General features: G+C 42.1%; 83 protein-coding genes, 2 tRNA genes, 2 pseudogenes and 1 riboswitch. Of the genes and pseudogenes, 14 read left to right on the top strand and 73 right to left on the bottom strand.

The window, feature by feature from the left end:
- Positions 1-730 (top strand): IS3 family transposase (locus tag CLHUN_RS17110; protein WP_080065854.1); only part of this gene is annotated, 730 nt, incomplete at its 5' end.
- A 149-nt stretch (positions 731-879) separates the two neighbouring features.
- Here CLHUN_RS17110 and CLHUN_RS17115 read toward each other — a convergent pair.
- Both CLHUN_RS17115 and CLHUN_RS17120 read right to left on the bottom strand, forming a co-directional pair.
- Positions 880-1,443 (bottom strand): 6-pyruvoyl trahydropterin synthase family protein, encoded by a 564-nt coding sequence (locus CLHUN_RS17115; protein WP_080065855.1) that lies wholly within the window; start codon positions 1,441-1,443, stop codon positions 880-882.
- Between the two features lie 124 nt (positions 1,444-1,567).
- Positions 1,568-1,948 carry a Fur family transcriptional regulator gene (locus CLHUN_RS17120; protein WP_080065856.1) on the bottom strand — a complete coding sequence of 127 codons (381 nt, stop codon included), beginning with the start codon at positions 1,946-1,948 and terminating at the stop codon, positions 1,568-1,570.
- Positions 1,949-2,420: 472 nt separating this feature from the next.
- Between CLHUN_RS17120 and CLHUN_RS17125 the strand changes: the two are divergent.
- Positions 2,421-3,623 (top strand): annotated as a pseudogene (locus CLHUN_RS17125) (IS256 family transposase).
- Between the two features lie 236 nt (positions 3,624-3,859).
- Here the strand turns inward: CLHUN_RS17125 and CLHUN_RS17130 are convergent.
- From CLHUN_RS17130 to CLHUN_RS17210, 16 genes are all read right to left on the bottom strand, one after another.
- On the bottom strand, positions 3,860-4,411 hold the full coding sequence (locus CLHUN_RS17130) for an SMI1/KNR4 family protein (protein WP_080065857.1): 552 nt from the start codon (positions 4,409-4,411) through the stop codon (positions 3,860-3,862).
- A gap of 43 nt (positions 4,412-4,454) precedes the next feature.
- Positions 4,455-4,772 (bottom strand): hypothetical protein, encoded by a 318-nt coding sequence (locus tag CLHUN_RS17135; protein ID WP_133051119.1) that lies wholly within the window; start codon positions 4,770-4,772, stop codon positions 4,455-4,457.
- A 176-nt stretch (positions 4,773-4,948) separates the two neighbouring features.
- Complete coding sequence (locus CLHUN_RS17140; RefSeq protein ID WP_080065859.1) at positions 4,949-5,503, bottom strand: hypothetical protein; 555 nt, start codon at positions 5,501-5,503, stop codon at positions 4,949-4,951.
- Positions 5,493-5,690: a hypothetical protein gene (locus tag CLHUN_RS17145; protein WP_080065860.1), complete on the bottom strand. Its 198-nt coding sequence runs from the start codon at positions 5,688-5,690 to the stop codon at positions 5,493-5,495. Before CLHUN_RS17145 ends, CLHUN_RS17140 begins: the two co-directional genes overlap by 11 nt.
- Before the next feature lie 55 nt (positions 5,691-5,745).
- A complete protein-coding gene (locus CLHUN_RS17150; RefSeq protein WP_080065861.1) occupies positions 5,746-5,967 on the bottom strand; it encodes a hypothetical protein in 222 nt (73 codons plus the stop codon).
- Positions 5,967-6,353, bottom strand: coding sequence for a TNT domain-containing protein (locus CLHUN_RS22940; protein ID WP_117387080.1), 387 nt, complete (start codon positions 6,351-6,353; stop codon positions 5,967-5,969). Before CLHUN_RS22940 ends, CLHUN_RS17150 begins: the two co-directional genes overlap by 1 nt.
- A gap of 160 nt (positions 6,354-6,513) precedes the next feature.
- Positions 6,514-7,323, bottom strand: a complete 810-nt coding sequence (locus CLHUN_RS17160; RefSeq protein ID WP_080065863.1) for a hypothetical protein — start codon at positions 7,321-7,323, stop codon at positions 6,514-6,516.
- A gap of 163 nt (positions 7,324-7,486) precedes the next feature.
- Complete coding sequence (locus CLHUN_RS17165) at positions 7,487-7,987, bottom strand: polymorphic toxin-type HINT domain-containing protein (protein WP_080065864.1); 501 nt, start codon at positions 7,985-7,987, stop codon at positions 7,487-7,489.
- A gap of 80 nt (positions 7,988-8,067) precedes the next feature.
- Positions 8,068-8,682 carry a hypothetical protein gene (locus CLHUN_RS17170; protein WP_080065865.1) on the bottom strand — a complete coding sequence of 205 codons (615 nt, stop codon included), beginning with the start codon at positions 8,680-8,682 and terminating at the stop codon, positions 8,068-8,070.
- 12 nt (positions 8,683-8,694) lie between these two features.
- Positions 8,695-10,344 carry a polymorphic toxin-type HINT domain-containing protein gene (locus CLHUN_RS22385; protein ID WP_207559182.1) on the bottom strand — a complete coding sequence of 550 codons (1,650 nt, stop codon included), beginning with the start codon at positions 10,342-10,344 and terminating at the stop codon, positions 8,695-8,697.
- Positions 10,345-10,965: 621 nt separating this feature from the next.
- A complete protein-coding gene (locus CLHUN_RS22160) occupies positions 10,966-11,139 on the bottom strand; it encodes a hypothetical protein (RefSeq protein WP_165755781.1) in 174 nt (57 codons plus the stop codon).
- Between the two features lie 87 nt (positions 11,140-11,226).
- Complete coding sequence (locus CLHUN_RS17190; protein ID WP_080065866.1) at positions 11,227-12,195, bottom strand: ABC transporter ATP-binding protein; 969 nt, start codon at positions 12,193-12,195, stop codon at positions 11,227-11,229.
- The gene (locus CLHUN_RS17195) at positions 12,188-13,168 is read right to left on the bottom strand and encodes an ABC transporter ATP-binding protein (protein WP_080065867.1); all 981 of its coding nucleotides are present in this window, start codon (positions 13,166-13,168) and stop codon (positions 12,188-12,190) included. The genes CLHUN_RS17190 and CLHUN_RS17195 overlap by 8 nt, the downstream gene beginning before the upstream one ends.
- 13 nt (positions 13,169-13,181) lie before the next feature.
- Positions 13,182-14,594, bottom strand: coding sequence for an oligopeptide ABC transporter permease (opp4C, locus tag CLHUN_RS22805; RefSeq protein ID WP_080065868.1), 1,413 nt, complete (start codon positions 14,592-14,594; stop codon positions 13,182-13,184).
- A gap of 8 nt (positions 14,595-14,602) precedes the next feature.
- Entirely contained in the window at positions 14,603-15,568 is a 966-nt protein-coding gene (locus CLHUN_RS17205) for an ABC transporter permease (RefSeq protein ID WP_080065869.1), read from the bottom strand.
- 34 nt (positions 15,569-15,602) lie between these two features.
- Positions 15,603-17,372 (bottom strand): ABC transporter substrate-binding protein, encoded by a 1,770-nt coding sequence (locus CLHUN_RS17210; protein WP_080065870.1) that lies wholly within the window; start codon positions 17,370-17,372, stop codon positions 15,603-15,605.
- 185 nt (positions 17,373-17,557) lie between these two features.
- Between CLHUN_RS17210 and CLHUN_RS17215 the strand changes: the two genes are divergently transcribed.
- Positions 17,558-17,642: transfer RNA gene (locus CLHUN_RS17215), tRNA-Tyr, on the top strand.
- Between the two features lie 170 nt (positions 17,643-17,812).
- Here the strand turns inward: CLHUN_RS17215 and CLHUN_RS17220 are convergent.
- Positions 17,813-18,640 carry an endonuclease VIII gene (locus tag CLHUN_RS17220; RefSeq protein WP_080065871.1) on the bottom strand — a complete coding sequence of 276 codons (828 nt, stop codon included), beginning with the start codon at positions 18,638-18,640 and terminating at the stop codon, positions 17,813-17,815.
- Between the two features lie 373 nt (positions 18,641-19,013).
- Here CLHUN_RS17220 and CLHUN_RS17225 point away from each other — a divergent pair, with 373 nt between their 5' ends.
- The 3 genes from CLHUN_RS17225 (at position 19,014) to CLHUN_RS17235 (ending at position 24,320) form a co-directional block, all read left to right on the top strand.
- Positions 19,014-20,105 (top strand): hypothetical protein, encoded by a 1,092-nt coding sequence (locus tag CLHUN_RS17225; protein WP_242656548.1) that lies wholly within the window; start codon positions 19,014-19,016, stop codon positions 20,103-20,105.
- Positions 20,106-20,637: 532 nt separating this feature from the next.
- On the top strand, positions 20,638-22,488 hold the full coding sequence (locus CLHUN_RS17230; RefSeq protein WP_080065872.1) for an ABC transporter ATP-binding protein: 1,851 nt from the start codon (positions 20,638-20,640) through the stop codon (positions 22,486-22,488).
- Positions 22,488-24,320, top strand: coding sequence for an ABC transporter ATP-binding protein (locus CLHUN_RS17235; protein ID WP_080065873.1), 1,833 nt, complete (start codon positions 22,488-22,490; stop codon positions 24,318-24,320). Before CLHUN_RS17230 ends, CLHUN_RS17235 begins: the two co-directional genes overlap by 1 nt.
- 117 nt (positions 24,321-24,437) lie before the next feature.
- On the opposite strand, the gene CLHUN_RS17240 is transcribed toward CLHUN_RS17235, so the two are convergent.
- The 5 genes from CLHUN_RS17240 to CLHUN_RS17260 form a co-directional block, all read right to left on the bottom strand.
- Positions 24,438-25,076 carry a YidC/Oxa1 family membrane protein insertase gene (locus CLHUN_RS17240; RefSeq protein ID WP_080065874.1) on the bottom strand — a complete coding sequence of 213 codons (639 nt, stop codon included), beginning with the start codon at positions 25,074-25,076 and terminating at the stop codon, positions 24,438-24,440.
- 82 nt (positions 25,077-25,158) lie between these two features.
- Complete coding sequence (locus CLHUN_RS17245) at positions 25,159-25,389, bottom strand: hypothetical protein (protein ID WP_080065875.1); 231 nt, start codon at positions 25,387-25,389, stop codon at positions 25,159-25,161.
- Between the two features lie 35 nt (positions 25,390-25,424).
- Positions 25,425-26,213, bottom strand: coding sequence for an MBL fold metallo-hydrolase (locus CLHUN_RS17250; RefSeq protein WP_165755782.1), 789 nt, complete (start codon positions 26,211-26,213; stop codon positions 25,425-25,427).
- A gap of 100 nt (positions 26,214-26,313) precedes the next feature.
- Positions 26,314-27,375, bottom strand: a complete 1,062-nt coding sequence (cobT, locus tag CLHUN_RS17255) for a nicotinate-nucleotide--dimethylbenzimidazole phosphoribosyltransferase (RefSeq protein WP_080065928.1) — start codon at positions 27,373-27,375, stop codon at positions 26,314-26,316.
- A gap of 113 nt (positions 27,376-27,488) precedes the next feature.
- Positions 27,489-27,671 (bottom strand): DUF6954 family protein, encoded by a 183-nt coding sequence (locus CLHUN_RS17260; RefSeq protein ID WP_080065877.1) that lies wholly within the window; start codon positions 27,669-27,671, stop codon positions 27,489-27,491.
- A 159-nt stretch (positions 27,672-27,830) separates the two neighbouring features.
- Between CLHUN_RS17260 and CLHUN_RS17265 the strand changes: the two genes are divergently transcribed.
- A complete protein-coding gene (locus tag CLHUN_RS17265; protein WP_479692037.1) occupies positions 27,831-29,090 on the top strand; it encodes a nucleotidyltransferase in 1,260 nt (419 codons plus the stop codon).
- A gap of 40 nt (positions 29,091-29,130) precedes the next feature.
- Here CLHUN_RS17265 and CLHUN_RS17270 read toward each other — a convergent pair whose 3' ends face one another.
- The 7 genes from CLHUN_RS17270 to CLHUN_RS17300 form a co-directional block, all read right to left on the bottom strand.
- Positions 29,131-30,798 (bottom strand): ribonuclease J, encoded by a 1,668-nt coding sequence (locus CLHUN_RS17270; RefSeq protein ID WP_080065879.1) that lies wholly within the window; start codon positions 30,796-30,798, stop codon positions 29,131-29,133.
- A 46-nt stretch (positions 30,799-30,844) separates the two neighbouring features.
- Positions 30,845-32,029, bottom strand: coding sequence for a glycosyltransferase family 4 protein (locus CLHUN_RS17275; protein ID WP_080065880.1), 1,185 nt, complete (start codon positions 32,027-32,029; stop codon positions 30,845-30,847).
- Between the two features lie 404 nt (positions 32,030-32,433).
- Positions 32,434-32,507, bottom strand: a tRNA-Gln gene (locus CLHUN_RS17280).
- Between the two features lie 158 nt (positions 32,508-32,665).
- The gene (addA, locus tag CLHUN_RS17285) at positions 32,666-36,466 is read right to left on the bottom strand and encodes a helicase-exonuclease AddAB subunit AddA (protein ID WP_080065881.1); all 3,801 of its coding nucleotides are present in this window, start codon (positions 36,464-36,466) and stop codon (positions 32,666-32,668) included.
- 43 nt (positions 36,467-36,509) lie between these two features.
- Positions 36,510-39,956, bottom strand: a complete 3,447-nt coding sequence (gene addB / locus CLHUN_RS17290) for a helicase-exonuclease AddAB subunit AddB (protein WP_080065882.1) — start codon at positions 39,954-39,956, stop codon at positions 36,510-36,512.
- Between the two features lie 25 nt (positions 39,957-39,981).
- On the bottom strand, positions 39,982-40,944 hold the full coding sequence (locus CLHUN_RS17295) for a CPBP family intramembrane glutamic endopeptidase (RefSeq protein ID WP_080065883.1): 963 nt from the start codon (positions 40,942-40,944) through the stop codon (positions 39,982-39,984).
- 147 nt (positions 40,945-41,091) lie between these two features.
- Positions 41,092-42,798 (bottom strand): flavin monoamine oxidase family protein, encoded by a 1,707-nt coding sequence (locus tag CLHUN_RS17300; RefSeq protein WP_080065884.1) that lies wholly within the window; start codon positions 42,796-42,798, stop codon positions 41,092-41,094.
- A gap of 201 nt (positions 42,799-42,999) precedes the next feature.
- Between CLHUN_RS17300 and trxB the strand changes: the two genes are divergently transcribed.
- Both trxB and CLHUN_RS17310 read left to right on the top strand, forming a co-directional pair.
- Positions 43,000-43,917 carry a thioredoxin-disulfide reductase gene (trxB, locus tag CLHUN_RS17305; protein WP_080065885.1) on the top strand — a complete coding sequence of 306 codons (918 nt, stop codon included), beginning with the start codon at positions 43,000-43,002 and terminating at the stop codon, positions 43,915-43,917.
- 75 nt (positions 43,918-43,992) lie between these two features.
- The gene (locus CLHUN_RS17310; protein WP_080065886.1) at positions 43,993-44,418 is read left to right on the top strand and encodes a CBS domain-containing protein; all 426 of its coding nucleotides are present in this window, start codon (positions 43,993-43,995) and stop codon (positions 44,416-44,418) included.
- Between the two features lie 123 nt (positions 44,419-44,541).
- On the opposite strand, the gene CLHUN_RS17315 is transcribed toward CLHUN_RS17310, so the two are convergent.
- A complete protein-coding gene (locus tag CLHUN_RS17315; RefSeq protein WP_080065887.1) occupies positions 44,542-46,323 on the bottom strand; it encodes an S-layer homology domain-containing protein in 1,782 nt (593 codons plus the stop codon).
- 391 nt (positions 46,324-46,714) lie between these two features.
- On the opposite strand from CLHUN_RS17315, the gene CLHUN_RS17320 reads away from it, so the two are divergent.
- Together CLHUN_RS17320 and CLHUN_RS17325 are read left to right on the top strand one after the other, a co-directional pair.
- Positions 46,715-47,458: a MerR family transcriptional regulator gene (locus CLHUN_RS17320; protein ID WP_080065888.1), complete on the top strand. Its 744-nt coding sequence runs from the start codon at positions 46,715-46,717 to the stop codon at positions 47,456-47,458.
- A gap of 381 nt (positions 47,459-47,839) precedes the next feature.
- Positions 47,840-48,505 carry a ferritin-like domain-containing protein gene (locus tag CLHUN_RS17325; protein WP_207559183.1) on the top strand — a complete coding sequence of 222 codons (666 nt, stop codon included), beginning with the start codon at positions 47,840-47,842 and terminating at the stop codon, positions 48,503-48,505.
- 210 nt (positions 48,506-48,715) lie between these two features.
- Here the strand turns inward: CLHUN_RS17325 and CLHUN_RS17330 are convergent, their stop codons facing one another.
- From CLHUN_RS17330 to CLHUN_RS17370, 9 genes and pseudogenes are all read right to left on the bottom strand, one after another.
- Positions 48,716-49,420 carry an MBL fold metallo-hydrolase gene (locus CLHUN_RS17330; protein WP_080065889.1) on the bottom strand — a complete coding sequence of 235 codons (705 nt, stop codon included), beginning with the start codon at positions 49,418-49,420 and terminating at the stop codon, positions 48,716-48,718.
- A gap of 103 nt (positions 49,421-49,523) precedes the next feature.
- Positions 49,524-50,828 (bottom strand): serine hydrolase domain-containing protein, encoded by a 1,305-nt coding sequence (locus CLHUN_RS17335; RefSeq protein ID WP_165755783.1) that lies wholly within the window; start codon positions 50,826-50,828, stop codon positions 49,524-49,526.
- Positions 50,829-50,842: 14 nt separating this feature from the next.
- Positions 50,843-51,517 (bottom strand): TetR/AcrR family transcriptional regulator, encoded by a 675-nt coding sequence (locus tag CLHUN_RS17340; protein ID WP_080065891.1) that lies wholly within the window; start codon positions 51,515-51,517, stop codon positions 50,843-50,845.
- A 240-nt stretch (positions 51,518-51,757) separates the two neighbouring features.
- Positions 51,758-51,958 (bottom strand): alpha/beta-type small acid-soluble spore protein, encoded by a 201-nt coding sequence (locus CLHUN_RS17345; protein ID WP_080065892.1) that lies wholly within the window; start codon positions 51,956-51,958, stop codon positions 51,758-51,760.
- Positions 51,959-52,050: 92 nt separating this feature from the next.
- Positions 52,051-52,216 (bottom strand): annotated as a pseudogene (locus CLHUN_RS17350) (ATP-binding cassette domain-containing protein); the annotation flags it as partial.
- Between the two features lie 63 nt (positions 52,217-52,279).
- Positions 52,280-52,885 (bottom strand): FMN-dependent NADH-azoreductase, encoded by a 606-nt coding sequence (locus CLHUN_RS17355; RefSeq protein ID WP_080065893.1) that lies wholly within the window; start codon positions 52,883-52,885, stop codon positions 52,280-52,282.
- Between the two features lie 39 nt (positions 52,886-52,924).
- The gene (locus tag CLHUN_RS17360) at positions 52,925-53,152 is read right to left on the bottom strand and encodes a hypothetical protein (RefSeq protein ID WP_080065894.1); all 228 of its coding nucleotides are present in this window, start codon (positions 53,150-53,152) and stop codon (positions 52,925-52,927) included.
- A complete protein-coding gene (locus CLHUN_RS17365) occupies positions 53,149-54,330 on the bottom strand; it encodes a Ger(x)C family spore germination protein (protein WP_080065895.1) in 1,182 nt (393 codons plus the stop codon). Before CLHUN_RS17365 ends, CLHUN_RS17360 begins: the two co-directional genes overlap by 4 nt.
- A gap of 20 nt (positions 54,331-54,350) precedes the next feature.
- Positions 54,351-55,952: a spore germination protein gene (locus tag CLHUN_RS17370; protein ID WP_080065896.1), complete on the bottom strand. Its 1,602-nt coding sequence runs from the start codon at positions 55,950-55,952 to the stop codon at positions 54,351-54,353.
- A gap of 189 nt (positions 55,953-56,141) precedes the next feature.
- On the opposite strand from CLHUN_RS17370, the gene CLHUN_RS17375 reads away from it, so the two are divergent.
- The gene (locus CLHUN_RS17375) at positions 56,142-57,338 is read left to right on the top strand and encodes a GerAB/ArcD/ProY family transporter (protein ID WP_080065897.1); all 1,197 of its coding nucleotides are present in this window, start codon (positions 56,142-56,144) and stop codon (positions 57,336-57,338) included.
- A gap of 23 nt (positions 57,339-57,361) precedes the next feature.
- Here CLHUN_RS17375 and CLHUN_RS17380 read toward each other — a convergent pair whose 3' ends face one another.
- Positions 57,362-58,867 carry an MDR family MFS transporter gene (locus CLHUN_RS17380; protein WP_080065898.1) on the bottom strand — a complete coding sequence of 502 codons (1,506 nt, stop codon included), beginning with the start codon at positions 58,865-58,867 and terminating at the stop codon, positions 57,362-57,364.
- 136 nt (positions 58,868-59,003) lie between these two features.
- Here CLHUN_RS17380 and CLHUN_RS17385 point away from each other — a divergent pair, with 136 nt between their 5' ends.
- Positions 59,004-59,627 (top strand): PadR family transcriptional regulator, encoded by a 624-nt coding sequence (locus CLHUN_RS17385; protein ID WP_080065899.1) that lies wholly within the window; start codon positions 59,004-59,006, stop codon positions 59,625-59,627.
- A 57-nt stretch (positions 59,628-59,684) separates the two neighbouring features.
- Here CLHUN_RS17385 and sugE read toward each other — a convergent pair whose 3' ends face one another.
- The 23 genes from sugE to CLHUN_RS17500 form a co-directional block, all read right to left on the bottom strand.
- On the bottom strand, positions 59,685-60,005 hold the full coding sequence (gene sugE, locus CLHUN_RS17390) for a quaternary ammonium compound efflux SMR transporter SugE (protein ID WP_080065929.1): 321 nt from the start codon (positions 60,003-60,005) through the stop codon (positions 59,685-59,687).
- Positions 60,006-60,059: 54 nt separating this feature from the next.
- Positions 60,060-60,159, bottom strand: a riboswitch (guanidine-I (ykkC/yxkD leader).
- Between the two features lie 112 nt (positions 60,160-60,271).
- Complete coding sequence (locus CLHUN_RS17395; RefSeq protein WP_080065900.1) at positions 60,272-61,807, bottom strand: HEAT repeat domain-containing protein; 1,536 nt, start codon at positions 61,805-61,807, stop codon at positions 60,272-60,274.
- 350 nt (positions 61,808-62,157) lie between these two features.
- Positions 62,158-63,138: a MerR family transcriptional regulator gene (locus tag CLHUN_RS17400; protein WP_080065901.1), complete on the bottom strand. Its 981-nt coding sequence runs from the start codon at positions 63,136-63,138 to the stop codon at positions 62,158-62,160.
- A gap of 353 nt (positions 63,139-63,491) precedes the next feature.
- Positions 63,492-64,451, bottom strand: a complete 960-nt coding sequence (gene bioB, locus CLHUN_RS17405; RefSeq protein WP_080065902.1) for a biotin synthase BioB — start codon at positions 64,449-64,451, stop codon at positions 63,492-63,494.
- Positions 64,435-64,686 (bottom strand): biotin transporter BioY, encoded by a 252-nt coding sequence (locus CLHUN_RS17410; RefSeq protein ID WP_165755784.1) that lies wholly within the window; start codon positions 64,684-64,686, stop codon positions 64,435-64,437. The genes bioB and CLHUN_RS17410 overlap by 17 nt, the downstream gene beginning before the upstream one ends.
- Positions 64,687-64,898: 212 nt before the next feature.
- Positions 64,899-67,538, bottom strand: coding sequence for a pyruvate, phosphate dikinase (gene ppdK, locus CLHUN_RS17415; RefSeq protein ID WP_080065904.1), 2,640 nt, complete (start codon positions 67,536-67,538; stop codon positions 64,899-64,901).
- Between the two features lie 233 nt (positions 67,539-67,771).
- Complete coding sequence (locus tag CLHUN_RS17420) at positions 67,772-69,160, bottom strand: glycine--tRNA ligase (protein ID WP_080065905.1); 1,389 nt, start codon at positions 69,158-69,160, stop codon at positions 67,772-67,774.
- Between the two features lie 11 nt (positions 69,161-69,171).
- Positions 69,172-69,378, bottom strand: coding sequence for a DNA-directed RNA polymerase subunit omega (gene rpoZ / locus CLHUN_RS17425; protein ID WP_080065906.1), 207 nt, complete (start codon positions 69,376-69,378; stop codon positions 69,172-69,174).
- Between the two features lie 103 nt (positions 69,379-69,481).
- Entirely contained in the window at positions 69,482-70,090 is a 609-nt protein-coding gene (gene gmk / locus CLHUN_RS17430; RefSeq protein WP_080065907.1) for a guanylate kinase, read from the bottom strand.
- A 32-nt stretch (positions 70,091-70,122) separates the two neighbouring features.
- Complete coding sequence (gene remA / locus CLHUN_RS17435; RefSeq protein WP_080065908.1) at positions 70,123-70,401, bottom strand: extracellular matrix/biofilm regulator RemA; 279 nt, start codon at positions 70,399-70,401, stop codon at positions 70,123-70,125.
- Between the two features lie 31 nt (positions 70,402-70,432).
- Positions 70,433-71,314 carry a YicC/YloC family endoribonuclease gene (locus tag CLHUN_RS17440; protein WP_080065909.1) on the bottom strand — a complete coding sequence of 294 codons (882 nt, stop codon included), beginning with the start codon at positions 71,312-71,314 and terminating at the stop codon, positions 70,433-70,435.
- A 300-nt stretch (positions 71,315-71,614) separates the two neighbouring features.
- On the bottom strand, positions 71,615-71,989 hold the full coding sequence (locus CLHUN_RS17445) for a response regulator (RefSeq protein ID WP_080065910.1): 375 nt from the start codon (positions 71,987-71,989) through the stop codon (positions 71,615-71,617).
- Positions 71,976-72,728, bottom strand: coding sequence for a 16S rRNA (uracil(1498)-N(3))-methyltransferase (locus tag CLHUN_RS17450; RefSeq protein WP_080065911.1), 753 nt, complete (start codon positions 72,726-72,728; stop codon positions 71,976-71,978). The genes CLHUN_RS17445 and CLHUN_RS17450 overlap by 14 nt, the downstream gene beginning before the upstream one ends.
- Positions 72,710-73,660, bottom strand: a complete 951-nt coding sequence (gene prmA / locus CLHUN_RS17455) for a 50S ribosomal protein L11 methyltransferase (protein WP_080065912.1) — start codon at positions 73,658-73,660, stop codon at positions 72,710-72,712. The genes CLHUN_RS17450 and prmA overlap by 19 nt, the downstream gene beginning before the upstream one ends.
- Before the next feature lie 37 nt (positions 73,661-73,697).
- The gene (dnaJ, locus tag CLHUN_RS17460; RefSeq protein ID WP_080065930.1) at positions 73,698-74,843 is read right to left on the bottom strand and encodes a molecular chaperone DnaJ; all 1,146 of its coding nucleotides are present in this window, start codon (positions 74,841-74,843) and stop codon (positions 73,698-73,700) included.
- A gap of 278 nt (positions 74,844-75,121) precedes the next feature.
- Positions 75,122-76,975, bottom strand: coding sequence for a molecular chaperone DnaK (gene dnaK, locus CLHUN_RS17465; RefSeq protein WP_080065913.1), 1,854 nt, complete (start codon positions 76,973-76,975; stop codon positions 75,122-75,124).
- A gap of 68 nt (positions 76,976-77,043) precedes the next feature.
- A complete protein-coding gene (grpE, locus tag CLHUN_RS17470; RefSeq protein WP_080065914.1) occupies positions 77,044-77,631 on the bottom strand; it encodes a nucleotide exchange factor GrpE in 588 nt (195 codons plus the stop codon).
- Positions 77,632-77,662: 31 nt separating this feature from the next.
- Positions 77,663-78,703 (bottom strand): heat-inducible transcriptional repressor HrcA, encoded by a 1,041-nt coding sequence (hrcA, locus tag CLHUN_RS17475; RefSeq protein ID WP_080065915.1) that lies wholly within the window; start codon positions 78,701-78,703, stop codon positions 77,663-77,665.
- Positions 78,704-78,999: 296 nt separating this feature from the next.
- Positions 79,000-79,887: a DUF7847 domain-containing protein gene (locus tag CLHUN_RS17480; protein WP_080065916.1), complete on the bottom strand. Its 888-nt coding sequence runs from the start codon at positions 79,885-79,887 to the stop codon at positions 79,000-79,002.
- A gap of 38 nt (positions 79,888-79,925) precedes the next feature.
- Complete coding sequence (locus tag CLHUN_RS17485; RefSeq protein ID WP_080065917.1) at positions 79,926-80,756, bottom strand: aminotransferase class IV; 831 nt, start codon at positions 80,754-80,756, stop codon at positions 79,926-79,928.
- A 134-nt stretch (positions 80,757-80,890) separates the two neighbouring features.
- Positions 80,891-81,481, bottom strand: coding sequence for a 5'-deoxynucleotidase (yfbR, locus tag CLHUN_RS17490; RefSeq protein ID WP_080065931.1), 591 nt, complete (start codon positions 81,479-81,481; stop codon positions 80,891-80,893).
- Positions 81,482-81,642: 161 nt separating this feature from the next.
- The gene (locus CLHUN_RS17495) at positions 81,643-82,788 is read right to left on the bottom strand and encodes an HD domain-containing protein (protein ID WP_080065918.1); all 1,146 of its coding nucleotides are present in this window, start codon (positions 82,786-82,788) and stop codon (positions 81,643-81,645) included.
- Between the two features lie 370 nt (positions 82,789-83,158).
- Positions 83,159-83,674: a hypothetical protein gene (locus CLHUN_RS17500; RefSeq protein ID WP_080065919.1), complete on the bottom strand. Its 516-nt coding sequence runs from the start codon at positions 83,672-83,674 to the stop codon at positions 83,159-83,161.
- Positions 83,675-83,840: 166 nt separating this feature from the next.
- Between CLHUN_RS17500 and CLHUN_RS17505 the strand changes: the two genes are divergently transcribed.
- Positions 83,841-84,680, top strand: a complete 840-nt coding sequence (locus CLHUN_RS17505) for a hypothetical protein (RefSeq protein WP_080065920.1) — start codon at positions 83,841-83,843, stop codon at positions 84,678-84,680.
- 40 nt (positions 84,681-84,720) lie between these two features.
- Here the strand turns inward: CLHUN_RS17505 and CLHUN_RS17510 are convergent, their stop codons facing one another.
- The 8 genes from CLHUN_RS17510 to CLHUN_RS17545 form a co-directional block, all read right to left on the bottom strand.
- Complete coding sequence (locus tag CLHUN_RS17510) at positions 84,721-85,485, bottom strand: energy-coupling factor transporter transmembrane component T family protein (RefSeq protein ID WP_080065921.1); 765 nt, start codon at positions 85,483-85,485, stop codon at positions 84,721-84,723.
- A 44-nt stretch (positions 85,486-85,529) separates the two neighbouring features.
- Entirely contained in the window at positions 85,530-86,345 is an 816-nt protein-coding gene (locus tag CLHUN_RS17515; RefSeq protein WP_080065922.1) for an energy-coupling factor ABC transporter ATP-binding protein, read from the bottom strand.
- A gap of 45 nt (positions 86,346-86,390) precedes the next feature.
- Entirely contained in the window at positions 86,391-87,248 is an 858-nt protein-coding gene (locus CLHUN_RS17520) for an energy-coupling factor ABC transporter ATP-binding protein (protein ID WP_080065923.1), read from the bottom strand.
- Complete coding sequence (locus tag CLHUN_RS17525) at positions 87,241-87,807, bottom strand: tryptophan transporter (protein WP_080065924.1); 567 nt, start codon at positions 87,805-87,807, stop codon at positions 87,241-87,243. The genes CLHUN_RS17520 and CLHUN_RS17525 overlap by 8 nt, the downstream gene beginning before the upstream one ends.
- Positions 87,808-88,079: 272 nt before the next feature.
- Complete coding sequence (locus tag CLHUN_RS17530) at positions 88,080-90,086, bottom strand: LTA synthase family protein (RefSeq protein WP_422785068.1); 2,007 nt, start codon at positions 90,084-90,086, stop codon at positions 88,080-88,082.
- 313 nt (positions 90,087-90,399) lie between these two features.
- Complete coding sequence (locus tag CLHUN_RS17535; protein WP_080065925.1) at positions 90,400-90,987, bottom strand: HD domain-containing protein; 588 nt, start codon at positions 90,985-90,987, stop codon at positions 90,400-90,402.
- Between the two features lie 108 nt (positions 90,988-91,095).
- Positions 91,096-91,335: a hypothetical protein gene (locus CLHUN_RS17540; RefSeq protein ID WP_080065926.1), complete on the bottom strand. Its 240-nt coding sequence runs from the start codon at positions 91,333-91,335 to the stop codon at positions 91,096-91,098.
- A 129-nt stretch (positions 91,336-91,464) separates the two neighbouring features.
- On the bottom strand, positions 91,465-92,877 hold the full coding sequence (locus tag CLHUN_RS17545; protein WP_080065927.1) for a cellulase family glycosylhydrolase: 1,413 nt from the start codon (positions 92,875-92,877) through the stop codon (positions 91,465-91,467).
- Positions 92,878-93,113 lie beyond the last annotated feature (236 nt).

Genomic DNA, 93,113 nt, shown 5'->3' on the forward strand with positions numbered 1-93,113 from the left:
TAAAAAGGTGGAAGAAATCCATATAGAAAGTCCAGACAAGGGATATCGACGTATCAATGATGACCTGCGACACGACCATAACATTCATGTTAATGACAAAAGAATATTACGTATCTGCCGCACAAGAAATATTAAGTCCACAATTAAGTACAACAACCATGGCTGCACGAGGTCGGCAAAGAATCCGCAGTATCTCGCAGAAAATCTGCTTGACCGTGAGTTCCACGCCTCAAAACCAAACGAAAAGTGGCTTACAGACGTTACGGAATTCAAGTGGTACGAAGCGTTTACAGTACACAAGGTCTATCTCAGTGCCATTCTAGACCTTTGCGATAGACGTATTGTATCTTTTATGATCAGTGAGCGTAATGACAACGCACTCGTATTCAAGACAGTTGATAAAGCTATTAGAACAAATCCGAATACACATTCACTGTTTCACAGTGACAGAGGCTTTCAGTATACAAACCGGACATTTCATCATAAACTCGAAAAAGCTGGCATGACGCAAAGCATGTCCCGTGTGGCACATTGCATCGACAACGGCCCCATGGAAGGATTCTGGGGCATACTGAAGCGCGAACGCTATTATGGAAGACGTTTTACATGCAAGAAGGCACTTGCCCGGATGATTGAAGAGTACATCAGCTATTACAATACCATGCGTGTGCAACGCAATTTGGGTGTTCTAACACCGCTAGAGAAATATAATCTTTACCTCGCGGCATAAAAAACGACCAGTGGCTTTGTACACCACTAGTCGGGAATATTTTATATTTTTTACTGTCCTCTTGACGGGATGCAGTTCACAATTTGGCATAGAGTGCCTGATAAGTTTCAGTTCAATTTCATAAAATAGAGCTTAAATATCAAATAAGATTATTTCTTGTATCCGCATTTAGGGCACACACCATTTTCGTTTAATGCAATGCCGCATAACGGGCAACGGTCTATATCCTTTTGTGGCTCATATTCTTCTGTAGCGCCATTTACTCCGCTTGTAAATGTGATTTTAACTATGTTTAGTTTATCTTTTAGTAAATCGTAAACTATTTTAATCATACCTTCAACGGTCATTGTTTCTTTCGTAACAACTAAACGACATTCTGGATACGCTGTTGCAAGTTCCGTCTTGAAAGCTGGACCTTTTTGCTTATTGGTTTGTGCACCATCCTTAATGCCTTGTGCTTCATAAACTCCGAGAATCGCGGGAAGCAATGGATCGTCTTCTCTTAAAACCAGCGCGTGGTCAAAGTTTTGTAATACTTCCCAAGCGGTTTTCTTGATTTCATTACATGGGAATACCATATTTACTCCCGTGTTGACAGTATCTTCAACCTCAAGCGTAAGTATTCCCGTATGCCCATGCAAATACTGTGCTTCACCTTTGAATCCCAAAAATCTGTGTGCATATTGTAAGTCTAAGGTAGTGAAACTTCTCATAATTATTCTCCTATTATTATATATTTACGGGTGTTTTTATGCTCCCGTATGCGCGCGTAGTTGAGTTTACCTGTACTCAGGATATCATGCCACTGAGTCGCGCAGGCAAACGTTCTTAAATTAATCATGTATTACATTCAAGACAGATACCCTTGAAAATCACATCATGTCCGATAAACTCAAACCCGTGAGTATTCTTAATGTTCTTTTCCATGTCCGCGATAAATTCCATTTCCACATCAAAGACTCGGCCACACTTTAAGCATCTTGCGTGATAATGTTCGTGGCATTGATGGTCGAAACGGTCGGCTCCGCTTGGCATTTCAATTTTTCGAATTTCGCCGATATCGGACAGCAGATTCAAATTCCGATATACCGTCCCTCGGCTGACATTGGGGTGTTTCTTCACAATCGTATCGTAGATCTCGTCAGCGGTGGCATGACACTGCAGCTCTTGTACTGTTTCAAGAACTAAAGAACGCTGAATGGTGTTGCGTTTATTCATAATATAATCAATCCTTATTGGTATTGAATTCTTTAGTAGTATTATATCTCAATAAGTATATAATGTCAATAGTAATATGTATTAGACCGTAAAGAGAAAAAATAGAACAAGAGCACATCGGCTAGAATTAAGTTACCACACCCTAATTCGACCGAAAGGAAGTGCCTAATTCTGCTTGAACAGCATAACACAAAACATGAAGTATTTACATTAATGGGGAATGTTATAGTTGATGAGTTTGAGAACAGCTATTTTCTCATGTTTATTATCCTTATCACCCTCTATTCCCTGGTCTCCTTGTCAATTGGAACACATTGTAAAAATTAAATCAGGCAAAAACGAAATAGACATCAGGGTAAGATAAGGTACAATAAATTGCTCAAATTGAATAAAGGGTAAAAAATAGACATGCCCAAAGCCGTTTGGTAAAATTAATTCACCACAAACCAATTGCCAAAGGAGGCTTAGGAACATGTCTGAAAAGATTATACAACTAAACGAAGGAATAATCAAAGACGAATTGAAGGAATCAGTCCGTTCCAGTGTAGAAGAGACCCTAAACGGCCTTTTAGAGAAGGAAGCCGAAGAATTAGTCAATGCCAGTAAATACGAGCGTACTGCAGAACGTGAAGGCTACCGCGCCGGTCATTACTACAGGAGCCTGACAACAACCTCCGGTTAAGTGATTTTGAAGATGCCCAAACTTAAAGGAGTTGCTTTCGAAACAGCTATCATTGAACGCTATCGTCGTAGAGAAAGCTCAGTGGAAGAAGCATTGATTGAAATGTACCTGGCAGGCGTATCTGTTCGCCGCGTTGAAGATATCACCGAAGCACTGTGGGGTACGAAAGTATCTCCTTCTACCATTAGCGAGCTGAATAAGAAAGCATATGTACATATTGAAAATTGGAGAAACCGGCAGCTTACTCATGGCTCCTACGCTTACGTGTATGTAGATGGAGTCTATCTAAAGCGAAACTGGGGTGGCGAATACGAAAATGTAGCTATCCTGATCGCAATTGGCGTCAATGAGGATGGGTATCGGGAAGTCATTGGAGCTATGGAAGGCATGAAAGAGGACAAGGCTAGCTGGACTGAGTTTTTCAAATGTCTGAGGAGCAGAGGCCTTTCAGGAGTTAAGCTGGTAATAGGAGATAAATGCCTTGGAATGCTGGAATCTCTTGGCGAAGTCTATCCGGAATCCAAGTACCAGCGCTGCATTGTTCATTTTTACCGCAACATGTTCTCTGTTGTTCCCCGTTCGAAGATGAAGCAAGTAGCAAAAATGTTGAAAGCGATTCATAGCCAGGAAAGCAAGAAAGCAGCCAGAGAAAAGGCCAAGATGGTAATGGACGAACTTAAGCAAATGAAGCTCAAAGAGGCTGCGGATAAGTTGGAAAAAGGAATTGAAGAAACGCTGACCTACATGGCTTTTCCTTACGAACACTGGTTAAAGATCCGCACCACAAATCTGGTTGAGAGGATCAATCGGGAAATTAAGCGTCGTACCAGAGTGGTCGGAACCTTTCCTGACGGCAATTCTGCCCTAATGCTTGTCTGCGCCCGCTTACGCCATGTTGCCGGAACCCAATGGGGTGTAAAGCGGTATATGAATATGAAACACCTTGAAAACTATAGTACAGAGGAAACAGAGTCTGAAAATCTGGCAGGGTAGCTGCTAGAAACCATGCGGCAAAATCCAATTTGCGCAAAGTACTTGACAGTACCAAAAAATGGTTCTGCTATTAAGTTCCCAAGAACAAAAAGCGCACTTTGTAATTATTGGAAAATAAAGTTTATAGCATTGCCCTTTAGGGGGTAGAAAAACGCCCCCTCTCCAAAGACGCATAAAATAAGGAAAGATGAATAAAACCACCATAAGCAATGTCATTAATTTCCATATTAATAATATTAGCTATCTTTTTTTAAACGATCAATTTCCAAACGATTATAATCAGTCATAGTTAAAAAATATTCTTCAAAGCTGAGATATCTTTCGATTTCTTGCCCGGAAAACCAAATAACAATTCCCGGTTCATTTGACGTCGGACGGGTCATTACATGTAAATCTCTGTCTTCAAATGTAGCGGCAATCGGCAACAATTCCGCTTTTGTAAATCCTGAAGACGCTATTACATTCTCGTCGTCCAAAATGCAGAGCATTTCTAAAGCATAATCCATCAAACTGGAACCCATCAAATCCCCAGTACCAAACAAATTAACAGTTTGGGAGAAGCACTTCCATCCGTTTGCACACATCAAGAAATCTCTGTAACCTTTATCAATACTGTGACCCAACTGTGCCTCAACAACTGTCAATTGTTCTTCAGTTGCAGCCAGCTCCGGATAATAATACTGCCAAAGACCTATTTTATCAAGCCGTTGTATTTCCTCTTGTACTAAAAACATAACAGCTATTTTATCTTTCCAACCTTTTAATCTATCTGATTCTTCGTGTTTCATATTTTCCTCCTTGATTTTATTGTTACGCTACGCTTGGAATGAGCTAATTTCCGAGAAGACCGTCAAGTATCGGTTTTGCCGGAGTACCCCAGATGGATTGGAAAATATTAAATTTAAATGGATTATTATAAACAAATTTAGTTGGTTGGAAACCAGTTGGGTATTTAAGCGTCTGACCACCGAGGCTCATATTAACTGGATTTAAATCCAGCCAACTATGAGGTTGCGCAGTGCCAGTCCATGTTATATCAGGCACATGACCAACATGCCCTTGATATGGATTCCCGGCAGCGGATGCGACATCCCTTTCGGCCTTTGCAGCAGCGCTGGCAGCTTTTGCAAGTTCACCTTTAGTTGACACTCTTCCGGTTGGAGACAATGCCCCGTCTTTTAATGCCTCATTACAGCCCTTAACATATGCTTTGGTTTGCGCAACATTTTCTGAATGTTGTAGCCTTTCCTTGATTACCGAACAGAAACCTTACATGGTTATCGCAATTTCCTTTCTAATTTACCGAGAATTGTAACTGAAACCAATTATTTGGCATATGGAACTACTAAATTGTTTGATTTCTTAATTACCCATCCTAACCCTGACATCTCTTCTATTAGTTGCAATACATTACTTTCATATTTTCTGCTGCATTCAAACCAAAAATCTGCACCTTGGTCTAAACTAGAAAATTGTGCAAATAGCAATCCTGCTTTTATCAACTCAGATGACTTCATTATACTGGAAGTGACCAAGAAATCATCCCAATTGACTCTTTTGTCAAAGTAATATATTTTTGCTTGGCAAGCATTATCAAATGAATTACTTTTTACTCTTGCTTCCTTAAGATGAAAAAAAGTGTTGAATGGATCAAGTAAGATTTCTGCTTTTGAAATTATTGCATTCATATCAATTAACTCGCATACATCTGGTAAGCGATAGGCATGAAAAAATACTTCATGATCTTTGGAGGTATCAAGAAGGAAATTATTGAACAATATAGTGGCATCCTTATTTTCATCAATTCCTGAACTCCAAAAAAAGATTGAGTCACCCTTAATATTGTATTCCAAAATATTTTCCCAAAATTTAATTTTCATTTTTACCTTCCTCCAATCTTTTCTTTATATAGTTTGAGATGTTTATGGCTATTGACGAATCCCATATTGGAGACAAGGGAATATGTGCTTTTGTACCAAAAATAGAAGGCATATGGTAGTGCAAGTATTTTGACACATCAAATTCCATCCTAAAAAATGATTTACCCATCCCATTGGCAAAGTTCAAAGAAACTCCTTCTGGATTAGATGTTGTATAAGAAGTTATCCTACCATAATTTGTATTAGAAATCTACTAATTCTTCAAAGATATACTGGCATGCTTCTTCTTCTGTATTAAAGATTAAATCTGTAGTTTTTATTCCTCTCTCGCGGAAATAAACTTCCCATTTATTATTACATTCTAAGCAAAATCTTTCATCAGTTCTTCCAACGCCATCCAAATTATACAACTCTTTAGGTATTCCCCTATCTTCTAGCACCTTTTTTAGTTCATCTTTTTTCATTACTTTATCTCCTTTATAAATTCGTCTTTAATTAGTTGTTTTATCGATGATGGTAATTCATATTGAATAGCGCCACCTAGTTGTTCAAATGCTTCTGCAATCTCAGACATTGTAACGTTATCAATTGGTTTTATGACTTCGTATTGATGATATGCATTGGGATTTTCAATATAAGGCAATGCTCTTTGTTCGTATGGTACACCTACTGGAGAAGTATATTTTCCATATTGGTTTCCATACCTATCAATAACTGTTCCAACGTCTAATGTCTGTTCTTCTTTGATGATATCTGGAACTCTTCCACCATTAGGAGCATATTTTTCCCAATCAATATCTCCATTAACATCTATGCGAACAGCGTCTGATATGAACTCTTCATTTTTCAGATGTGATTTGCATTAGCTTGTTATTTTGTGTACTATTCATATAGTTACCCTCCGTAATTTTGATTTGTGCCTAATCTGCCTGACTCAGCACATTTCATATTTTACTTGAGGGTAATTTTTTTTCAATGGTCATATTTTTAGCTTACAGGAATGCTTAATGTTACTGTGAAATGGACGCTAGGATATATTTTTCTATTTTGGCTTTAGATGAATCAGAATTACTGCACATTAATAATAACAAATGGTCTGTTTTTTCTATTGTAATAAATTTACCTCTTAAAAATCTAAAATCTTCGGGATTCGGATAAAACATAACTTTTTTACCACCATATAATACCAATACCTCCTCTTCACTTATTTGAACTACGCAATCTGTTGTTACTTCAATGTCATGAAAATTAATAGGTTCTATTTTCAACACAGTTTCGGTGCTGTTTTTGTAATCAATTATCATTAATTTATTATTGGATTCAACAACAGCACTATGTTTATCAGGATATACTTTATGTACTAAGAATTTACCTAATTTGTTCCAATCATCATGTATTGAAAATTGAAGTCTATCTATCGTATCCTTTTGAATTACTTGAACTGTATTGTCTAATAAATTTACATAAGTAAGAACGTTTCCATCATCTGCCAATAACACCAAATCATTATCCACCCATTCATATAATGAAAGAAAATTTATATCTTTCAAACCTTTATCCAAAGAAATAATCTTATAAGCATACGAATCAATATTTATATGGATTAAACATTGATTTTCATAACAATATAATACAATTTCTGTACCTTTTATAAATGATATGTCTATTACCAAATCATCTAACAATTTTATGCTTTTGATGGTGTTTAATCCACTATCTAAAATTAAGATGCCCTCATAATTATCATTAATAACTATTTTATCCGACACTACTTGCATGAAGTATATATCATTGTTGGCAAAGTTCATAGAAAGTCCCATAATTTGCACCCCTTTTTTTTTAATTTATTCTACCGCAAAAAGTAATTTTTGCTCGTTTATATAAAATACTGATGTTAAGCGATTTCATAAAATACTGCTAAATTCCGTTAGCAGACTGATATTTTACAAGTTTGCATATTTAAATTTATATTATATTATTTACTCAAATCTTAATCTTTCTCCCGGCAACAGCAGTTCCCGGCCTTAACTTCCCCGTTAAAGGCTCTGCAGTACCTATGTGTTTTCCTTGACTATCATAAACTTCTAATTCTGCACCTTTTCCTTTATGTAAGGTATCTCTATGGTAGTAATTACCATCCTTTCCTTTGTAGATCGTAGCCCCTTTCTCTCTACTACTGGTTCGCGTAAAGCTTGTTTTGTCCTTTAATACTGTTTCATTGTCTTTTGGTACGCGATTTTCCTTTATGTAGTCTGCATTATGCACTAAAATGCCTGATTTTCCAACATGATATGTATGAAAATCATCGACTTGGAAGTTGTATACCTTGGTTGGTTCATTAGTAATTTCAACTTTTATGTTTTCTACTAATAAGACGTTACCGCTTGAATCAAGCACTTCATTGCCAACTACCAATTCTCCGGCATTAACGAAACCGACATCTTTAACATAAAACGGATGTTCAATAGTAAGTTTATAAAAAATAACCCTGCTAAAAACAGGATTATTTTTATACGCTGTGTTTAATACTCAAAAAGTATATGATAAATATAATCATGTATTTATTAGTCTGTTTCTTTCAATCTTTCTATCAGGTCTCTACCTTCTACACTTTTAGATACTTCTAGCATAAAATCTTCTATAAAATTATTAATTACTTCTTTAAATAGCTCAAATTGCACATAGAATATTCCTTTAGGATTTATAAAGTTTAATTCACTATATAAATCAGAATTATCCCATGCTATTTCTATTGTATTTTTAACTCTTCTAAAAAATACATCTGCTAAAAATGAACCGCCATTATCAGAATACCATGAATGTCTAAAGTACCAATCTTGTCTTTTTTCAAACCATAAATTAAATTCATCATCGTCATCCGAGTCAAAATCTCCACTACTCTTGTAAAACTCTATTGAATTCTTTCCTTCAATAGGTAATGGAAACTGTGTTTCATTAAAAATATTGTTTTTGTTCTTGTATAGCCACTCAACAATATAAATTAAGTCCCATTCATATTCACGTTTTTTATCATTCATTGAAAAAGTACAAACTGATTTGCTGTCAACCCACATCTTAAAAACTCCCCATGTAGGCTCATTTCTTCCGCATTCACTAAATGGGCTTTCTTTCAATTCATATGCAACTGCAAAAACTTCTTTATCACCAAGATATTTCATGTTTAATCACCCTTATTTATTTGTTATAAACTTTTTATATTGTACCTTTGTAATTAATCCATCATCAAGCATCTTCCTTAATACATCTGCTGGAACTTCTTTGGCTGGATTTGTAACTTCATAAGGATGCCAACCATCTCCGTCTGGCTGGAACTTGATAAGTTTATCCTCATAAATATTATATTTCTGTTTATTCTTAGAAGAGGTATATGTATTGTCTAATAACCATTGTCCTGTTTTTTCATCTGGAATTGGATTTGGACTTCCCCATCCTTTCTTAGGATCATGTTTAGGACTTGGTTTGTAAACAGGTTTATTATAGTTTGCATTATGAACCAATACACCATTATCGCCAACATGATATGTATGAAAATCATCGACTTCGAAGTTGTATACCTTGGTAGGTTCATCAGTAATTTCAACTTTACTGTCATCTACTACTAAGACATTACCACTTGAATCAAGCACCTCATTGCCAACTACCAATTCACCTGCTTTGACGAAACCAACATCTTTAACATAAAACGGATGTTCAGAGGTTGTTTTGATTAACTCACCGTTGATTGTCAAATGCACAAGTTCTGTTGTTTCTCGTATGTAGGTTTCAATTACTGTTTTTTCGGCAACTTCAAAAGTATCAATATTTGTCGAAGTAACTCTGTCGCCTGCCTTGATATTCTCAATTGCGACTAAGCCGGCTGCGGTTAAAATCATCGTGCCCGCAACAAAGCACTTCAGTGCAGAAGCTGCTCCGGCGGTGAAAATAGCAATGGCATTAACGGTAATTTGGAATCCATTATAAAGCGCATTGGAATGCAACTGCCTGTTAAATTTAACCAGTGGATTAGACAGATCGAACAAACCTATTCCCATAGACAGTATATCCAAGCCATCCATGCCGAGGGAAATCGCCATTGTCACTTTTGATGTGACCGTTATCGCTTTCCCTAATGTGCTGAGACATTGTATGCTTTTCCCGGCAACAGCACCTAAAGCACCTATCCCCGCAAACGCTGCTCCGGCTATCGCTCCCGTAACTGCTCCGCCTAAAGCACCGTCAGCAAAACCGTCTAAGAACGAACCTCCACTCTTTGCGGAGGTAATCCCGCCCATGACTCCACCAATCAACCCTCCGGCCAAAGCACCCCAGAATGCACCAGCCAGTATAACCCCTAAAATGCCGCCTGTCAACACTGTCGCAATTCCCAACGCTGCGATAATGACAACAGCAATAAGAATTTTACCGATTGCTTTCCAATTATCCTTACACCACTCGCCAACCGATGCACAACCATCGCAAAACTTCTCCCAGCCGCTTTTTTCGCATTCCGGCTTTAAATAATTGTATTTGTCGTAAAAATCATCTTTACGCTTTTTAATAATATCAGCTGCATCGCTATCAATGCGAACAGCGTCTGATATGAACTCTTCGCTGCTATTGTTAAAGGTGTCAAGGGAAGTGATTTTCTGTTCCTGCGTTTGCGAAGACGTTTGTATGGAACTGATTATATCATCCAAATTACATACGCTTTTATTGATTGTTAAGGATTTTGTCTTAAGCGCGGATAATTCAGATTTGTAATCCGTTACAGATTTTTTAACGTCTTTGATTAACCCGGGCATCTGGTTGATTTTATTGGCATATAACGCTATGGTCGCCACACTCTCACCTCGTTCAAAGTCAGCTTAAAAGCAATATTCTTTTTGTGTTGCCGGTTAAAACCAATTCTACTTTATCAAACTTATTTATCAACTTGCAATCCAATTTATCTTTAAAGCTATTATATTGCTAATCAATCCACTTTTTTGTCGGAATTTCTGGTCTTTCTAAATTACTTGACAATTTAGCGGAAGTCTTCCATTCTCCTGGTTCAATTTCTCTTAATGTTGATAATAGTTCCCAGTTATCAACATTGCAGAAAGTATTCTTTTGGCAATGGCACATAACATAAACAAGCTTCACAACAAAATCCAGGCAGATAGAATTAAAACGCACCTATATCCATTAAAAGAAACAGCATAAATCCCAAAATCCAAAAAAGAAAGTGATTAAAAATGCAGTGGTATTAAATGGCTTATTAAAGTGCGCCTTTTTCATAAAATCAATGATTTTACCCACAGAAAAAGCTTTAAATAACCTATTTACCCAGTACAAAAAGGAGCTGGCACAGTTATTTTTCAATAACTATTGTGACAGCTCCTTTTCCATGTTCAGCTCTCCCCCTGCTTACGTGCCAGGAATTTAACCGCAGGCAATATGTGGCTTTCAGGTGTTACAGACCGCTAGTCAACCCAGAACCTCATCAAGAGCCACGCCGCAAGAGAAAATGCAGCAAGGCTGGCAATTATAAACGGCCCCAGCACCTGAACGAAAGCAATCAGCATAGCCGGTACATCTCTGTATGTAAAGGCTCCTTCCCCACATTCCTTTTTACTCTTTTGAACAGATGTTTTCATGCTTCACTCTTTCCCGCCCGCTCCATCTGCGGCAGTCCGGGCTTTAAGGAGCTGGCGGCAGCAGATTCTTTCCGGCGCACTTGTTTTCTACCCGGCAAAATGGCAGGCTACCTGATGGCCGTTTTCCAGCGTTCTCAGACCGGGCACCCTTCTGGAACATATATGGCCGGCATAGGGGCATCTGGTGTGAAAACGGCAGCCTGACGGAGGATTTGCCGGGTTTGGAATATCGCCCTTCAGCACTATCCTCTTCTTCCTGTTTTCCGGGTCAACAAGGGGAACCGCTGAAAGCAGGGCTTGAGTGTAAGGGTGCAGAGGTTTTTCATACAGCTCTCCCTTACGGGCCATCTCCACTATCACTCCCAGATACATTACTGCCACCTTGTGAGAAATGTGGCGGACTACACTCAGGTCATGGGATATGAACAGGTATGAAAAACCGTACTTTTCTTGAAGCTCACATAAAAGGTTTATAATCTGAGCTTGAATTGATACGTCCAGGGCCGAGACAGGCTCGTCGCAGACTATAAATTCAGGATTCAGGGCAAGAGCTCTTGCTATTCCTATTCTCTGCCTCTGTCCTCCCGAAAATTCATGAGGATATCTGTCTGTCAAATTTGCAGTCAAACCGCACTGTTCCATTATTTCAACTACACGTTCCTTCAGCTCTCTTTTTCTACAGAAGCCATGTTCCACCAAAGCTTCGCCGATAAGGCTGCCCACAGTCAGTCTGGGATTCAGGGAATTGTACGGGTCCTGAAAGACCATCTGCATTTTGGGACGCAGACTGCGAAGCTGTCTCCTTTTGAGTTTAAAAATATCCACATTCTTGAAGAACACTTCACCGTCCGTACTTTCATTCAACCTGAGAATAGTTCTGCCTACGGTACTTTTACCGCAGCCCGATTCCCCCACCAGCCCAAGAGTCTCTCCCCTGCTAATGGAAAAGGAGACCTCCTCCACAGCCTTTATATGGCCCCTGGTCCTCTGGAAAATACCATCCTTGATTGGAAAATACTTTTTCAGCTTTTTAACCTCAAGCAACACCTCACTCATTTTTGTGCCTCCCCGCTTTAATGCATGCTGCAAAATGGCTTCCCTCAATCAGGCTTTCTCCCGGAAAGCCTTTTTTGCAATTACTGCTGCGTATCTCGCACCTGTCATAAAAATGGCAGGCATCCGGAAGTTCGATCAGGCCGGGTACCTGCCCCGGAATAGTATATAATCTTTCATTTTCCATATCCAATTGGGGTTTTGATTTCAGCAAGCCACAGGTATAGGGATGTGACGGGTTCATAAAGACATCCTTGACACTTCCTCTTTCAACTACCTTTCCGGCATACATTACAATCACATAATCCGCCATTTCAGCAATAACCCCAAGGTCATGGGTTATTAAGATTATTGACATATGATACTGCTTTTTAATTTCCCCCAGCAGTTCAAGTATCTGTGCCTGAATGGTCACATCCAGTGCGGTGGTAGGCTCGTCTGCAATTAACAACTCAGGTTCGCAGGCCAGTGCCATAGCTATCATGATTCTCTGCCGCATCCCTCCCGACAATTCATGTGGATATGAATCGAATACCCCTTGAGCTCTTGGAATTCCAACGGTTGTAATCAGTTCCACAGTCCTCTCCCTTGCCTGCCTTTTTGACATGTTCCGGTGGAGCAAAAGTACCTCGGCAATCTGATTCCCTACTGTGAACACTGGGTTCAGCGAAGTCATGGGCTCCTGGAAAATCATCGAAATCCTGTCCCCGTTGATTCTCCGAATTTGCTTATCGGTCAGTCCAGCCAAATCCCGGCCCTTGAAAAGCACCTGTCCTGCGGCTATTTTCCCGGGATTCTGTATGAGCCTCATTATGGACATGGCCATAACACTTTTTCCGCAGCCCGATTCCCCCACAATTCCCACGGTCTGTCCCCTTTCAACCATAAAGGACACGTCATTTACCGCCTTAACCACTCCTGTATCCGTATAAAAATATGTACAAAGATTTCTGACCTGTAAAAGCTCTTCCTTCACGCTAGAGCACCTCCTACCTTTTCATTTTAGGGTCGAAGGCGTCTCTCAGTCCGTCACCCACAAAATTCACAGCCAGTACGGTTATAAATATGCTTATCCCAGGCGGAATCCATATCCAGGACCTGAGCATGAAATCATTTGTATCCCTCACCGCCTGAACCATATTTCCCCAGGACGGAAAAGGCATGGCAACCCCCAGCCCAAGGAAGGAAAGCGCCGATTCACTGAGAATGGCATCCCCTACGGCAAGTGTGGCCGCAACAATTATTGTGGGTATAACATTGGGAATAAGGTGTCTCATGATTTTATGCCTATCCTTTATCCCCAGTGCTTCCGCAGCCAGCATATATTCCTGCTCCCGCAGGGATAATATCTGACCTCGCACCAGCCTTGCCATCATGGGCCAGCCAAGTACCCCTATGATAAGCATTACAAAATAAATTCTCCTCTGGGGTGAAACATCAAGATCAGACATGACAGCTCCAAGTATAATCACAACAGGCAGAAAGGGCAGGCTTAAAAAGATGTCCACCACACGCATGAGCATATTGTCCAGCCGTCCTCCGTAATAACCGGCTACACCTCCTATGGCAGCTCCAATGAGTATTTCCAGTACAACCACCACAAACCCCACTGTAAGGGATATCCGTCCCCCGTACATCAGTCTGGTCAGGATATCTCTTCCGCTGCCGTCAGTTCCTAAAAGGTGCTCCATACCCGGACCTTCCTTTGCTGTGAGGATATTTGTCTTAAGCAGCGAATAGTTTGAAAAAACCGGGCCGAAAAAACATAATATAATCAGCAATATTATGATGGCTGCTCCTATGATTGCCAGCCTGTTCCGGACAAACTGCCTCATTGCCATACTCCAGGGAGTCTTTATATTGCTGTCGGAATATTTCTCATAAGCGGCAATTATTCTTGCACCTGCTATCAAGGCCATGGAAAGCAGGCACAGTACTACCAGCAATCTGGCCCCGATTCCCGTAGCTGCAATAATCTCACTTGGTTTGTATGCAATTTCTCCATTACCGGTCTTCGTGGAAAGCAGTATCTTTCCGAAAAAGTCGGCAACAGAAGTCTCGGTGTTTGTTAGTTGAAGTCCATATGACACTAAAGCCGCCGCTATTGTCAGAATAGCCGCATCAAGTGACTTTTTGCAGTCTTTTAACGTACTGCAGATCATCAGGCCCAGAGCTATTAAAAGAAATATCAGTGTCAGCAGCAGATATGTGCTGGTACTGCGGAATACATGTATTTGAGCTGTCCGTGCCAAGTTTTCAAGTTCTATCCTGCGGTTCAGATTTGTAATCAGATCAATTCCCGTCAGGGCCGCATAGTCCTTGAATCTCAGAAACGGCATCGAATAACAGCTAACCGAAAACATCAGCAAAAGCAGCGCAAGTACTTTATAAAACCTGGTCATAGGGCACCTCATTTCAGCTTGACTCTTGGATCTACAATGGCATACAGAATATCAGAAAGCAGGTTTCCGGCCAATGTCAGCACAGCCACAAACATTGAAAAGCCCATGAGCAGCGGATAATCCCGTTTAGAAACCGCATCCAGAGCAATCTTTCCAATTCCCGGAATACCGAATATGCTTTCGGTTATTATTGCCCCTGCAAACAATGCGGGCAGTGACAGGCCTATCAATGTAACTATTGGAATCAGCGCATTACGCAGGGCATGCTTGTATATGACCACTTTTTCACTGAGCCCCTTGGCCCTTGCAGTTCTTATGTAGTCCTGGCGGATGATTTCCAGCACAGCAGTCCTGGTGTACCTCATCATGGACCCTATGCTTATGAATGCCAGCACAAAGGCAGGAAGAATTACATGCTTCAATCTGTCAAATAGAAATTGAAATCCCGTATAATTTGAACCCGGGGTGTCCAAGCCCGCAAGGGGCAGAATTTTTAAATCCACTGCAAAAAACTTTATCAGAATCAGTCCCAAAAAAAATGAAGGCAGTGAGATGCCCACCAGGGCAATAATAGTAAAAAAATAGTCAAGTTTTGAATATTGCCTGGTGGCGCAGATAATCCCGATTGGAATTGCAATCAATAGTTCAAGTAAAAACGCAATTGCTGCAATGGTAAACGAATTCCACACAAAGGTGTCTATGACTTTTGACACAGGAGCCTGGTGGGTGAAAGAATCCCCGAAATCAAATTTTACAGCTCCCTTGATCCACTTAAGGTACTTTATATGTATGGGTTCGTTTACTCCGTACAATTCTTTCAGGTGGTTTACCTGTTCAAATGTCATATGTGAACCCTGGGCCCTTGCATCTATAAAATTTCCGGGTATCAAGGTTATTATGAAAAATATGATGAGGGAAACACCTATAATTATCGGAATCATCTGTAGGATTCTTCTCACAATGTAATTCCACATCTCAGCCTCCATGCAGCTCACTTTCCTGCCTCATTTATTTTGTAATTTCACACTTGTAAATGTTATGGAAGAACTCCTTGAAGGAGGATATCTCATAGCCCCTGACTCTGGCATTTGACACCCACATGTCGCTTCTCTGGTACACATAGAGGATAGGCAGGTCGTTGTTCAATATTTTATAGATTTTTTTGTAAATAGGTTTTCTGCTTTCTATGTCAACCTGTGAGATGCCCTGGTCGTACAGGCTGTCTATTTCGGGATTACTGTAGTTATAATAGTTCTGGGGCCCATTGGTTTTAAATACCGTTGCTTGCGAGGTGTCGGGGTCCGGAGTCAGGCCGGCTGCCATAAAATATGCCTCCAACTGCTTGTTTGTGGCTTTTTCATACAGGGTAGGCCAATCCAGATTTTCTACAGTAACATCAATTCCCAATTTTGAATAGTCATCCTTCATTACAGGTACTAAAATATCGGTAACAGCATGAGGACTCATGCAACTGAACTTAATGGTAAACAACTTGCCGTCCTTTTCCCGCTTTCCGTCGGAGTTGAGCTGCCAGCCCGCTTCATCCAGCAACCGGCCTGCCTTTTCAAGATTGAAATCATATGTATCAACCCCCTGGTCGTCATATGCCCAGGAAACATTTGATTCAGGTATGTTAACCACCCTGGCATATTCACCGTAAACCTTATCCACCACGTCAGTTCTGTTCAGGGCATACATCAGTGCCTGCCGTACCTTGACATCCCGGAATTTCGGGTTGTCATCGTTAAGTCCTACGTAACCATAGCCATTTGTAGGGAATCTGTATATATCGATAAAACCTGCTGTCTGAGCCGCCTTCATATTGTCAGGGGATACATCCGCCATATCTATATCCGTCTCCCCCGCCAGCACCCTTTGCAGTTCCTGACCCTGCGGAGTTACAGAAAAAACAAGATTCTTTATTTTGGGAACACCTTTATAGTAATTTTCATTTGCTGCAAGCTTTAATTCCTGACCCGGCTTATATTCAACAAACTTATACTGACCCGTACCCATGGGAGAGCCATTTTTCTCCTTTACCCTGGCTGTGTCACCCTTTTTGAAATCCGTGCAGTAATAGCTTTCCTCCATAATGGGTATCTGCAAATTATATATAGCTGCACCGCTTTTTTTGTCAGTGGTGATTTCCAGGGTTTTGTCATTTAGCACCTTGATTCCCTCTATACTCTCAGCCGAACCATTTTTATAGGCATCCACCCCTTTTATGAATGCTTTGGATATATCCTGGGGCCCGTCATATTTCGGGTCTGCCAGCAGATAATATGCAAATTCCAGATCCTTTGCAGTCGCCGAATTCCCATCCCAGAATTTTACACCGTCCTTAAGCGTAAAGGTATATACAAGTCCATCTTCCGAAACTTTGTAATCTGTGGCCCCTGCCAATGGTTTTCCGTCATAATCCACATCCACATTAAAATCAAACATTGTATAAAGAGCGTACCAGTCATAGGCATTGTCACCGTACAGGTAGTTAAAAATCCCTGTTGAATCGGAAATCCCCACTACCAGTGAATCCTTTCTGTCCATTGCAATTTTGGGACTTTTTGAAATGTCGGCAGCAGGCACGTAGGAGACTCCGAATTTTTTAAAATCAAAGCTGTTCAGGCTACTGTTCACATCTGCCGTACTGCTTGTACCCGCCGCAGAATCCTTTGTAACATCCTGTGCCTTGCCGTCGTCGGAAGCTTTGCCGCTGCAGGCGGTCAAGGCCATTGCTGCGGTCAGGATAATTGCTGTAAACCACACTCTACTTTTCATTTTTAACCCTCCAGGTAAATAATTAAGCAATAGGTAAATAATTGTTTTTTAAATAAATTATATGCACCAAAAAACAAGTAAATTCTGCAGCTTGTAATTATTTCTAAAAAAATTAATTAAAAAGGTTGACAATTTGTAATTCTTCCTGCATAATCTTATTTGTTGCGAAAAACATATTATATTGCGGAGGGGTTCCCGAGTGGCCAAAGGGGGCAGACTGTAAATCTGTTGTCAGTGACTTCGATGGTTCGAATCCATCTCCCTCCACCACAAAAGCCTTGTACATATGCACTAACGCTGTGTTCAGGGTTTTATCTTTCAAGCAGGTAAAAAAATTCCATTCCCGCAAAGGAATGGAATTTTTTTACTTGCTTATTTTTTATATACTTAGCTTTTACTTTACTGCAGATTTATGACATACATCCGCTTCCGCCGGCTCCTCAATTTTTTTGGCAGCCTGGACAAAAATAGATGCTGCCTCCCATATAGGCTTCCTTTTTCACAAGCTCTCCGCACACGGGGCATGGTTTTCCCGTTGTGTTCTTGCTGAGTATGGTCTTGTAACCCCCATAGCAGCCGAACAAATCCTTCTCAGTGTCTCTTCCCCCCTTGAAAGTCATATCTGCAAGGGTATTTTTCAAGGACTTGTACAACTTTTCCCTGTCTGAATCCCCTAAGCTCTTTACCTTTCTTTTGGGATGAATGGTGCTGTTAAAAAGCACATCCTGCAAGACTCCGTTGCCCAGACCGGGAATCCTTTGCTCCGCCGCCAGGAGAGCCTTCGCACTAAGACCTGCATTTTCAGGTGCTGAGATAATACCGTCAAAATATTCTTCGTTGAACTGTTCCGATAGAGGAGAAGGCTTCTCCCTCGCAATTTTATAGTATTTGTTGTCAAAATCACCTGCCTTGAAGCAGAATAATCCTCCGTACATCTGCACAGAGGCGCTTAAGGCAGAAAAGTCCTCAAACTCAATCATCAACTGGTGTTTTGCAGGACGCTTCTCGCCCTCTCCGTGAAACCTTAAGGAAACGCCTTCACTAAAGAGGATTACCGCATCCCCTGCCGTGATTTCCACCATGCTTCCCACTCCTCTTGCCGTTCCCATCAGCTTTCCGCTGAGCAGGTCATGATACCCTGCCGGCGCCCCATGATACCAGGCGAATTTGTGGGGGCTTTCTGCGGCGGTCACATTAATAATTTCTTTGCCGGTGATATTCTCACAGATTTGCTTTGAAAGTTCTATTGCCTCTGGAATTTCAATCATAGGTTACTCCATTTCCCCTACTTTATTTTTTCCATCTTTTCAATCCCGGGAAAAACCCCAACATATGCGTCTCTCCCTTGCTAATATTTTACTATAAATTTTAGTCTATATAATATGACAACTGTGCGTCATATTATATTACTTTATATAAAAATTCTGATAATATCAATCTGTTACAGACTACCAGTTAAGAATTTGGCAAACAGGCCAGAAAGCTGCTTGGATGCTGTCCTTAAGTGACTTGCAAGGTTCAGCAGCCGAATGCCTTCCTGTATATATTACATATAATATATAATTTGACATTTATTGTTATTTTGTGTATTATTCCAAGTAAAAGCACCAAAATAAAACAGTTTGAACAGGAGACGTGGTTATGAAGAATACAGCCATATATACAAGTGTCCAATTCGTAGGTCATGTACTGAGCACTACTCCGCTGCTCAAGGAATCCGTGGAAGAAATGAGCGACTGGGGTATATATCTGGGCCTGGATAAGGACGGCGACGATATTGCTGCCCGCCTGAAAATAGTGTCCAGCGTATTGTTGCAAGCCGTAAGCAGCAAGGATGTCAGTTCTGACGCCGCCACCCTGAAGGTCTTTACCCTGCCGGAATTCTTCTGGAGAGGAATCAGGGGTGCTTATTTCAATTCCCAGAAAAGTATTGATGAAATGTACGATAAGATCAGTTCCGGACTTACGGGCATTATAAAAAATATAGAAAAGCAGTGTGATCTGAGCAATTGGCTGTTCTTATTCGGCTCCATACTGACAACCTCCGATATAACAGCCTGCATAACCGATATGGATACCACTCTTGCCAGGGTGGGAGACGATTACCTGAGTGTTTACAGCCTGTTAAAAAAGAATGCTCCCATCAACAGCACTTCGGGTGTTTCCAAACTGTTAAAAATCATTGATGAAAAAGCTGCGGCAGACAATAATTATGACAAGGAGCTATCCAATTTGCTGTGCGACATCTTAAACATGAGTGATGATCTGGCCAATAAAAAAGTTTATAACAGATGCTTTGTCTATTACAGGGAAAAGGCAAATTCCATTCAGAAGGAATTCAAGTCCAAAGAAGACTTCATTTTAAACAACCCCTCGGCAGATAAGGGAGTTGTGGAGCACTATCTCCAGACCATGGTTGATTATCCTGACGTAGCTGCCGCCCAAAATCCGGTTCAGACCCTGACCTATTCTACTTTCGACTGCGGAGGCTTGAATATCGGAGTTGAAATATGTCTTGACCACAGCAGGAAGCGACTGCTGGGATATCTTTCAAAGGGCAGGATTAAAGAATTGGACATACAGATAGTCATATCCTGCGGCATGCAGCTAAAGAAGGACTCGGCAGCAACCAGACAGGGAGGGATACTGTTTAATTGTGACGGCGAATATGTAATCAGGAGATGCTCAAAACGGCGACTGCTGCCATTCCCAGCTAAAAACCTACAGCTTTGACCCAAGCTGCGGCCCCCGTCTGTCAAACTACATACCCGCCTTGTCCACGGAAAAAGTAAACAATGCCCTGACCGAGGGACGCAGCCTGTATCCCCACGGTTTAGGTGAAATACATATATACAGGCCATTAAAATTGTAATAGATTATGTAATCCGGTATTGCTTATTTTACAAATTTATTACAACTATTGACAGGACATGCAATGTTATAATAACATAACCTGGTAAGTTTAATTATCAATTCTGGTGAAAGGAGTGTTTATAAAGATGTTATCAATTAAAATCAATGAGGTGCGCTATAAATAATTGAATATCGGATCTATAGCGGGTAAGCCTTATTATTTTGCTTGTATTAGGTCAGACACTTAAGTAACCGTCATTTAAATTTGAAATATCAAAAAATGAATATTTTAAACACGATGCTATGGTATCGTGTTTTTTTGTTCTCTTTTTTATGATCAATTACGGCAGCCAGTATTGGTAAGGCCTATTTTGGCGATTACTTAGGCATTATTTTTTAAGGAGAGTTATGTATGCAGCCTGGAAATAAAGGTAGATTTAAAATGTTGTATTCGTTCATAAAAGGTCTGAGGTGGTTTTATGTGCTGGCTGTGTTTTTTACCATGCTTGCCATAGTCTTCAACTACCTTATGCCCCAAATTATCAGAATTATAGTGGATAATGTAATTGGAGCCAATGAGCTGAAGCTGCCCAAAATTCTTCTGGATTTTGTAAACCAAATTGGGGGAATAGAGTTATTAAGGAGCAGCCTGGTCATATGTGCGTTCCTGGCTCTGCTGCTGGCAGTTCTGTCGGGAGTTTTTACATATTTGTACAGGTATTGTATGGCCAGGGCCTCGGAAGGTACAATCAGAAAAATGCGCAACCGGCTGTACGAGCATATTCAAAAATTTCCCTATAGCTGGCATGTAAAAAACCAGACAGGAGATATAGTTCAGCGCTGTACTTCCGATGTGGAAACAGTGAAAAACTTCTTGTCCATTCAATTTAATGAAATGGTGAGAACTGTATTTCTGGTGGGCTTCTCCCTCACTCTGATGTTCCTGATGAACGTAAAGCTGTCACTTGTAGCGCTTGCTTTCTTACCTGTTGTCATAGCCTATTCCGGAATTTTCTTCAAGAAGATAGCTGACAGGTTCAAATATGCAGACGAAGCCGAAGGTGCCCTTTCGGCCATGGTTCAGGAAAATTTCACAGGAGTGCGGGTAGTGCGGGCTTTTGGCCGCCAGGCTTACGAGATAGACAATTTTGATAATAAGAATGACTATTTTGCCAACTACTGGATAAAGCTTGGCTACCTGCTGAGCAAATACTGGGGAATAGGCGATCTGGTGTCAGGCCTGCAGGTCATGCTTATTATAGTTTTAGGCGCTGTTGAAGCTTCCCACGGCGTTATAACCCTGGGTGAATTTTTGGTATTTGTTTATTACAATTCCATGCTGGTATGGCCTGTAAGGCAATTCGGAAGAATTCTGTCAGAGATGAGCAAGACCAGCGTATCTTTAAACCGTATTAACGAAATCTTGTCTCAAGAGCAGGAAAAGGATTGTCCCGACGCAGTAACACCCCCTATGAACAGGGATATAGAGTTCAAAAATGTCACTTTTGATTATGAAGGACAAAAAACAGTGCTTAAGGATATTTCCTTCAAAATTAAAGCCGGCACCACCTTTGGAATCCTTGGAGGAACCGGTTCGGGCAAATCCACCGTAATGTATCTGCTCGACAGGCTTTTTGAGCTTCCCCGGGGCAATGGTTCTATTGAAATCGGAGGGGTTGACATCAGGAAAATAAGATTGGAGCACTTGAGAAAAAATATAGGTTTTGTGCTTCAGGAACCCTTTCTGTTTTCAAAAACCATACAGCAAAATATCGACGCCTTTGATGGAAGCAGCAGTATTGAGAGTATCCGGCACTTTGCGGAGATAGCTGCTGTGGATGATGCTGTAATGGGCTTTTCAAAAGGATATGAGACCATCGTTGGAGAACGGGGTGTTACTCTTTCCGGTGGACAGAAGCAGAGGGTGGCTATTGCAAGAATGCTGATGCAGAGCTCCCCCATCATGATATTTGATGACTCCCTGTCTGCCGTAGACTCGGAAACAGATTCCAAAATCCGGGGAGCTCTTAAGCAGAATACTTCCGGCAGTACTGTCGTGCTGGTATCCCACCGCATAACCACGTTAATGAATGCCGATGTGATAATGGTGCTGGAGGACGGCCGGATATCCGAAATGGGCACTCACAGCCAGTTGCTGCAAAACGAAAACGGAGTCTATAAGAAAATATACGACATACAGAGCAGTCTGGAGACCGAATTGCAGGGACCGGAGCAGGATGCTCTTACAGGAGGTGATAGGTAATGTCATATTTTGAAGAGGAAGAATATAAAAAGCCTTTTTCCCTTAAGGTATGGGCCAGGATTGTGCCCTTTGTGAAGCTTTACAGGAAAGATTTCATAAGGGCCATGTCCTTCCTGATACTGGTTTCAATAATAGATGTAATATATCCGCTTTTTCAAAGGTATGCAATAAACCACTATATTACAACTGGATCGGCCAGAGGCATAGAAAGCTTTGCAGCCGCTTACGGCCTTATGCTCCTGGCACAAGCCCTGGCAGTAATATTTTTTATAAGGAATGCCATGAGAGTTGAGCTGAACGTGGCAAAAGCCATACGCAGAGCATTGTTTGTACATTTGCAGAAGCTGTCCTTTTCCTATTACAACACCACACCCGTGGGTTACATGATGGCCAGGGTCATGAGCGATACTGGAAGAATCGGTCAGATGGTGTCCTGGGGGCTCATTGATATGCTCTGGGCTGTCATATATGTATTCGGAGTATTTATAGCTATGCTTTTACTCAATGTAAAGCTGGCTCTGCTGGTAATGTCCATAATACCGGTAATAGCACTGGTTACATTGTACTTTCAGAAAAAGATTCTGAACATAAACAGAAAAATAAGAAAGATAAACTCCAGAATGACCGGCGCCTTCAATGAGGGTATAACCGGAGCAAGAACTTCCAAAACTCTGGTCATAGAGGATAAAAACCTTAAGGAATTCTCTGAGATAACCGGCAGGTACTATGATTATACTTTAAAGGCAACCATTCTCAATGCCGTATTCATTCCCATAGTACTGACCTTCAGTACCATGGCGGTGTGCTTTGTACTTGTGAGCGGAGGCAATCTGACAATAAAGGATCCTCTTTTCTTTGGAACCTTTTCTGCCTTTATAACCTATGCAATCGGTATATTTGAGCCTATTCAGCAGATTGCCCGTGTCTTTGCCGATTTTGTATCCACACAGGCAAATATTGAAAGAGTTACAGGGCTTCTGGATACCGAGCCTCAAATTACCGACACTCCGGAGGTTATAGAGAAGTACGGGGACAATTTCAATCCAAAAAGAGAAAACTGGGAGCACTTAATGGGTGATATTGAATTTAAGGAGGTTTCCTTCAAATATCCGGACGGAGATGAGTATATCCTTGAAAACTTCAATCTCAAAATACCCGCCGGAACCACCGTTGCAATAGTAGGAGAAACCGGTGCAGGGAAAAGCACTCTGGTAAATCTCGCCTGCAGGTTTTTTGAACCCACCCAGGGGCAGATACTTATTGACGGCAGGGATTACAGGGAGCGCTCGCAGCTTTGGCTTCACAATAACATAGGCTATGTTTTGCAGAGCCCTCACCTGTTCTCGGGCACCATACGGGAAAACATAAAATATGGAAAGTTCAATGCAACTGACGAAGAAATTGAAGCCGCAATACGAGTGGTGGCTGCCGATGGGATCATAAGCAATATGGAAAACGGCCTTGATACCAATATCGGCGAAGGCGGCGACAGGCTATCCACCGGTGAAAAACAGCTTATATCCTTCGCACGGGCAATAATTGCGAACCCCAGGATATTTGTGCTGGATGAGGCTACCTCCTCCATCGACACCCAGACTGAACAGCTTATACAGGAAGCTATTATGCACATTTTGAAGAACAGGACCTCCTTCCTGATTGCACATAGGTTGTCTACCATAAAGAAGGCGGATCTCATACTGGTGGTAAAAAACGGGAAAATAATTGAAAAAGGAACCCATCAGGAGCTTTTAAGGCAAAAGGGCTACTATCACTCCCTGTATCTAAAGCAGTTTGAAGAGGAAACCGGAGCAGCCGTGCTAAACAAGAACTGAGGAAGGCCTCCAAATAAAAGAGCCTGTTGCAGGTAAAGGAACATATATTCAAGGAGCTTGAATACTTGTGTTCTTAAATATGCAACAGGCTTTTAATGTATGCTACTGTCAATCAGGTCAAGCGGGAAGCCGTTTGAAAAATCTGTTGAACAAAACCACCTCCAGGATACTGAAAAGACCTGAGGTCACCCAGTATATCCCAAGAGTCACAGGTGCTTTTACAAAAAACAGCATGCTCATACCTCCCATCAGCAATAGCTGGGGCCAGCCCATACCGTTTTGCTTTGCGCCTTTCACAGGTGTATAGGCTGCAATGATGCCGGGAAGCATCTGAATCAGAACAGCAATGACCGGAACTATGTGCAAGGCATCGGGCAGCTTAAGATTGCTGATCCAGGGAACCAGCACACTGCCTACCTGTATTGGCATGTCAGAAAACACCCTGTATAAGATGTACATAACAGGCAACTGAATCAAAGTCACAAGGCAGCCTGCCATGCTTTTCATGTTCTCTGCAGAAAGCCTGGCTATTTCCTGCTGCTGTTTTTCCTTGTCCTCGGAATACCTTTGTTTTATTTCCTCAAGCTTTCCTGAAAACACCTGCTGCTCCGAAATACTTCTTTTCTGCCTTAAGGATAGTGGCAGCAGGCAAAGCCTGATGACCAAGGTGGCAAGAACTATGACTATCCCCCAATCACCAATAAGAAAAAACATACGGTTCATGGCAGAATTTAAAAGTTCAAATATGACACTCATTTTATCTCCGTTTCTTGAGCCCAAAAAGGCTTGGGCTTCAAAGTAAAAATTTAACTTTTATATGAGATGACAAGTGGCATATTCAACTGAACCTGTACTTCCTCCAGATTTCAAATTTGTGATAGCAATTATAATCAACCACTGATAGTTCCCGGAAATACAAGACTATAGTGCTTATACGGCATTTTGCATCTGCATGTCCCAGAAAAGAGCTTACCGGTCTGAAGCTGTGAACAAAGCTGATGGTCAGCATAAATACAACAAATAAGAATACAAGCATATGCAGCATCTGTACAAGCTCAACCTGAAGCATTTTGTTCACCTCCCTCAGAAATCAATATATTCTTGTTATGGTTTTTTTATCTTGTCAAGCTGGTACATTATCTCACAGCCGTTTTTAACATAGTGCCAGCCACTTGCATTAGGGTTGTTGTAAGGTTTGCCCTGGGCACCCTCAAACAAATCGTTGATGGTTGCTTTCATATCGTTTATAAAAGCCACGGGCAAAGGCTCATGACTGTGGCCGTTGCATATGAAGTCAAAATCCTCCTCATATGCAGAAAGAGAATTTAAAATCTCGTAGTACTCAGAAAGATAGGAGGATTCCGGCAACTGCATCCAGATATAATTGCACAGGCCGTCACCTGAAAAGAGAATGCGGTGTTTTCTGTCCAGAATTCCTATGCTTCCCGGAGTATGTCCCCTAAGTGACACTATCTCCAAGGTATTTTCACCTATGTCAAGCAGGTCTCCCGGCTCGATGAATTCTATCCTTTTGGGCTTTGCCCTGTACCACTCCTCCAGAGCCTCCCTGGACAATACCTTTACATCGGGCGCATGATTTTCCAGTATATATTTCTTGAACTTGTCATGCTTCCGGTAAATGGGCAGTTCCTTCCTGCTCATATGGATGGCATCAAAATGATGTCCCCCGAAAGCGTGATCGATGTGACCATGTGTGCAAACTGCAATTATCGGCTTCCTGGTTATTTCTTCTATTTGACTTTTCAAATCGAAAAAACCATAGCCTGAATCCACAACCAGAGCGGAGGTCTTGCCTTCCACAACATATATATTTGTATCCCTGTCCCGCAGCAGCGTGACTCCGGGTTTTATTTCAACCACCTTGTAATGCATGCTCAAATCCTCCATTTATGCTTAATTATACCATTGAACAGGCTTTATTCAACCTTTAAATACTAAATTAAAACTTTGAGGCCTTATTTCCGGATACCTCCTATAATTGGGGGATATATTGGGTGATTTCCGCATCTTTAAAGCTTCCCATCTGATTATACGCGGCCAGGGCGGAATCAATAAGCTGGAAGCCCAGGGCAGCTCCAGTCCCCTCTCCCAGCCTCATTTCAAGCTTCAACATGGGCTCCATTTTGAGAGCTTCCATTACCACGTCAAAACCGTGTTCTGCCGAGCCGTGTGAAGGGAGCATGTATTCCCTGGCTTTGGGCTGTATACAGACAGCAACCAGGGCGGCGGCGGCAGAAATAAAGCCGTCTATCACTACTGGAATTCCATGTAACGCCGCACCCAGAAAACAGCCTGCCAAGCCTGCGATATCAAAGCCTCCCACCTTTGCCAGCACGTCTATGGGGTCCTCTCTGTCCGGCCTGTTCAAATCAATCGCTTTTTTTATAACCTGGATTTTATTTATGTACGCCTCTTCCGACAGGCCGGAGCCGTAACCAACAAGTGCCTGGGGCGGAACACCGGTCAAAACCGACGAAACCGCACTGCTGGTGGAAGTATTTCCAATGCCCATCTCTCCGGTGCCCAAAAGATTTACACCCTGCTTTTTCAGCTCTCCAACCAGGTCAATACCTGTCCCGATGCCTTGAATTGCTTCCTCCCTGGTCATAGCCGGGCCCTTTGCCATATTCCAGGTGCCTCTTCTGATTTTCCTGTTTATAATCCGGGAATACGGCAAGTCAGCATCCACTCCAATATCCACTATTTCCAGGCTTGCATTTGCAAGTCTGGAGAACACGTTTATTCCCGTTATTCCACGTGTAAAATTATAGGTTACCGATGCAGTCACACTTTTGGGGCAGGAGCTTACATTTTCCTCAACCACCCCATTGTCGGCACACATGATTACTATTGACTTTTTGTCAGCAGCCGGACTTGCGGTGCCGTTTATTCCGGCAAGTTTCACCACAAGCTCCTCAAGCCTTCCCAGGCTCCCAAGAGGCTTGGTCCTGCTGTCCCATCTCATTTTTGCGGCCTCCATGGCCGAATTATCAAGTGCCGCAATCCGGCTTATTCCGAATATATCTTCCAGCATAAAAACCTCACTTATACGGTAATACCCCTTCATTTAATAAAATTCTCATGATTTATCATAACAAATATTATAACATTATACCATCAAAACAGCCTCCTGCAAAAAACAGAATTTTATTTTTTTCCTCTGATCAGCTTAATAGTACCCCAGCCCAGCAGCAGGTAAATTATAATGACCACCGCCAGGGTCAAAAGCCTTTCTCTTGCCGTACCGTCTGCAAACAATACGGGGCCCAGGCCGAAAAAGGTCACAAGAATGAAGGCTGCCACAATAAAAATGTAAAGTATCGTTTTCATATCCACCTCCCAATAAATTAAAAAATTATAGTTCTGTATTAGTCATGCCGGATATGAATATTTTTATCCTTGCTATCGCCTTTCATTTAAGAATTTTATATGTATAATAAGAATATGGCAGTTCACTATGTATCTGTAATTATATTCAACCCGGAGGTTATGATGAAAGTTCTTGGCATAGTTGTTGAATACAATCCTTTTCATAACGGACATATATATCATATGGAAAAGTCAAGGGAAATAACAGGCTGTGACGCTGTGGTCTGCGTCATGAGCGGCAATTTTATCCAGCGGGGAGAACCTGCGTTTCTGAATAAAACCGCCCGTGCAGAAATCGCCCTGAACTGCGGGGCCGACCTTGTGCTTGAGCTGCCCCACCCCTATGCCATGGCAAGTGCCGAATCCTTTGCCTTTGGGGCTGTAAAGCTGCTTGAAGCCACAGGTATTACCGATAGCCTTTGCTTTGGAAGTGAACACGGGGATATAAGCGCTCTGCAATACATTGCCGGCATTCTGGCAGAAGAGCCCGAAGAATATAAAAAAGAGCTTAAAAAACAGCTAAGCCTTGGCCTTGCCTATCCTGTATGCAGGCAGAAGGCACTGTATAATTTTTTGGAGACTGAAAATAAAAAGGATAATATGTCTGCCCTGTCCCAACTGCTTGAAACCTCAAACAACATATTGGGAATTGAGTACCTTAAGGCTTTGAAAAGACTTGACAGCTCAATCAGGCCTTATACCATAGCAAGAGTGTCCAACAGCTACAATTCTTCTGAACTGACCGGGCCGGTCTCCAGTGCCACAGCCATAAGGAACAGTATACAATCCGGCCTCAGTGAAGAAGCTGCGGTGACTGTCCCGCCATATTCCAGGGCGGTTATTGAGCGTGAATTTGCAGCAGGGAGAGGCCCCAACGGATTAAAGCAGTTTGAAAACATAATTCTTAGCCTGTTAAGATGGATGAAACCGGCACAACTGCGTGAATTGCCCGATGTTTCCGAGGGACTGGAATACAGGCTGAAAAATGCAGGGGAGCTTTCGGGCACAATTGAGGAGCTGATAAAGAACATCTGTACCAGAAGGTATGCCCAAACCCGCATACAGAGAATCCTTTTTTCCATGCTGACAGGCCTTACAAGAAGAGACACCGAGCTTTTTATGGAGTATGGAGGCCCCCAGTATGCCAGAATCCTTGGCTTTAACCACACCGGCCGCACTCTGCTTTCAAAAATGAAGAAAAATTCCTCCCTTCCCATAATCACCAAGACTGCAGATTTCAAGACCTCCTGCAACAGTCTGCTGGTCAGAATGCTGGAACTTGAGGCCCAGGCTACCGACATGTATGTGCTTGGATATAAAAATCCGGCCTTCAGGAAGGCCGGACAGGAGTTCACACAAAATGTGACGGTAATTAAATAAAATAATTTTTAAAAATATTCAGTATTATCTTATCAAGAAATTAAATTTCCATGATTATTGGAAGTATCATCGGCTTGCGCTTTGTCTTTTCATAAATGCAATCCTTCAGGGCTTCACGGATTGCAGTCTTCCTGATGGACCAGTCTCCGTGATTTTTGCCGTCGCACTTGTAGGCGGCTTGCTTGGCTATATCCTTAAGCTGTTCCATAAGATCCTCGGACTCACGGACATAAACAAACCCTCTCGAGATAATGTCCGGGCCTGCCACAACATTTCCGGTATCACCTTCAATAGTTATTACTACGACTATCAAACCGTCCTGCGAAAGATGCTTTCTGTCCCTCAGAACCACATTGCCCACGTCACCTACACCAAGTCCGTCTACAAGTACCTTTCCGGCTGTGACACTTCCGTTTATCTTTGCTGAATCAGCAGTAAGCTCCAGAACTTTTCCTATATCCAGAATAAATATATCTTCCTTGTTCATACCCATTTTAATCGCCAGGTCGGCATGCTGCCTCAAATGCCTGTGTTCACCGTGGACAGGCATAAAGAATTTAGGGGTTACCAGGCAGTGTATAAGCTTTATTTCCTCCTGGCAGGCATGGCCTGAAACGTGGGTATCGGCCAGTGCTTCATATATGACATTTGCTCCCTTTTTAAAGAGCTCGTTTATAACCTTGGATATGAGCTTCTCATTTCCCGGTATTGGTGAAGCTGATATTATTACAGTATCTCCCGGTACAATTTCCACCTTCTTGTGTTCTGAGAAGGTTATCCTTGTCAAGGCCGACATGGGCTCACCCTGACTGCCGGTGGTAATAATGACAAGCTTGTCATGGGGAACCTTATCCATGTTTTCCATGTCCACCAGGACACCCTCGGGAACATTCAGATATCCCAGTTCCATTGCAACATTTACCACGTTAATCATACTTCTGCCGATTACCGTTACTTTTCTTCCAAATTTTACAGCAGCATTGAATATCTGCTGTACACGGTGCACATTTGAAGCAAAGGTCGCCACAAGTATCCTGCTTCTGCAGTTCATGAATATCTCATTGAAGGTATCCCCCACAGTGCGTTCAGACATTGTATAGCCTTCATTTTCAACATTTGTACTGTCACACATAAGCAGCAGGACGCCCTTTTTCCCCAGTTCGGCCAATCTTGCCAGATCCATGGGCGCGCCTTCAATAGGTGTGTAATCGATTTTAAAGTCTCCGGTGTGAATAACAATCCCCACGGGTGTAAACAGTGCCAGGCAAACCGAATCAGCTATGCTGTGGGTTGCCCTGATAAATTCTATTTTAAAAGCTCCCAGTTCTATTGTCTGTCCCGGCTGAACAGTCTGAAGATGCACCTGATCTGCAAGTCCATGCTCCTCAAGCTTGTATTTTACAAGGCCCAGGGTCAGTTTGGTCCCGTAGATAGGCACATTCAGCTCTCTCAGTACATATGGTAAAGCCCCGATGTGGTCTTCATGACCGTGGGTAAGCACAATGGCCTTTACCCTTTCCTTATTTTTAATCAAATAGCTGACATCAGGTATAACCAGGTCAATACCCAGCATTTCATCCTCTGGAAATGAAAGTCCGCAATCTACAACCACGATATCATCACCATATTCAAAAGCGGTAATGTTCTTGCCTATTTCCTGCAAACCACCCAGTGGTATTATCTTTAATTTCTTTTTACTTTTTGACACAATTAATCCTCCAATTTAAGTGTATAAACTAATCTCATAAAGGGATCTACTCCCCCCGGCTCTTATATTGCGATATAACGCGCACGTATTCCTTCAGCATGGCATCAGTAATACTATCCCAATTATAAAGCTCCTGTACTTTTTGAATTGCCTTTGCGCTAATGCTTTCCGATAATACTGTATCCTTCAGCAGCTCTAAAATACTATCAGCCAGCGAGTTGGAATTTTCACTGAAAAATTTCATTCCATCCTCACGGTGATTTACTATTTCACTTAGCCCTCCAACATCAGAAACAACGACAGGAATGCCTGCAACCATCCCTTCCAGTGCAACAATGCCAAAAGGCTCATAGGTGCTGGGAAAAACAGCAATATTGGAACATTTATAGAGTTTTAACAATACCTCCTCACTTACAAAGCCGGTAAAATATACTTTATGAAGGATATCCAGCTCACGGCTAAGCTCTATTAGATTATTTAAACACGGTCCTTTGCCCGCAATTACAAACTTAACATCATTATAGTTGCATAAAATCTTCGGTATGGCATTTAACAAAACATGTACTCCCTTTTCATTCACTAGTCTTCCCACAAAGAATACTATTTTTTCATTACTGGAGGCATAATTTTGTCTGAAAGCAAGGTCTGACGGTATATTGTCAAACTTTTTCAAATTCACTCCGTTTTGGATGATTTTAAGTTTAGCTGCATCAGCATTGTATACGGCTAACAATTCCTTATACATATATTCGCTGTTGACAACCAGACTGTCGGATTCCTTTATCAGCCATCTCTCGATACTATTTATTGTTCTCTGCAAGTCATTATGTATTCCGCAATTTCTTCCATATTCGGTGGCATGTATGGTTGTAATCAGCGGAAGCGAAAAAGTCACCTTTAATACTCTGGAAGCATACGCCACCAGCCAATCATGCCCGTGTATCAAGTCAAAGCCTGTTTTATCCGCAAGCTTCACTGCATATTCCAGCATGGCAAAATTCAACTGCATTACCCATTCTACAAAATTGTTTGAAGCATTATTATATACATGTACCCTATGCACTATTACATATTTATCTTTTTCAAATTCCTCGGTTCCCGGTTCCCAACAGGTAACAACATGAACCTCGTTGCCATATTTAGCCAGATTCTGAGCTAAATCATAAACTACTCGGGAAATACCTCCAATTATTCTTGGCGGGTATTCCCAAGACAGCATTAAAATTTTCATAACACTTCCTCAGTTTTCAGTGAAGAGTAGTTTTAAGAGATTAGGTTTACTGTTATACATAATATTACAATTACATTTTTTATTCTATCATACTGATATGGCTTTTTCAAAAAAACATTTATTACAATTACTATTCCCCATCAATTTTAATTATGTATTGACACATATTACATTTGAATTTATAATGATACTACTATTAAACATGATCTCTTTTGTTTTACCCGGACGTTAAACAAGAAGACGTACAAAAAGCAGAGGTTTCTACTTCTGCTTTTTGTATTTGTGTCATAATCTATAACGTCAGCTATTATATTCCACAAATTCAAAAGCATATTCAAGCAACTTCAAGTCCGCATACAGATTGCATAAAAAAAGTATTTCAATCTTGGGAATTGAAATACTTTTGGCTGCGGGTTAAGGATTTGAACCCTAACAAACTGAGCCAGAGTCAGTCGTGCTACCGTTACACAAACCCGCAACGTCTCTCGGACAAAAAGTATTTTAGCATGCTCAAATACTTATGTCAATACATTTTAGAAATTATATTTTTTATTTTTGCTTTTTGACTGATTTTACTCTCAATACCCTTCAACTATTGTACGGTATACTTCAAGAATACAGCCGTATGAAAGCATATTACAGTCCTGCCAGCTCACCTGTGGCAAAAAGATAGACATAGCGCTCTGAAACCTTCAGGCCTGTGAGTTTCTCCAGCGCCCTGGAGTAATATTCAAGCTGAAGCCGGTACCGGTCCTTAATTCTTTCGGTGCCGCCGGATTCCACATAGTCGGTTTTATAATCCAGAAGGACAAGGTTCCCCTGCTCTTCAAAATAACAATCAATGACACCCTGCAGCAGCACTGTTTCCTCTTGCTCCTCAGGTCTATCCTGGAATGGCAGCTCCTGATGATTTTCGTAAAGCTCCTTGAAGGAGAGCTCCAGATTGAAGGGAATTTCCCTGTACACAGCATCTGCGGCCAGTATCCTCTTGCATATATCCGCGTTTACAAAGGCCATAAGCTTTCTTACATCCACACTTTCGGACTGCTGTTGTGTAATGAGCTCCTTACTGACCAGCATCCTGAGCTGGCTCTCAATATCCCTGCTTGCAAAGTCCAGGTGCTGCATGACAAAATGCAGCACTGTACCCTTCTCCGCAGCAGACAGACCTTTTTTCTCCTGCAGGAAAGAAGGCTTGCGTATTCCTGAGAGCTTGCTGAAATCATAGTCCTGTCCCTCATCATTCAAACTGAAATACCTCTTGAGCTCAGTGACCGACAGCTTTGAAGGTATGCCGGCATATGTGGGAAAGGGGTATTTCCAGGAAAGACGCCGGCTTATCTCAGCACGTGTTTTTTTGTCGGTGTTTTTATCCCGGAGCACATCCATAACATTAAATTCATTTTGTTCAAGGCTTCCAGCCTTTTTGACGGAAATCGAATAATCACTGTTTTTAAGATACACACTCCATTTTGAATCACTTGGTACTTCCGGCGGTTGGGCATCTCTGCCGGTACCCGCTGCAAAACGGAGGTTCAGCGCGTTTTCATGCCTCATGACGGCAGGGCATATCCAGTCCAGGTAGTTCCTGGCCTTGGCCATTTCGTCAGGCGGAAATTTGACACCGGGAAATTCGGCAGCAGACAGCCATTTGGACGCGGCTTTTTCCAGATTGCCCACAGCACCGGTAAGTATGAGTTTTTCCCTTGCCCTGGTCAGCGCAACATAAAGTATGCGCATTTCCTCGGATAAGGTTTCATTCCGGATTTTCTGGGCTATTGCCAGCTTCGGTACCGACGGATATTTTATTCTTCTCCGGTAATCTACAAAGTCCGGGCCGAAACCCAGCTCCTGGTGCAGTAAAATGCTTTTGTACATATCCTGGAAATTGAATTTCTTGCCGCAGCCGCTGACAAATACTACAGGAAACTCAAGGCCTTTGCTTTTGTGTATACTCATAAGCCTGACCACATTGTCGTTTTCACCCAGTATTTTGGCACTTCCCATATCACCCTTGCCGGTTTTCAGCCTGTCTATGAAATTTATAAAATTAAACAAGCCCTTGTAGCTGGTTTTTTCATATTGAAGGGCTCGTTCAAAAAGCACCCTGAGATTTGCCTGCTTTCTCTCTCCGTCCTGCATGGCTCCAACAATGCTGAAATATCCGGTGTCGCCGTATAACTGCCATATAAGCTTATGGGTGGACATGTACATGGACATTGACCTCCACTGCTCCAGCCTTTTCAGGAAGCCCCCGGCTTTCTGGCCTGTTTTGCCGTCAGACTCCGCCAGAAGCTTAAGTGCATCAAACAGAGCCGCCTTCCTGTCTGTCAACCTCAGCTCCGCCAGTTCATCCGTACTGAAATTTGCCACGGGGGATCTGAGCACCGACAGCAGAGGTATGTCCTGGTAAGGATTATCTATTATTTGAAGCAGCGAAAGGAACACCTGTACTTCAGGAGTTTTGAAGAAACCGCTGCCGGTATCGGCAAAAACAGGTATGCCGAAAAGGGAAAGTTCCTCACAAAATACCTCTGTCCAGCTTTTAGTGGTTCTCAGAAGTATAACTATATCTCTGAATTGCAGTTTTCTATATTGATTTTCCTTTTTATCAAAAACACAAAAATACCTGCCTTCACTGTCAGGCTGCATCAGCTCAATTATGCGTCCTGCCACCAGCCTGGCCTCTTTTTGCAGGTTGTCAAGTATCTCCTCTTCTTCCCCCTCCGCCGGTTCCTCCTCAGCTTCTTCCTGTTCCTCTTCAGGGCTGGAAGAAGCTGCCGTTTCCAAGAGATGCAGCTCCACAGTCCCTCCCGTTAAAGCTGCCTCTTCCTCCGGTTCCGGGAAAAATGCCCCGGGGTTCAATCTCTCCTGCTGGTCATACTCCAGTTCTCCCATGCTCTCGGACATTATCTGCTCGAATATGAAGTTTACACCATCTACCACTTCTTTTCTGCTTCTGAAATTCTTAAACAGCAGAAGCTTCCTGTACAAGCCTTCAGCCTCACCGGAGTAGCTGTTGTATTTGCCCATGAACAATTCCGGCTTTGCCTGCCTGAATCTGTAGATACTCTGCTTGACATCCCCGACCATGAAAACATTGGGAGTTCCCCTGTCTTCCCTGGATATCATACCTATGATTATCTCCTGGACAAGATTGCTGTCCTGATATTCATCCACCAGAATTTCATCGAACTTGTCCTTATAAGCCATTGCAACAGCAGAAGGGCGGTTATTTCCGGCTTCGTCCGTTTCGGCCAAAAGCTTCAGGCAGAAATGTTCCAGATCATTAAAATCCACGGCAGCTTTAGAATGCTTCCTGTCAGAGTACTTCCTTGTGAATTCAAGCACAAGGCGGGACAAACATTTAAGCAGCGGATATACCTCCTTAAGGTCTGCGGTAATATCCTCGGATTTCTGAAAAAATACTTCCTCCTTCAGATTCTTTACAAAGGCCTTTGTTTCGTCCCTGGTTTGCCTGACCTGCTCCTGAAGCTGCTTATCCGCATCCTTTCCGGAGCTTGGCAGTCTGATGAATTCAAAATTATTCAGATACAAAAAGATGTCATTCCATTTTGCAGTTGCCTGCACCTTGTTGCCGGTCTCCTCCGACATAGCCGGGTCTGCTCCCTTTACCAGCCTCAGCAGCTCCTTGAGCCTGTCCAGTTCCTCCTGGAAAACCCCAAAATATTTCTCCAGGCCCGAAGCATGCTTTAGTCTTTTACAGGCCCCCGCATATATCTCAATCAGACCTTCCAGGCGCAGGCCGGTTATCTTGAGTACAATTTCCCCCCATGAGGTTTCCGAAAAATCCTTGCCCAGGTCCCCGTTAAAATCCTCCGTCCGGTCCGAAAGCCACTTCTCCGGCCAGGGGTAGCTCTGGACAAAACCATAAATATTAAGCACCATGTCCTGAAGCTTCTGATCGTCACGGTTGGTGCCATAGGCTTCCAGCAGGTCAAAAAAATCAGAGTTGTTGTCCTGGTCCTCATAAACTTCTTCAAATAGCTCATTCAAGGTTTCCAGCCTCATTATGGCGGCTTCTGTCTCATCAAGTATTCTGAAATTCGGGTCCAGCTCCAGGCTTTGAAAATTATTTCTGATCACTTCAAGGCAGAAGGAATGTATGGTAGTAATGGAGGCCTTGTTCAACAATGTCAACTGCCTTTGCAGACTTTTTGAGACACTTTTTTCCTCAATGGCCTTTGAAATGGCGGTGCCTATCCTCTCCCTCATCTCAGTTGCGGCGGCGTTGGTGAAGGTTACAACCAGCAGGGCATCTATATCGACAGGCTTATCTTCATTTATGATTTTCCGGATGATTCTTTCCACCAGGACGGCAGTCTTACCGGCGCCTGCAGCGGCTGCAACCAGCAGATTGCAGTCCTTCTCCATAATGGCAGCCTGCTGTTCCTTTGTCCAAACTGTTTGGGCCATTTGCTCCAACCTCCATGTTCTCTATACATTTGTTCCGTATTTGTCACTGCATTTGTTCCAGCATCTGGTGCATCAGCTTCCAGACCTCCTCCGATTCCCTGTCATGCAGCAATTTGAAACTGTTCTCCTTCTGCGCCGGATCAAACTGGCAAATTGAAGAATAGCTGCAATACTGGCAGGAGGTCACTTTTCTTTTTCTGTAGGGCTTGATTGCCACATCACCCTTCATGATTTCCGAACATAAATCCTTAAGCAGCCTTTTTACATACTCCCTTAAAACGGTAAACTGTTCCAGTGTGGCTACTGAGGATTTGCCGAGAACATCCCCCTTGTTTATCCTTGCAGGGATAATCATTGAACTGCCGTCAATTTCGTTGTCCATGTGCTTTATCAATTGTACGTCCGCCAGCAGCAGCCCTTTCATCTTGAGCTTTTTCATGATGGCAGCCTCGATTTCTTCCGGAGTTGCAGTAACCGAGCCCCTGACCAGAGGGTCATCCACCCGGAAGTATAGCATGCCGCCGGGATAGATGCTGTCCTCCGCTTCCCTGCCGGTATTTTGCCACAGAGCGTCCATATATGTGATTAACTGCATCTGAAGGCCATAATATACGTCACTGAGCCTGAAATCCTTCTGCCCCGACTTGTAGTCCACAATTCGCAGATAAGTTCCCTCCCTGGTCTTCAACGCGTCCACTCTGTCTATTCTGCCTACAAGGGTGATTTTTTCACCCGAGTCCAATTCTACTACTATTGGCGGGAATTTGCCGTTTTCGCTGAAATCAACCTCATAACCAATGGGTTCGAAGCTGCTCCTGCGGATGTGCTCAGCTATAAGCCAGACTGCTCTTGTAACCACTCTTTTAAGCCTCACTGTCAGGGCTCGGAACCTCTTTGAACCGCCCAGGATGGTATTTTTCATTCCTGATAACAGATTGTCAACAATCAGGGCCACCTGCTCAGCACACCATTCTTTCTCCAAGGACCGCCAGGATATTTCCCTTTCTTCCACCACTCGGGAAAATTGCTCGATAACCGTATGCATGAATGTACCCACATCCGGAGGGCTTAGCTGGTATATCCTGCGCTCCTTTGCCCCCAGACCGTACTGTACATAGTAGGCAAAGGGACAGGAGGTGTATTTTTCAATTCTTGACACGCTGGAGTATGCATTTGCTCCGTACAGCTCCCGTATTTTTTCCCTGCTTACCGGCAGTGCTGTATTTCTGTATTTAAAGGCTTCTCCCATAAGCTCGCACCTCTGCTTCCACTCAGGCCGGTCCCGATACCATTCATATACGGCCTGCCACACCGGGCTTATTTCCATGCCGTTGTTTCTGTCTCTCAGGGCCAGGACCAACTGATTGAATACCGGCTGCGGTGAGGAAATAAGCCTGACATACTCTTCAGAACCTGCGGGCTTGGCAACATTGCTCTTACAGGTCACCTGGGGGAAAAGCTTCCTCACCCTGGATATAATTCCTGAAGGCCTCATGGTTTTTCCCTCATGGTCAGCTATGGGCCAGCTTATCCTCAAATAGTTTTTTGGTGTGGTCAATGCCCTGTAAATCAGGTTTTGTTCATCAAACACCTGGGTTTTTGTGTCGCTGGCCAGTTCCACCCCATTGTTGTTGAGCACCAGCCTGTCGGCATCGGACAATATACCTTCACTCATACCCGCAGAAGGGAAAATGCCGTCATTTGTTCCAAGCAGGAACAGAGCCTTGATTTCGTGGCTTTTTGAGTGCTCCACGCTTCCTACCAGCACCTGATCCAGTGCAACCGGTATGGATGAAATCTTATACTCTGCCAGACCAATTTTCAGGATGTTTGTAAACCTTTCAATTCCAAGGGTCTCTTCTCCAAGTACTTCAACAACCTGATCGAACACTTCCATAAGGATGTTCCATACCTGCTCATATTCGGAGGCAAGTCTCAGCTCCCCGTTTTGTTTGAACAATTCAATATAGTTCTCTATTTTATTCTCAATTCCCATTTCAGTGAGGTAGTCGTAAAGGCAGCCGCAAAAATCCGCCGCCCTCTTTCTTCCCCTGGTTTTCTCCCTGAAACGGCTAAGGGGCTGTACAATCAGCCTTCTTGTTTCATTTATTTCCAAAAGCATTTGCTGGGTTTCACTGCTGCGCTTTTCCTCCGGCAGCAGTTCAGGAGTCATGTTCCAGTCTCCGTTGTAAGTCCACTTATTCCCCCTTATGCCACACGCCAGAACATAATTTTCTATTTTATCAATCTGATTTTTATCAAAATCCATAAGGCCTGATTTTAAATATCTGAAAACCGCCTCGTAGGACCAGTTTTCATTAAAAATATCCAGCATGGACAAAACCAGTCTGATTAAAGGGTGATTTGTAATTTCTGACTTTGAGTCTATAAAACATGGAATTCCATACTCCTGAAAAATGACCTCCACCAGTTCCTGATATCCTGCCAGATTTCTGGTGACAACTGCCATATCCCTGTACCTCAGCCCCTTATCACGGCAAAGCCTTATAATGTCACGGGCACACTCTTCAATTTCAGTATATATGTTTACCGCTTCATACAGTTCAATATCCTCCGTGCTCTTTTCATATGCCGCATATGGATATGCAAAATAGTTATTCTCAAGCAGGGCAAGTTCCCTGCTCTCCTTGAACCGCGGGAGTACAGGGCTGTTGCAGCATATGGGCGGCAGAACCTTTACCGAATTATCACCTGCTATGGCCGCAAATCTCCTGTAGGTATTTTTAACCGAGAAAAAAACATCGGAAATATCTGAAGCCTCATCCTCCAGAATATCGGTGCAAATCGTTATGTAAACCGTACGAGCTTTAACCATCAACCTCGAAATGACTAAAAACTCCTGGGGAGTGAAGCCCGAAAAGCCGTCTATCCATATGTCCGCCTGGTCATACATATTTGTAGCGTCCAGCTTTGCCGCCAAAAGGGTGAGCTCATCATCGGAATCCCGGTAGCGAAGAGAAAGCAGTTCTTCAAATTTGGAATAGATGAGACTGATTTCCGATACTTTCTGACGGAGGTAGGAATTTACCTCCAGATTATTTATGATATTCTCCATATCCTCCGGATGGACATTATATCTCTTCAGTTCCGTTATAAGGCCGGATATTGTATTGACAAAGCCCTGGCTTCCGGCAGACTTGTGAAATATGGCAAACTCCTCTTTCATCTTATCCAGTATGATATACAGCAGCATGCACTTGCCTGCCGGATGTATATGGGGATAGGTTATGCCGCCCACCTGGTTCAAAACCCGGTATGCCAGCCTTCGGAAGCTCAATACCTCTGTCTCAAGGATACCGCCCGTTTCCAGAACCTTTATAAGATCATATTCAGCCTGAAAGGTGTATTGTTCCGGTACAAGCAAAACCAGCTTTTGGGACTTGTCTTCCGACAACTTTGATTTTATTTGCCTTAAGCAGTGAAAGGACTTTCCAGAGCCTGCCCGTCCATAAATAAATTGAAGGCTCATAGCTTATGTACTCTCCTTGATTATTTTAGTTCAAAATGTGTCTATTGCCGTCCATTGTCTTATCTGTCTTTTTAATAACGAAAGCAGTTGCTGCATAAAACAGGCCGGCAGTTATTATGACTGATACAAGTCCGGACACCGGGTCAAAGTTGGTAGTATAAAAAACCGTATTTGTAGGGAGTGCCGTATCTGGATAGCTCACAAGAAGAAAACAGAACAGGTTGTTGACTGCATGGGCACCCATTGCCGCTTCCAGTGAATTCGTCCTGATGGTGATCATTGCAAGCACCATGCCCACAACAAAGTAATTGAGAATCATGCATATGGTGCTGAATACCCCCAGCTTGTTGGAGGCATATACCTCAGGATTTGCAAGATGAGGCAGTGTAAACACAACTCCGGATATAACAGAAAGCAGCAGGCCGTTTTTTACTTTAAGGCCGAAGCTCTGTATTATATAGCCTCTGAATACAATCTCCTCGGTGGTTGTCTGAATAGGAGTCATTATCAGTATAAGCGGAAGGGTGTACCAGAATTTCGAGCTGTCAAAGGAAAGCTTATACGTTCCCGGATTAAAAATGTAATCCACTCCCGTGCCTATTGCCAGCAATATCCCAAAAACCGCAAAACCAATCCAGAAGTTTGACCATTTAAGCTTTCCCCGGTTATTGAAAACAGAGCCGAAAGGTCTGTTGTGAATCCATTTGATTGCTATAAAAGCACCTGCCAGCATAAAATAAATTGCAAGGTTTGAAAAAATGTAATTGGCCACAGGGTTTACGTACTTCCCCATAAATTCAATGGCATTTTCCTGAAGCAGCGGATCATATATGGAATACGGATTGCGAACAATTGCATATATCATTGGTACTGAAGCCACTATTCCTCCAAGTATGAAATAGAAGTACAATATAACCGCCGAGGCTGCTACAAACCTTGCGGGCCTGTTATTTCCAATTTGTCCTAAATTCTGATATTTTGATATCAATGTATGTTTCCCCCTGGTTTTGCGATTTTGTACAGCATACAATGGTATATGCCTGATTTATTACTTCGTCTGCAATTTATTATACCACTTAAAGAAGCTGTTTAAAATCCCTATTGACCGATGCCATTCTTTTCTTCCTTATCCAGCTCATTTCTGAGTGTTAACCTGCTTTTGCGCACGGCTTGCATATGCCAAAGCATTTGCCGATTCCATTCCGCTCTGGAGCGCACCCTGCATCCATCTGTGAAGTGCTGATACGTGTTCACCCGCAAAGAAAACCTTTTTGCCATATTCCGGCTGTGTCATAGGCCAGGAAAACAGTTTTTTCTGCTCAGGTGTGAAATAGCAGAAGGCACCTCTGAACAAAGGGTCTGAATTCCAGTTTTGAGTCTTGTAATCTGTTACTATACTATCCAGCGCTCCTGCGGGAAGGCCGTGAACCTCTTCCACATCACGCTTGATTTTTGTTATGCGCTCTTCTTCCGTCATATTTCCAAGTCTTACGGCATCCAGATTTAAATTATATGTGCCAAGTATGACTCCAGGGTCATTTACACTGTTTGCCTTCTGGTAATGTGAGGAATACCATATAGTTGTAACGGGAAGGTCTGTATAGGAGCCCCCGCCTATTATCCCCTGCTCCTCCCAGAACCTGCGGTTGCAATAAATCAAGGTTTTCTGGGCATTGCCGTAGTTTACCTCCTTGATTGCCTGCATTTTTATGCTGCTGAAAATAGGGTTTATATCAAAGGTCCTGAGCACTGAAAACGGTACAGCACATACTATGCTGTCAAAGCTCTCAATTTTCAAGCTCTCCGAATCACTTACAGTATATGCTACCGATACCTTTTCGTCAGCATTGCCATAGATACCTTTGACCGTATAACCCGGCCTGTACGAAACATTTCCCAGCCGGGCTGCCGGTATACCCGGATAATATCTTGAGGTATCCTTGCTGGTAAAGGAATTTATAAAGGCCAGTGGCAGATTTACCATTCCCCCTTTTATCTGATACATATACCAGAAGTTTACAGGGTAGTATTCCTGCACGAAATCCACATAATTATTGTATAAAAACTCCCCTCCTATGGGAAACAGGTTGGACAGCAGGTTTATGGCATCCTGGCTCAGCTTCCTCCACTGAAACATCTGCCTTACATTCAGGCTGTCCCAGAACAGCAGTTGTCTGCTGTACCGCGGCAGCACCCTGATTATCTCGCTCCTTACAGAGGGAGGTGCCTGCAAAACCGGAGCTTCTATCCCATAGTAGCCCAGCTCCTGCCAGGGTGTTTCAGCCTCCCAGCCAGTCAACCTGTAGGTCGGATATATATATTTCATTACATTTTTGCCCTGGGGGTCGTTCCTGACCCGAACCTGGTGCAGATAGATAAAAGCATTTGGATCCGACTGTATCCATGGTATTGTTTCAAGCCCGAAAAGATTTATGTAATGCCACATGGTTTCATGATTTACAGGAATTCTCATTGGGCCAAATTCACCATAATACTGCTTTTCCCGGTCAAAATAAAAGGTATATACCCTGCCTCCCGCTCTTTCCTTATTTGCCTCAAAAATTTCAATATCAAAACCCAGCTTCCGTAATTCAAACGCAGCAGACAGACCTGCCAGTCCGCCTCCGATTATTCCTATCCGCCTGCCTTTGAACTGTCCCGGACCTGCAATATTGGTAATGGGCTCAGGAGGAGACATAGCCTTGTTTATATAGTCGTAATCCTCCGTATGGCAGGCCCTGTACAGGGCATACCAGGACATAATGCTTCTCTCATAGTCCGTTGGATTGGGCGGCTGATTGGGTTTGGGCGCTTTGGGGTTTAACAGGTTATCACAAATCATTTTTTCACCCTGAAGTACTTGTTCCTACTCAAGTATATGAAAAAATTCCTGCATATGTGTTAAATTACCGCTGCAATATGCCAGGTCACGGGCGGATTGTAAAATTTTTTTACTCCAAATAAAGATAAAATAATTTTTTATTCTTAATAAATGGGGTATATTATTTTATATAAAATGAAATTCATAAAAGGGGAAAACTTTATGTATGACGTCATTATAATCGGAGGCGGCCCTGCAGGTTACGCTGCTGCTCTTTACAGTTCAAGGGCAAAGTTTGATACTCTTGTTATTGAGAAAATGTTTACCGGGGGTCAAATGGCCACAACTGATGTTATGGAGAACTATCCCGGATTTGAAGAACCCATTGGCGGTTCCGACCTTGCTCTGAGAATGGAAAAACAGGCCAGAAAATTCGGCACAATGGTGCTCAATGATGAAGTAATAGAACTTGACCTTGATTCAAAAATCAAAGTTGTTAAAACCAGAAAAAACACCTATGAATGCAAGGCTTTGATTTTGTGCATGGGTGCATACCCCAAAATGCTGGGGCTTGCCAAGGAAGAAAAATTCAGAGGAGCGGGAGTCTCGTATTGTGCCGTTTGCGACGGTGCATTTTATAAAAACAAAACCGTCGCCATCGTAGGGGGAGGCGACACCGCCGCAGAGGATGCACTTTACCTGGCAAGATTCTGTCCAAAGATTTATGTGATTCACAGACGGGACAAAATGAAGGCCACAAATATTCTTCAGGATGAATTATGCTGCAATAAAAAAATAGAATTTCTTTGGAACTCCGTTGTAGAGGAGATTGTAGGGGAATTTGGAGTGGAAGGCTTGAAAATTCGCAGCCTGACCACTCAGGAAACCACAGAGCTGGCTGTTGACGGTCTATTTGTGGCGATAGGTCTCAATCCGAATATATCCCTGGTAAATGGAAAAGTTCAGCAAAACAGGGACGGCTACATTATTACGGACGAGAGAATGCAAACGAGCATTCCCGGTGTTTTTGCCGCCGGAGATATACGCCACAAATTCTTGAGGCAGGTTATTACCGCCGCGGCTGACGGTGCCACTGCCTCCTACTCCGCAGAGCTTTATATTACCGAAAACAAATGGTGAAACCTTCCGCGTTTTTTTTGATTTCAGAGGGGCAATATAATCATGAATTCTTAAAAGAAAGGGTGATTATATTATATGAAGGTTAGAGACGTGATGACCAAAGATGTTGCTTATGTCAATCCGGCAGCCAGCATTGTTGAAACAGCAAAGCTGATGCAGCAGCATAACGTAGGCTCGATTCCGGTTTGTGACCAGAGCGGCGTTGTAGGTATTATAACAGATAGAGATATAGTTGTCAGAACTGTTGCAAACGGAAAGAATCCACAGCAGACTCCGGTTACAGAAATAATGACTACAGGCGTGGCAACTGTTTCTCCTGACATGGATATGCACGATGTAGCACAAAAAATGTCTACCAGTCAGATAAGAAGAGTTCCGGTTGTAGAAAACAACAGTCTCGTAGGGATTGTTGCCCTGGGTGACATAGCTGTTGATGCCAAATATTATACCCAGGTTGCAGATACACTTGAAAATATTTCAAATCCTTCAACACCGCAGTAATTGACTTTATGACGGGCCTTCTGCCGGCATGCTTCTTATATGCCTCCGGCAGAAGGCCGATTTTACCAGGTGCCTTCCTTCCATTATTTCAAAGTCTGGATATACCCAATGAAAAAATAAAAGTTACTCCATTGGATTTGCAATATTTATATTCTCACCTGTTTTACTGAATTCGGCTGTAGCAGTGAGAACCAACTCCAGGCCGAATCCATCCTGTTCCATACCTGCGGTCAATTTCACCGTCTGCTTTACCAGGTGGCCCTTGTTATTGACATAGGCTTCTATCTTCATATTGATGCCCTTGTTGTATAATTCCTCCAGAGACAGGCCTCCCAGCAAGTCGGAGGGCACGAGATCATACATGAATTCCTTTCCTGCTTTTATCTGGTATTTTGTAACTTCCTCGCCATTTAAAACAGTTGTCCCGGCAAAAGTAATCTTCATTTTGCCGTATGAATCCAGCAGCTTTTGTGTCTCAGCCTTGTCAGCCTCCTGGTCATAATACATAATACCCTGTTCCAAGGCGTCTTCCACTGTAATCTTACTCCAGACTCCAGTTTCCATGTCTTTTGAATACAATTGCCGGCCGATTTTAACAACCTGGTATTCTTCCTTCTGTTCACCGTATATTGGGTCATATGCCTTCAGCTTTGTCAGGGAAGTGGAATCAGACCCGTTATTTGCACCTTCCATAGTATACTCCAGCCCCATTATTTCTTCCCTGTTAATGGTATCTGTCATAGTCAGACTCATGGTGGTTTTGTATTCACCCTTGAAATCCAGCATGTTTTTCAAAGCATTGTACAAAGCCGGATTAGCGGCTGACAGATTGTCTTTAACGGACAGCAGGTTTGTTTTTGTATTCCGGTCAAGGCTCATTCCCATGGCAGAAACAACCTCCTTGACAGGTAAAAGCACCTCGGCTCCGGAAATTACCGGTGTTACCGCCATGGTTACAGCATTACCGGCAGCTTCCGGATCGGTAAAGGGATTTCCGCCGCCCAGATAATTTACATATGCTGTAGAACTGCCAATGCTAAAGTATATATTCTTGTCTTCCGTAATATTTTTCACTACAACACCAGTTTTTGCCTCATCCACGGTCACAACAGCACCCATTTTAACAAATGCCTGTGCCGGAGCAAGTATTTCACCGTTCTGCACCACTGGATCTTCCGTCAGCTTCAGAATATCCCCGTTGAAAATAATAATCGGTTTTCTTATAAGGCTGGCAGACTGATTGATTTTCTCACTGTTTTTTAAAAAGTTGTATAGTATGACAGCTATCTGTTCCTTGGTAGCCTTCCCTGCGGGTGAAAAGGTATTTGAACCTGTACCGCTCATAATATTATTGGAAATCGCAAACTGGATTGAGGCTTTTGCCCAGTCTGACATGCTTGCTTCATCTGAAAAAACCGATAATCCCTCAATACCCTGCCCTGAAAGCACGGCTTCTCCTGACAGCGAAAGACTGTTCAGCAGCATTACCGTCACCTGTTCCCTGGTGCTCATGCTATTTGCGCCGAACTTGCCGTTTCCTGTGCCGCTTACTATACCTTCCCTGGTTGCAGCCTCAACATATTTATATGCCCAGTGACTGGCGGGCACATCGCTGAAAGTGGGTGTCTTGGGTAAGTTTGACGTGTCCAGGTTCAAGGCCTTTACAATAATCGTAACCAGCTCTGCTCTGCTGATTTTCTTAGCGGGATTAAAATACCCGTATTGGTCACCGCTGATTACACCATTGCCTGCCATCCATTGTACGGCCTCCCTTGCATATGAGGAAGCCTTTGACAAATCCCTGACAGACGCTGCCTGTGCAGGTAAAGCCCCTGCAAATATACCTGCAGAAAGAACAGCTGCGGCAATTGCTTTTGTGAATCTATTCAGATGTTTTTTTTGCATATGTCACCTCAAAAGTTATTTTGTCTAAAGACAAACTCTATATTATCAACTTTATGTTAACTAATCCATCTGTAATAGTTGCCAGAAATGCTAAACCATATGGAAAATAGCACAGGGACAAAAGTATACTATCCTTGACTATTCTCCAAGGCCTGTATCCCTTCATATGCCGGGTCGGTTATATAAGCCGTATATCCTGTAGTCTGGACGAACTTACTTATTTTGACCGGAGTGAGAATCCCAATCTCGTCATAAGATGCTGTCAAGTGGGGACTAGTAAATTTTTATTTTTCTTACAGATGCAAATACTATCAAAAATACTATCACAAAAGTCTTGACTATTACGTTGCGTTATAGTTTACAATGATATTTGCAAGGGAGAGTGTAAGAAATGAATGCAAAGGAAGTAGCAAAAATAACTGGTGTAAGTGTGCGCACACTTCATCATTATGACACAATTTCAATCCTTAGTCCAAGTCGTAATCCGGAAAACGGCTATCGCGAATACTCAGACGATGATATGGACAGGCTTCAACAAATCTTGTTCTTTAAAGAATGCGGCTTCTCTCTTGCACAAATCAAGGGACTTTTAAACAGTCCCGGTTTTGATAGAGAAAAGGCGTTCGATTTACAGAAGAAATTTCTTCTGCATGAAAAAAGACGTATTGAATTGATGCTTGAAACTCTTGAGAAATCAGTACAAAATATGAAAGGAAAGATGACAATGAGTATCAAAGATAAGTTTCATGGGTTTGATTTTACAAGTAATCCATATGAAGACGAAGCGAGGCGTTTATGGGGCGACAAGGCTGTGGATCAAAGCAATGCCCACATAAAGTCACTATCGCAAAATGAACAAGAGGCAATAGCAAAAGGCATGGATGATTTGTTTACAGATCTGGCAAAGATAAGGAATGCGCTACCCGACTCTGCAACAGCACAAGCAGCTATGGATAAAATGTACAACCACTTCAATTCAAACTTTGGTTACAGATATTCTCTGGAGGCTTTTGCCGGGGTTGGCCAAATGTATGTTGCCGACGAAAGATTTACTGTAAATATAGACAAATATGGCGACGGCCTGTCTAAGTTTTTATCCGAAGCTATGAAAATTTATGCCGAGAGCCAGAAATAGAAGGCCATAAACAATAAGCAATATACTGACAAAGTGATATCTCAAATTGTCAGTACATTGCTTTCGATACTGGAAATTTATCTGCACAATCAGGTTGAAATTTATTTTTGGGGATGTTACCATATGCAATCGTTCCGCCAATTTTTCCTGAGAAAACCCCTTTTGCTTGCGCAGATTTTTAAGATTTTCACCAAACATGTTGCCTGCCTCCTTTGCATACCTTTACAATACCTTATAATTATCGTTGCGGCAAGCAACGCAGGATAACAATATCAATAAAAATAGATTTATATTTTATTTTAACAGTATTTCACTTAAACAAACTGCAACACATAGTATATAATAGCAATTTATTGATATTTAATATGAAAAGAGGTTGCTATGAGTTATACAAATCCCCATGGACACCCCCAGGGCTTGCCCGGTAAGGTAACAAACCTTTTAAGGCAGGTGATGATCGCAGAAATTGTTGCTATCAACGGATACCAGAAACATATTCTGAGTTCAAATATAGCTGCTGTGAATGAAGCCTGGTATCATATCATGCTTGAAGAAAAAAGCCATTACATAATCGCACTTGATTTACTTAGAAAATATGACACGGCTGAATACAATTATTTTATGACACCTCACGAAATCAATCCCGGACCGGAGACAGGTCAAAATTCAGTAAATATACAAAAAACTCAGAATATTCAACTTCCTTCAAATACTCCCAACACCTCCAACACTCCAAATCACTATTACAATATACAAAAGCTTCAAAACACCAATCCCAATACCGCCCATAATTCAGGAAAAAAATCCTCCGCCTCCTCGCAGCAAAACCGCATCATCACCTACGATAAGCTGTTAATTTTAAATAATATCAGAGATGATATCAAGGGAGAGCTTGAAGCTGTCATTCTCTATGAAGATGAAATAGCTCATATCCAGCAAAAGGATATCCGGCAGGCGCTGCAAAAGATTATAGACGATGAGAAGGAACATACTGAGCATCTTACACAGGTTTTGTTTGCATTTGATTCCGATCCGTATAAGGCTTGAATTACTATTGCTCCTCCAGGTTATTATAAATATTAGGTAAAGTAGCAAAGTGGGAAAATTAAAATATTTTCCCACTTTCCTCTGTGTGCCACGTGTTGCCCCTGTTCCCTGTAATTCCTGTTTCCCTCGTTTCAATCACCCTGCATTTGTTATAAAGAAACAAAGGGATTACTGCTTGATTTTACTTGCAGAAAGGAGAGGATATTTTCACTAAATGATCCTTACTATATGCTGGGATATTCTTGTATACTTTTCAATAACAGACGAATCATGACTGGGTAAAGGAATAATGCCCTCTTTATGTACCTGCTTGATAAACTCCCAATTCTTCTCTAAGCTATACACATTTCCATTTGGAATCTGCCTTTCAAAGTTATCAAGCAAATATGTCTCATCTCCTGAGATGACAAACTTTTCTTCTCCTTCACGAAAATAAATTACAGAAGATCCTTTCGTATGTCCACCGATTACCTTAAAACAAAATGAACCTTGAACTTCAAATACATCTTCAACAATTTGAATTTTTGATGTCTGCATTAGTTGGCTTGTAACCCTTGGATATGCCTTTTGAATTTCCTTCCACGCATCTTTTGAAACTATTATTTCCGCTCCTTGGTACAATTCCAAATTTTCAACATGATCAAAATGTTCATGCGTTATAAAGATTATATCTGCTCTTCCTCCTGTTAAGGCAAGCACTTCCTCCTCAACATCAAGCAAATGCGTACCAAATCCCTTTGCTGTTTCTTTGCTTCGAAAACCGGTATCAAATAAAACCACCTGCTTTCCTATCTTTGCAACATAGTACAAAAACACAAACCCAGGCACCAACACCGTTCGCTCGTCATTATGATAAATTGTACGATAATCTGCATATTTAAATTCGTTTGCATAGTGCACTGCATAAAGTTCCATCTTTTTTAACTCCGTAAGCTCATTAATATTCTCTATGAACTCCTTAGTCCTTTCGTTTAGATTTTATCTGGCAAAAGTGGGTCACCTCAGTGTGGCCGTCAGTTCACCTCTTAATGTCCCAATTACCATTTATTCCAAGCATGTTCTTAGCAACACTTTTTGATAGTTCAAGCCCATCATCACTATTAGTCAACACAATGATGTATTTATTTTGTTCGGGATATAAGACAATTAAACTTTGAAAACCGGGATTAATTCCAGAGTGCCAATAAGTATTTCTATTCTGGCTTTCCCGTTCAATCGCAATACCTAGGCCCCAACTGTTGGTGCTGTCAATATTAATTGCCGGCTGGAACATACCTTTCATAGTCTCATTACTTCCATTATACCGCTTCATTAACTCGTCACAAAACAAAGCCATATCACTGCTTGTAGATTTTAATGAGTAAGCACAATTAGCTTTTTTTGAAATTATATCATTTGTAACGGGTATTGTTATTGAAACAGCTAAACTTAAAACAATTACAAGCACAGTAAATACAGGTAATATGGAATAAAACATTTTCCTGCTTTTTCGTGTTAAAAATGTCAGCAGACATATTATGATAAAGTAAATCAAAAAGACTACCAAAACCTTTGATATCAAAACAAATAAAAGGAATATGGTATTAATAACGAATGCTGCTAAAACAGCAACAATAAAACTGATTCTTAATGAAAAATACTTGAATTTCGTTACTCTTCCAATGAAAGCTCCTAATAAAAACAGGAGGCAAAATGCCACAATAAAAATAAGTAATGAAAAAAGTATAGCAGATGAAAGCTTCATATAAGGTACTACTGTTTTCGCTTTCTCATATGTACTGTTTTTCATTCCCAATGGGTTAAATACATATTCTTCAGCAGCTTGTTCCATTGATAACCCGCTAACACTCTCAATAACGCTTTGTAAATAAATATAACCAACCCCGGAGTATCTAAACTCAGATCCAGGAGAAGAATACAATTTCTTATCAATTCCAAGTTCGTATGATGGAGAGAACCCGGCTGTGTGGGATAGCAATTGCCTTACCGTTATGTCATTAAGTCTTTCGTCGGCTGTTAATAAGTCAGCAGGCAGATAATTTGCAATTTTGCTATCTAAGCTCAGTTTTCCTTCATCAATCAGTGAGAGAGTTATATACGCAGCAACTAATTTTCCATTTGAAGCCAATTCATAAACTGATGTTTCGGTTATCCCTGTACAAAAATTCTCAAACGTAGTCTTACCGTATTCTGAATAAGCAATAGAACAAGCATTAATTTTACTTTCATTAACAATTGCTTCTACTGATTCAGCCCCAAGAACAGGTAATGTAGTAGAATAAAATACAAGTATACATACTAAGAACACTAGGATTTTTCTCATATGTTGTCTCCTTCTTATGTAGGGCATTGCTTGCCCAATAGTGTAAGTGTACTGATATAAAGGCTTTTTATTAATTGCTTTTCATCAAAGACAATAAGTGGTGGCTTTTCTGTTGCCGGCAGATAGCATTTCGTAAGTGTCACATCTCGTATTATCCCATCAAAAGCCGCAATAATAAATGCAACCACCTCTTTCAAAGGTATAATTGGAGTAAAATATCCCGATTCGGTTTGTTCAAATAACAAGACGTACATTTTTTGTGTTAAATATTCAAATACAGTTATTGACTCAACATTTTTGGTAATTTTATCTCTTCTTTTAGTGTCATGCGCAAAAAATGTTCCCAATTCAAATAGGATTTTATTATAACTAATCAGCATATCAGAAAAATAAAGCTCAGAGAAAGAGAATAGATTAAGTAAAATAGTTTCTGGTGAATCCTTCGACTCCACTAATGCATTGATTTGTTCAATATAGTTTTTTTGTGCATTGGCACGATTAATGAGAGCAGCAAATACTTCATCAATATCAGAAAAGTATTTATATACACCTCCTTGGCTCATTCCTGATTGGGATACAATATCAGACATCTTCACATCATACACAGGTTTATGATTACATATCTGTAAAGCAATATCCAATAGTTTATTTTTCTTTTCTTGATAGTAACCGTATTTGACTTTAGGCATATTTTCTCCCAAATAAACGACAATGTTGTCTTTTTATAAGAATATCATATTATTAACCCTACAATCAATATAAAAACGACAATACTGTCTTTTTTAAATCACTTGGGGTATGTGTGAAATAATCCAGTTTTTCATTGATATCTCTCCCGTCTTGACTTTAACTCATTTTCAACGCCGAAACTATGTTGTTTTTCGCTGGACACGCGCAGCAAAAAAAGGCCCTTTACGGGCCTTTTTGCTTTACTTCATATTCTTTTCCGCATATTCAATCATCTTTTTAACCATGTTGCCTCCGATTTTCCCTGCATCCCTGGCTGTAATATCGCCATTATAGCCCTTCTTCAGTTCAATTCCCTCTTCGGCAGCAATTTCATATTTCAGTTTGTCAAGCTTGTTTGCTGCTTCAGGCACCAGAGTTTTATTGCTGTTGTTTTCTCCCATAAAGCATCGCCCCTTCTGAAATATAAATTATCCTTTACGGACAATAATATTATATGAATTTTTTAAGCAAATAAACTGAAAAAAAATTGAAAAAGCCTGTTAATTTGCTCCATCACCCTTAGCTGATTTCTGAAAAAATCAGTTTGGAGGTGGGCTCGTCCATTATGAGTATTTCCGGCTGCTGTTCAAGCACTCTGGCTATTAAAACCATCTGTCTTTCACTCCGCTGATTTTAGTGTATATACGTTCCTTCAAAAACCTATTCCCAGTGAATTCAGGATTTTTTTTAATTCCAATATCAGTCTGGAAATATTGTAAAGACTAAAATTTTCTTGCCTGCACTTCTGCTTCTTGTACCGCCCTGCTCATTATTCCTTCCACATCCTGCCCCACAATATCCAGGCCCTCGGCGGAAATCGTGGTAAAATCGGTTACGCCAAAAAAGCCGAAAATTGTTCTCAAATACCTGTCTCCCATTTCATAACCTGCCGTGAGCTCCTGGCTGTAATTTCCGCCTCTTGTAACAATGTTTACAGCCTTCTTATTTGCAAGCAGCCCCACAGGTCCGTTTTCGGTGTACTTAAAGGTTATTCCGGTCACGGTGATATAATCAATATAAGCCTTTAAAATTGCAGGTATGCTCAAGTTCCACATGGGCTCGGCAATAATGTACTTATCTGCCCCGGCAAATTCATATGCATATTTCAATACGGGATGCTGCCTGCTTTCCTCTGTCTTTGCCCCAAACACCGTATTTATATCCTCCTGTGTCAAAAACCCGATATTGCTTTTATACAAATCCAATTCACGGATTTCATAGCCGGGATGGGCGGACCTGTACATTTGAACGAACTTATCTGCTATTTCGAAGGTTCTCGAACTGCCTGCAGGTTTTGCATTGGCTTTAATATATAGAATCCTGCTCATTTTTGCCTCTCCTTTGTCATATTTGATTTCTGACTTTTGCTAATCTCCATTTACCGCCTTACCCAAGGGTTCGAACAGTCTGGCTACGGCAGATTGCCCTGTAAGCTGAAAATCTGCCAGGAGCAGCGTACCCACCAATACTGCCAATGCCATGAAAAGCGAATATGCCAGAGCTGCTTTCAAGCCTTCTTTTTTATATATCTGTTTTATTTGAAAAAAGGAAATCAGTGACATAAACAGAATTAATGCAATAATTTTTATTATCATTTCTTTATCTCATCCTTCTTTAAATATAGTGGCGGGCCGGACATACCTGAAGTTTTGATTTTGAAATCTACAGAAATATAGACCTTTAAATACGGGAAAATATCATCCCACTGTTTCTCCAGCTTCTTCCACTCACACGGCTTGAACTGGTGAAAAGCCATGCCGAAGCAGAATACATCCGTTCCAACCTCCTTCTGCACCGATGCAATTGTATTTTCAACCTGTTTTCTTATCCTCTCAATTATTGCTTTTTGAACAATATTTATATTATCAGGTACCGACAAATCGAGTTTTGTACTATTTCCGTATATAGAACCACTTCCTGTTATCTCTACAAGAATATACGGCGTTTTTCCTTTAAATTTTGGAATCACCCTGGCATCCTGACCTTTAATATTGACACGTACCACACCGTCATACCTGGGCACCTCTGTTGCAATAATACCGTTCTTCTGCTTTCCCATTATCCATAGATAGCCCTCAGTTTTTTCGGCATCAAGGTAACCCGCCAGCTTAAGGTCGTTAAACAATGCAAGGCCTGTGGTCTTGAAGCCTTCCTCTCCCTTGGTTTTTTCAATGGCCAGTGCTATGGGCTGCATGCCTTTACTGGAAGCAGCTATCAGCATATCGTGTATGTTAGCATCAATGCCCACTCCCAGAACAGCCATCTCCCGCATTGCCTCCGTGGGTATTCTTTCAATGGGATATTCGGTCTTCAGCAGGTCATAACCCTTTTGCCCCTTTGCCACCACAACATTTGTCCGCAGCCTGTTCTGAGGATCACGTCCTATAGAATCCAGCATTATATCTATTCCCTGCTTTGCCAGCTCCTCTCCCAGTATTATTACTCTTCTGTGGCCCCTGAAAAGCCTTCTCGGAAACTTGTTCTGTACATTCTTCTCAGCATCACCTGGATCGATACCTACAGCGGTTTCCACAATAAAGTTTTTCTTTGGGGCAGCCGCGCCTCCCTGACCGCCTTTACTCCCTCCCGACGGCACAAGAATCTGTACGGAATATTGGAGCTTTCCGCCCGGAGCAGTATCATAGGAACTTGCTGTAATCAGTGCCAGATCATTTATTTCTGTCCTGTCCCAGCAGCCCGACAACAGCAGACACATAACTGTAATAATCTCAATGAGAACTATCCTTAATGACCTTATGCAAATTCCTCTCATAAATTAAGCACCTGCCTCCCTCACTTTTTCTTTCCCTGTTGGGGTGACGGTTTCTGTCCTGTTGGCACCCTCACCTTGTTTTCATCATTTGTCGTAAGATTTGGCCTTAAATTCATGCTCCACATGGGAGCACGCACGAATACATCCTTGAGCCTCCTGATATTGAGGGGAGCAACCGGTGAAAAGTAAGGAATTCCAAAGGAGCGAAGATTTACAAGATGAATAAAAATCCCGATTACTCCCAGCGTTACTCCATATAAACCAAAAGAACCTGCCAGAAATATCAGTGGAAACCGCAAAACTCTCACAGCAAAGGAGAGGTTATAGCGAGGTATGGTAAAGGACGCAATGCCTGTAACTGCGACAACAATTACCATTGGAGCTGAAATAAGCCCTGCTTCCACAGCAGCCTGTCCTATAACCAATGCACCTACTATGCTGACTGCCTGTCCAACAGGCTTAGGAAGTCTGATTCCTGCTTCTCTCAGAGCCTCAAAGGTAATTTCCATTATCAGCGCTTCTATTACTACCGGAAAAGGAGTAGGCTCTCTGTTGTCAATAATGCTCATAAGCAGCTTTGAAGGTATCATCTGCTGGTGAAAAGTAGTGACGGCAACATAAACAGACGGTGCAATCAAGGCCATGAATATGAAAATGAGACGAATTATTCTAAGAAAGGTGCTCATGGTAAAATGCTCATAATAGTCTTCATTGGAATGTATTTCCCCCCAGAAGACCACAGGAACCAGCAGTGTGAAAGGGGTGTTGTCACATAAAATGGCTATTTTGCCCTCCAGCAGGTTGGCAGCGACCACATCCGGCCTTTCGGTGTTCTGTACCTGGGGGAAAATACTAAAGGGAGCATCTTCAATAAATTCCTCAATATAGCTGGATTCCATAACACTGTCTATTTTGATCCGTCCTATTCTTGACCTTACCTCATTTATGACCTGGTCCACAGCAATCCCCTGAACATATGCCATGGTTATCTTTGTCTGCGAAATTTCACCTATCATGAAGGATTCCATTTTAAGCCTGGGAGTCCTGAGACGTCTGCGCAGCAGGCTTATATTGGTATTCAGGTCTTCTGTAAAGCCTTCACGGGGCCCTCTGATGACAACCTCCGTTACGGGTTCGCTGATACTCCGCCGCTCACCGCCGCTGATACCCAAAGACAGGATGGTCACTTCCCCATCCACCAGCAAGACTGTGCTTCCTTCCAATACATTCTTTACTACATCCTTTAAAGAATTAATGGTCTTCAGCTTTCCAACCGATATTATCTGCTGCTGAATGAAATCAACAATATTTTTTTGATGGTTTTCTCCTAAAAACGTTTCCGACAGCATAAGCTGCTTTAAGACCTGTTCATCCAGTAGCTTTGTGTCTGTCAGTCCTTCTACATACACCGCTATGGCTTTTACAGTTTTTAAAACCGTGAACGGCCGTATTACCACATCTGTACAGCCTTTAAAAACACTTCTCAAAAAAGCTTCGTTATCCTCAAGGTTACCTGTAAGCTCATGCTCATCCAGAGCTTGTGAATCCTCTTGAAGAATTTTGTCATAGGTTTTCTGCTTTTTCTTTTTAACTATATCTTCTACCTTTATTGGTTTCTTCATAAGCTCACCCTTTTCTTATCACATTAAGTATTATTTCAACCTTGAACAAACTTATCCAGCTATATATTAACAATCCATAGCAATATAAAATAAAAGCTCTGATAATGTCTTTTAAAAATGTATGGAATATGCCTGTAAAAAGGATAATTTTGAAATTTAAGGATAAACTGAATTTCTAGGAGGAGTTCAATGAAAAACAAACAGAAGCAGCTTGTTTCCAGTACTGAAATATGGGCGGCAATGCTCATTTATATTACTGCCGATGCAATGACAGCCCCTATTGGAGGACAGGCCGGAAATATGTCCTGGTTTTCAATATTGATTGCAATAGTGGTGAGTCTGGGTATAACCTGGGTTTATTCACAACTCGCAGATAAAAACTCCGGGAAATCCATCACCGGTATAGCAGAAGGGTTGATGGGCAAATGGTTTGGAAAGGTTATTGCCTTTGTATATGGCTGGTTCAGCCTTGAGCTCAGCTCATACAACCTGAAAAACAACTGGCAGATGACCTCTATAGTTGCTCTTCCTAATACTCCGATTATAATAATCGCCATATTGGCCATGATTTTAGTCATATGGATAGCATATGGAGGCATTGAGACTATCGGCAGACTGTCTCTCATTTATATACCTGCACTGATAGCTTTTTTGGGGATTGCATTTTTACTGCTGAGCAGAGATTTTAATATTAAGAATTTCCTTCCAATTATTGAAGTTGACTGGCGCAAAATATTTTATGCCTCATTTCAAGTTACTACCTTACCTCTTTTACTCAGCATTGTATTTGTAATGATTTTTCCAAGTATTAATAAAAAGGGCAATGTAAAAAAGCCGGCTTTATATGCCATTTTAACAGGGGGATTTCTTATTTTCCTGGCGGATGTACTGTATGTCCTGGTGCTGGGCCCTCTTGTCCCAAACCTTACCTACCCGGGCTATACCACCTTTTCCTATGTAGAAGCGGCTGATTTTCTTGACCGTGCAGAAATTGTTCTGTACAGCCTGTTTATTTCAATCAGCATCATTGAAATAAGCATTTCACTATATGTGGCCGCCCTTTGCTTTGCGGACCTTTTTGGGCTGAAGAATTACAGGATATTGCTGATACCTCTGGGATTTTTAACCCTGGAGCAATCTTTATTTATTGTTAAAAATCACTCCGACCATATCAGCCTGGCTCAATATGGCTGGCCCTGGTATGCAATAATTTTTCAGTTCCTGATACCGCTTTTCCTGCTGATAGTATCTGCTTTCAAAAAGGGCAAGGAACCCGGAAAGGGAAATTCAAACACAAATGCAAACACAAATGAAAATGAGAATGTAAACACAAATACAAACCCAAATACAATCGGTAATAAAACGGAAACTGAAAGTGGAAACTGAAATAAAAGCCTGAAGTAAGGCCATTACAGACTTTCAGTGTTATCCACCACTACTGCCGGCTTGAAACCGCTATTTGCAGCAATCTGCTTTCCCCCGTCCCCAGCTTCTCTTTTAAACAGAAAACACAAGGGAATTGCAATCAATACGATAATTACCGAAATAAAGTACACATCATTTATACCCATTACAAAGGCCTTGTCATTCAGCAGTACCTTACTCATATGTACCGCTGTGTCTGCCTGGCTCAAATCAACTGCATGCTGCTTTGCTAAAAAGCTCAGAAGGGATGTGAAAATGCCTATTGACAGACAGCCGATACTCTGTGCTACCCAGTTGTTAACTGCCGAACCGTTTCCTGCAAGCTTCCTGTCCAGGGATGACATGCCCAGATTTGTCACCGGAGCCGTAGCGAAAGCTATCCCCACATTCCGCAATGTCATGCACATAATTATATAAATATGGCTGCTCTCCAGTGAGAGCTGTGAAAGTAAATATGAGCCGGCCGCCATGGAAATGATGCCGCCCACCACAAAAATACGCGGGTCCACACGGTTATACAGCCTGCCCACAACCAGCATGCACAATGCCATGGCCAGAGAGGGCGGAAGCAAAACAAGCCCTGCGTCCAAAGCAGAAATATGCTGGGCATTCTGCAGGAATAGGGGTGTAAGCAAAGAGCCGGCATAAAGGCCCATCGTGATGACACTTCTTATAATTACACTGATGGTAAAACCCTTGTACTTAAATATTTCAAAATTTAAAATTGGATTCCTGGCATGTTTTTCTCTGAAAATGAATACTGCCAAAAGTACCAGTCCTGCTGAGAAAAATGAAATTGTCTCCTTTGAAGTCCATCCCCATTGAGCAGCTTCACTGAAAGCAGTCAAAATCAAAACGCTCGCTGTCAGACATGCCGAAAAACCCAGAAGGTCAAACCCGGCAGGAGGGTTCAGCTTATAGTAAGGCACAGCTTTGACAACCAGAATTATGGCCACAATGCCAATGGGAATGTTCATTAAAAATATAGCCTTCCAATTAAAGTTTTGTATTATCCAACCGCTTATGGTGGGCCCGAAGGCGGGAGCCAGCATAGCCGAAAGACTCCACAGGCTTATAGCCATGGCCTGCTTCTTCCGTGGCGCAACCTGGTAAATGATAGACATGGTTGAAGGTACTGCAAATCCGTTAAAAGCTCCCTGCAATATCCGAAAAGCCACCAGGGATTGGATATTCCATGACAGGGCGCACAATAAGGAGCACAGGGTGAATCCTATAATTGAAATTAAATAGGTTGTCTTATAGCTGAATCTTTCTCCAAAATAACAGGTTACAGGTGCAATTATTCCCGTTGACAGCATAAAGCCTGTCATTGCCCACTTCACTGTATCCAGGCCGGTATTGAAATGTTCCATCAAATAAGGTACGGCAATATTTATAGTGCTTGAGGCAAGGGTCATAAGAAAAGCGCCTGTGACTATGGCAACCATCAGCAAGCCATATCCCGGCTCTTTTTGTTCAGTATTTTCCATTAATGCGCTCCAATCATAACTGCATTAGGTAATTTGTCAGTTAATTAATTAATTGATTATATGTCAATAATGACATATAATATAATATGCCTGTTAAATACATATGTCAATGATGACATATGAAAAGGAGAAATATATGAACAAATTATCCTATGGATTACTGAGTTTCCTATCTACCGAACCGCTTACCGGCTATGATCTGATGCTTAAGCTGAACCAAATCTGGAACACCACTCATAGTGCCATCTACCCACTGCTTGCAGAATTGGAAGAAAAAAAATATGTGGCTTACACAATTATCGGTCAGAACAGTAAACCGGATAAAAAGGTCTATGAAATTACCAAGGCGGGCAGAGAGGTGCTGAGGACCTGGATTGCCTCCCCCACGGATGAAGCCGTGCGAAAAGATGAAATGATGCTGAAGATTTATTGCATGCAGGGTCTGGATAAGTTGACAATGGATAATTTACTTGACGAAATGGAAGCCAGATACCGCGCGCAGCTTGAAAAGTATACCCGTTCCCTGGAAAAAATCATTGCTTCAAACAACAACAGATTTGATTCGTATAATTCTTCCAAATTCGGCACCTTTGTAATACTGCAAAAAGTAATCTGCGACATTAAAACGGGTATAAGCTGGTGCAAGTGGCTCCGAAGCTTGTGTAATAAAGCTTCTGCAATTGACTGTTCAAAAGACAGTTTTGAGAGCTTTGAGGAGTTAATGGAAAATTATCAAGTAAGCTCCATAGGCAAATCTTGAGTGTAGACTTTACCAGATTTTATATCAGAAAGACCGGCGTTGATTCCGGCCTTCGCTTTATACATCAGATACGATTTTCAGTCCTATTATGCCTATAACAATAAGTGCCACAAATACTAATCTTATAAGCTCAACGGGCTCCTTGAACAGCATTATTCCCAGAATCACAGTCCCCACCGTACCTATACCTGTCCAGACAGCATATGCCGTCCCCAAAGGAAGGTTTTTCAATGCCAAAGATAAAAAGTAAAAGCTCGCTATCATTCCTATTATAGTCAATATACCATGTACTAATTTCGTAAATCCTTGGGAATACTTCAGCCCAACAGCCCAGCACGTTTCAAGCAGCCCGGCAATAACCAGTAATATCCAATTCATTTTTTCACCTCCTTTCATGCCAAAAAACAAAAAAACCCGGAAGATACTTATAATATCTCCCAGGCTTTTATCCTTCCGTGTACACAGGTACTGTGGTTTTATCTCGGTCCAGACCAGAGCTTTGCAGAACTGCGGAACCCTATAAAACTTTTTTATATGAAATTTTCTTACTTTAATAATAATACCATATGGCTTTGGTATTTTCAATTAATACAAGTCAGTTTTCATTGCTATCATAATAAACCCTTTCAAAGTCCATGGCTTATTTACTTTAAAAGAAACAGCAATTCCCTTATAAGACCGGGTGAAAGCGTTTCCTTTTGTTTCTCTATTAACATTTGAATTTTGTCAATCTGCCGGCCGTTTGCCTGTACAAACGACCTGTTGAAATCAAATATCCAATTTTGGATGGACTGTAAAGCCAGTTTTAAAACGTTATCTTCTTCATAGGATAAGGCTTCCAGCATATAAATCAATCGTCCCCACTTTGAAGCCTTGAAAAGAATAGCCATACATTTAATCTTCGTATACTCGTATGGCGTTTCCTTAAAAATCTCAAAAACCCTGACATAATCCGCAATGTTATATTTAACAATTAGTTTTTGAGCGGTTTTAACAACTCCTAACCTGCTGTCAGTGAGCTTTTCCGTAATAAGAGTTTTGTATTTTTCACTATCCAGCCTCATTAATGAGATTAGCGCTGCCCTAACTACGGTAATTCGACTATCTTTAAGATAACCTTCAAGGATTTCTGTGTCCTCTGCCTGCCCTGTCTCTCCTAATCCTAAAATAGCAGCTGCAGTAAATTGTTCAATGTTTCTTACATACACTGACCGAAAATCAAAATCCAATGAATGTTGTTTGATAATATTCCGAGCCAATGCTCTTACATATGCATCCTTATCAAGAAGCATTTTCATTGAAATGTCATAAATATTCTCATATTGTTTATCTTGAAGATATTGCAAAGCTAAAATACGGTTGCGTGCAAATTTATCCTTCAACATGATATATGAAGCTTCTATCATATCTTGACTGGTTTTACGCAATCTCTCGAATAATATTGTCCGTAAAAAGGGCTCCGGTTCATGTTTTAATTGACTAAGCGCCTGTTCAATGTCTGGTTGAGAAGCTTCAAACAATGCACCTATACAAATTCTGCGGGTTCTAAGATTATCACTTTGCAAGCCTTTGTTTAAATCTTCCTTATGTTCTTGACTAACAAGCTTATCAAAAAACTTTTGGGTATATTCGCCATGGGACCCCCGACTGCTCCACTTCAGTTTTTCAGCAAATGGCAACGCAGCGAGCATCTCGCCTTCAGACAGGTTTTGCAGCCTCTTATCAAAAGCTTTACCGGCAGCTTGACGAACCTGTAAAACCCAATCGTTTTGCCGTAAAATGACATATGGCAATGTGCCGTCATAGTCTCCCAACCTATGGACGGCTTTCTCCCGAATATAGCCATTTGGGTTAAAGGATGCGAATATCAATACTGCTTTTCGCTCCTCTGTATTCATAGATGATGTAATAAAATTATCTACCTTTTGTTCGCGCCAATCTATACTCCACTCCATTGAGGTAGTCTGTCTCATTTGCGTATCAATCCGGATAATATCATCAAACTCAAAACTTTTTAGTACATTGTTCAAGGCTTTGGCAGCCAGAAGTTTAGATTGGGAATCTTCTTCGCTGAAAACGCAGAAAATCAAAGAAAGCCTCCTCCGGTCTCCTTCATTTAAAGCATTTATGTTCCCCTCCAGATGCTTACCAAACCAACCTCGTTTTTTCTTCCAAAACATGATATCACCTCCTCTTTGCCAGGCTGTTAAAACTGATTGGCAAATCAATAATTATCTTCAACAAGTCATAGCCGCCTTTCTTTTGGGTATTATATAACAATTGGTAATGACTGGATAGGACTAAATTTCTTATTAAAAAAACAAGATGCCGGTATGCATAATCCAGCTACCAGCACCTATATCCTCTTCTTGCATAATTACCTCAAACCTTTATGTTACAGGGCTTTCACACCATGTACCTTACTACTGCTGTCCCAGCCCGACTCCTCCTGTTGCTGCCTTGAGCAGCGGCTATCGAAATAGATCAATCTCCACTTTTTCACATTATGGAACGCTTCAAATCATGCCTGTTATTTTTCTTTTATCGGTAGGAGCAAGTCTATTTGAATTGTAACGTTATCAGGGGAAAGCATGAATTTATTCATGTAATTAAGATGCTCTTCCATGCATTCTCTTTCTACTATTTGCTCTTTAAAATTCAATTCATACTTTTCATTATTCTGTGCCCAATTATATAGTTTAAACCATTCCTCGAAAGAACCCATAGGAATCATATACGCACAAAACAATCCGCCTGCAAATTGTTTTTTTGTAAAGGGCGGCTTTACTTCAAACTCGTCTGGAATTGTAACCCATCTTTCATATCCATGGTCACTTCCATCTGGCATATTACCGTTTGGGTTGTTAAATCCATAATGCCTGAAATCGGGCTTCACTTCATACAGCTTTGTTTCTCTGATAAAATTATGCAGCAAATTTCCGCTTTCAAGTTCGGCGGCACCGCCTGTACAATGAATACTTGCTACCTCAGCGGGGGGCAGATAAATGATTCTTACCTCCCTGTCCTGCAATTTGTTCAGGCTGTCATTTGCTTTGTCTAACTCATCCATTGACTTTTCCTCCTTAAAATTAATCTTAGTAAGTAGTAAAGGCTCAACAATTTTTAAGATATCATTGTCATGGAGCAAATCCAATTTGACATTGATTTTTTCACTCTCATTCAAACGTGCAACTAGCGATTGCAAAATGGTTTTAATGGTAGTAAGAGCTGTTATTTCAATATCAAGTTCGGCAATATTTTTTTGAAATACTTCAATAATATGCGACTTTTCGCTATTTTCAAAAATAGATTTTATCTGTTTCAGAGGAATCCGCAGTTTTCGCAGTACAATTATCTGCTGCAGACGCCTTACAGCAGTTTCATCGTATATACGATAAGCATAGTCTTCTTTCTTTTGACTCTGTATAAGCTCTATTTGTTCATAATAACGAAGCGTTCTTGTTGAAATATTTAAGTTTCGTGATACTTCGCTGATTGTTAATAACCCCATGCCTTTACCTCCTTTCCTTATTAAGCATAAAGGACGACACGACGTCAAAGTCAATAGTTTTTTGAATTTACTTTTATACTGTTCTCAAGCCTTTCCTCATGTGAAATTTTACCTGCATCAGGCAAAATCTCGTTGCCCTGTATAAACTTTTGAAATGTGGCTCGTTTATGGTGTATACCTCCACAGCGAGGTTACGGTCAATCCAGAACATCTGTTTTGCATTAAATTGTATGCCATATTCTGTTATGAGTCAAGCTCTTATTAAAAAACAAGGAAAGCCGGCCCAGGAGTCGGATTTGCAGCTTTTTATGAAGCTATGATATGCTTGAAATGGCGGTAACCTTATCCTCCTGCTAATCGGCTTCTATGTAATATTGAAATCCAGCCTCAATAATAATTTTGATCGTATCTTCTATGTCTTGCCCATCAGCGGTCAAATATCCGGAGGCAAAAATGGAATCTACCGCACAAAACATTTCTTTTTCCTTTCCCTTCAAATATACTTCTCTTCCGGCAGCACAGCGTATATCTGATTTCGGAGTTAATAGACGGGCAAGACATAGTACCTTCAGACAATACTCAGCAGACAGAAGCGAAGTATCCGTATTTCCCAAGGCCGTCCCCTTTATTGGTATCAGGAAATTGATTGGCACTGATTGAGGATTAATTTCCCGTATTTCGAAAAGCATATCCACAACGTCTATCTTTTTTTCCCCAAGACCTATAATACCGCCGCAGCAAATTTCAAACCCCATACCTTGCAGCATTTTAATGTTGTCTATTCTCCCTTGATAGGTGTGCGTCGTGCAGATGTTCGGGTAATAATTTCTGCTTGTATTCAGATTATGGTTTATCCTGTTGACTCCTGCTTCTTTCAGCTTTTTAGCTTGTCCCGAAGTTAAGAAACCGATAGAGCAGCAGATTTGAGTATTTGTTCCGTTTTTTAATTCTCTGACACGATTGGCAAACTCGTTTATCTCGGAATCAGTAAAACGTATGCCGCTTAATCCGATACAATGCCTCGAAAGTCTTTTTTCCCGAACAATATAGTTGTCCGCCAGTAGTTTGCCATATGATATCAGCTTGTATTTTTCAATACTTGATTTGGAATTATTAGATTGCGCGCAATAAGCGCAGTTCTGCGAACAATCCCCGCTCCGCGCATTTGTAAGAAGCTGTATACCGACCATATTCCCTTTATGCTTTTTTCTGACAGCGAAAACAATATCCAGCAGCTCGGGCAGGTCAGCGTCAGGCAAATTGAGAATAGACAGGGCTTCTTCTTTGGACAGGTCATTAAAATTGTACAACATTACTGCCCCCCATAAAACCTGAAAACACAGGCAACCCCACAGCTCCCGTGAAAGCAAAAATAATCTGGCTCAACGCGCCAGATTTAGCTCCCAATAATCCCGCGGCGATAAAAGTTGAAATGTGTGCAAGATTTAGGGGAACAGGGCCGATTGGAATAGATATTTGCGGCAATATTGCCGTCATGGCAGCAAACAAAGCGCATAACGCAAGTTCCTTAGTTTTGTTTTTTCTCATAAAACCCTCCGAACTATAAGCTATGTTATTCATTATACACGCAAGAATTTCCTATTGTCAACCTACTCCACGTGTTTGGTTGACAATAGGAAATCTCATGTCATGTTAGGTTTGTTTACAAAAAGGGTATTATCTCTCAAAATTATCAAGAAATAATACCCTTACTTTATTTTATACTTATGCCCTCAAACTCTTGCCACATAAGGACTTCTCTACTTCTGTCCCAGCCCTCCTCCGCCTATTGCCGCCTGGGCCGCCGCAAGTCTCGCTATGGGCACGCGGAAGGGTGAGCAACTGACATAGTTCAGCCCTGCCCTATGACAGAATTCAATAGAGGATGGATCTCCCCCGTGCTCTCCGCATATGCCCAGCTTTATATCAGGCCTGGTCTGCTTTCCAAGCTTCGCAGCCATTTCAACCAGCTTGCCTACCCCTGTCTGGTCAAGCTTTGCAAAGGGGTCGGATTCGTAAATTTTCTTAGCATAGTAGTCCTCCAGGAATTTACCTGCATCGTCACGGCTGAAGCCGAAGGTCATCTGGGTAAGGTCGTTTGTACCAAAGGAGAAGAACTCTGCTTCCTTTGCTATATCATCTGCCGTAAGAGCCGCCCTGGGTATCTCTATCATGGTACCCACCTTGTACTCCAGCTTCACTCCGGCCTTTTCAATAACTTCAGCAGCAGTCCTTACAACAATGTCCTTAACGTATTTCAGTTCTTTTATCTCACCCACCAGCGGAATCATTATTTCAGGAACCACCGACATTCCTTTTGCATTTACATTTATTGCAGCCTCTATAACTGCTCTGGTCTGCATTTCAGCTATTTCAGGATAGGATACCGCCAGACGGCAGCCTCTGTGTCCCATCATGGGATTGAATTCATGCAGGCTGGAAACTATTCCCTTTAAATCCTCAAAACTCATTTCCATTTCCTTTGCGAGAGCCTCAATATCGACCTCAGCCTGGGGCAGGAATTCGTGCAGAGGCGGGTCAAGGAATCTTATGGTTACAGGATAGCCCTGCATTTCCCTGAAAAGGCCCTCAAAATCACTTCTCTGCATGGGAAGCAGCTTATCCAGCGCTTTTCTTCTCTGTTCTTCCGTTCTTGACACAATCATTTCCCGCATTGCAGGAATCCTGTCAGGTTCAAAAAACATATGCTCCGTACGGCAAAGGCCTATACCCTCTGCTCCGAACTTAATGGCCTGAGCAGCATCGGCAGGAGTATCGGCATTTGCCCTGACCTTGAGAGTCCTGACCTCATCCGCCCACTGCATCAGTGTAGAAAAATCCCCTGTCATTTCAGGCTCTATGGCAGGCAGCCTTTCGCCATACACATTGCCCGTGGAGCCGTCCAGAGAAATCCAGTCGCCTTCCATATACTTCCTGCCATCCCTGTCTATAAAATACTTCTCTTCCTCATTTATTCTTATGTCACTGCAGCCTGCCACGCAGCAAGTACCCATGCCGCGTGCCACCACTGCCGCATGGGAAGTCATTCCTCCGCGTCCGGTCAGGATACCCTGGGAAACATGCATGCCCTCAATATCCTCCGGAGAGGTTTCCATTCTGACAAGTATTATTTTCTTTTCGCCGCCCTTTGAAGCTTCAACAGCTTCCTCAGCTTCAAAATATACACGGCCGGTTGCTGCTCCGGGTGACGCAGGAAGTCCTTTGGCAACAGGTTTTGCCGACTTAAGAGCTTTTGGCTCAAAGTTCGGATGCAAAAGGGCATCCAACTGCTTTGGATCAACCTTCATAAGGGCTTCGTTCCTGTCTATCATTCCTTCGTTCACCAGATCAACCGCTATTTTCAAAGCGGCTGCCGCAGTTCTCTTTCCGTTTCTGGTCTGCAGCATGAAAAGCTTGCCCTTTTCTATGGTAAACTCCATATCCTGCATATCTCTATAATGGTTTTCAAGAATATTTGCTGTTTCAACAAACTGATTATAGGCAGCTTCATTAACGGCCCTCATTTGTTCCATGGGCTGCGGCGTTCTTATTCCCGCAACAACATCTTCCCCCTGTGCATTCATGAGGAATTCGCCGTACAGCTTCTTTTCACCGGTGGAAGGATTTCTTGTAAAAGCAACCCCTGTCCCCGAATCATTTCCCATATTGCCGTAAACCATCTCCTGAACATTGACGGCAGTACCCCAATCTCCGGGAATGTCGTTGAGCCTCCTGTAAACAATGGCGCGCGGGTTATCCCAGGAACGGAAAACCGCTTTTACTGCCTCCATAAGCTGTATCTTGGGCTCCTGGGGAAATTCAAAGCCCTTCTCGGCTTTAAAAAGCTCTTTATATCTTTTTACAACTTCCTTAAGGTTATCAGCCGACAAGTCTGTGTCAAATTTTGCTCCGTTTTCTTCTTTAACCGCATCCAGGATTTTTTCGAATCTGGGTTTCTCAACCTCCATAACTACATCTGAAAACATCTGAATAAATCTCCTATAGCTGTCATAGGCAAATCTTTCATTGTTTGTAAGCTTTGCCAGCCCTTCCACCACCTGGTCATTCAAGCCCAGATTCAAGATAGTGTCCATCATGCCAGGCATGGAAGCTCTCGCTCCCGATCTTACCGATACAAGGAAAGGATTTTCAGGATCACCAAAGTTTTTTCCCACAATCTGTTCTGTCCTGGCAAGCATCTGATAGATCTCAGCCTCTATCTCGGCTGCAATTACTTTACCGTCATTGTAATACCTTGTGCATGCTTCAGTAGTTACTGTGAATCCTCTTGGAACCGGAAGCCCCAAACCGGTCATTTCAGCCAGGTTCGCTCCCTTGCCTCCGAGAAGGTTTTTCATGGATGCATTTCCTTCACTAAAAAGATAAACGTACTTTGACATTTAAAACCCTCCTGTACAAACTTATAATTGATGTATTAACAAAATTGCAACGCAATTTATGTCTTCAAATGTGTCTGCTCTGGATAGCCTAAATAGATAGTTCCGGTTATATTGCCAATGGAGTTGTAATGGATGCAGTTTTTGAAATTGTTAAAAACGTAACTTTCCCTATAGGCAATTAATGCAGGCATAATTATTATGCCTGCATTTAGTATTATGCTATGCATAATACGTTAAAATACAAATTTTCCGTCAAAATATGAAATTAAATCATCTATCTTTATCCTGATCTGCTGCATTGTATCTCTGTCTCTTATGGTTACACTTCCGTCTTCAAGTGAATCAAAGTCAAAGGTAATGCAGTAGGGTGTTCCTATTTCATCCTGCCTGCGGTATCTCTTGCCTATGCTGCCGGTTTCATCAAATTCACAGTAATAGTGCTTTGCAAGCATTTGATATACCTTGTCCGCTTCCTCTCCCAGCTTCTTTGATAAGGGCAGCACTGCGATTTTCACCGGAGCAAGGGCAGGGTGGAATCTCAATACTGTTCTCACATCGCCTTCGGCAACCTCTTCCTCATCATAAGCATCGCAAAGGAAGGCCAGAGTTACTCTGTCTGCACCCAATGAAGGCTCAATGCAGTAAGGTACGTATTTCTCGTTTGTAGCAGGATCAAAGTATGACAAGTCATCCTTTGAATGCAGCATATGCTGTTTAAGATCAAAATCGGTTCTGTCGGCAATACCCCACAGTTCTCCCCATCCGAAGGGGAACAGGAACTCAATGTCAGTAGTGGCATTGCTGTAGTGTGAAAGCTCTTTTTTATCGTGGTCACGCAGCTTTAAGGATTCAGGCTTCATATTCAGGTTCAGCAGCCAGTTATAGCAAAAGTCCTTCCAATAGCTGAACCATTCCAGATCCTTGCCGGGTTCGCAGAAAAATTCAAGTTCCATCTGTTCAAATTCACGGGTTCTGAAGGTAAAGTTTCCAGGTGTTATCTCATTTCTGAAGGACTTTCCTATCTGTCCGATTCCAAAAGGAATTTTCTTTCTGGAAGTTCTCTGAACATTCTTAAAATTTACAAATATTCCCTGGGCCGTTTCTGGTCTCAGGAATATCTCAGCCTTTGAGTCCTCGGTAACACCCTGGAAGGTTTTAAACATGAGGTTGAATTTTCTTATATCGGTGAAGTTCGCTGAATCACAGTTAGGACATTTTACTCCCTTGTCCTTTATGTATTCCATCAGCTCTTCATTTTTAAGACCGTCAACTTTGAACTCGATGTTGTTTTCCTTGTTCCAGTCTTCTATCAGCTTGTCAGCCCTGTGACGTGTTTTACAATCCTTGCAGTCTATGAGCGGATCACTGAAACCGCCCACATGTCCTGAAGCCACCCATACCTGGGGATTCATGAGAATTGCACAGTCAACGCCTACATTATATGAGCTTTCCTGTATAAACTTTTTCCACCAGGCTTTTTTTACGTTGTTCTTCAGCTCCACACCCAAAGGACCGTAATCCCATGCATTTGCAAGTCCCCCGTAAATATCCGAACCAGGATAAACAAAACCTCTGTTCTTTGCCAAAGAAACTATTTTTTCCATTGTCTTTTCAAATGACACCTTAATTCCCCCTATTTTATAACATTCTTGGTTCTTACATATGTTATTTTATCCTCTGCTATCTCATGGATAGCAATAGTAACTTCCTTGTCCGAATTTACCTTGGTCAGTTTAGTGGCACCGTCCACAAGCTGTCTCGCCCTCTTCGCCGCCTCAACTACCAAAGTGTATCTGCTGTCAACTTTTTTCATCAATTCATTGATTGAAGGATAAATCATATAATCTCCTCTCTGCGTGCTTTACGCTTGAACTCTGTAATAATAAAATATCAAATATGGATGTAATCACAAATCTCGAGGTTTGGCTGAAACGCCGCCTCTGTTACTGCTTTATCAAGCTGTCTATATACTCCGTATTTCTTGACGGCTTCAGGCGCTCGGCATCCAAAACCTTTTCTATATTCACAACTGCAGCATCAACACTGTCATTTAAAATCAGGTAATCGTACTTGGATACGTATTTCAACTCGTTTGCCGCCTGCTCCAGTCTTTTCTCAATCACATCGCAGCACTCGGTAGCCCTGCTTTCAATTCTTCTTCTCAGTTCTTCCAGTGACGGAGGAACTATAAAAACAAGTACACATTCAGGATATTTTTGTTTTATCTCCAACGCACCTTCTACTGTTATCTCCAATATGACATCAGTGCCTTTATCCAGACATTCATCAACAAATGCCTTGGGTGTACCGTAATAATTGTCACAGTATTTGTCCCACTCTATCAAAGCATCCTTTTCAAGCATGTCAAGGAATTGACTTTCCGATACAAAAAAATAGTTTTGCCCTTCAACCTCTCCCTGGCGCGGTTTTCTCGTCGTTGCCGATACCGAGTATCTGACATTTTCCCTTTCAGAGAGCAATTTCTTGCACACAGTGCCCTTGCCTGTGCCGGAGGGGCCAGATATAACCACTAATAGACCTCTTTGCTGCATTCCTTCCTCCAATTATCCTATATATAAAATTACTATTCTTCCTCAGTCTCCACTTCAGGCTCGTTGACATCAACATCCTTGGTATTGAGCCTGTGAGCCACTGTTTCAGGCTGGACCGCCGACAAAATGATATGGTCGCTGTCGGTAATAATAACAGCTCTGGTTCTTCTGCCGTAGGTGGCATCTATAAGCATCCCTCTGTCCCTGGCTTCCTGAATGATTCTTTTTATTGGCGCCGATTCAGGACTGACAATGGCCACAAGTCTGTTAGCCGAAACAATATTTCCAAATCCAATATTTATAAGCTTCATAAATTTCCTCCCGGATTAATCATCATAAATCCTATTCCATGTTCTGAATCTGTTCCCTGATCTTCTCGGTTTCACTTTTTAACTCCAATACGAGCTTTGTGATTTCAATGTCATTTGACTTTGATCCGATGGTATTGATTTCCCGGTTTATTTCCTGAACCAGAAAATCAAGTTTTCTTCCTACAGGCTGCTTTTTAATGCTCAGGATATCCCTTAGCTGAATCAGATGGCTGCCCAGCCTGACAAGCTCCTCATCAATGCTGCATCTGTCGGCAAAAATAGCTACTTCCATAGCTATCCTGTTTTCATCGATGGTTTGCTGGTTCAAAAGCTCCTTTATCCTGTTTTCCAGCTTTTGTTTATATTCTATGACAACCTCCGGACTTCTATTTGTTATCTGAGAAATAATTTTTTCCATATAATCCGCTTTTTGAAGCAGGCTCATTCTAAGCTCATTGCCTTCCTTCTCACGCATCTGGACCAGCGAAGCCACAGCAGCGTCCAGGGCTTTGTTCAAAATAACCCAAAGCTGTTCTTCATCATCTTCGTTCTTTTCTATTCTCAATACATCGGGAAATCTGGAAACAAAGGACAGGCTCAAGTCATCCTTCAAACCGTACTTGTCCCGGAGCTTTTCCACTGCCTGTATGTATGCGCCGGCCAATGCCTCGTCAAGCATGACACTCCTTGAATCCTCGGAGCGGTCTTCAAAAGATATGAATATATCAACCTTTCCTCTGAATATGCTCTTGGCTGCTACCTCTCTGACACGTTCCTCCAGGTATGCAATCTGCCTGGGCAATTTTATATAAAAGTCAACATAACGATGATTAACACTCTTAATCTCCACAGTAAATTCCTTACCGTGTTCAGCATAGGTTCCTCTTCCGAACCCGGTCATGCTTCTAACCATAAAAACCTCCATTTTCCGGAATGCTTTCAGGGATTTATTTACTTCCAAATCCTTCTTAAGCAATTTTCATATGTATTATAACACAATTTCGCATTAATTAAAGAATTATTTACTACTTTTCTTATATTTTATCAATTTTTCTTCCATTTCCTTCTGTTCTTAAGTTCTTACACTAAATTATTACCCAAATATAACATATTAATGCTCCCTGCATAAAGCCCGACTCTGTCCTGAAACCTCCAGGCAAACAAAAAATGAGGGTAATCCCCCCATTTAGTATTGTCAGCCTTGATATTTTATCTATTTCATTTTAAGAACGTTTTCTATTGCCTGCTGAACCCTGGTTTTGTCAAAAGGCTTGACTATAAAATCCCTGGCTCCCATCTTTATTGCATCAATCACCATTGATTGCTGTCCCATGGCTGAAACCATGATTATCTTTGTATTGGGCGACGCGTTCAATATTTCCTTTATAGCCATAATACCATCCATTTCAGGCATTGTAATATCCAAAGTCATTATATCCGGTAGAAATTTTTTTGCCTGCGAAATGGCTTCATGACCATTGGCGCCTTCGCCCACAACCACATAATTTGAGTTTTCTTCAATCATTCTCTTGATGAGTGTTCTCATAAAAACAGCATCATCAACAACCACAAATTTAAGTTCTTCCATTAGACACATCTCCTAATTCATACATCATTAGTGAAAGTGCAACTATCCCCGCTGTTTCAGTTCGCAGAATCCTAGGACCAAGTGTCATCTTTCTTATTCCCCTGCTATCTGCAAGTTCTATTTCCTGCTCCGTAAACCCGCCTTCAGGGCCGATAAAAATAGCCGCACTTTTTGTATTGGAACAAGCTGATACAATTTCCTTGAATCCAACGGAACTTTCCTTCTCGTAAGGAATTATCGCCAAGTCCTTGTGAGAAGCCGCAGCTACAGCCTCAGCAAACTTAACAGGCATTCCTACAACGGGTACAAGCCCCCTGTTGCACTGCTTGGCAGCTTCCAAAGCAATTTTTTGCCATCTGGAAACCTTAGCCTGTGCATCTTTCCCGGAATTTATCTTTACAATACTTCTTTCAGTAATTACGGGTACTATTTCTGAAATCCCGAGTTCAATGCATTTTTGCACTATGAGTTCCATCTTGTCAGCCTTGGGCAGTCCCTGAAACAAGGTTACCCTGAGAGAGGACTCAGTTACATTTACAGCCTTATCCGTTATACTGGCATATATACAATCATTGCCTATCTCATCTATAACGGAGGTGTAATCGGTCCCTTCACAGCAAACCGTGACAGTATCACCTTTAACCGCTCTCAAAACCTTTTTGAGATGCTGGTAGTCCTCGCCGGTGATTTTTATTCTATTGTCCTCAATCTGCGTTCTATTTACAAAGTATCTGGACATCTGAACACCATTGCCACCCATTCACCCATTTCAAGGCTTTCAATCAAACCCATTCCACTTTTTGAACAGGCATCAATAACATCCTGTTTTCTCTCCCTGATTATACCGGAGGTAATAAACAAGGAGTTCTTTTTTAAATAATAAGGTATAAGTGTGGACAAGTCAATAATTACATTGGCAATGATATTTGCCACAATTATATCAAACTTTTGCCCGTCTTGATTCAAATCCGACAATATACCCCGTCTAGTTTCTATTTTAACAGATTCCCCGTTAATTTCCACATTTTCCTTTGCAACCTTTACGGCAACTTCATCTATATCCAACGCCCTGACACTTTCAGCACCCAGCTTTGAAGCTATAATTGCCAGTATACCCGTACCGCAGCCCACATCCAGCACTTCACTTCCGGCGCTCATATATTTGTCCAGCAGCAGTGAACACATTTGTGTAGTTTCATGCGTTCCTGTACCAAAGGCCATTCCCGGGTCCATTTCAACTATTATTTCTGAGCCGCTGGCTTCATAAGCCTCCCAGGTAGGCTTAACAACAATCCTGTCCGTCAGTTTAAAAGGCTTGTAGTACTTCTTCCAGGCGGTTGACCAGTCTTCATCATCCACCTCGCCATAGCCCTCCAAACCTTTTCCTATATTGAGAAATTGGGAAATATTAGCAAGTCCCTCGTTTATTTGCTTCAAAAGTTCGTCAATACTTAAGCCGTTCTGGAAATAGGCTGATATTACCACATCTTCGCCCAGGGCCTCCAGAAACTCCTCATCGGCATAATCCAATGTGTTTGGTTTTTCGATTTCTCTTCTGATGTCAAAGGGGTCCTTAATAGCAACTCCACCGGCGCCCATGGATGTCAGCATTTCAGCTACTGCATCGCTGGCCTCTTCCGTTGTGTTTACCCTTATCTCATACCACTTCATCTTTTTCTCCTTCTGTGCTGTGTTATCCTTAGTTCAGCTATTTGAACGCATCCTTCATTTTATCAAAAAAGCTTTTTCTCTGCTCGTGCACTTCGTCTCCGCCAAGCTCGGCAAACTCCTTCAGCAGGGCCTTTTGCTTCTCATTCAGCTTCTTGGGCACATCTATATTTACTTTTACATACTGATCCCCCCGGCCATTTCCTCTCAGGAAGGGTATTCCCTTTCCTTTCAGTCTGAAAACGGACCCGGTCTGTGTTCCCTCAGGTACGGTATACTTCACCTTTCCGTCCAGTGTAGGCACCTCCAGTTCAGCACCCAGGGCTGCCTGGGCAAAGGTGACAGGTACTTCACATACTACATCGTTCCCCTGGCGCTTGAACAGAGGATGGGTTTTTACTCTTATATTCAAGAACAAATCACCGTTTGGTCCCCCCTTTGAACCCGGGTCGCCTTCTCCGCGCAGTGATATGGTCTGTCCGTCATCAATTCCCGCAGGGACATTGATTTTCAGCTTGACATTGTTTCTGAGCTTACCCTTTCCATTGCAGGCAGGACATGGGTCGGCAATGATTTTACCTTCCCCTTTACAAACCTCGCAGGTCTTTGTGTTGATAAACTGCCCGAAGGGGGTATTTTGCCTTGACTGAACCTGGCCGGTTCCATTGCAGTGCTGGCAGGTACTTGCCTGGGTTCCGGCCTTTGCACCTGATCCGGAACACTTGGAGCATACCTCCATCCTGCTTACATTTATTTCACGTTCAACACCAAAGGCGGCTTCCTCAAAGGAAATCTCCATGGCGTATTTAATGTCCGCACCCTTCTGGGGCCCTCTCTTTGCACGTGATCTTCCTCCGCCGCCAAAGCCTGAACCGCCAAAAAAAGTTTCAAAAATATCACCGATTCCACCGAAATCAAAATCAGAGAAGCCGCCTGCCCCGCCTCCGAAGCCGTTAGGATCTGTTCCGGCATGGCCGAACTGGTCATATCTGCTTCTCTTCTGGGAATCACTCAAAATCTCGTAGGCTTCATTTGCCTCTTTAAATTTGGCCTCTGCTTCCTTGTTTCCGGGGTTGACATCCGGATGATATTTCTTTGCCAAATTTCTGTATGCTTTTTTCAGTTCGGCATCAGTAGCACCCCTCTGAACACCCAACACCTCATAATAATCTCTTTTCTCCGCCATTCCATTCAACTCCTGTCTCAAGCTGCAATTGAGCTTTAGATCAAACCTTCCTCTGAAAAAATCTGATTCCCTACTCTTTCCAAACATTGCTATACCTTCGCAAAACTATCTCACGAAGGTATTATTATTTTCTGTTAACTTTTTTAATCCGAAGCTTTTAAGCAACGGCACTTATTAATCCTTTTGAAATCGCCACAGCAATATTTATTTTAAAGGGGCTTTAATACTAAAGCCCCTCAAGGAATAATTTATCATTCCTTTATTATTATTATATAATTTTATTTGTCTTCGTCAACTACTTTGTAGTCCGCATCAACAACATTATCAGTATTTTCCGCACCCGGCTCACCCTGCTGTCCACCGAAACCTGCTGCATTGGGGTCTGCTCCGGGAGCCCCGCCTGTCTGTTGGTAAATCTTTGCGGATACGTCATAGAAAGCCTGCTGCAATTCTTCCGTAGCCTTTTTAATCGCTTCGCTGTCAGTACCCTTTAGTGTATCCTTAACCTTGTTTACACCAGCCTCGATTTTTGATTTGTCATCCGCGGATACCTTGTCGCCAAGATCCTTCAGGGATTTTTCCGACTGGTATACAAGGGAGTCGGCATTATTTCTGATGTCGATTTCCTCTTTGCGCTGCTTGTCTTCCGCAGCGAACTTCTCCGCTTCCTTGACAGCCTTGTCGATATCTGCATCTGAAAGGTTTGTGGAGGCAGTAATTGTAATCTTCTGCTCATTGCCGGTACCAAGATCCTTTGCGGATACGTGAACGATACCGTTTGCATCTATGTCAAAAGTAACTTCTATCTGTGGAACTCCCCTTGGTGCAGAAGGTATTCCTGTAAGCTGGAATCTTCCCAGGGACTTATTGTACTGGGCCATTTCTCTTTCACCCTGGAGAACGTGGATTTCAACACTTGTCTGACCGTCGGCTGCCGTTGAGAACACCTGGCTCTTCTTTGTGGGAATTGTGGTATTTCTTTCTATAAGCTTTGTAAATACCCCTCCGAGAGTTTCGAGACCGAGAGACAATGGAGTAACGTCCAGAAGAAGGAGGCCGGTTACATCACCGGTCAGAACTCCGGCCTGTATTGCAGCACCTACGGCAACACACTCATCCGGATTTATACCCTTGAAGGGTTCTTTTCCAAGGTACTTCTTAACCGCGTCCTGAACTGCCGGTATTCTGGTTGAGCCTCCCACCAATAAAATCTTGTCTATCTTGTCAGGGCTGAGACCGGCATCCTGCATAGCCTGCCTTGTGGGACCCATTGTCTTTTCCACCAGGTCAGCGGTTATCTCATCAAATTTGGCTCTGGTAAGTGTAACGTCAAGGTGTTTTGGGCCTGAAGCATCTGCTGTTATAAACGGCAGATTGATGTTTGAAGTGGTAACCCCTGAAAGCTCGATTTTTGCCTTTTCAGCAGCTTCCTTCAACCTTTGCATGGCCATTTTGTCGCCTCGCAGGTCTATTCCGTTCTCTCTCTTGAATTCATCAGCAAGAAAATCTATTACCCTCTGGTCGAAGTCATCTCCGCCCAGCCTGTTGTTACCGTTTGTAGCCAGAACTTCAAAAACTCCGTCTCCGATTTCCAGTATTGATACGTCAAAGGTTCCTCCGCCCAGGTCATATACCATTATTTTCTGGTCATGCTCTTTGTCCAGCCCGTAAGCCAGAGCTGCAGCAGTAGGCTCGTTTATGATTCTAAGTACTTCCAGGCCTGCAATTTTACCTGCATCCTTTGTGGCCTGCCTCTGAGCATCACTGAAATAGGCAGGAACAGTGATGACGGCTTGTGATATTGTCTCTCCAAGATATGCCTCGGCATCAGCCTTAAGCTTTTGGAGTATCATAGCGGAAATTTCCTGGGGAGAATATTTCTTGTCATCTATGGGAACCTTCCTGTCAGTACCCATATCTCTCTTTATAGAGATAATAGTTCTTTCCGGGTTGGTTATGGACTGCCTCTTTGCCACCTGTCCTACCATACGCTCTCCGGTTTTTGAAAACGCCAGAACCGAAGGTGTTGTCCTATTGCCTTCCGGATTTGCTATAACAACGGGCTCTCCGCCTTCCATAACCGCTACGCATGAATTTGTGGTGCCTAAATCTATACCAATTACTTTTGCCATATTAAATAGCCTCCTTAAAAATTTTTCATAAACAGTATATTTGTACTTAATAATAAATCAAGGATAACTCAGTTTGCTACCTTGACCATGCTGTGCCTTACAACCTTGCCCTTCATCAGATAACCCTTCTGGAACTCCTCTATGACCGTATTCTCACCATATGCCTCATCCGAAACATGCATCACCGCATTGTGGAGCTCAGGATCAAAGGGATTGTCTACGGCTGTTATGGGTTCTACTCCAAGCTTATCCAGGCAGTCCTGGAGCTGTCTCATTACAAGTTCCACACCATCCTTGAGCGGATTGCCTTCCATGCCCTCGGCAGCCTTCAAGGCTCTTTCCAGATTATCCACCACCGGCAGGAATGCGTTTACCATGTCAATTGAAACATCCAGGCTCAGTGCTTCCTTTTCTTTAATAGTACGCTTTTTATAATTATCAAACTCGGCAGCCGTGCGCTGAACCATATTGGTATATTCTTCACACTGCCGGGTCTTTTCCTCCAGCTTTGCTTTGAGACCTTCAACTTCACTGTCGGAGACGTTTTCAGCTTTTTCATCGCCTTTTGCCTCAACGTCGGAGTTTATTGCAACCTCATTTTCTTCTGCCACATTTACCTCTTCACCGGTATCTTTTAAATTTTTGTATTTTTTCATTACCTGAAAATAACCTCCTTAAAATTTATTGCTATCCATCACCCAGAAGCTTTAATATCTCCTGATTAATTTTATTCCTTATATAATTTAATGATGAAACCACCTTTGAATATTCCATTCTGGTAGGACCGATGATTCCAATGGAGCCTATGACATAATCGTCCACACTGTAGGATGCAGTTACAATGCTGCAATCCTTGATTCCCTGCAAGACATTTTCATTTCCTATCTGGATTATTATTTCATTCTTGCTGCTGTGGTTATTGAGTATTTCAGACATCAGCTTCTTTTCATCCAGCAGGCTGAGAAATTCCTTGGCCTTTTGGACTTCTTTGAATTCCGGAAAGTTCAATATATTTGTAGTTCCTTCCAGATATATTTCCGGCCGGTCAATGAGTTTAATCAAATCTTCAATACCGTCCAGTATGGGCCGCATAAGGTCATATGGCAAAGAGGTAAGCTGCTCCGCCTCTCCGTTCAGGAAATTATTCCTAAGCATTTCCAGAGTAAACCCCTTGAGCTTTTCATTAAGCAAATTTGAAACCTGTATCAAAAAGTCCGGAGTTACCTTTTCAGGAATTCTGATAAGATTGTTGCGAACAGTATTGGAATCGGTGACAACAATGACCAGAGCCTTGCCGGGCTCAATAGGAACAACCTGCACAGCCTTCAGAACGCTTCTGTTTATTTGCGGTGTAACAGCCATGGAGGTATATTTTGTGAACTGGGACATTACCACGGAGGCATTCCGTATTATCTGACTCAGCTCATTTATCTTTATGTCCATTGCAGTTCTTATATTTTCTATTTCAGTGTCAGACAGGTCATTTATCTTCATAATCTGGTCTACATATAATCTATAGCCTTTATCCGAGGGCACTCTGCCAGCAGAAGTGTGGGGCTGCTCTAAAAAACCCATCTCCTCAAGATCGGCCATTTCATTTCGGATTGTGGCAGAACTGAGGCCCAATTCATGCTTTTTTGCAATGGTTCTGGAGCCCACAGGCTCTGCAGAGCTAATATAGTCATCAATAATTGCCTGCAAAATTTTCAGCTTTCTATCGTCAAGCATGTTAAACCTCCGTTCTCAGATTATAAGCAGTGCTGTCTCAAAAACAACCGCTCTTTTACAAGTTTGTTAGCTGTTAATTATTTGTTTGTTAGCACTCTTGTACGTTGAGTGCTAACATATACTTAAAATAACATTAGCATTTTTGTTTGTCAAGTAGTTTTATACAAAAATTTAACTGCCGGCGCACCCTGTCAAGTCCATATGTGAGCTACGAAAAAACCCTGCTCCGCCTCACAGGCGCAGCAGGGTTTTTTCCGTTATTTCCCGGTTATCTCAGGTTTTTTATAATTTCACTTTTATTGAACTCCGCCATTCTGAAAACCGTCAAATTGCTTGGGAGGCTCCGGAATAGCATACCTTCCTGTTCTCTCACGGTATACTTCAAAATAAAAAACTATCAGGATGAATTCGGCCAAGCCTGTTATTACAGGAGCAACAATGCTTCCCACCACGGGAATCAGCCCGATTATCCCTCCAAGTATGCTTCCTGCTATACTGCCGCACAGGTTCACGAGAATGGTGATTCCAAGTATCGGCCAGAAGTTTCCCTTTACATACCTGAAAGAGTTTTTCAAACCGTCTATAACATCACTGTCCTCCACACACACGGCCGGAAACCAGAGCGCCATGTAATTGTACAGGGCCACCGTTCCCACAATGCCTCCAAGTGTAAAACCGATCAGGAGTATTATGCCCAGGGGCAGTATTATAGTTGAAACAAAAACACCTACAAAAATCAGAATCATAAAGGCTATGGCAACACCAATACCAATTGCAATATTAAGCAGCCCGTATATTACAAATCTGCCTATGTACTTTGACATGCACCTGGAAAAATCGTTCAGCTTTGCATCTCCTGTTTCATAATGCAAATTTATAAGCCCGTATGTGGCAGGCCTTACCAGCAGCATGAATACAAAAGAGAGCAAGCCCGAAATAATGGAACTTACAATTATGGAACTCATATCAATACCTGCAAACAGATCTCCGTAATTATAATAGCCTCCGTTTGTCAAATTCTCCATTGCCCTCCGAAAGTTCTCTATAAGCGTGCCGCGGTGTGCCAAAAATCCCAAGCTTCCAACACCTGTTATCAGCGCAGGTATTGCTAATGAGATTAATAAAGGCAGGGTAAGCAGGAAGTTCTTAAAAGTAAATTTAAAAGCATTTTCGAGATGTCTCATAAACCAACCTCCATTTTGTTTTTTATTTGTTATAACTTTTACAAGTTATCATTTATATATGCATTGACCAGACTGTTATATCCTGTCATTACATGCTTTGTGGTGGCATTTGAAGCCGAATTCAGTGGAAAATCGTCAATCAGGCTGACCGGAAGAACCTTTATGGAGGTTCCTGTAATAAAGGCTGCATCAAAACTCTCAAGGGAATCCAATCCTATCAAGGTTTCAATTACTTCATATCCCAGTTTTCTGCAAACCTCTGCAACATATTGACGGGTAATTCCTATGAGCACGAAATCCTCTGGAGAAGTATATATCCTGTTTCCTTTTACAAAAAACACATTTGATTTTCCGCCCTCTGTTATCTTTCCATCCTCATTTACCAGCAAGGCCTCATACGCGTTATTTTCACTGACAATGCGCTGAAGCTCTTCCTTATAGCCCGCATGAATCATTTTGACATTTGGATTTTTTCTTTTCAGCTTCAGGGTGCAGCAGACTACCCCATTATCATATTCCTCTTGAGACGGATAATAGAACTTATTTATAAATAAGACCATACTTTGTTCCTGTTCAAATTGAAATACCGTGATTTTCACATTGCATTCACTAAGATCATTATGCCTGCACAGAGTTTCTATCTGCTCCCTTACTTCCTTTTTTGAAGGCAGCAGCTCATATTTCAATTTGCTCATGGAGTTTTTAAGTCTTGCATAGTGGTCCTCAAAAAATAAGGGAACCCCTTTTATGATCCTTATTACTTCATAGAAAGCCGTATGCTTGTCAAAAGAATATGAATCCAACTTCTCGGACGGTTCGGCTGCACCATTTAAAATACAGATTTTACCGATATTTTCTTCAAACTTCATCTGATATGCCCCTTTTTTAGTTTGGAATAAAATAACTTGCTCAGGCAACAATATATATCATTTTAAATAGATATACTTTTTTTGTCAATTAATAAAAAATATTCTATTATAATAATATTTCCTCTGCAACAGTCTCAATCTATCTCGTCAAGTGAAAGATAGTAACCAGGTATAAACTTATCCATAAAATATTTTACTTCCTCAAGTTCAATGTCGTTAATTGTAGATAATATAGCCTCACTAGCCTTTTTGAATTCAGTATTACCTGCTTTTACCTCTTCAATGCATTTGATGTATGCGGCAATTCTGTCTGCGGCTTTTACCAGCTTCCAGCATTCCACATCCTCCGGGTTCTTAAAGAACAGGGAATAATATTCGTCTGCCATTTCTTCAGGAAGCATTGATATGATTTTTTCTTTGGATATGTCCTCAATGTCCTTATAAATCTTACTTATCTGCGGGTTATAGTACTTTATGGGCGTGGGCATGTCTCCGGTTATGATTTCATTGCAATCATGAAACATGGCCAGAATTGCCACTCTCTCAGGATTTATCTCCCCGCTGAAATAGGTGTTCCTGATAACCGCCAGTCCATGGGCGATCATTGCCACCTGGAGGCTGTGCTCCTGTACATTTTCAGTAAAGGTATTCCGCATGAGACCCCACCTGTTTATATATTTCATTCTGGACAGGAATGCAAAAAAGTGAAAGTTTTCTTTATCCATAATTATTTCCATGCCCCCACTTCGCACAAAACTCCATGAAAGTCACGGTATGGAATCGGTGCCACATTTTTATTTGCTTCAAAATTTCTTTCAACCTTTACTCCCCTTTTAATAAGTCATACCCGGAAAGCCTGTGAAAACAGTTTTAACCTTTTTCACATTTACATCCAGTAAATTTCTTCAAAACAGCTTTGCGCAAAAGAGTCTGTCATGCCTGCAATAAAATCGATAACCTTCTGCGCGTCCCTTTCCTTCTTATCATAATTTTTATCCATAATAAAGTTGTAAAACATACGGTGTACCTTCATATCACTTGCCTGGAGTCTTTCCATATCCGCCAGGCTTTCCAGCAGGCTGTGGAACAGCCCCTCCATAGTATTTTCTGCTATTTTTTCATAGCGGGTTATTTTGTCAGCCTTGTATATAAGTCTTACATTTTCGTTTATGAGCTTCTCCAGGGCTTCTCCCTTGGCAGGGCTTAACTGTATGCAATCCTTGCCGTAGCTGTTTTCCACCAGGTCGCATACCAGAGAATTAATTATTTCTCCGTTAGTATTTCCAAGCTCGTTTCTTATATCTCCGGGAATATCTTTCATGTCCATAAGCCTTACCCTTACAGCGTCTTCAATATCTCTGCCCACATATGCAATTTTGTCTACCAGCCGGACAACACATGCTTCCAGGGTATAGGGCAATGCCCCGCGTTTTTTTATGTTACGGAGAGTCTCAGGAGTCTTGCTCAGGTCCCTGGTGAGAACGTACTCGTTGTATTTCTCTCCGCAATGGGATACAATGCCGTCCTTGACTTCAAATGTAAGGTTTAGTCCGCAATTGTCATTGATCTTTTCTCTTGAAATCCGGGTAGCCAGCTTCTCAACCACTCTCAGACTATGAAGCTCATGCTGGAAGCCCGCCGAGCCGTCCAGCCTTTTCATGCATTTGTCCAGAACCCGTTCCCCGCTGTGCCCGAATGGCGCATGGCCCAAATCGTGCCCCAAGGCAATGGCGTATGTCAGGTCCTGATTGAGGTTCAAGGTTCTGGCTATGGTCACTGCTATGGAACCTACATTAAGCACATGCTCCATACGAGTGCAAATGTGGTCATTTTTTGCATTAAAAAAAACCTGAGTCTTATGTCTCAGTCTTCTGAACTCCATCGAATACAATATCCTGTTTCCATCCCGTTCAAAATCGGTTCTGATGGGGCATTTCTCCTCCGGAACCAATCTGCCGAAGGAATTGGCATTTTTTGCAGCAAATACGCTTAATGCGTCCTCCTGCTGTTCTCTCAGCTTTCTCCACTCCACGGATACACCTCCTGAACCATCTGTTATAATGGCTTCGGGCCTTTTTATCAGAACTGCGCCTTTAAGAGATTAAAAGCGGCTGATACCTAGCTATAATAATACCATAGCCAGACATCAGCCGCAACCTGCGTCCACAGGTTTGTGCCCCGGTCCGCCTGCCCCGGCTCATTTATGAAGCGGGGTAAGCAGCAATTCCGTGTATGGCCTTCTAGTGGTCTGCAACACCTAAAAATCACATATTGCCGACGGTTAAATTTCTGCAGAATTTCGTTGTCGTTCTTGCCAATACATACAGTATTGCCTTCGTCCTCCGCCTTACCCTGCAAAAATTTTCCACGCCGGCAATATACGTTTTAGATGTTACAGACCACTAGTACTGCGGCTTTTTGGTTCTTCCGCTGCAAAACAGCGCTATTCCACCGCAAATTAAAGCAATGGGAATGAATATTTCAGGTCTGACCACCGAAGAAATCCTGTTGAGCAGCATGCAGACCATGAAGAAGGCTGCTACCCCTCCCACAATGAGACTTGCAACCAGCAGTCCCTTTTGCCTTTTTGAAAAAATATACATTTGGAAAAGGCCCACAGCTACTGAAAAAATATAAACAGGCCACGTATATTCTGCAAAATTCCAGTCTGTAGTAACCTCAAACATAAAAAGCAAACCTATGGTAGTAATTATGCCTCCCGGAATCAAAAGTCCCGGCTTTGAGCCTATAACAAAAAATGCGAGCTCAAAGGATAAACCAACAAGCAGTACAATAAAAACCCAGAAATCCACTGAATTGAACTCAAATAACCTTATTCCGAATAAACCTCTCAGCAATAAAACAATTACACCTATTGCTATAAGCAGCAGGCCAACAAATCCATTATTCCTTTTCATTAATCCTTCCTCCATTTACCAACCGCTCAAAAATTACTTACGAATATTATACATGAGGATCATTCAAATTGTCTGACTGCAGCATGAATTATATTACAGATTTTTGCAAATAATAGCTTACTGTAAAGCAGGACTTTATCATACTATGCCTTGACAGGAGTACACCTTGAAGATACCCGGCATAAAAATAAAAATATATATCAGTATCTTTACCATCTTAATTAACAGCTACTGCTTTTTTATACTGGCAAATAGCTGTAATACCATATACTATCCCACGTCTCCAAGGCTTGAGCTTTCATATATACTGGAAAAGGACAGCCTGACCAGGGAGGATTATTCCCTGCTGCTCCGGCAGACAGGCCTGGGCAGGCAGGCCGTGGACCAATTGATTCAACTGCCGGATGGAATGGCAAAAATCCTGGCTTATCAGAAGAGCTATTATGCAAAAACCAAAATATACAGTGAGAAGCTAAACCTGTTTACCAGCCAGGAAAATCTCCTGCCCGCGGACAAATCCGGAGGTGACTCCATAGGACTGGCTCCCTTAAAGCCCGGTGACATACTCCTTACCAAGTCCACCAGTACGCTTTTTTGGAGACACGGCCACTGCGGCATGGTCCTGAACCCCCAGGAGGGTATCACGATTGAATCCCTGGAGCCTGGAACCCTAAGCATGAAACAGCCCCTGTCCAAGTGGCTGAATTACCCCACCCTGAAAATAATGCGGCTGAAAAATGCCGATGAAAAAACACTTTCAGAGATTGCCGAATATTCTGAAAACAGCCTGCTAGGCATAAAGTACAGTATTCTGGCATCCAAAGCTACGGCGGGACCGGTCCCCGGAAGCAGCAACTGTTCACAATTGATATGGCAGGCCTTCAAGCACGGTGGCTATGACCTTGACAGTAACAAAGGCCTGCTGGTCACACCTGAGGATATAGCAAAAAGCCCTGTACTGGAAACCATTCAAGTAAGGGGCTTTGATCCTGAAAAACCGTGGTAATGCAGACGCGTTGTGAATTCTCAAACTGAAATACCTGGTTTTATGCTATAAACAGGCAGGCTGCCAGTGTTACAACTGCCAGCAGCATTATCAGGTAATCCTTCAAATAAAACCTGTATTGTTTATACCCGCTGTTTTTCTTTCTGATATTAAAGCCTCTGAGTTCAGCCGATATGGCACTTCCCTCTATCCTTTTAACGGAGGATATGAGCAGCGGTACACACAAGGGCAAAACAAGCTTCATTTTTTTTATGGGATTCCTCGTGTCAAACTGAACTCCTCTGGCTGTCTGGGCCTCAATAATCCCGTTCATTTCGTTTTCAAAAATAGGTATAAACCGAAGTGCCGTTATAAAGGCAAAGGTATATTTATATGGAATATGCAGCTTCTGAACAAAAACATTTGTCAGATCACTCATTTTCGTTACTGTCAGCATAAGCACCAGCGGCATTGTTGCTCCTGCAAGCCTTAATACAAGAAGCACTGAAAACTCCAGCCCCACATCCGTTATAAAAAGCCCGAAGGGCAAATCAAGTATCATATTGCCGGTGCGTATGAAGAATATCTGGAGAAGAAACAGCACAATACCTATCTTCAGCAGCGTTTTAAGAAGTGACAGCGCCTTTTTGGCAATTCCGGCCATAGACGCTATGGTTAAATTTATGGCAATGATACAAACCGCCATTAAAATATAACTGCTGACAAAGCTGCTCAGACACAGCAGGAATGCCATAATCATTTTTGATAAAGGATTTAATTTATGTATAACGGTATCTCCCTGGGAGTACTCCAGCATACCTTTCATCAGAACCTCCATTCAGCCGCTTCCGTGTGGCGGCGCTGCGGTTTCTATCGTTTCCCGCCTCTTGCATTGTTTTCTATGGTATCTGCCATTTCTTCCACAGTCATGACGCCAGCAAAGGCATCTCCAAGCCTAAGGGCAAGCTGTGCTATCTGCGGGGGTGCCAGAGAGGTTCTTCTCAAAACAGAATCATTTGACATGACCAGGCTGCATTCATCATCGGCCAGCACGCCGCCTTCTCCGATAACTATCACTCGCCGGGCAAAATCAGTCACAAGCTCCATGTCATGGCAGACCATTATTACAGTGGTGCCTTTAGCATTAAGCTGTTTTATTACCTCCATAATCTGCATGCATTCCCTGTAATCAAGCCCGGTGGTGGGTTCATCCAGCACCATTACCTTTGGAGACAGGGCCAGGACTGAGGCAAGTGCAACCTTCTGCCGCTCTCCTCTGCTCAGGGAAAAGGGGTCCTTGCTCTCCCTCTCCTGGAAACCAAAGCTGTCTATAGTTTCCCGGCACCTTTTCTCAATCTCAGCTTTATCTGTAAGAATGCATTTCAAGCCAAACTCAATTTCGGCCCTTACGGTATTCTGACAGATCTGCCTGTCGGGATTCTGAAAAAGAAACCCCACATGTCCGGCCAGTTCACTGGTTTTAGCAATACGGGTGTCAAGCCCTTCCACCAGAACAGTTCCCCCAGTCGGCTTTAACAAGCCGTTAAACAGCTTCATCAGAGTAGTTTTACCTGCGCCGTTACGGCCCACTATGGCTATGAATTCCCCATCCTTTATGGTAAAATCTATGTTTTCAAGTATGTTTTTCTTATCATATGCAAAACTGACATTACGGAATTCTATCAACTAAAAAACCTCCAAGAAGTGTAATAGGCCAAATCATAAAGTTAATTACTGCCCCTGGCAATTGACTTTTATAATACTTCCCACCATTGCCTCAGCCTCTTCTATATTCACAGGCACCCGTCCCTCATACAGCTTTCTGTCTGTCAGGCAGTTAGCCAGCGAAGCAACTCTTGGGCAATTCACCCCTATTTCCAGCAGTTTCGAGGTGTCCTTCAGAACCTCCTGGGGAGAGCCCTCCAGAAAAATACTTCCCTCATTGAATATAAGCAGCCTTTTTGAAAATTCACTCAGAAGCATGATTTTTTGTTCAACTACTATTACTGTAATGCCCATTTTTTCATTTAGCATCCTGAGCATGCCAAATATCTGCTGGCTGCTCTGGGGGTCCAGCTCGGCAGTTGGCTCATCCAGAACAAGTATATCAGGCATCAGGGCTACAACTGCCGAAATTGCAACCTTCTGCTTCTGACCGCCGCTGAGCGTACTTATATTCCTATGCCTGAGTTCCTCTATCCCAACCATTTTCAAAATATCGGATATTCTTTTTTCAATCTCCTGATGGGGCACACCGAAGTTTTCCAGGCCAAACAACAGTTCATCCTCAACCACAGACGCCACCATCTGACCATCTATGTCCTGAAATACGCTTCCCACACTTAAAGCCAGTTCAGAAGGCGAGGATTCCACGGTGTCCTTGCCGTTTACAATAACCTCACCGTAAAAATCCCCCTCAAAATGATGAGGAATAACCCCATTGACAGCATAGGTAAAAGTGGATTTTCCAGCTCCGCTATTACCTATTACGCCAACAAAGTCACCCCTGTTTATTTTAAGGTTTATTCCGCTTAATGCATTTTTTTCTCCGTTTTTGTATTTAAACGAGAAATCTTTAAACTCAATCATTCTTTCCACGTCCCAATGCCAATTTTAATGGTATATACAGCACCTGTACAATTATTGTGTTAACTAAAGCAGTTCCAAGAACTATTACGATGAACACCTGAAAAGGCATGGGCTTGACATCCGCACCGGTATAAAAGGCTGCATAGAGAACTCCAATGAAGGTCATGCCGCTGACCAGGGTACTTAAAAATGTACCGATTACAGGCCGGAGCGAGAACTTTCCTATTTGAAGGGGCAGGTATACCAGTATTGCCATTACAATAGCTCCCACAGGTTCACTTATGAGATTTATATAGGGTGTACCGGGGAAAACCTGACAAATGGCTCCGGCGATTATACCTATAAAAATTGCTTCAATAAACCTGGGCTTAATCAGAAGAATTGCCAGACAGTACATGGCTATGATGAAGTTCGGCTTCATCCCTGCGTTAAACAAAGAGCCTACGAAAAACTTCAGTACCGCGCCTACTGCCAGCAAGACACCGACCAGAATGACATCTGAAATTGAAAGACCTCTTTTCTGTGCTTTTACAACTTCTCTTTTCTTTACTGCTTCCATAATAAAAAACCCCCACAAAAATAAAATTTAGTAGAGGGTTGAAGTCATTTACATAATTTAAATCCGGGCAACAGAGCTTTCACCTGTATGCCGCAAAATTCAAAGCGGTCAAATCACTCTGCCGCCACGTGACAGATAGCAATCCTCACGGTTTTTCTCATCTCGTCTAATCTCATCCTGTCTCTTCTCGTCTCTACTTGTAAAGAATATAGCATCAAAAGCCTGTTCTTGTCAATATATATATAATTCCATCTGACACAAGGCTCAGATACCTAATTTTTAAAGACTTTTGCATAATAATTTTTGTCAAGTATCTTGGTGGAATAGGTAAATTTATTATTTACCTGTCGTGCAATGTCAGTCCTGTATTCTTTTGTGACGACGGACTCATTTTGTCCCTCTGCCAGGATGAGCTTTCTGGCTTTGGAATTGTATCTTGCCTTATCGGTAAGCCAGCTCCAATTTGAGAAAACAACCAGCGGCGGTGCATCAGACATTATATCCCTTCCCATAAGCAGCCTGGAATCATATTCAATTCCCATAAGGTTGGACAGAGTAGGCAGGATATCCATGCTGGCACAGGGTTTATCAATTTTAACAGGAGTCATTCCCTTTGACCATAACAGGAAAATTCCTTTGTACAGTTCAAAATTTTCTTCTATCTTATGCCCGGCAAGCTCCCCGATTTCCTCTACGGTAAGTCCATAGGGATAATGGTCAGGACTGATGGCTATAAGTGTATCTTCTGCAACCCCCGCACTTTCAAGCCGGGAAATCAGTTCCCCTATGGCCCTGTCCAGCTCTATCTGGCAGGCCAGATAGGCCTTGACATGATTTGAATATGCCAGGTCCTTGACCAGTTCCTTGTTCTTGCTGGCCATGGCATTCCCCCCGAAGTTGTATTGCAGGTGTCCGCTGACCGTCATGTAATAAGTGTGAAAGGGCACAGAATCTATATATTCACCCGTGGTCTTTTCTATCATTTCAACATCCGACTCCGGCCAGGTCTTTTTGACATCCAGCCCGTGTCCCACCGCCTTGAAGTCATAGCCCATGTTTGGATGGGATACATCCCTGTGATAGTAGGTATAAGAGTGATCATGGTATGCGTGTGTGGCATAGTCAAGCTTTTTCAATTGATTGCCCAGGCAGAAGGGCATATAGTTTCTGCCCGACACATAAAAGCTCCACACTCCTGATTTTGGCACAAGTGAATTGCAGGCCACATATTCTCCGTCAGAAGTGCTTACTCCCCAGATGGGAGTATAAAAGTTGGTAAACTGGAAGCCCTCCTGGGACATCCTGTACAAGGTAGGCGTCAGCTCCTTGTTTACAGCATAGGGTGAAAAACCTTCCGCAGTTATGAGAATAAGGTTCTTGCCCTTGTACCTGCCGGTGTACTCGTTCTTATTAGTTGGTTCCACACTTTTGAAATACTTGTGCATTGCCTGGATTTCGGGATCTTTTTCTTCATTTATAAGTTTGTCAAAATCAATATTCATTATATTGAGGCCGGGTTCCTGCTCCTGCTGTTCAGCCGCAACAGAACTTTCCGGCGACGGCTGCCCGGTTTGGGACTCCTGACCCTGCCGGACAGTATTGGAGGCAGGGGCGGTAGATACAGCCGGCTGTCCGCCTGCCGACGCTTCCGAATTTTCATCTGCTGCATTACTATTTTCTTCCGGCAGTCCATCAGGAGCATCAAACCCAAAGAACAGATGTTTTACATCAAGCCTTGTAGTTGTCATAAGGCCGAATCTTTCCACCGACAAGTCGGGTATAATGGCATCCTGGTATAGAAAGCTGGTGCTGAGCTCGCCCTTGTCGGCATTTACAACCAGCAGCGTGGCAATAATCTGAACAGTTACCGCCAGGCAAGCCATGATTCCTTTAAAGCTCCATGCTGTCTTGTCGGAAGGACAGAATTTATTCCCGAATATAATTATAAAAAGAAGCGGAACAAGAAGAAATAATATGGGTATTATGTTTTGTCCTATAGCCGAAAGTATTTCCCGCCAGAACTGTAAAACCTGACCTGTACCGTTTATTGAAAAAAGGGCAAAAAATGTGGTAAACACCTGGTAATATACTACCTGCACCAGATATACCAGCGTTGCCGCCGCTGTCAGAATTATTGAAATTATCCTGTTTACCCTGCGTTTTGTGAAGGTTGATAGTATGTAAAGTAAGAGTCCGGCAGGAATTGAATATAGTACCATATAAAAAAGTCCGACATTGAGCAGGGATTTAAAGACCGACAGTTTAAAAACAACTTCCATATATATAATGGCCAGGGGATAAAACAGGAAGAACCTGTATAAATAAAATACCAGAGCTGTTGATTTAATCCCCTGCTTCAACTCAGGCAAAAAATCAGCACACTTATGGAATAAAGCTTCCAGGCCGCCTCCCGCCTTTTGTGGCCTTGTGCCCTTCATAAGACTTCTGGCCTTCCCAAGAAATCTCTCTCTTTTTTTCTTTAAATCAGTTGTAATTTGATTAATATCCACAAGATTTATCTTCCTTCTTTAAATTTTTGTGCTTATATTTAAATTATTATATATTGCATTGTGAAATATTCATGGGTCGTTTTTATTTATGCTTGCCTTCCAAAAAATAAGTAGCTTCCATGTCTGCGGTGTTTAATGCAAAAGCAAGAGGAAACTGTTCAAAAGCATCTCCTACGTTTCTTTTATCCTCACAACCGGAAAAGCCCATGTGATATCTGATTGCAAAGGCTTCTTCTCTCGTCAGCTTCATAAAGCCTGTAATTATATAAACCGACTTTTCCCCATGTCCATAGGGCAGTTTGTCATCAAACTCATATGTAGGAACACTTTGCCACACTCCATTGGCATCCTTTACGTTCCTGGAACCCACCTTGTAGCAATTGACCTTGCACAAATCATGCAAAAGAGCGACTATTGCCACACTTTCCTCATCACATTCCAGTTTGTACACATTTCTGACTCTTTCTCTTGATAAATAATCCCTGAGACATTCATACACATTCAGGCAGTGCTCCACAAGTCCGCCCTCATATGCCCCGTGAAACCTGGTGCTGGCCGGTGCTGTAAAAAAATCGCTCGATTTCGACAAAAGGTATTCCAGCAGTTTGTCCGCACCTTCACGATGTATACAGGTATTAAATATCTCCAGAAAGCGTTCTTTATTGTCCATATCTTCTCCTTACAATTTTTTCATAATTTTTATCTTACATAATTATATATTACATAATTCTTCATAGCAATTATGTATGCAAAACAAAAAACGCCCTTGCGGGCGTTTTTACTTTGGCTGCTCTTTAAGTGGAAGTTCACTTATGTGATAGGTTATGCATTTTGAAGCTCTTGGAACCTTAGTAGTAGTTTTGGATGCCGGTTTTTCTTCGGCTGCAGGCTTTGCTGCCCTGATGCGTCCGGTTTTGTTTGTTTTTGCAGCAGCCTTTTCCACCTTGTTACTGCTGCAATTTTTATTGGTACAGCTTCCATTAATCTTCACTGATCCACATACACAAAATTCTGCCATTAAATTCATCCCTTCAGTAGTCTTGAAATATTAGTATACCATATAAGGATGCTTTTTAGACTAAAAAATATTTTGTGAATTTGCCTAAATTGTTTTAAGCTTTCCCAATGTATTTTATTAAAACTTTCATCAATTATTTGGAAGCTTGTTGATCATGCCCAGCAGGTACATTTTCATGACTGCCAGGTCAACGGCATTTACTTCATTGTCCAGATTCAAATCCATGTTTTTGACATATGCATAGTCCGGAGTAAGTATATATTTCTTGAAGGCTGCAAAGTCTAAAGCATCCACATTTCCGTCATTATTGCAGTCTCCGTAGATTATTGCTGAAGGAGCCGCTGCATATTTAACCATTCCTCCCAGTATTTCAGGGTATTCGATGTTCAGGGTTCTGCGGTTGAACAGGCCGAAAAGCTCCCCGTTACCGGTAAAGGCATTGTTGTCCCACCAGAAGCAGGTAATCCCCCGAGCCCTTGCCGCCGCAACATAATATGATGAAAATTCAACTCTTGCCTTCAGGTTTCCGTTCTTGTTTCTGGCTCCGAACTCACCTATTACCAGCGGTATTCCCTTGCTGGTATATTTGCTGTACAAGGTATCCATAAAGGCTGTCACACCGTTGACACTCTGAGCATCATTTACGCTCCAATAATCAATACCGCCGTCGGACATTGCCTGCAAAGCAAAATTATATGGAGTGTACGCATGTACGGATACTATCAGCTTGTTCACGTTTGCCGATAAATCGGTGGGAAGTTTGAAATACTGATTTGTTGCTCCGTCAGGAGCTGCACAATAGCCGGGAACCATCAGATATCTGCCGGTATTGTTCCCTCCTGATGCACGGACAGTATCAACAAAGGCTTGATTAAGCTGGTTGATGCACTTTATTGAGTCAACCACTTCCGCATTGTTCAAATCAATCCACCATTCATTGGTGTGACCCACAAGACGCGGTTCATTTACCGACTCAAATATGAGATGCTCGTCATAATTTGCAAATTTCCTGGAAAGCTGCGACCATATGGAAGTTACATATTTTCTTGAGTTCTCCAGATATGTGCTGCTTGGATAATAATATGCCTTTTCGATATCATGGTGTATGTTTAAAATTACATAGAGATTGTTGTCAATACAGTAATTGACAACCTCCTGGACACGGTTCAGCCATGCATCGCTGATTTTGAAGTCCTGACCGCTGACATGGTTATGCCATGAAACAGGAATTCTTATGGCATTAAAGCCTTTTTCCTTGAGCTTGTCTATCATCTGTTTGGTGGTCTTAACACCGCACCAGGCAGATTCATAGGCCAGTTCATCAGTAACTCCGGTTACGTTAGTAGCATCAAAGGTATTTCCAAGATTCCATCCAAGCTTTAAGTTTTCTGCAAAGGTCATTGCATCATTTGAAGGAATGTCAAACCTTTTGATATTCAAATCGGGAATCATTGTAGAATCGGCTGCAAAAACACCGACCGTTGACATGGTTGTCAAGAGTATCAACAGAATACTCAATAGTAAAGCAGAAGTCTTTCTCATAAATTTTACCCCCTTGTTCTTTTCATGGCCGTCCGCCATGCATTTTTAGCAATTTCAGACTTGATTTCAGACTGTTTTAAAGACCAATGATAGTGATATTCCGCCGGCCACCTGCCTTCCTGTTAAATTGTAAAAGATTTGCGATTATTTTAGTTTTTTAGATGTGAGTGTTTATGAGTTACTTAATTTAGATAATTTTCATTATTTTTCCTGTTACGTATATAGATATATTACAT

The sequence above is a fragment of the Ruminiclostridium hungatei genome, assembly GCF_002051585.1.
Classification (GTDB): Bacteria; Bacillota; Clostridia; order Acetivibrionales; family DSM-1351; genus Ruminiclostridium; species Ruminiclostridium hungatei.

What these genes read in the sequence shown, in the direction of transcription:
- CLHUN_RS17315 (WP_080065887.1), bottom strand. Translation starts at nt 46,323, where the DNA reads ATGCAAAAAAAACATCTGAATAGATTCACAAAAGCAATTGCCGCAGCT.
- CLHUN_RS17510 (WP_080065921.1), bottom strand. Translation starts at nt 85,485, where the DNA reads ATGAAAGGTATGCTGGAGTACTCCCAGGGAGATACCGTTATACATAAA.
- CLHUN_RS17530 (WP_422785068.1), bottom strand. Translation starts at nt 90,086, where the DNA reads ATGGAAGTTGTTTTTAAACTGTCGGTCTTTAAATCCCTGCTCAATGTC.
- CLHUN_RS17190 (WP_080065866.1), bottom strand. Translation starts at nt 12,195, where the DNA reads ATGAGTGAGGTGTTGCTTGAGGTTAAAAAGCTGAAAAAGTATTTTCCA.
- CLHUN_RS17150 (WP_080065861.1), bottom strand. Translation starts at nt 5,967, where the DNA reads ATGAAAAAAGATGAACTAAAAAAGGTGCTAGAAGATAGGGGAATACCT.
- CLHUN_RS17120 (WP_080065856.1), bottom strand. Translation starts at nt 1,948, where the DNA reads ATGAATAAACGCAACACCATTCAGCGTTCTTTAGTTCTTGAAACAGTA.
- CLHUN_RS17235 (WP_080065873.1), top strand. Translation starts at nt 22,488, where the DNA reads ATGTCATATTTTGAAGAGGAAGAATATAAAAAGCCTTTTTCCCTTAAG.
- CLHUN_RS17230 (WP_080065872.1), top strand. Translation starts at nt 20,638, where the DNA reads ATGCAGCCTGGAAATAAAGGTAGATTTAAAATGTTGTATTCGTTCATA.
- CLHUN_RS17485 (WP_080065917.1), bottom strand. Translation starts at nt 80,756, where the DNA reads ATGAAGTTTGAAGAAAATATCGGTAAAATCTGTATTTTAAATGGTGCA.
- CLHUN_RS17370 (WP_080065896.1), bottom strand. Translation starts at nt 55,952, where the DNA reads ATGAAGAAACCAATAAAGGTAGAAGATATAGTTAAAAAGAAAAAGCAG.
- CLHUN_RS17325 (WP_207559183.1), top strand. Translation starts at nt 47,840, where the DNA reads ATGAGTTATACAAATCCCCATGGACACCCCCAGGGCTTGCCCGGTAAG.
- dnaJ (WP_080065930.1), bottom strand. Translation starts at nt 74,843, where the DNA reads ATGGCGGAGAAAAGAGATTATTATGAGGTGTTGGGTGTTCAGAGGGGT.
- cobT (WP_080065928.1), bottom strand. Translation starts at nt 27,375, where the DNA reads ATGCTGGAAGATATATTCGGAATAAGCCGGATTGCGGCACTTGATAAT.
- ppdK (WP_080065904.1), bottom strand. Translation starts at nt 67,538, where the DNA reads ATGTCAAAGTACGTTTATCTTTTTAGTGAAGGAAATGCATCCATGAAA.
- trxB (WP_080065885.1), top strand. Translation starts at nt 43,000, where the DNA reads ATGTATGACGTCATTATAATCGGAGGCGGCCCTGCAGGTTACGCTGCT.
- CLHUN_RS17210 (WP_080065870.1), bottom strand. Translation starts at nt 17,372, where the DNA reads ATGAAAAGTAGAGTGTGGTTTACAGCAATTATCCTGACCGCAGCAATG.
- CLHUN_RS17375 (WP_080065897.1), top strand. Translation starts at nt 56,142, where the DNA reads ATGAAAAACAAACAGAAGCAGCTTGTTTCCAGTACTGAAATATGGGCG.
- dnaK (WP_080065913.1), bottom strand. Translation starts at nt 76,975, where the DNA reads ATGGCAAAAGTAATTGGTATAGATTTAGGCACCACAAATTCATGCGTA.
- CLHUN_RS17220 (WP_080065871.1), bottom strand. Translation starts at nt 18,640, where the DNA reads ATGATTGAAATTCCAGAGGCAATAGAACTTTCAAAGCAAATCTGTGAG.
- remA (WP_080065908.1), bottom strand. Translation starts at nt 70,401, where the DNA reads ATGAAGCTTATAAATATTGGATTTGGAAATATTGTTTCGGCTAACAGA.
- CLHUN_RS17355 (WP_080065893.1), bottom strand. Translation starts at nt 52,885, where the DNA reads ATGAGCAGGATTCTATATATTAAAGCCAATGCAAAACCTGCAGGCAGT.
- CLHUN_RS17260 (WP_080065877.1), bottom strand. Translation starts at nt 27,671, where the DNA reads ATGAAAACGATACTTTACATTTTTATTGTGGCAGCCTTCATTCTTGTG.
- addB (WP_080065882.1), bottom strand. Translation starts at nt 39,956, where the DNA reads ATGAGCCTTCAATTTATTTATGGACGGGCAGGCTCTGGAAAGTCCTTT.
- CLHUN_RS17410 (WP_165755784.1), bottom strand. Translation starts at nt 64,686, where the DNA reads ATGAGAAAAAACAAAACTAAGGAACTTGCGTTATGCGCTTTGTTTGCT.
- CLHUN_RS17540 (WP_080065926.1), bottom strand. Translation starts at nt 91,335, where the DNA reads ATGGCAGAATTTTGTGTATGTGGATCAGTGAAGATTAATGGAAGCTGT.
- sugE (WP_080065929.1), bottom strand. Translation starts at nt 60,005, where the DNA reads ATGAATTGGATATTACTGGTTATTGCCGGGCTGCTTGAAACGTGCTGG.
- CLHUN_RS17365 (WP_080065895.1), bottom strand. Translation starts at nt 54,330, where the DNA reads ATGAGAGGAATTTGCATAAGGTCATTAAGGATAGTTCTCATTGAGATT.
- CLHUN_RS17160 (WP_080065863.1), bottom strand. Translation starts at nt 7,323, where the DNA reads ATGGGACTTTCTATGAACTTTGCCAACAATGATATATACTTCATGCAA.
- CLHUN_RS17395 (WP_080065900.1), bottom strand. Translation starts at nt 61,807, where the DNA reads ATGTTTTGGAAGAAAAAACGAGGTTGGTTTGGTAAGCATCTGGAGGGG.
- CLHUN_RS17225 (WP_242656548.1), top strand. Translation starts at nt 19,014, where the DNA reads ATGAAGAATACAGCCATATATACAAGTGTCCAATTCGTAGGTCATGTA.
- CLHUN_RS17445 (WP_080065910.1), bottom strand. Translation starts at nt 71,989, where the DNA reads ATGGAAGAACTTAAATTTGTGGTTGTTGATGATGCTGTTTTTATGAGA.
- CLHUN_RS17335 (WP_165755783.1), bottom strand. Translation starts at nt 50,828, where the DNA reads ATGAGAAAAATCCTAGTGTTCTTAGTATGTATACTTGTATTTTATTCT.
- CLHUN_RS17310 (WP_080065886.1), top strand. Translation starts at nt 43,993, where the DNA reads ATGAAGGTTAGAGACGTGATGACCAAAGATGTTGCTTATGTCAATCCG.
- CLHUN_RS17130 (WP_080065857.1), bottom strand. Translation starts at nt 4,411, where the DNA reads ATGAAACACGAAGAATCAGATAGATTAAAAGGTTGGAAAGATAAAATA.
- bioB (WP_080065902.1), bottom strand. Translation starts at nt 64,451, where the DNA reads ATGTTGTACAATTTTAATGACCTGTCCAAAGAAGAAGCCCTGTCTATT.
- CLHUN_RS17345 (WP_080065892.1), bottom strand. Translation starts at nt 51,958, where the DNA reads ATGGGAGAAAACAACAGCAATAAAACTCTGGTGCCTGAAGCAGCAAAC.
- CLHUN_RS17440 (WP_080065909.1), bottom strand. Translation starts at nt 71,314, where the DNA reads ATGGTTAGAAGCATGACCGGGTTCGGAAGAGGAACCTATGCTGAACAC.
- CLHUN_RS17115 (WP_080065855.1), bottom strand. Translation starts at nt 1,443, where the DNA reads ATGAGAAGTTTCACTACCTTAGACTTACAATATGCACACAGATTTTTG.
- CLHUN_RS17480 (WP_080065916.1), bottom strand. Translation starts at nt 79,887, where the DNA reads ATGAGACATCTCGAAAATGCTTTTAAATTTACTTTTAAGAACTTCCTG.
- CLHUN_RS17205 (WP_080065869.1), bottom strand. Translation starts at nt 15,568, where the DNA reads ATGTGGAATTACATTGTGAGAAGAATCCTACAGATGATTCCGATAATT.
- CLHUN_RS17525 (WP_080065924.1), bottom strand. Translation starts at nt 87,807, where the DNA reads ATGGAAGCAGTAAAGAAAAGAGAAGTTGTAAAAGCACAGAAAAGAGGT.
- CLHUN_RS17275 (WP_080065880.1), bottom strand. Translation starts at nt 32,029, where the DNA reads ATGAAAATTTTAATGCTGTCTTGGGAATACCCGCCAAGAATAATTGGA.
- CLHUN_RS17140 (WP_080065859.1), bottom strand. Translation starts at nt 5,503, where the DNA reads ATGAAAATTAAATTTTGGGAAAATATTTTGGAATACAATATTAAGGGT.
- CLHUN_RS17385 (WP_080065899.1), top strand. Translation starts at nt 59,004, where the DNA reads ATGAACAAATTATCCTATGGATTACTGAGTTTCCTATCTACCGAACCG.
- CLHUN_RS17400 (WP_080065901.1), bottom strand. Translation starts at nt 63,138, where the DNA reads ATGGGGTTATTAACAATCAGCGAAGTATCACGAAACTTAAATATTTCA.
- CLHUN_RS17450 (WP_080065911.1), bottom strand. Translation starts at nt 72,728, where the DNA reads ATGTCCAGATACTTTGTAAATAGAACGCAGATTGAGGACAATAGAATA.
- gmk (WP_080065907.1), bottom strand. Translation starts at nt 70,090, where the DNA reads ATGCAGCAAAGAGGTCTATTAGTGGTTATATCTGGCCCCTCCGGCACA.
- CLHUN_RS17245 (WP_080065875.1), bottom strand. Translation starts at nt 25,389, where the DNA reads ATGCTTCAGGTTGAGCTTGTACAGATGCTGCATATGCTTGTATTCTTA.
- CLHUN_RS17520 (WP_080065923.1), bottom strand. Translation starts at nt 87,248, where the DNA reads ATGATTGAGTTTAAAGATTTCTCGTTTAAATACAAAAACGGAGAAAAA.
- hrcA (WP_080065915.1), bottom strand. Translation starts at nt 78,703, where the DNA reads ATGCTTGACGATAGAAAGCTGAAAATTTTGCAGGCAATTATTGATGAC.
- addA (WP_080065881.1), bottom strand. Translation starts at nt 36,466, where the DNA reads ATGGCCCAAACAGTTTGGACAAAGGAACAGCAGGCTGCCATTATGGAG.
- CLHUN_RS17380 (WP_080065898.1), bottom strand. Translation starts at nt 58,867, where the DNA reads ATGGAAAATACTGAACAAAAAGAGCCGGGATATGGCTTGCTGATGGTT.
- CLHUN_RS17250 (WP_165755782.1), bottom strand. Translation starts at nt 26,213, where the DNA reads ATGCATTACAAGGTGGTTGAAATAAAACCCGGAGTCACGCTGCTGCGG.
- CLHUN_RS22160 (WP_165755781.1), bottom strand. Translation starts at nt 11,139, where the DNA reads ATGAAAACATCTGTTCAAAAGAGTAAAAAGGAATGTGGGGAAGGAGCC.
- opp4C (WP_080065868.1), bottom strand. Translation starts at nt 14,594, where the DNA reads ATGACCAGGTTTTATAAAGTACTTGCGCTGCTTTTGCTGATGTTTTCG.
- prmA (WP_080065912.1), bottom strand. Translation starts at nt 73,660, where the DNA reads ATGAAGTGGTATGAGATAAGGGTAAACACAACGGAAGAGGCCAGCGAT.
- CLHUN_RS17535 (WP_080065925.1), bottom strand. Translation starts at nt 90,987, where the DNA reads ATGGACAATAAAGAACGCTTTCTGGAGATATTTAATACCTGTATACAT.
- CLHUN_RS17300 (WP_080065884.1), bottom strand. Translation starts at nt 42,798, where the DNA reads ATGATTTGTGATAACCTGTTAAACCCCAAAGCGCCCAAACCCAATCAG.
- yfbR (WP_080065931.1), bottom strand. Translation starts at nt 81,481, where the DNA reads ATGGATAAAGAAAACTTTCACTTTTTTGCATTCCTGTCCAGAATGAAA.
- CLHUN_RS17330 (WP_080065889.1), bottom strand. Translation starts at nt 49,420, where the DNA reads ATGGAACTTTATGCAGTGCACTATGCAAACGAATTTAAATATGCAGAT.
- CLHUN_RS17340 (WP_080065891.1), bottom strand. Translation starts at nt 51,517, where the DNA reads ATGCCTAAAGTCAAATACGGTTACTATCAAGAAAAGAAAAATAAACTA.
- CLHUN_RS17360 (WP_080065894.1), bottom strand. Translation starts at nt 53,152, where the DNA reads ATGATAATAAAAATTATTGCATTAATTCTGTTTATGTCACTGATTTCC.
- rpoZ (WP_080065906.1), bottom strand. Translation starts at nt 69,378, where the DNA reads ATGATTTATCCTTCAATCAATGAATTGATGAAAAAAGTTGACAGCAGA.
- CLHUN_RS17320 (WP_080065888.1), top strand. Translation starts at nt 46,715, where the DNA reads ATGAATGCAAAGGAAGTAGCAAAAATAACTGGTGTAAGTGTGCGCACA.
- grpE (WP_080065914.1), bottom strand. Translation starts at nt 77,631, where the DNA reads ATGAAAAAATACAAAAATTTAAAAGATACCGGTGAAGAGGTAAATGTG.
- CLHUN_RS17170 (WP_080065865.1), bottom strand. Translation starts at nt 8,682, where the DNA reads ATGAAATATCTTGGTGATAAAGAAGTTTTTGCAGTTGCATATGAATTG.
- CLHUN_RS17500 (WP_080065919.1), bottom strand. Translation starts at nt 83,674, where the DNA reads ATGAAAAGGAATAATGGATTTGTTGGCCTGCTGCTTATAGCAATAGGT.
- CLHUN_RS17240 (WP_080065874.1), bottom strand. Translation starts at nt 25,076, where the DNA reads ATGAGTGTCATATTTGAACTTTTAAATTCTGCCATGAACCGTATGTTT.
- CLHUN_RS17265 (WP_479692037.1), top strand. Translation starts at nt 27,831, where the DNA reads ATGATGAAAGTTCTTGGCATAGTTGTTGAATACAATCCTTTTCATAAC.
- CLHUN_RS17545 (WP_080065927.1), bottom strand. Translation starts at nt 92,877, where the DNA reads ATGAGAAAGACTTCTGCTTTACTATTGAGTATTCTGTTGATACTCTTG.